Origin of the sequence: Duganella sp. CF402 (assembly GCF_900109645.1) — a bacterium.
Taxonomy (GTDB): Bacteria; Pseudomonadota; Gammaproteobacteria; order Burkholderiales; family Burkholderiaceae_D; genus Rugamonas.
In genome coordinates, this window is sequence record NZ_FOBG01000001.1 from 1,593,938 (window position 1) to 1,707,467 (window position 113,530).

103 protein-coding genes, 2 tRNA genes and 2 riboswitches (2 of these 107 cut by a window edge) are annotated in these 113,530 nt (G+C 62.7%); of the genes, 45 read left to right on the top strand and 60 right to left on the bottom strand.

The genetic code is table 11. The annotated features are described in order from the left end of the window. From BMZ70_RS07075 to BMZ70_RS07100, 7 genes are all read left to right on the top strand, one after another. A protein-coding gene (locus BMZ70_RS07075; protein ID WP_092271607.1) for a flagellar brake protein crosses the window boundary here: on the top strand, positions 1–329 show its end. It extends 349 nt beyond the left edge of the window; 329 of the gene's 678 nt are visible here — the last part of the coding sequence; the start codon falls outside the window, past its left edge; the stop codon is at positions 327–329. Between the two features lie 65 nt (positions 330–394). Further along, a complete protein-coding gene (locus tag BMZ70_RS07080) occupies positions 395–3,799 on the top strand; it encodes a hybrid sensor histidine kinase/response regulator (protein WP_092271609.1) in 3,405 nt (1,134 codons plus the stop codon). Next, positions 3,783–4,685: a response regulator transcription factor gene (locus BMZ70_RS07085; protein ID WP_092271611.1), complete on the top strand. Its 903-nt coding sequence runs from the start codon at positions 3,783–3,785 to the stop codon at positions 4,683–4,685. Before BMZ70_RS07080 ends, BMZ70_RS07085 begins: the two co-directional genes overlap by 17 nt. Before the next feature lie 24 nt (positions 4,686–4,709). Continuing rightward, on the top strand, positions 4,710–6,719 hold the full coding sequence (locus tag BMZ70_RS29280) for a DUF445 family protein (protein ID WP_130300874.1): 2,010 nt from the start codon (positions 4,710–4,712) through the stop codon (positions 6,717–6,719). A gap of 10 nt (positions 6,720–6,729) precedes the next feature. Next, entirely contained in the window at positions 6,730–7,008 is a 279-nt protein-coding gene (locus BMZ70_RS07095; RefSeq protein WP_092271613.1) for a hypothetical protein, read from the top strand. A gap of 5 nt (positions 7,009–7,013) precedes the next feature. Then, on the top strand, positions 7,014–7,325 hold the full coding sequence (locus BMZ70_RS28305) for a hypothetical protein (protein WP_165403450.1): 312 nt from the start codon (positions 7,014–7,016) through the stop codon (positions 7,323–7,325). A 49-nt stretch (positions 7,326–7,374) separates the two neighbouring features. Then, on the top strand, positions 7,375–7,962 hold the full coding sequence (locus tag BMZ70_RS07100; RefSeq protein ID WP_175500761.1) for a hypothetical protein: 588 nt from the start codon (positions 7,375–7,377) through the stop codon (positions 7,960–7,962). Positions 7,963–8,153: 191 nt separating this feature from the next. On the opposite strand, the gene BMZ70_RS07105 is transcribed toward BMZ70_RS07100, so the two are convergent. Next, positions 8,154–8,681: a DUF3592 domain-containing protein gene (locus BMZ70_RS07105; protein ID WP_165403505.1), complete on the bottom strand. Its 528-nt coding sequence runs from the start codon at positions 8,679–8,681 to the stop codon at positions 8,154–8,156. A 374-nt stretch (positions 8,682–9,055) separates the two neighbouring features. On the opposite strand from BMZ70_RS07105, the gene BMZ70_RS07115 reads away from it, so the two are divergent. Beyond that, positions 9,056–9,748: an ankyrin repeat domain-containing protein gene (locus BMZ70_RS07115; RefSeq protein ID WP_092271618.1), complete on the top strand. Its 693-nt coding sequence runs from the start codon at positions 9,056–9,058 to the stop codon at positions 9,746–9,748. Positions 9,749–9,763: 15 nt separating this feature from the next. On the opposite strand, the gene urtE is transcribed toward BMZ70_RS07115, so the two are convergent. The 6 genes from urtE to BMZ70_RS07145 form a co-directional block, all read right to left on the bottom strand. Then, positions 9,764–10,462 carry an urea ABC transporter ATP-binding subunit UrtE gene (gene urtE, locus BMZ70_RS07120; RefSeq protein ID WP_092271620.1) on the bottom strand — a complete coding sequence of 233 codons (699 nt, stop codon included), beginning with the start codon at positions 10,460–10,462 and terminating at the stop codon, positions 9,764–9,766. 4 nt (positions 10,463–10,466) lie between these two features. Then, on the bottom strand, positions 10,467–11,324 hold the full coding sequence (gene urtD / locus BMZ70_RS07125) for an urea ABC transporter ATP-binding protein UrtD (protein ID WP_229205325.1): 858 nt from the start codon (positions 11,322–11,324) through the stop codon (positions 10,467–10,469). After that, entirely contained in the window at positions 11,321–12,394 is a 1,074-nt protein-coding gene (gene urtC, locus BMZ70_RS07130) for an urea ABC transporter permease subunit UrtC (RefSeq protein ID WP_092271630.1), read from the bottom strand. Before urtC ends, urtD begins: the two co-directional genes overlap by 4 nt. Next, positions 12,391–13,965: an urea ABC transporter permease subunit UrtB gene (gene urtB, locus BMZ70_RS07135; RefSeq protein WP_092271633.1), complete on the bottom strand. Its 1,575-nt coding sequence runs from the start codon at positions 13,963–13,965 to the stop codon at positions 12,391–12,393. Before urtB ends, urtC begins: the two co-directional genes overlap by 4 nt. 104 nt (positions 13,966–14,069) lie before the next feature. Further along, positions 14,070–15,296, bottom strand: coding sequence for an urea ABC transporter substrate-binding protein (gene urtA, locus BMZ70_RS07140; protein WP_229205460.1), 1,227 nt, complete (start codon positions 15,294–15,296; stop codon positions 14,070–14,072). Between the two features lie 60 nt (positions 15,297–15,356). Then, positions 15,357–16,466: a porin gene (locus tag BMZ70_RS07145; RefSeq protein WP_092271639.1), complete on the bottom strand. Its 1,110-nt coding sequence runs from the start codon at positions 16,464–16,466 to the stop codon at positions 15,357–15,359. A gap of 119 nt (positions 16,467–16,585) precedes the next feature. Here BMZ70_RS07145 and BMZ70_RS07150 point away from each other — a divergent pair, with 119 nt between their 5' ends. The 3 genes from BMZ70_RS07150 to BMZ70_RS07160 all read left to right on the top strand — a co-directional run bounded on the left by BMZ70_RS07150 (position 16,586) and on the right by BMZ70_RS07160 (position 18,344). Further along, entirely contained in the window at positions 16,586–16,813 is a 228-nt protein-coding gene (locus BMZ70_RS07150) for a hypothetical protein (protein WP_092271642.1), read from the top strand. Between the two features lie 85 nt (positions 16,814–16,898). After that, on the top strand, positions 16,899–17,918 hold the full coding sequence (locus BMZ70_RS07155; protein ID WP_092271644.1) for a DNA topoisomerase IB: 1,020 nt from the start codon (positions 16,899–16,901) through the stop codon (positions 17,916–17,918). Positions 17,919–17,930: 12 nt separating this feature from the next. Beyond that, a complete protein-coding gene (locus BMZ70_RS07160; protein ID WP_092271647.1) occupies positions 17,931–18,344 on the top strand; it encodes a hypothetical protein in 414 nt (137 codons plus the stop codon). On the opposite strand, the gene BMZ70_RS07165 is transcribed toward BMZ70_RS07160, so the two are convergent. From BMZ70_RS07165 to BMZ70_RS07195, 7 genes are all read right to left on the bottom strand, one after another. Next, a complete protein-coding gene (locus BMZ70_RS07165; protein WP_092271650.1) occupies positions 18,341–19,285 on the bottom strand; it encodes an ion channel in 945 nt (314 codons plus the stop codon). The genes BMZ70_RS07160 and BMZ70_RS07165 overlap by 4 nt on opposite strands. A 4-nt stretch (positions 19,286–19,289) precedes the next feature. Next, positions 19,290–19,826 carry a peptide deformylase gene (gene def / locus BMZ70_RS07170; protein ID WP_092271653.1) on the bottom strand — a complete coding sequence of 179 codons (537 nt, stop codon included), beginning with the start codon at positions 19,824–19,826 and terminating at the stop codon, positions 19,290–19,292. Continuing rightward, positions 19,823–20,722 (bottom strand): UTP--glucose-1-phosphate uridylyltransferase GalU, encoded by a 900-nt coding sequence (gene galU, locus BMZ70_RS07175; RefSeq protein ID WP_092271656.1) that lies wholly within the window; start codon positions 20,720–20,722, stop codon positions 19,823–19,825. The genes def and galU overlap by 4 nt, the downstream gene beginning before the upstream one ends. A gap of 2 nt (positions 20,723–20,724) precedes the next feature. Beyond that, positions 20,725–23,076, bottom strand: coding sequence for an NAD-dependent DNA ligase LigA (gene ligA / locus BMZ70_RS07180; protein WP_092271659.1), 2,352 nt, complete (start codon positions 23,074–23,076; stop codon positions 20,725–20,727). 12 nt (positions 23,077–23,088) lie between these two features. Beyond that, a complete protein-coding gene (locus BMZ70_RS07185) occupies positions 23,089–24,243 on the bottom strand; it encodes a cell division protein ZipA C-terminal FtsZ-binding domain-containing protein (protein ID WP_092271662.1) in 1,155 nt (384 codons plus the stop codon). After that, on the bottom strand, positions 24,240–27,767 hold the full coding sequence (gene smc / locus BMZ70_RS07190) for a chromosome segregation protein SMC (protein WP_092271665.1): 3,528 nt from the start codon (positions 27,765–27,767) through the stop codon (positions 24,240–24,242). The genes BMZ70_RS07185 and smc overlap by 4 nt, the downstream gene beginning before the upstream one ends. 91 nt (positions 27,768–27,858) lie before the next feature. Continuing rightward, complete coding sequence (locus tag BMZ70_RS07195) at positions 27,859–28,488, bottom strand: phosphatase PAP2 family protein (RefSeq protein ID WP_092271668.1); 630 nt, start codon at positions 28,486–28,488, stop codon at positions 27,859–27,861. A 92-nt stretch (positions 28,489–28,580) separates the two neighbouring features. Here BMZ70_RS07195 and BMZ70_RS07200 point away from each other — a divergent pair, with 92 nt between their 5' ends. After that, complete coding sequence (locus BMZ70_RS07200; RefSeq protein WP_092271671.1) at positions 28,581–29,180, top strand: glutathione S-transferase family protein; 600 nt, start codon at positions 28,581–28,583, stop codon at positions 29,178–29,180. Between the two features lie 219 nt (positions 29,181–29,399). On the opposite strand, the gene BMZ70_RS07205 is transcribed toward BMZ70_RS07200, so the two are convergent. Further along, positions 29,400–31,937, bottom strand: a complete 2,538-nt coding sequence (locus BMZ70_RS07205; protein WP_092271674.1) for a DUF1631 family protein — start codon at positions 31,935–31,937, stop codon at positions 29,400–29,402. Between the two features lie 193 nt (positions 31,938–32,130). Between BMZ70_RS07205 and BMZ70_RS28765 the strand changes: the two genes are divergently transcribed. From BMZ70_RS28765 to BMZ70_RS07215, 3 genes are all read left to right on the top strand, one after another. Further along, positions 32,131–32,694 carry a HAMP domain-containing protein gene (locus BMZ70_RS28765; RefSeq protein WP_130300872.1) on the top strand — a complete coding sequence of 188 codons (564 nt, stop codon included), beginning with the start codon at positions 32,131–32,133 and terminating at the stop codon, positions 32,692–32,694. Then, positions 32,687–32,998 carry a hypothetical protein gene (locus BMZ70_RS28770; protein ID WP_229205326.1) on the top strand — a complete coding sequence of 104 codons (312 nt, stop codon included), beginning with the start codon at positions 32,687–32,689 and terminating at the stop codon, positions 32,996–32,998. Before BMZ70_RS28765 ends, BMZ70_RS28770 begins: the two co-directional genes overlap by 8 nt. A gap of 70 nt (positions 32,999–33,068) precedes the next feature. Then, positions 33,069–33,260 (top strand): hypothetical protein, encoded by a 192-nt coding sequence (locus tag BMZ70_RS07215; protein WP_092271677.1) that lies wholly within the window; start codon positions 33,069–33,071, stop codon positions 33,258–33,260. Positions 33,261–33,311: 51 nt separating this feature from the next. Here the strand turns inward: BMZ70_RS07215 and BMZ70_RS07220 are convergent, their stop codons facing one another. Then, positions 33,312–33,872, bottom strand: coding sequence for an ATP-dependent Clp protease proteolytic subunit (locus tag BMZ70_RS07220; RefSeq protein ID WP_092271680.1), 561 nt, complete (start codon positions 33,870–33,872; stop codon positions 33,312–33,314). 120 nt (positions 33,873–33,992) lie between these two features. Further along, positions 33,993–34,079: riboswitch (glycine riboswitch) on the top strand. A gap of 8 nt (positions 34,080–34,087) precedes the next feature. After that, positions 34,088–34,188: riboswitch (glycine riboswitch) on the top strand. Positions 34,189–34,235: 47 nt separating this feature from the next. Between BMZ70_RS07220 and gcvT the strand changes: the two genes are divergently transcribed. The 3 genes from gcvT to gcvP all read left to right on the top strand — a co-directional run bounded on the left by gcvT (position 34,236) and on the right by gcvP (position 38,759). Then, positions 34,236–35,348, top strand: coding sequence for a glycine cleavage system aminomethyltransferase GcvT (gcvT, locus tag BMZ70_RS07225; protein WP_092277646.1), 1,113 nt, complete (start codon positions 34,236–34,238; stop codon positions 35,346–35,348). A 33-nt stretch (positions 35,349–35,381) separates the two neighbouring features. Then, entirely contained in the window at positions 35,382–35,759 is a 378-nt protein-coding gene (gcvH, locus tag BMZ70_RS07230) for a glycine cleavage system protein GcvH (RefSeq protein ID WP_092271683.1), read from the top strand. Positions 35,760–35,864: 105 nt separating this feature from the next. Continuing rightward, positions 35,865–38,759, top strand: coding sequence for an aminomethyl-transferring glycine dehydrogenase (gene gcvP, locus BMZ70_RS07235; RefSeq protein WP_092271686.1), 2,895 nt, complete (start codon positions 35,865–35,867; stop codon positions 38,757–38,759). Between the two features lie 62 nt (positions 38,760–38,821). Here gcvP and BMZ70_RS07240 read toward each other — a convergent pair whose 3' ends face one another. Further along, entirely contained in the window at positions 38,822–39,448 is a 627-nt protein-coding gene (locus BMZ70_RS07240) for a hypothetical protein (protein WP_130300868.1), read from the bottom strand. 150 nt (positions 39,449–39,598) lie between these two features. On the opposite strand from BMZ70_RS07240, the gene BMZ70_RS07245 reads away from it, so the two are divergent. The 3 genes from BMZ70_RS07245 to BMZ70_RS07255 are packed head-to-tail and all read left to right on the top strand — an operon-like array spanning position 39,599 to position 40,632. Continuing rightward, positions 39,599–39,925: an ArsR/SmtB family transcription factor gene (locus tag BMZ70_RS07245; RefSeq protein WP_092271692.1), complete on the top strand. Its 327-nt coding sequence runs from the start codon at positions 39,599–39,601 to the stop codon at positions 39,923–39,925. A 9-nt stretch (positions 39,926–39,934) separates the two neighbouring features. Then, positions 39,935–40,171, top strand: coding sequence for a hypothetical protein (locus BMZ70_RS07250; protein ID WP_092271695.1), 237 nt, complete (start codon positions 39,935–39,937; stop codon positions 40,169–40,171). 20 nt (positions 40,172–40,191) lie between these two features. Further along, positions 40,192–40,632 carry a hypothetical protein gene (locus tag BMZ70_RS07255; protein ID WP_165403503.1) on the top strand — a complete coding sequence of 147 codons (441 nt, stop codon included), beginning with the start codon at positions 40,192–40,194 and terminating at the stop codon, positions 40,630–40,632. Here the strand turns inward: BMZ70_RS07255 and BMZ70_RS07260 are convergent. Together BMZ70_RS07260 and BMZ70_RS07265 are read right to left on the bottom strand one after the other, a co-directional pair. Beyond that, a complete protein-coding gene (locus tag BMZ70_RS07260; RefSeq protein ID WP_092271698.1) occupies positions 40,606–42,237 on the bottom strand; it encodes a methyl-accepting chemotaxis protein in 1,632 nt (543 codons plus the stop codon). The two genes, BMZ70_RS07255 and BMZ70_RS07260, sit on opposite strands and share 27 nt — an antisense overlap. A gap of 15 nt (positions 42,238–42,252) precedes the next feature. After that, positions 42,253–42,678, bottom strand: a complete 426-nt coding sequence (locus tag BMZ70_RS07265) for a cache domain-containing protein (RefSeq protein WP_373922513.1) — start codon at positions 42,676–42,678, stop codon at positions 42,253–42,255. A 105-nt stretch (positions 42,679–42,783) separates the two neighbouring features. Here BMZ70_RS07265 and BMZ70_RS07270 point away from each other — a divergent pair, with 105 nt between their 5' ends. Genes BMZ70_RS07270 through BMZ70_RS07280 form a run of 3 tightly spaced genes read left to right on the top strand, consistent with a single transcriptional unit; the run spans position 42,784 to position 44,248 of the window. Further along, positions 42,784–43,152: a hypothetical protein gene (locus tag BMZ70_RS07270; protein WP_092271704.1), complete on the top strand. Its 369-nt coding sequence runs from the start codon at positions 42,784–42,786 to the stop codon at positions 43,150–43,152. After that, a complete protein-coding gene (locus BMZ70_RS07275; protein WP_092271707.1) occupies positions 43,149–43,532 on the top strand; it encodes a cupin domain-containing protein in 384 nt (127 codons plus the stop codon). The genes BMZ70_RS07270 and BMZ70_RS07275 overlap by 4 nt, the downstream gene beginning before the upstream one ends. Before the next feature lie 41 nt (positions 43,533–43,573). Continuing rightward, the gene (locus BMZ70_RS07280) at positions 43,574–44,248 is read left to right on the top strand and encodes a hypothetical protein (protein WP_092271710.1); all 675 of its coding nucleotides are present in this window, start codon (positions 43,574–43,576) and stop codon (positions 44,246–44,248) included. Here the strand turns inward: BMZ70_RS07280 and BMZ70_RS07285 are convergent. The 3 genes from BMZ70_RS07285 to BMZ70_RS07295 are packed head-to-tail and all read right to left on the bottom strand — an operon-like array spanning position 44,245 to position 46,774. Further along, positions 44,245–45,675: a hypothetical protein gene (locus BMZ70_RS07285; protein WP_092271713.1), complete on the bottom strand. Its 1,431-nt coding sequence runs from the start codon at positions 45,673–45,675 to the stop codon at positions 44,245–44,247. The two genes, BMZ70_RS07280 and BMZ70_RS07285, sit on opposite strands and share 4 nt — an antisense overlap. Next, positions 45,672–46,391, bottom strand: coding sequence for an ABC transporter ATP-binding protein (locus BMZ70_RS07290; RefSeq protein ID WP_092271716.1), 720 nt, complete (start codon positions 46,389–46,391; stop codon positions 45,672–45,674). Before BMZ70_RS07290 ends, BMZ70_RS07285 begins: the two co-directional genes overlap by 4 nt. After that, complete coding sequence (locus tag BMZ70_RS07295) at positions 46,388–46,774, bottom strand: GntR family transcriptional regulator (protein ID WP_092271719.1); 387 nt, start codon at positions 46,772–46,774, stop codon at positions 46,388–46,390. The genes BMZ70_RS07290 and BMZ70_RS07295 overlap by 4 nt, the downstream gene beginning before the upstream one ends. A 180-nt stretch (positions 46,775–46,954) precedes the next feature. Here BMZ70_RS07295 and xth point away from each other — a divergent pair, with 180 nt between their 5' ends. Genes xth through BMZ70_RS07310 form a run of 3 tightly spaced genes read left to right on the top strand, consistent with a single transcriptional unit; the run spans position 46,955 to position 49,385 of the window. Beyond that, positions 46,955–47,737: an exodeoxyribonuclease III gene (gene xth, locus BMZ70_RS07300; RefSeq protein WP_092271722.1), complete on the top strand. Its 783-nt coding sequence runs from the start codon at positions 46,955–46,957 to the stop codon at positions 47,735–47,737. After that, entirely contained in the window at positions 47,737–48,501 is a 765-nt protein-coding gene (locus BMZ70_RS07305) for a histidine phosphatase family protein (RefSeq protein WP_092271725.1), read from the top strand. Before xth ends, BMZ70_RS07305 begins: the two co-directional genes overlap by 1 nt. Continuing rightward, a complete protein-coding gene (locus BMZ70_RS07310) occupies positions 48,498–49,385 on the top strand; it encodes an NAD(P)H-hydrate dehydratase (RefSeq protein WP_092271728.1) in 888 nt (295 codons plus the stop codon). The genes BMZ70_RS07305 and BMZ70_RS07310 overlap by 4 nt, the downstream gene beginning before the upstream one ends. Here BMZ70_RS07310 and BMZ70_RS07315 read toward each other — a convergent pair. The 9 genes from BMZ70_RS07315 to BMZ70_RS07355 all read right to left on the bottom strand — a co-directional run bounded on the left by BMZ70_RS07315 (position 49,382) and on the right by BMZ70_RS07355 (position 60,686). Continuing rightward, on the bottom strand, positions 49,382–51,049 hold the full coding sequence (locus tag BMZ70_RS07315; protein ID WP_092271731.1) for a peptide chain release factor 3: 1,668 nt from the start codon (positions 51,047–51,049) through the stop codon (positions 49,382–49,384). The two genes, BMZ70_RS07310 and BMZ70_RS07315, sit on opposite strands and share 4 nt — an antisense overlap. A 45-nt stretch (positions 51,050–51,094) precedes the next feature. Beyond that, complete coding sequence (locus BMZ70_RS07320) at positions 51,095–55,657, bottom strand: PilC/PilY family type IV pilus protein (RefSeq protein ID WP_092271734.1); 4,563 nt, start codon at positions 55,655–55,657, stop codon at positions 51,095–51,097. Positions 55,658–55,666: 9 nt separating this feature from the next. Then, positions 55,667–56,254 (bottom strand): pilus assembly PilX family protein, encoded by a 588-nt coding sequence (locus tag BMZ70_RS07325; RefSeq protein ID WP_092271737.1) that lies wholly within the window; start codon positions 56,252–56,254, stop codon positions 55,667–55,669. Continuing rightward, complete coding sequence (locus tag BMZ70_RS07330) at positions 56,251–57,462, bottom strand: PilW family protein (protein WP_092271740.1); 1,212 nt, start codon at positions 57,460–57,462, stop codon at positions 56,251–56,253. Before BMZ70_RS07330 ends, BMZ70_RS07325 begins: the two co-directional genes overlap by 4 nt. Position 57,463: 1 nt before the next feature. Continuing rightward, positions 57,464–57,889, bottom strand: a complete 426-nt coding sequence (locus BMZ70_RS07335; RefSeq protein ID WP_092271743.1) for a type IV pilus modification PilV family protein — start codon at positions 57,887–57,889, stop codon at positions 57,464–57,466. Then, positions 57,886–58,512 (bottom strand): pilus assembly FimT family protein, encoded by a 627-nt coding sequence (locus BMZ70_RS07340; protein ID WP_092271745.1) that lies wholly within the window; start codon positions 58,510–58,512, stop codon positions 57,886–57,888. Before BMZ70_RS07340 ends, BMZ70_RS07335 begins: the two co-directional genes overlap by 4 nt. Continuing rightward, the gene (locus BMZ70_RS07345) at positions 58,500–58,925 is read right to left on the bottom strand and encodes a type IV pilin protein (protein WP_092271748.1); all 426 of its coding nucleotides are present in this window, start codon (positions 58,923–58,925) and stop codon (positions 58,500–58,502) included. Before BMZ70_RS07345 ends, BMZ70_RS07340 begins: the two co-directional genes overlap by 13 nt. Positions 58,926–59,019: 94 nt before the next feature. Continuing rightward, positions 59,020–60,015 (bottom strand): sensor histidine kinase, encoded by a 996-nt coding sequence (locus BMZ70_RS07350; protein ID WP_092271751.1) that lies wholly within the window; start codon positions 60,013–60,015, stop codon positions 59,020–59,022. After that, positions 60,012–60,686, bottom strand: a complete 675-nt coding sequence (locus tag BMZ70_RS07355; RefSeq protein ID WP_092277650.1) for a response regulator transcription factor — start codon at positions 60,684–60,686, stop codon at positions 60,012–60,014. Before BMZ70_RS07355 ends, BMZ70_RS07350 begins: the two co-directional genes overlap by 4 nt. A gap of 198 nt (positions 60,687–60,884) precedes the next feature. Here BMZ70_RS07355 and BMZ70_RS07360 point away from each other — a divergent pair, with 198 nt between their 5' ends. Continuing rightward, positions 60,885–61,625 carry a Crp/Fnr family transcriptional regulator gene (locus tag BMZ70_RS07360; protein WP_092271754.1) on the top strand — a complete coding sequence of 247 codons (741 nt, stop codon included), beginning with the start codon at positions 60,885–60,887 and terminating at the stop codon, positions 61,623–61,625. On the opposite strand, the gene BMZ70_RS07365 is transcribed toward BMZ70_RS07360, so the two are convergent. The 12 genes from BMZ70_RS07365 to BMZ70_RS07420 form a co-directional block, all read right to left on the bottom strand. Next, on the bottom strand, positions 61,522–63,075 hold the full coding sequence (locus tag BMZ70_RS07365) for a CHASE3 domain-containing protein (RefSeq protein WP_092271757.1): 1,554 nt from the start codon (positions 63,073–63,075) through the stop codon (positions 61,522–61,524). The two genes, BMZ70_RS07360 and BMZ70_RS07365, sit on opposite strands and share 104 nt — an antisense overlap. 80 nt (positions 63,076–63,155) lie before the next feature. Next, the gene (locus tag BMZ70_RS07370; RefSeq protein ID WP_092271760.1) at positions 63,156–63,788 is read right to left on the bottom strand and encodes a response regulator; all 633 of its coding nucleotides are present in this window, start codon (positions 63,786–63,788) and stop codon (positions 63,156–63,158) included. Positions 63,789–63,898: 110 nt separating this feature from the next. Continuing rightward, positions 63,899–64,303, bottom strand: a complete 405-nt coding sequence (locus tag BMZ70_RS07375) for a MerR family transcriptional regulator (protein ID WP_092271763.1) — start codon at positions 64,301–64,303, stop codon at positions 63,899–63,901. 17 nt (positions 64,304–64,320) lie between these two features. Continuing rightward, the gene (locus BMZ70_RS07380; protein ID WP_092271767.1) at positions 64,321–64,671 is read right to left on the bottom strand and encodes an integration host factor subunit alpha; all 351 of its coding nucleotides are present in this window, start codon (positions 64,669–64,671) and stop codon (positions 64,321–64,323) included. A 142-nt stretch (positions 64,672–64,813) separates the two neighbouring features. Then, complete coding sequence (gene pheT / locus BMZ70_RS07385; RefSeq protein WP_092271770.1) at positions 64,814–67,240, bottom strand: phenylalanine--tRNA ligase subunit beta; 2,427 nt, start codon at positions 67,238–67,240, stop codon at positions 64,814–64,816. A 127-nt stretch (positions 67,241–67,367) separates the two neighbouring features. Then, a complete protein-coding gene (gene pheS / locus BMZ70_RS07390) occupies positions 67,368–68,387 on the bottom strand; it encodes a phenylalanine--tRNA ligase subunit alpha (protein WP_092271773.1) in 1,020 nt (339 codons plus the stop codon). 82 nt (positions 68,388–68,469) lie between these two features. Further along, entirely contained in the window at positions 68,470–68,829 is a 360-nt protein-coding gene (gene rplT, locus BMZ70_RS07395; protein ID WP_092271776.1) for a 50S ribosomal protein L20, read from the bottom strand. A gap of 25 nt (positions 68,830–68,854) precedes the next feature. Then, the gene (rpmI, locus tag BMZ70_RS07400) at positions 68,855–69,052 is read right to left on the bottom strand and encodes a 50S ribosomal protein L35 (protein WP_056156036.1); all 198 of its coding nucleotides are present in this window, start codon (positions 69,050–69,052) and stop codon (positions 68,855–68,857) included. 197 nt (positions 69,053–69,249) lie between these two features. Then, positions 69,250–69,789: a translation initiation factor IF-3 gene (infC, locus tag BMZ70_RS07405; protein WP_072784364.1), complete on the bottom strand. Its 540-nt coding sequence runs from the start codon at positions 69,787–69,789 to the stop codon at positions 69,250–69,252. A gap of 19 nt (positions 69,790–69,808) precedes the next feature. Continuing rightward, positions 69,809–71,716 carry a threonine--tRNA ligase gene (gene thrS / locus BMZ70_RS07410; protein WP_092271778.1) on the bottom strand — a complete coding sequence of 636 codons (1,908 nt, stop codon included), beginning with the start codon at positions 71,714–71,716 and terminating at the stop codon, positions 69,809–69,811. A gap of 175 nt (positions 71,717–71,891) precedes the next feature. Then, positions 71,892–71,968, bottom strand: a tRNA-Val gene (locus tag BMZ70_RS07415). Between the two features lie 48 nt (positions 71,969–72,016). Further along, positions 72,017–72,093: transfer RNA gene (locus BMZ70_RS07420), tRNA-Val, on the bottom strand. A 140-nt stretch (positions 72,094–72,233) separates the two neighbouring features. Here BMZ70_RS07420 and BMZ70_RS07425 point away from each other — a divergent pair. Genes BMZ70_RS07425 through BMZ70_RS07435 form a run of 3 tightly spaced genes read left to right on the top strand, consistent with a single transcriptional unit; the run spans position 72,234 to position 74,876 of the window. Next, the gene (locus BMZ70_RS07425) at positions 72,234–73,157 is read left to right on the top strand and encodes a cation diffusion facilitator family transporter (RefSeq protein WP_092271781.1); all 924 of its coding nucleotides are present in this window, start codon (positions 72,234–72,236) and stop codon (positions 73,155–73,157) included. Then, complete coding sequence (locus BMZ70_RS07430) at positions 73,154–74,209, top strand: serine hydrolase domain-containing protein (protein ID WP_092271784.1); 1,056 nt, start codon at positions 73,154–73,156, stop codon at positions 74,207–74,209. Before BMZ70_RS07425 ends, BMZ70_RS07430 begins: the two co-directional genes overlap by 4 nt. Positions 74,210–74,231: 22 nt before the next feature. Beyond that, the gene (locus BMZ70_RS07435) at positions 74,232–74,876 is read left to right on the top strand and encodes a CatA-like O-acetyltransferase (protein WP_092271787.1); all 645 of its coding nucleotides are present in this window, start codon (positions 74,232–74,234) and stop codon (positions 74,874–74,876) included. Here the strand turns inward: BMZ70_RS07435 and BMZ70_RS07440 are convergent. Genes BMZ70_RS07440 through BMZ70_RS07455 form a run of 4 tightly spaced genes read right to left on the bottom strand, consistent with a single transcriptional unit; the run spans position 74,863 to position 78,867 of the window. After that, on the bottom strand, positions 74,863–75,381 hold the full coding sequence (locus BMZ70_RS07440; RefSeq protein WP_229205327.1) for a GNAT family N-acetyltransferase: 519 nt from the start codon (positions 75,379–75,381) through the stop codon (positions 74,863–74,865). The genes BMZ70_RS07435 and BMZ70_RS07440 overlap by 14 nt on opposite strands. Further along, positions 75,374–77,623, bottom strand: a complete 2,250-nt coding sequence (locus BMZ70_RS07445; RefSeq protein ID WP_092271793.1) for a RelA/SpoT family protein — start codon at positions 77,621–77,623, stop codon at positions 75,374–75,376. The genes BMZ70_RS07440 and BMZ70_RS07445 overlap by 8 nt, the downstream gene beginning before the upstream one ends. A 7-nt stretch (positions 77,624–77,630) precedes the next feature. After that, positions 77,631–77,981, bottom strand: coding sequence for a RidA family protein (locus tag BMZ70_RS07450; RefSeq protein WP_092271796.1), 351 nt, complete (start codon positions 77,979–77,981; stop codon positions 77,631–77,633). Between the two features lie 7 nt (positions 77,982–77,988). Next, a complete protein-coding gene (locus tag BMZ70_RS07455) occupies positions 77,989–78,867 on the bottom strand; it encodes an alpha/beta fold hydrolase (protein WP_092271799.1) in 879 nt (292 codons plus the stop codon). A 123-nt stretch (positions 78,868–78,990) separates the two neighbouring features. Here BMZ70_RS07455 and BMZ70_RS07460 point away from each other — a divergent pair, with 123 nt between their 5' ends. The 6 genes from BMZ70_RS07460 (at position 78,991) to BMZ70_RS07485 (ending at position 87,632) form a co-directional block, all read left to right on the top strand. Further along, positions 78,991–79,785 (top strand): 3-hydroxybutyrate dehydrogenase, encoded by a 795-nt coding sequence (locus BMZ70_RS07460; protein ID WP_092271802.1) that lies wholly within the window; start codon positions 78,991–78,993, stop codon positions 79,783–79,785. Positions 79,786–79,906: 121 nt separating this feature from the next. Beyond that, positions 79,907–81,208, top strand: a complete 1,302-nt coding sequence (locus BMZ70_RS07465) for a dicarboxylate/amino acid:cation symporter (RefSeq protein ID WP_092271804.1) — start codon at positions 79,907–79,909, stop codon at positions 81,206–81,208. Positions 81,209–81,362: 154 nt separating this feature from the next. Further along, the gene (locus BMZ70_RS07470; protein WP_229205328.1) at positions 81,363–84,281 is read left to right on the top strand and encodes a type VI secretion system Vgr family protein; all 2,919 of its coding nucleotides are present in this window, start codon (positions 81,363–81,365) and stop codon (positions 84,279–84,281) included. A 14-nt stretch (positions 84,282–84,295) separates the two neighbouring features. Then, a complete protein-coding gene (locus tag BMZ70_RS07475; RefSeq protein ID WP_130300866.1) occupies positions 84,296–84,814 on the top strand; it encodes a hypothetical protein in 519 nt (172 codons plus the stop codon). Further along, the gene (locus BMZ70_RS07480) at positions 84,811–87,135 is read left to right on the top strand and encodes a TIGR02594 family protein (RefSeq protein WP_092271809.1); all 2,325 of its coding nucleotides are present in this window, start codon (positions 84,811–84,813) and stop codon (positions 87,133–87,135) included. The genes BMZ70_RS07475 and BMZ70_RS07480 overlap by 4 nt, the downstream gene beginning before the upstream one ends. Continuing rightward, positions 87,132–87,632 (top strand): hypothetical protein, encoded by a 501-nt coding sequence (locus tag BMZ70_RS07485; protein WP_092271812.1) that lies wholly within the window; start codon positions 87,132–87,134, stop codon positions 87,630–87,632. Before BMZ70_RS07480 ends, BMZ70_RS07485 begins: the two co-directional genes overlap by 4 nt. Before the next feature lie 310 nt (positions 87,633–87,942). Here the strand turns inward: BMZ70_RS07485 and BMZ70_RS07490 are convergent, their stop codons facing one another. Genes BMZ70_RS07490 through BMZ70_RS07510 form a run of 5 tightly spaced genes read right to left on the bottom strand, consistent with a single transcriptional unit; the run spans position 87,943 to position 94,233 of the window. Further along, the gene (locus tag BMZ70_RS07490; protein ID WP_092271814.1) at positions 87,943–88,554 is read right to left on the bottom strand and encodes a hypothetical protein; all 612 of its coding nucleotides are present in this window, start codon (positions 88,552–88,554) and stop codon (positions 87,943–87,945) included. A 1-nt stretch (position 88,555) separates the two neighbouring features. Then, complete coding sequence (locus BMZ70_RS07495) at positions 88,556–89,254, bottom strand: AHH domain-containing protein (protein WP_092271817.1); 699 nt, start codon at positions 89,252–89,254, stop codon at positions 88,556–88,558. A gap of 32 nt (positions 89,255–89,286) precedes the next feature. Further along, positions 89,287–90,480, bottom strand: coding sequence for a hypothetical protein (locus BMZ70_RS07500; RefSeq protein WP_092271819.1), 1,194 nt, complete (start codon positions 90,478–90,480; stop codon positions 89,287–89,289). Between the two features lie 31 nt (positions 90,481–90,511). Beyond that, the gene (locus tag BMZ70_RS07505; protein ID WP_092271822.1) at positions 90,512–93,451 is read right to left on the bottom strand and encodes a type VI secretion system Vgr family protein; all 2,940 of its coding nucleotides are present in this window, start codon (positions 93,449–93,451) and stop codon (positions 90,512–90,514) included. Continuing rightward, positions 93,448–94,233 (bottom strand): hypothetical protein, encoded by a 786-nt coding sequence (locus tag BMZ70_RS07510; protein WP_092271825.1) that lies wholly within the window; start codon positions 94,231–94,233, stop codon positions 93,448–93,450. Before BMZ70_RS07510 ends, BMZ70_RS07505 begins: the two co-directional genes overlap by 4 nt. Before the next feature lie 149 nt (positions 94,234–94,382). Here BMZ70_RS07510 and BMZ70_RS07515 point away from each other — a divergent pair, with 149 nt between their 5' ends. Genes BMZ70_RS07515 through tssA form a run of 7 tightly spaced genes read left to right on the top strand, consistent with a single transcriptional unit; the run spans position 94,383 to position 103,673 of the window. Then, on the top strand, positions 94,383–95,222 hold the full coding sequence (locus BMZ70_RS07515) for a M15 family metallopeptidase (RefSeq protein ID WP_229205329.1): 840 nt from the start codon (positions 94,383–94,385) through the stop codon (positions 95,220–95,222). 9 nt (positions 95,223–95,231) lie between these two features. Beyond that, entirely contained in the window at positions 95,232–95,495 is a 264-nt protein-coding gene (locus BMZ70_RS07520; protein ID WP_092271831.1) for a PAAR domain-containing protein, read from the top strand. A 3-nt stretch (positions 95,496–95,498) separates the two neighbouring features. Further along, the gene (locus BMZ70_RS07525) at positions 95,499–96,944 is read left to right on the top strand and encodes a hypothetical protein (protein WP_092271834.1); all 1,446 of its coding nucleotides are present in this window, start codon (positions 95,499–95,501) and stop codon (positions 96,942–96,944) included. Positions 96,945–96,972: 28 nt separating this feature from the next. Continuing rightward, complete coding sequence (gene tssM / locus BMZ70_RS07530) at positions 96,973–100,890, top strand: type VI secretion system membrane subunit TssM (RefSeq protein WP_092277654.1); 3,918 nt, start codon at positions 96,973–96,975, stop codon at positions 100,888–100,890. Then, the gene (tagF, locus tag BMZ70_RS07535) at positions 100,887–101,873 is read left to right on the top strand and encodes a type VI secretion system-associated protein TagF (RefSeq protein ID WP_092271837.1); all 987 of its coding nucleotides are present in this window, start codon (positions 100,887–100,889) and stop codon (positions 101,871–101,873) included. The genes tssM and tagF overlap by 4 nt, the downstream gene beginning before the upstream one ends. A gap of 3 nt (positions 101,874–101,876) precedes the next feature. After that, positions 101,877–102,641: an OmpA family protein gene (locus BMZ70_RS07540; RefSeq protein WP_092271841.1), complete on the top strand. Its 765-nt coding sequence runs from the start codon at positions 101,877–101,879 to the stop codon at positions 102,639–102,641. A gap of 9 nt (positions 102,642–102,650) precedes the next feature. Next, positions 102,651–103,673 (top strand): type VI secretion system protein TssA, encoded by a 1,023-nt coding sequence (tssA, locus tag BMZ70_RS07545; RefSeq protein WP_092271843.1) that lies wholly within the window; start codon positions 102,651–102,653, stop codon positions 103,671–103,673. Positions 103,674–103,680: 7 nt separating this feature from the next. On the opposite strand, the gene tssH is transcribed toward tssA, so the two are convergent. Genes tssH through BMZ70_RS07585 form a run of 8 tightly spaced genes read right to left on the bottom strand, consistent with a single transcriptional unit; the run spans position 103,681 to position 112,885 of the window. Continuing rightward, positions 103,681–106,320 carry a type VI secretion system ATPase TssH gene (gene tssH, locus BMZ70_RS07550; RefSeq protein ID WP_092271846.1) on the bottom strand — a complete coding sequence of 880 codons (2,640 nt, stop codon included), beginning with the start codon at positions 106,318–106,320 and terminating at the stop codon, positions 103,681–103,683. A 13-nt stretch (positions 106,321–106,333) separates the two neighbouring features. Then, on the bottom strand, positions 106,334–107,416 hold the full coding sequence (gene tssG, locus BMZ70_RS07555; protein WP_092271849.1) for a type VI secretion system baseplate subunit TssG: 1,083 nt from the start codon (positions 107,414–107,416) through the stop codon (positions 106,334–106,336). Further along, positions 107,380–109,224 (bottom strand): type VI secretion system baseplate subunit TssF, encoded by a 1,845-nt coding sequence (tssF, locus tag BMZ70_RS07560; protein ID WP_092271852.1) that lies wholly within the window; start codon positions 109,222–109,224, stop codon positions 107,380–107,382. The genes tssG and tssF overlap by 37 nt, the downstream gene beginning before the upstream one ends. Before the next feature lie 4 nt (positions 109,225–109,228). Further along, entirely contained in the window at positions 109,229–109,732 is a 504-nt protein-coding gene (tssE, locus tag BMZ70_RS07565) for a type VI secretion system baseplate subunit TssE (RefSeq protein WP_092271855.1), read from the bottom strand. A gap of 6 nt (positions 109,733–109,738) precedes the next feature. Continuing rightward, positions 109,739–110,230, bottom strand: a complete 492-nt coding sequence (locus BMZ70_RS07570; RefSeq protein ID WP_092271858.1) for an Hcp family type VI secretion system effector — start codon at positions 110,228–110,230, stop codon at positions 109,739–109,741. Positions 110,231–110,262: 32 nt separating this feature from the next. Then, a complete protein-coding gene (gene tssC, locus BMZ70_RS07575; RefSeq protein ID WP_092271861.1) occupies positions 110,263–111,744 on the bottom strand; it encodes a type VI secretion system contractile sheath large subunit in 1,482 nt (493 codons plus the stop codon). Between the two features lie 2 nt (positions 111,745–111,746). Further along, positions 111,747–112,259 (bottom strand): type VI secretion system contractile sheath small subunit, encoded by a 513-nt coding sequence (gene tssB / locus BMZ70_RS07580; protein ID WP_092271864.1) that lies wholly within the window; start codon positions 112,257–112,259, stop codon positions 111,747–111,749. A gap of 17 nt (positions 112,260–112,276) precedes the next feature. After that, complete coding sequence (locus BMZ70_RS07585) at positions 112,277–112,885, bottom strand: tetratricopeptide repeat protein (protein ID WP_229205330.1); 609 nt, start codon at positions 112,883–112,885, stop codon at positions 112,277–112,279. 169 nt (positions 112,886–113,054) lie between these two features. Between BMZ70_RS07585 and tssK the strand changes: the two genes are divergently transcribed. Next, positions 113,055–113,530, top strand: partial view of a type VI secretion system baseplate subunit TssK gene (tssK, locus tag BMZ70_RS07590; RefSeq protein ID WP_092271871.1) — the 5' end (the start) only. Its footprint extends 862 nt past the window's final position; 476 of the gene's 1,338 nt are visible here — the first part of the coding sequence; it begins with the start codon at positions 113,055–113,057; its stop codon lies beyond the right edge, outside the window.

Below are 113,530 nucleotides of genomic sequence, written 5' to 3' on the forward strand. Positions count from 1 at the left end.
ACTATATGGCCTCCTTCGTCATGAATGGCAAGCCGTACGAGCTGCAGCTGTACGACTTCTCGGCCGGCGGCGTTGGCATGCGCGCCGCGCCGCGCGACGCGGTCGGCCTGCACGTCGGCAAAAAGCTGCAACGCGTGCGGCTGGAACTGGGGCCGGACTCCGTGATGATCGCCGACCTTGAAGTGCGCCTGTCGCGCACTTTCCGCTCCTTCCTGCTGGGTGAGCAGGTGCAGATCGGCTGCCAGTTCGCCAACCTGTCGCCGGCAATGGAAGAAGAACTCAAGCGCTTGCTCGACAAGCTGAACTCCAGCAAGCAGCGCTTCGGGTAAATCAGCATCGCCGCATAGGCATATTCCTTGCTTAAAAAGCAGCTAGTTCACTAGCTGCTTTTTTTATGACCACAACTCAGCGCATCGTCAAAATCCGGCGCGATTACAACACCTGGGTGGCCAACGAAACCATCGAGGATTACGCGCTGCGCTACACGCCGCGCGCGTTCCGCCGCTGGTCGGTGTTTCGCGTATCGAACACGGCGTTCGGCGCGATTTCGTTTTTGGTGCTGGAAGCGATCGGCGGCACCATCACCGTCAACTACGGCTTCATCAACGCGCTGTGGGCCATCATGGCGGTGGGCCTGATCATCTTCCTCACCGGCCTGCCGATCAGCTACTACGCGGCGCGCTACGGCGTCGACATGGACTTGCTGACGCGCGGCGCCGGCTTCGGCTACATCGGCTCGACGATATCGTCGTTCGTCTACGCCTCGTTCACCTTCATCCTGTTTGCGCTGGAAGCGGCCATCATGGCCTACGCGCTGGAACTGTATTTCGGGCTGCCGCTATGGATAGGCTACATGGTGAGCGCGCTGATCGTGATTCCGCTGGTGACGCACGGCGTCACGCTGATCTCGCGTATCCAGATGCTGACGCAGCCGGTGTGGCTGATCCTGATGGCCCTGCCCTTCATCGCGATATTCCTCAAACGCCCGGAACTGCCGGCGCAATTGCTGGACTACGCCGGCCGCGAAGGCACGCACGGCCACTTCAATGTGTTGATGTTCGGCGCGGCGACGGCGGTGGGCGTGGCGCTGATTACGCAGATTGGCGAACAGGTCGACTTCCTGCGCTTCATGCCGCAGCAGACCAAAGAGAACCGCCTGCGCTGGCACTTCGGCGTACTGATGGCGGGACCGGGCTGGATCCTGCTTGGCATCGCCAAGATGCTGGGTGGCGCGCTGCTGGCGTGGCTGTGCATCAGCAGCGCCATGCCGCTGGCGCAGGCGGTGAATCCGACCCATATGTACCTCGCCGGCTTTGGCCTTGTGTTCTCGCATCCGCAGGCGGCGCTGGCGGCGACCGCGCTGCTGGTGGTGGTGTCGCAGGTGAAGATCAACATGACCAACGCCTATGCCGGCTCGCTGGCGTGGTCCAACTTCTTCGCGCGCCTGACGCACAGCCATCCGGGACGCGTGGTGTGGGCGGTGTTCAACGCGCTGATCGCGGTGCTGCTGATGGAGCTGGACGTTTTTCAAGCGCTGGACCAGGTGCTGGGCCTGTACTCCAATATCGCCATCTCGTGGATTACGGCGGTGGTGGCGGACCTGGTGATCAACAAGCCGCTGGGCCTCAGCCCGAAAGGCATTGAGTTCCGCCGCGCCTACCTGTACGACATCAACCCGGTTGGCGTGGGTGCGATGCTGCTGGCGTCCGCGCTGTCGGTGGCGGCGTTCATGGGCGTGTTCGGCGCGCAGGCGCAGGCCTTCTCCGCCTTCATCGCGCTGGTGACGGCGTTGGCAGCCTCGCCATTGATCGCCTTCGCCACACGCGGCAAGTACTACATCGCCCGCCCCGCCGAGACGCTGCACAGCAAAACCTGCGTGATCTGCGAAAAAGAATACGAGGCCGACGACATGGCGCACTGCCCCGCCTATCAAGGCTCGATCTGCTCGCTGTGCTGCTGCCTCGATGCCCGCTGCAATGACACCTGCAAGCCGCATGCGCGCGTCGCCGTGCAATGGCAGGAAGCCATGCGCGCCATGCTGCCGCAATCGCTGTGGCGCTATCTGAGCAGCGGGCTTGGGCATTACCTGCTGCTGATGATCGTCACCGTGCTGTCGCTGGGCGCGCTGCTAGGACTGATCTACTACCACGAGCAATCGGTGCTGCCCGATGCGGCGCTGCTGCCGCAGTTGCAGCTGGTGTTCTTCAAAGTGTTTGCGGCGCTGCTGCTGTTGAGCGGCATCGTTGCGTGGTGGCTGGTGCTGACCAGCGAGAGCCGCCGCGTGGCGCAGGAAGAATCCAACCGCCAAACCGGCCTGCTGACGCGCGAGATCGAGCTGCACCAGCAAACCGACGCCCAGCTGCAACAGGCCAAGCAGGCCGCCGATCTGGCGAATCAGGCCAAGAGTCGCTACATCGCCGGCATCAGCCACGAAATCCGCACGCCGCTCAATTCCATCCTCGGCTACGCACAGCTGCTGGACAACGATCCGGCGATTCCGGCGCACCGCCAGCAAGCCGTGCGTGTGATCCGCAACAGCGGCGAGCATTTGCTGTCGCTGATCGAGGGCACGCTTGATATCGCGCGCATCGAAAGCGGCAAGTTGAAGTTCGACATGAAGGAACTGGACTTCCCCGACTTCATCGGCCAGGTGGTACGCATGTTCGAACTGCAGGCTGCCAACAAGGGCCTGAGCTTCCGCTACGAACTGACTGGAAGCCTGCCGGATTGCGTGCGCGCCGACCGCAAGCGGCTGGGGCAGATCCTGATCAACATCCTCGGCAACGCGGTCAAGTTCACCAGTCATGGTGGCATCGTCATGCGCTTGCAATATGCGCGCGAGATGGCGTCGTTTGAAATCGAGGACACCGGGCCGGGCATCCTGCAGGAAGAGATCGACCATATCTTCGAGCCATTCTCACGCGGCAGCGCCAGTGCGCACGCCAACGCCAGCGGCACCGGCCTTGGCTTGCCGATCGCGCGCATGCTGACGCAGCTGATGGGCGGCGAACTCAAAGTCCGCAGCTCCGCGCGCGGCAGTATTTTCCAAGTGCGCCTGTTCCTCCCTAGCGTGCATGTGCGCGATGCGCGCGGCGGCCAGGGCGCCGGTGGTGCTGGCGGCTCCGGCCGCGCCGGCGGACAGCGCCGTGAGCCGGCGCCGCAACGCACCGGCTACCAAGGTGCGCGCCGCCGCATCCTTGTGGTCGACAACGAGCGCGTGGACCGTGAACTGCTGCTCAACATCCTGCAGCCGCTGGGCTTTGAAGTGGCGCAGGCCGAATCCGGCCTCGAATGCCTGGACCAATACGCCAGCTTCAAACCGGACCTGATCCTGATGGACTTGGCCATGCCCGGCATGGACGGTTGGGAAGCCAGCTACATCCTGCGCCGGCGCGAAATGTCGGTGACGCCCATCGCCATCGTCTCGGCCAACGCCTTCGACAAAGGCATGGAGAATCCAGCCGCCATCCGCGCCGAAGACTTCTTCGTCAAACCGGTGAACGTGAACGAACTGCTGGACTGGATAGGTGCGCGCCTGTCACTGGACTGGATCACACAAGCGCGCGAAGCACCGACCGCGCCCGCCGTGCCGCTCGAACTGGTGTTCCCGCCGGACGAGATCATGGCCGCGCTGCGCGAACTGGTACGCGTCGGCTACGTGCGCGGCATCCAGAAAAAACTCGACGAGATTGCGCCTCAGTACCCGCAATTCGCCAACACCATGCGCAACTTTGCCGCCCGCTTCCAGCTGGACGCGATGGCGGACTTTGTGAAAGAGAACAATGAACTTCAACACTGAAGCCGCCGTCGTGCTGGTGGTAGACGACGTGCCGGAAAACCTCGCCGTCCTGCACGATGCGCTCGACGAATCGGGCTACACCGTGCTGGTGGCGAACAGCGGCGAAACCGCCTTGATCCGCGCCGCCGAAGCGCAGCCGCACATCATCCTGCTGGACGCCGTCATGCCGGGCATGGACGGCTTTGACACCTGCCGCCACCTGAAAGCCAACCTGGCCACGCGCCACATCCCGGTGGTCTTCATGACCGGCCTGACCGAGGCCGAACACGTGGTGGCCGCCTTTGACGCTGGCGGCAACGACTACGTCACCAAACCGCTGCGCACCAGCGAAGTGTTGGCGCGCATCGCCTCGCACATGCAGACCGCGCGGCTGGTCGACCAGGCCCGCACTGCGCTGGACGCCTTCGGCAACGCCGTCATCGCCATGACGCCGCGCGACGGCAAGATCGTCTGGCAAACGCCGTTGGCGCGCACGCTGATGCAAGGTTATATGGTCGACGCCGAACTACCTGCATGGCTGCAGGCCACGCAACTGGCGCACAGCCAGGGCCAGTCGCACCCGCCGCTGACACTGCCACGCGGCAGCCGCCGCCTGATCTTCTCGGCGGCCGAGTTCAGTGAAAACGAACAATGGATGATCGTGCTGCGCGAAGAATCCGACACCGCGCAAATCGAAAAACTGATGGCTACCTTCAAGCTCACGCAGCGCGAATCCGAAGTGCTGAACTGGGTCATCAAGGGCAAGACTAACCGCGACATCGGCGACATCCTCGGTACCAGCCCGCGCACCATCAACAAACACCTGGAACACGTGTTCGTGAAACTGGGTGTGGAAACGCGCACCTCCGCCGCTTCGGTAGCGATGGCAAAAATGGAGCGTTCCTGAGCGATTTGTCATACACTTGCCTGTATGACCAAAGAAGAAGAACTCAAACGCTCCAAGCTGTTGGCCCTGTCGCTGCTGGCCGGCGCTTGCGCAGTCTTCATCGTCACCACCCTGCTGCCGCGCGGCTTCTGGGTGGATGGCTTGCGCGCCGTCTCCGAGGCCGCGATGGTCGGCGCATTGGCCGACTGGTTCGCCGTGGTGGCGTTGTTCCGCAAAGTGCCTATCCCCTTCGTGTCGCGCCACACCGCCATCATCCCCAGTAACAAAGAACGCATCGCCGACAACCTGGCAGTGTTCGTGGAAGAGAAATTCCTCAAGCCGGAATCGCTGGCCGCCGTCATCCTCAAGACCGATCCCGCCACCAATGTGGCCGAGTGGCTAAAGGCGCCGGCCAACCGCGACTACCTCGCCGCACAACTGGCACGGCTGGTGCCGGAAATCCTCGCCACTGCCGACGACGCGCGCATCCAGCAATTGCTGAAAGACGCGCTGCATGCCGCCATCGGCAAACTCGATATGGCGCCGGCGCTGGGCACCGTCATCGCAGGTCTGACCAGCGAAGGCCGCCATCAGGAACTGCTGGACGACGGCATGCGCGCACTGGTTGGCCTGCTGAACCGCCCCGCCACCCGCGAGCTGATCACGGAGCTGATCGTCAGCTGGCTGAAACGCGAACATGCCACCATGTCGCTGATGCTGCCAACGGAATGGATCAGTGAAAACGGCGCCGCCATGATCGCCAATACGCTCAACAACATCATGGAAAACATCGCCGCCGACAAAGACCACAAGCTGCGCCAACGCTTCGACGAAATGGTGCAGCGCTTCGTGGAGCGGCTGCAAACTGACCCGGCCTTCATCGCCAAAGGTGAAGATTTCAAACGCTACCTGCGCGACAGCGACACCTTCAACCGCTACACACTGAACCTGTGGCACAGCGTGCGCGACTGGATCAAAGCCGATATCAACGCCGAAGACTCGCGCCTCAACGCTGGCGTAGTGCAAGCCGGCGCATGGCTCAGCGACGAACTGCTGACGCACCCCGACATGCGAGCCTCGCTCAACCAGCATCTGGCCGGTATGGCGCGCACACTGGCGCCGGCCTTTTCCAGCTTCCTGACACGCCACATCAGCGACACGGTCAAAGCGTGGGACGACAAGGACATGTCGCGCCAGATTGAACTCAATATCGGCAAAGACCTGCAATACATCCGCGTCAACGGCACGCTGGTGGGCGGCATGGTCGGGCTGTTGCTGTATGCGGTGAGCGCGTTCGCGCACGCGGGCGAGATTCCAGTGACTATCTACGCCGATGCTGGCTATCCGCCCTACTCCTACGAAAAAGACGGCAAGCCCGCCGGCCTGTATTACGACATAGTGCGCGCGGCCTTCAGCCATATGCCCGGCTACAAAATCGAAGTACGCGCCGTGCCGTGGAAGCGCGGCATGGCGCTGCTCAAGTCGGGCACCGGCTTCGCGCTCTACCCGCCCTACATGAATACCAAAGACGAGCCGTGGACCTGGCCATATTCGCAGCCGCTGTTTGAAGAACACGTGGTGGCCTACTGCCGCAAAGACGTCATCGCCGCCAAGCCGCGCAAGCGCTGGCCGGAAGATTTTTATGGCCTCACGATCGGCAACAACGCCGGCTTCATCGTCGGCGGCGAAGCGTTCGACAATGCCGTCAAAGCTGGCCGCCTGCGCATTGAAGAAGGCAAAGACAGCGAAACCAACATCATCAAACTGGGCATGAAGCGCATCGACTGCTACATCAACGACCGCATCTCCATCCAGTGGACCATCAAACAGCTGAAAGCCGAAGGCAAATATCAAGAAGGCGGCACCCACGCCGAACTGAGTGAAGCCATCCAGATCGCCGCCAAACAAGGCTACCTTGGCTACACGGACCGCGACAAAGGCCGCTACACCTACAAATCCGACTTCGTCAAACAGTTCGACGCCGCCATCCAGCAAATGAAACGCAGCGGCGAAATGGACACCATCACCCGCAACTTCTTCAAGACGCACCAATAGTAGGAGCACGATGTCTCGAACTCACATTGCCATACAGTGGCTGCTCGCGCTAATAGCGCTTTTCCCTTTTATAGCCCATGCTCAAACATCTTTAATCGCTGGTACTTGGGAGTTGACGTATGTTGCTCCGCAAGATGTGATGAACACCATGCCCAATGGCGTGTCGAATCAAAAACTGCATTTCACTGAAGCAGGCAAGTTGTATGTCCTGTCGCCAATGGCTCAAGGTCAGAAGACTCCCGCTATGATCGCGCGGACTACTCTGGATTTTCCGCGCAAGAAAGAATAAAAGGGATGTGGGAAGTCATTGCTTACGAGCGAATCCCGCGTAACCAGCTACCACCCTATGGATTTTTTAACGATCTCTGGAAAATAGATTCTTCAACTGTAACGATCTTCCGTCGCGAACCTGCAGCAGAAGACACCGTTCCATTGACATTCAATGGAAGCATTACGAGCAGCGGCATAGGCTTGGGTGGGCCATCCGGTTCGAAGATCGACTGGGTGGTGACATTCAACGAATGGGGGCAGTTAATTTCGACCGACGCCAATGATCGAACACTCACAATTGCAAACTCCCACTCTAAGCATCAACCAAATTCATGAGCTGGTTTCTCCAGCCGTCGAGAGGCTGTTAGGGCCCAGGGGATTTGAAGTGCAAAAACCACTTCACTGGGTTCGTAGCGAAGATGCGCCGATTCGACAGATTTTCAGTATCCATCAATGGAAGGGAGGCCAGGTGGCGCCGGCTTGGGGAGTGTCACTGGATTTTGTTCCCGACTTTTCTGGCGCTGGAGTTAAATGGCATAGAACGCATAAATCTGCCATATTTGACCTCTGCGTTGATGCGCACGATTCCGATCTTGATATGCCTTACACCAAGGGTGCTGGACCGATGATCGAACGCGTTGAGCATGTGATTTCACATGCGATACTCCGCGCAGAATCATTCTGGTCAATGGCTAGCTCTTTGGAGAATCTACCTGCAGCCATCGACTGGCTGAAAGCGTATCTCTCACCGGGCGGGCTCGGTCTCTATAGATATACCCAAGCCCCACTTGCCATCGCATTCGTGCTTGCCAAGGTGGGGCGATCTAACGAGGCCAGACTTGCGTTCGCCCAGTTCCTGGTGCGTGAACGCTTGATGGTAGACACCAAGCGTGAGAAGCTCCTTGCGTTACTGGATAACGCCATCGCCGAGGGGGGCACGAATAAGGTATTCAGACCGCCCAGTGGCGCTTGACGTCCGGGTCGTTCATGGCGGCTTGGGCGCCTAAGACGACGACTTCGCCGCGTGGACAACAGGGTAAGGTCTTCCATTTCCACACGCTCCAGACTGCGCGCCCTACTCACTGATAAGAAGAGAGTTGACGATTGGAGGACATATGTCATCGCTCACCATCCAACTCCGCGAAGAGCCTTGATGCGATGCCGTCAGGTACGACGCCGTAGCACACGCCTGGCCTGCACAATGCAGGAGCCTCCCAAGGCCAGCGTCAGCACCGCAAGCAGTGCGAAGAAACCGTCATGCCATTTCAATTCTTCGCGCACGATGGCTACCCTCGCCGGCGCCGCCGGGTCGTAGAAAATGCGGATGTCCGCGCCTGGCGCAAACTTGGCCAGTCCCGCAGTGACTTGCGCCTTGTCGCGGTGGCAGCCCTCATCCGAGATGATGGCAGACGTGAGATTGCGGCTCTTGTAAGTGCGGCCATCAACGACATAGGTATAGCTGACCCGGCCACACCAGCCGTGGTTTCTTCCAGTGCGCTCATAGACATCGGTAGCTGTGACCTGAGCGATGCCGCTGACCCAGCGATAAGTGCGCAGTTTAGGAACCGTATCGAATGCCGAGATGCCCAGTATGAACAAGCCAAGCAACACCACCAGCCAGCCGCCCAACAGGTTTTCACGCGGCGCCTTCTTGATCGCTTCAAGCAGCTCTTTTTCCCAATGAAATCTCAATGCCCTGCCTCGCAAATATATTCTGGATTACAATAAACCAGTATTGTCCATTTTGCAAAGGTATAAGCTGCGCACCAGCGCGCCGGCACCAGCCAGGCGACGCAGCAATATGCTGTATAAAACTATGAAACGCGATATCTTAGAAGAGTTGGCCGGGCGTCTTGACCGAGGATGAAGCAGATGAAGTGCTTGATCGGATATTGGATTCGGATCAAGCGCCTGATGCTGAAGCATTGCTTTGCCTTTCGAGAGTGGAATGGACGGCTTATTGTCACGGCGCCTTCTGGACGGAAATCGCGAACTGGCGACATAACGGTTGGCCAGCAGAGTGTTCAGCATGTGGTCATGGCAACGTTTAATAACTTGAGTTAAGAATGACTTTTATTTTTCTAAGCGATCCATATCGCTGGAACAAGGCCCTTTATCGCTTTAGGGAGAAATTTGGGCGTGCTATTCGCCACCGAATCTTCTCAGCGATCGAGCACAGATCCGACCAAGAGGTTTTGAATCTCGCAAGTAAGCGGGTTCTGACACGGGCCAAGGATGAATGGGGTTCAAGTCCATTAGTGGCCGCGATCGCAATGAATCGGCCAACTCTGGTAAGTGAATTCATTCAGCGTGGCGGTATGTTTGCAGGCGATGGGGCGCTTGCCCAAGCTGCAATGAGGGGGAATATTGATGCTGTCGAGATGCTTCTGGATGCCGGCAAGGATCCGAACGAAGTGCTCGATGAAGACGCTGAACACTGCCGAGGCTACACCCCTCTCATGTGGGCAGTGAACAGAAAATATATCCCGATTGTCGCGGCGCTCTTAAAAGCGGGCGCTGATGTTAATGCTGTCGCAGCTGATGGCTCCACAGCGGTTATGTTTACTCGTGACGCGGACCCATTTAGCCTGGAATCGCTCGACCTTCTCTGCAGCTATAACGCCGACCTGACCATAAAGGACTCGCGCGGCCGAAACATCATTCGTGAAGCACGGGATAGATGGATATGTTCGGAAAAGCCGGAGATGTTGGAAATCATCAAACGACATCATCCCAACACCAATTTTGACTCTGTCTAAGTCCGTGCTACTCCGTCAGACCGCCAGATGGCGCTTGACGTCTGGGTCGTTCATGGCGGCTTGGGCGCCGCTGGCAACTACTTCGCCGCGTGAGAGGACCATGAACTGGTCGGCCAGTTCGTGCGCGAAGTCGAAGTACTGTTCGCACAACAGGATGGCCATGTCGCCGCGCTGGCGCAGCAGGCGGATGACGTTGCCGATATCCTTGATGATCGATGGCTGGATGCCTTCGGTCGGTTCGTCAAGGATGATCAGCTTCGGCTCCGCCAGCAGCGCGCGCGCGATCGCAAGCTGCTGTTGCTGCCCCCCGGACAGGTCGCCGCCGCGCCGGTGCAGCATTTCTTTCAGCACCGGGAACAGTTCGTACACTTCGCCCTTGATGGTGCTGGCCTTCTTGCCGCTATGCGTGGCGAGGCCCATCAGCAGGTTTTCTTCCACCGTCAATCGCGCGAAGATTTCGCGGCCTTGCGGCACGTAGGCGATGCCGGCACGTGCGCGCTGGTGCGGCGCGAGCCTGGTGATATCGCGCCCTTCCAATTTAACGCTGCCCGCCGATACGGGCAGTACGCCCATCAGGCATTTGAGCAGCGTGGTCTTGCCGACGCCATTGCGCCCCAACAGCGCCATGCACTTGCCCTTTTCCAGCTCCAGCGACACGCCGCGCAGGGTGTGCGCGGCTCCGTAGTATTGGTTGATTTTTTCTACTTGCAGCATATCGTCAGCGTCCCAGATAGACTTCGATTACTCGTTCGTCGGCTTGTACTTCATCCATGCGGCCTTGCGCCAGCACCGAGCCTTCATGTAGCACCGTCACCGTGCCTTGCTGCGCGATCTCGGTGACGAAGGCCATGTCATGCTCGACCACCATGATGGAGTGCTTGCCGCGCAATTCATTCAGCAGTTCCGCCGTGCGCGCCGTTTCGGCGTCGGACATGCCGGCCACCGGCTCGTCCAGCAGGATCAGTTGCGGCTCCTGCATCAGCAGCATGCCGATTTCCAGCCACTGCTTCTGGCCGTGCGACAGCAGCCCCGCCATGCGCTGCTCGCTGCCGTTCAGGCGGATCAGCTTGAGGATTTCCTCGATCTTGCCGCGCTGTTCGGACGACAGCCGCGCGAACAGCGTAGGCCGCACGCGCTTGTCCATTTTCATCGCCAGCTCAAGGTTTTCAAACACTGTGTGCTGTTCGAAGACGGTCGGGCGCTGGAACTTGCGGCCGATGCCCGCATGCGCAATCTGATGCTCGCTCATACGGCTCAGGTCCATCGTCTGGCCGAAGAAGGCGGTACCGGAGGTCGGCCGCGTCTTGCCGGTGATGACGTCCATCATGGTGGTCTTGCCCGCGCCATTCGGCCCGATGATGCAGCGCAGCTCACCCACCGAAATATCGAGGCTCAGTTTATTCAAGGCGCGGAAACCATCGAACACTACGCTGATCTCTTCCAGGTACAGGATGGCGCCGTGCGTGGTGTCCACCCCTTCCCCGGCCACGCGGCCATACGACGGGCCTTGCGCGCCGATGGCGTCCGGCCCGGCCTCCTGCTTCAGACGTTCTTCCAGATGTTCATTGACGCTCATGCGTGCTCCTTGCGTACCAGTCCTGCCAGCCCGCGCGGCAGGTAGCGCGTGACCAGGATAAAGATCAAACCCAGCGCGAACAGCCACAGGTTCGGGAATGCGCCGGTGAACCAGCTTTTCAAACCGTTCACCGAGAACGCGCCGATCACGGGACCGAGCAGCGTGCCGCGCCCGCCGACTGCGGCCCAGATCACCATCTCGATTGAATTCGCCGGCGACATTTCGGAAGGATTGATGATGCCCACCTGGGGCACATACAGCGCGCCCGCAATCCCGCACAGCACCGCCGACAGCGTCCACACAAAGAGCTTGAACCATAGCGGGTCGTAACCGATAAACATCAGGCGCGATTCCGAATCACGCACCGCCTGCAGCACGCGCCCCAGTTTGGAGGTGACGATCCAGCGGCACAGCAGCAGCGAGCCAACCAGCACCGCCAGCGTCACCAGATACAGCGCGGTCTTGGTGCCCGGTGCGCTGATCGAAAAGCCTAGGATGCGCTTGAAGTCAGTGAAGCCGTTGTTCCCGCCAAAGCCGGTGTTATTGCGGAAGAACAGCAGCATGAAGGCGTAGGTCATGGCCTGCGTGATGATCGAGAAGTACACGCCCTTGATGCGCGAGCGGAAGGCGAAGAAGCCGAACACGAAGGCCAGCACGCCAGGCACCAGCACCACCAACGCCAGTGATACCCAGAAGCTGTCGGTGCCGCTCCAGTACCACGGGTAGGTTTTCCAGTCGAGGAACACCATGAAGTCCGGCAGGTCGCTCTGATACACGCCTTCCCTGCCGATGGAGCGCATCAAATACATGCCGTGTGCGTAGGCGCCCAGCGCGAAGAACACGCCGTGGCCCAGCGACAGGATGCCGGCGTAGCCCCACACCATGTCGAGCGCCAGCGCGGCCAGCGCGTAGCACATGAATTTGCCGATCAGGCTCACCATGTAACTTGGCACGTGCAGCGCGTGGCCGTCGGCGAAGAAGAGATTCAGGAGCGGCAGCGCCGCCAGCAGCACAGTGGCAGCGACAATGCCGCTCCACGCCTTGCGCGAAAACAGAGTTGGATGGTTCATTCAGCGCTCCTGCCTTTCATGGCGAACAGCCCTTGCGGACGCTTCTGGATAAAGATGATGATGAAGATCAGGATGGCGATCTTGGCCAGCACTGCCCCCGCCACCGGTTCGAGGAATTTGTTTGCTTCGCCGAGGCCCAGCGCGGCGATCACGGTGCCCGCCAGTTGGCCGACGCCGCCCAGCACCACCACCATGAACGAGTCGACGATGTAGCCCTGGCCGAGGTCCGGCCCCACATTCCCCAGCTGCGACAGCGCCACGCCGCCCAGGCCCGCGATACCGGAGCCGAGGCCGAAGGTCATCATGTCGATCTTGGCGGTGGAGACGCCCACGCAGCCGGCCATGCGGCGGTTCTGCATCACGGCGCGGACGAACAGGCCGAGTCGCGTTTTGTTCAGGATTAGCCACACACCGGCCACCACCAGCATGGCGAACACGATGATGACGATGCGGTTGTAGGCCAGCACCAGCGAGCCTAGCACGGTGATCCCGCCCGACATCCAGGCTGGGTTTGCGACTTCCACGTTCTGTGCGCCGAAGATGGTGCGCACGGCTTGCATCAGCATCAGGCTGATGCCCCAGGTGGCGAGCAGGGTTTCCAATGGGCGGCCGTAGAGCCAGCGGATCACGGTGCGTTCGAGCGCGATGCCGACTGCGGCGGTAACCACGAAGGCAGCCGGCAGCGCGGCGGCCAGGTACCAGTCCAGCGCGTCCGGGGCCCAGCGGCGGAAGGCCAGCTGGCAAAGGTAAGTCGTGTAGGCGCCGATCATCAGCAGTTCGCCGTGCGCCATGTTGATGATGCCCATCAGGCCGAAGGTGATGGCGAGGCCCAGCGCCGCCAGCAGCAGCACGCTGGCCAGCGAGATGCCGTAGAAGACGTTGCCGATGAATTCCGTGCGTGCAAGGCGACTGTCCAGGGCTTGCAGGGTGTGGGCGGCGGCCACGCGTACGCTGTCGTCGGCGTCGCTGGTTACTATCGTTTGCAGCGTGGGGCGCAGGTTGGCGTTGCTGCTGTCAGCCAGGGTTTCGACTGCGCCACGGCGCTTGGCGGCGTCCGGGGATTGCAGGTTGGCGGTGGCGGCGACGAGGCGCAGCAGTTCGCGGATTTCGGTGTCGGTTTCCTTGCCCAGTGCTTTTTCGATCAGCGGGGCTTGCGCCAGTGTGGCGCTTTTTTGCAGTTCGGTGACGGCGGCGAGGCGTTGTGCACGGTCGGAAGAGAACATCTTGAGAGCGGACAGCGCTTCGTCGATGGCGCCGCGCAGGCGGTTGTTGACCATCAGGCCGTCCAGCCCTTCGGGCAGCGGGCCGGTGGCGCCGGTGGCGGCGTCGGTGGCTTTGTCGTCGGTGACGATGTAGAGTTTTTTGTCGGGCGTGGAGTAGACGTCGCCGCTTTGCAGCGCCGTGAGGAAGCGCGATGCGTCGTCGTTGGCCAGTGCGCCGATATTGGCGATGGCTTGAACGCGGGCGTCAGGATCGTCTCCGGCGAGCGGCGCTAGCAGGTCAGGGGGAATGCCCGCATGACCCACGCGGGCGAGGCACAGGCAGGCGATCAGAAATATTTTGCGTAACATGGCAGATCCAGTTTGCGGAAATCGTGAAACCCGCACTGCGGCGAACAGGGGTCTGACCCCGTACGGGGTCAGCCCCCAACACTTAGGGGTACGGTGCGGCTCAATCAGAGTTTCTGTTTGCCTTCGTTACCCTTGATGAACGGACTCCAAGGGTTGGCGCGCACTGGGCCTGGGGTTTTCCACACCACGTTGAACTGGCCGTCAGGACGGATCTCGCCAATGAACACCGGCTTGTGCAAGTGGTGGTTGGTCGCGTCCATCGTCAGCGTGAAGCCCGACGGTGCCTTGAAGGTCTGGCCGCCCATCGCTGCAATTACTTTGTCGGTGTCGGTCGACTTGGCCTTCTCCACCGCCTGCGCCCACATGTGGATGCCGACGTAGGTCGCTTCCATCGGGTCGTTGGTCACGACGGTGTTCGCATTCGGCAGTTTTTTGGCGATGGCGTAGGCTTTCCACTTCTTGATGAAGTCCGTGTTCACCGGATTTTTCACCGACTCGAAGTAGTTCCATGCCGCCAGGTGGCCCAGCAGCGGCTTGGTGTCCACGCCTCGCAGTTCTTCCTCGCCCACCGAGAACGCCACCACCGGCACGTCGGTCGCTTTCAGGCCGGCGTTACCCAGCTCTTTGTAGAACGGCACGTTGGAGTCGCCGTTGATGGTCGAGATCACAGCGGTCTTGCCACCGGCCGCAAATTTCTTGATGTTGGCGACGATGGTCTGATAGTCCGAGTGGCCGAACGGGGTGTACACCTCGTCGATATCGCTATCCTTCACGCCTTTGCTCTTCAGGTAGGCGCGCAGGATCTTGTTGGTGGTGCGAGGGTAGACGTAGTCAGTCCCCAGCAGCACGAAGCGCTTAGCCGAGCCGCCCTCCTTGCCCATCAGGTATTCAACTGCGGGAATCGCCTGCTGGTTAGGCGCGGCGCCGGTGTAGAACACGTTCTTTTCCAGCTCTTCGCCTTCGTACTGCACTGGGTAGAACAGCAGCGAGTTCAGTTCCTTGAACACTGGCAGCACCGATTTGCGCGACACCGAAGTCCAGCAGCCGAATACCACCGACACCTTGTCCTGCGCGATCAGGCCACGTGCTTTTTCCGCGAACAGCGGCCAGTTGGAGGCCGGGTCCACCACCACCGGCTCCAGCTTCTTGCCCAACACGCCGCCCTTGGCGTTGATTTCATCGATGGTCATCAAGGCCACGTCTTTCAGCGACGTTTCCGAAATCGCCATCGTGCCGGACAGCGAGTGCAGGATGCCGACCTTGATGGTATCTGCGGCGTAGGCCTGCGTGCCGGCCGCCATCAGGGCGGTAGCGGCGGCGATGCGGCTCATAGTGCCGATAAAGTTACGACGATTTTGCATGTGTAAGCTCCGTGGTGGTTAGTCAGTGTTTCAGTATTGAAGTTGCAGGGCGATCGAGAACTTGTCGTTGTCCGCTGCGCCGGTGATTTTGGTCTTCGAGTACACGGCGCTGATCTGCGCGTTGTAGCCGTCGATGATGTAGTTGCTGCCGATGTCGAACTGCTTGGTGTCGATGTTGGTGTCGGCGGCGAACTTCTGCCAGCGCACGAACGGCTGGAACTTGCCCCACCCTGCCTTGTCCTCGAAGATGTAGGACGCGCCGGCGGAATATGCCTTGCCCTGTTCGGACTTGATGATGTCGTCGGTGTCGTACTTGTACCAGGCTGCTTCGACCGCGAATGCGCCGGCGCCCTTGATGCGCTTCTCAAGCAGGAAGTCGACGTTGTACGAGTTGTAGTCGCCCACCTTGCCGACGGTGAGGATGCCGTCCTTCTGCGAGCGGCCCGCCACGCCGATGGCGAGGATGTCGGCGCCGCCCAGGTAGTTGCCGGTGCCGTAGTAGCCCGGTTCCGCGTCCCAGAAGTCGTACTGGATGCGACCTGCGTACATCAGCTTATCGTCGGCCTTGATGCCGGCGGCCTTGGCCTGGTTCTGGGTCAGCGAGCCAATGCCGAAGGTGTGGCCTTCGAAGGCGCCGAACGAGTAGCCGAGACGGCCACCGTCGCCGGCATTGCCCCATACGACCACGCCGTCGTCACGGCCACGGAAAATACCGCCGTTGTAGCCGTAGCGCGAGGCCACGCCGGCCCAGTAGCCGCCGCCCAGCGAGTAGTAAGGACCGGCCATGTTGGCGCGGTCGGATGGGGACAGCAGGCGACCGGCCCAGATATTCAGTTCCGGCGAAATGGCGAATTGGCCGGCGGCGTCCAGCACGCGGATTTGTTCGCCGTCCCACTCGGTGTTGAACATGCCCTTGATGTTCTTGTTGAGCGAGGCGCCGAAGAACAGGCGGCCGCTGTCGAGGTTAAAGTCGCTGGAACGGCCGCCATCCGGCGCGCCGTTTTCTGCACTGGTGTAGCTCTCGCGCAGGCCGAAGCCAACGCTGACCGACTTGTCTTCGCCGAAATTGACCGTGGCGCCGGCCCAAGCATTGCCCATCGCCGCCACTGCAACCGCCAGCACTACCTTCTTCAACACCATCTTGCTCTCCCGTCTGGTTTTGGATGAGTCAAGATTAACTAGCAGACAACCTCTGAGGAATACGTTGAATGACGTAGTGGTAAAGGTGGCACAATACGCACTTTGCCCGGAGTACCGCCATGACTATCTTTGCCGCCCCCATCTTCGACGCCACCGTGATCTACGACGGCCACGAACTATTCAAAGGCCAGGGCGCCGCCAAGGGCTGGGCCGAGAAGCTGGCGAAAGAGCTGGAATGCGAGATCGGCGTCGAGAAGATCGGCACCGGCTGGGTGCTGACCGGCACCGTGGACGGCGAGGCCTGCAAATGGAGCATCGTCGGCCAGCGCCTCAAGCGCATGGACTGATGGGTGCACTAATCGTGCGCTAGCGCACAACGCCCGTGCGCAGGCCGACGTAGCATGCTTGCAGATCCCATCTGTGAGAAGAACCATGAAACGCGATCTGCCTGCCGTGCCGCCCGCCCCCGCGCCAGTTGCCGCCAAATTGGCAGGCCTGCGCTATGTGCACGACGACCAGCCAGGTATCGCCCGCCGCAAGCACGGCAAACAATTCCGCTACGTGAACGCCGACGGCAGCGCCGTCACCGACGAGGACACGCTGGCGCGTATCAAGGCGCTGGTGATTCCGCCCGCGTGGACCGACGTCTGGATCTGCAAGCATCCGCTGGGCCATCTGCAGGCCACCGGCCGCGACGCGCGAGGGCGAAAGCAGTACCGCTATCACGCCCGCTGGCGCAGCCACCGCGACGAGGCCAAATACGGCCGCATGCTCAGCTTCGGCAAGGCGCTACCGGTCATCCGCCGCGCCGTCGATGAAGCGCTGCGCAAGCCCGGGCTGCCGCGCGAGAAGGTGCTGGCCACCATCGTGTACCTGCTGGAAGCGACGCTGATGCGCATCGGGAACGAGGAATACGCGCGCGAGAACAAATCCTTCGGTCTGACCACGCTGCGCGAGCGCCATGTGCGCCTGAATGGCGGCAAGGTCGAATTCCGCTTTCGCGGCAAGAGCGGCGTGCATCATGCGGTGGAGGTGCACGACCGCCGCCTGGCCAACATCATCAACCGCATGCGCGACCTGCCGGGCCAGGAGCTGTTTCAGTACGAGGACGACGACGGCAACCCGCACGCCATCGATTCGTCCGACGTCAACGACTACCTGCAAACCATCACCGGCGCCGACTATACCGCCAAGGACTTCCGCACCTGGGCCGGCACCGTGCTGGCCGCCGTGGCGCTGAAAGAATACGAAAAATATGACTCCGAAGCGCAAGCCAAGAAGAACATCGTGCAAGCCATCGAATCGGTCGCAAAAAAACTCGGCAATACGCCGACCATTTGCCGGAAATGCTACGTCCACCCTGCCATTATCGAAGCTTACCTCGGTGGCACCATACTGAGCCCGCCGGTGGAAGCTGCAGTGCTGGCGCTTTTACAGCAGCGATTGGAGTAGAATAGCCGGACCATGCCACCAGCCCTGCCCTTCCCGATCCGCAAAGAGTGCCCGCCCGGCGCTTGCGTGTGCGGCCGGGATGAGCTGTTGGACGCATGGGAGCGCGACGGCGCCGATATCCGCGTGCTGCAGCTCACGCGCGAGCAGGAGAAGCGCCTGATCGAAAAGATCGAAGCGATGGCGACCTACGAGGATCTCGGCCGCATTAAACAGCGCTTGCAGGAACTGCTCGGCATCCGGCTGACCATCACGCCCAGCGAGCGTGGCGTCAGCACCGTCATGGGTCTGTCGATCAAACTAGCCGAGCAACCAGGCCTGTGCCGCAAGACGCATGAGGCCTTGCCAGCCGCCGTGCGGCGCTGCCTGCGCGACCATCCGGAAATCGTCTACGCGCTGCTGAACTCCCGCGACCTGCTGGGCAATTAGCCCGGATGCGCCAGCGCGGCGCCGGGCATGCTGCCTTCACGGCTGCCGTCCGGGTAGATGTCGTGGAATTTGCTGTAGTCGAGAATGCGCACGTTGCCTTCCATTTTGTCGGACAGGATGTCGGCAAAATGGTGGCCGAAGTAGATGTGCTCTGCCGCGTAGGTCTGGCGCGCGTGCACGAAATCGTTAAGCGTGTCGTCGGTGCCGGAAATGGCCACCGCCAGCGTGGTGCCTTCGTTCTGCAAGTCCTGCTGCGTCTTGCCGAACAGCGGGCTCGATTCGTCGATCTTGTGCAGGATGGTCCAGGTCAGCGCGAACACGCCGGACTGCTCGCGTTCCAGCTGCAAATCATAGAAGCGCGTGAACACCTGCCCTTCCAGCGTGGTCTCGCGCCGCACCAGCGAGGCGCGTACCGAGGCTTCCAGAATCAAATTGGCGCGCTCGTTCCCGGCCCGCAGCATCAGCGTCGGCACGCCGTTGAACGGCGTGATCACCGCCACGTTGGAGAACATGATGCGCGAGGTGGGACGTGAGAAGCGCGCGAACAGCAGCCCTGTCACCGCCGCCACTTCCACCATCCCGAGCAAAATCTCGGTCGAGGCGACGATGTGGCCGTAGGTGGTGGCCGGGTTCATGTAGCCATAGCCGACCGTGGCCAGCGTTTCAATCGAGAAGAACACGCAGTCCGGGAAGTAGCCGGGACGCGCGTTGGAGATGGAACCAGGCACCAGGTAGAACGCCAGCGCAAACACCAGGTTGGTGATGATGTACAGCGCGCCGACCAGCATGAAGAAACGCGGCCAGCTGACGGTCAGCATCCAGTGGTAGATGTCGCCCCAGTGCCAGCGGCTGACGCCAACACGCTTGATGCGCGAGGTCCCTAGCTGGAACTCGCCGCGCACCTGTCCCACGCGCGGGCGCACCGGTGGCTGTGGCTTCATGGCGTCAATCGTCGTCGTTGGGATCGAGGCCGGGGAACATCACCTCGGTGAAACCGAACTTGGAAAAGTCCTTGATGCGCATCGGGTACAGCTTGCCCAGCAAATGATCCACTTCATGCTGGACCACGCGCGCATGGAAGCCGTCGACCTCGCGCTTGATCGGCTGGTTATGCTGATCCACGCCTTCGTAACGCAGTCTGGTGTAACGCGGCACGCTGCCGCGCATGCCGGGCACCGACAGGCAGCCTTCGAACGCTTCTTCCATCTCGTCCGACAGCGGCGTGAGCACCGGATTGATTAGTACCGTTTCCGGCACTTGCGGCGCGTCGGGATAGCGCGGATTGCTTTTGAAACCGTAGATCACCAGTTGCAGGTTGGCGCCGATCTGCGGCGCCGCCAGCCCGGCGCCATTGGCCGCGTGCATGGTGTCGAACATGTCGGCGATCAGTTCGCGCATGGCAGGCGTGTCGAACTCGGTCACTGGTTCGGCCACGCGCAGCAAGCGCGGATCGCCCATCTTCAGGATTTCGCGGACAGTCATTTGGCTTCGCCGTTAATGTCGCACTGGATATCGCGCAGGAACTGGCAGTACTCAGCGCCGGTTTCCAGATGCTTGAGGCCCATCGCGGTGGTGGCTTTCAGGTAGCCCAGCTTGGAGCCGCAGTCGTAACGCTGGCCGTCGTAGCGATAGGCCAGCACGCGCTCGTGCTTCATCAGTTCCGCAATGCCGTCGGTCAGCTGGATTTCACCGCCCGCGCCACTGCCAAGGTGTTCCAGGAAATCGAAAATACGGCCCGACAGCACATAGCGGCCTACCACGGCCAGCGTGGAAGGCGCTTTTTCCGGCGCCGGTTTCTCGACGATGCCGTGCACCAGTTCCAGCTTCGGCTGGTAAGCGGTGGCGCTGACGATGCCGTACTGGCGCGTCGCTTCGCGCGGCACTTCCTGCACCGCCAGGATGCTGGAACGCTCGTAGGCATACAGGTCGGTCATCTGCGCCAGCACCGGCTTGACGCCGGCGGCGGTGTCCATGAAGTCGTCCGCCAGCAGCACGGCGAACGGCTCGTCGCCGATCACCGGGCGCGCGCACAGCACCGCATGGCCGAGGCCCAGCGGCTCCGACTGGCGGATGTAGATGCAGTTGACGCTTTTCGGAATCACGTTGCGCACCAGTTCCAGCAGCTGCTGCTTGTTGGCCGCTTCCAGTTCCGATTCCAGCTCATAGGCCTTGTCGAAGTGGTCTTCGATGGCGCGCTTGTTACGGCCGGTGATAAACACCATCTCGGTGATGCCGGCGGCCACCGCTTCTTCCACCGCATACTGGATCAGCGGCTTGTCGACGATAGGCAGCATCTCTTTCGGCTGCGCCTTGGTGGCGGGAAGGAAGCGGCTGCCCAAGCCGGCGACAGGGAATACAGCTTTTTGAATTTTTGGCATGATTATTTTTCTTCGCGTTTTTCTTCGAGTAATGCGAGCAGTCCTGCTTCGTCAAGAATGGTGACTTCCAACTCCTGAGCCTTGGCCAGCTTACTGCCCGCATCCGCGCCAGCCACAAGGTAATGGGTTTTTTTCGATACGGAGCCGGACACTTTACCACCCTGCGCTTCGATCAGCGCGGCAGCCTGGTCGCGGCCCATCGTCGGCAAGGTGCCGGTCAGTACAAAGGTCTTGCCGGTCAGGTGGCCTTCGGCTGCCACGGTTTCCGGCAGTTGCGCCAGCAGGTCTTCGCGCAGCAAATGCAGTGCCTTGACCTGCTCGCGATTGCCCGGCTGGAGCATCCACTGGTCCAGCGATTCCGCCACAGCTGCCGGCAGGCCGAACACGTTGAACACTTGCAGATACGCCAGCGCTTCCAGCGACACACCTTCTTCGACCAGCTGCTTGCTGCGTGGTTCCGTCAATTTCGGAATCGCCAGCGCGGCCATCAGCTTGACCGGATCGAGCTTCTCGCGCAGCTTGGCGCTTGGCGCGTGCTCGTCTTTCGGCTTGACGCCGGCGGCCAGCAGCGCGTCGATGGCTTCCTGATTCTTCGGTTCGGCGAAGAAGTCGGCAATCGATTCTGCCACGGTGCCGCCGATGTCGGGCAGCACGCGCAACAGCGCGGCCGGCACGCGGCGGATCAGGTCAAAGCGGCCCAGCCACTCGGCCAGCGTCTTGGCGGTCGATTCGCCCACGTGGCGGATGCCCAGCGCGAACAGCAGGCGTTCCAGCGGCGGGTTCTTGCTGGCGGCGATGGCTTCCAGCAGATTGTCGGCCCACTTGGTGGCGATCTTGCCCTGTGCGACCGTCTCCGGCGTCGTGCCGTCACGCTCGTCGGCCAGGCGCTTCATTTCAAGCAGGTCTTCCAGCCTGAGCGCGTACAAGTCGGCCACGCGCTTGACCAGCCCATGTTCGACCAGATTGTCGATGTAGCGGTCGCCCAGGCCTTCGATGTCCATCATGCGGCGGCCGGCAAAGTGGCGTATGGCTTCCTTGCGCTGCGCGGAGCAGAACAGTCCACCGGAGCAGCGGGCAATCGCCTCCCCCTCTTCGCGCACCACGTGCGAACCGCACACCGGGCAGGTCTTCGGCAGCACGTAGGCTTCCGGCTCCGGCGAAGGGCGGCGTTCCAGCACCACGGCCAGCACTTCCGGGATCACGTCGCCGGCGCGGCGCACGATCACGGTATCGCCCACGCGCACGTCCTTGCGGCGCACTTCATCTTCGTTGTGCAGCGTGGCGTTGGTGACGTTAACGCCGCCGACGAACACGGAAGCCAGGCGCGCCACCGGCGTGATCGCGCCGGTGCGGCCGACCTGCACTTCAATCGCCTGCACCACAGTCAGCGCTTCCTCGGCCGGGAACTTGTGTGCCAGCGCGAAACGCGGCGCGCGCGAGACGAAGCCCAGCGTGCGCTGGTCTTCCAGGCGATTGGCTTTGTACACCACGCCGTCGATTTCGTACGGCATGGTCGGGCGGGCTTCGCCGATCTGCTTGTAGTAAGCCATCAAGCCGTCGTAGCCGCGCACCACCGTGGCTTCCTTCGCCACCGGCAGGCCAAGCTCGCGATACCAGTCCAGCAGCGCGGAGTGCGACAGCGGCATCGCAACGCCTTCCAGCGCACCAACGCCGTAAGCGAAGAAACTCAGCTTGCGCGATGCGGTGATGCGCGAGTCGAGCTGGCGCAGGCTGCCCGCTGCCGCGTTGCGCGGATTGACGAACTCCTTCTGGCCGGCTTCGCGCTGGCGTTCATTCATCGCTTCGAAATCGCGCTTGAACATCAGCACTTCGCCGCGCACATCGAGGATGGTTGGAGGATTGTCGGTCTTCAGGCGAAGCGGAATGCTGCGAATGGTGCGAATATTGGCCGTAACGTCTTCGCCGGTATAGCCGTCGCCGCGCGTGGCGGCTTGCACCAGCAGGCCGTCGATGTAGCGCAGGTTGATGGCGAGGCCGTCGTACTTTACTTCGGCGGCGTATTCGATCAGCGCGGCGGTATCGAGGCCCTCGCGCACGCGGCGGTCGAAGTTCTCGATATCCTCGTCGGTGAAGCCGTTATTCAGCGACAGCATCGGCACCGTGTGGGTGACCTGCTCGAACTGTGGCAGCGGCGCCGCGCCGACACGCTGGGTCGGCGAGTCTGGCAGCGCCAGCTCGGGATGTGCGGCTTCCAATTGCTGAAGCTCGATAAACAGCTTGTCGTACTCCGCGTCCGGGATGGTGGGCGCGTCTTCCACGTGATAGGCGTGCAAATGCCGGTTCAGCTCCGCGCTGAGTTGTTCAATGCGCGTTTTGAAATCTACTTCCGTCATTACAAAACCTTCTTAGCTGAACAGACGCATGGCGCGGGTGGAGCCGGCGGGAATGTCGGCATCGTTCATCTCATTGTAGAAGTCCTGCACCTGGCCGGCGATCTCCGTCAACGCGGCATCGGACAGCGGCTGGTTGTAATCGTCCACGATGGTGGCGTCGAGACGAGCCACCAGCGCCTTGGCACAAGCGACCATCGCACCGAAACCGTCTCGCGCCGGGGCCACGCACGGCACGTCCAGCAACAGCGTCAGGCGGGCCGTGGTTTCCTCGGCCGGCGTCACATTGGTCGACAGCGAGAACAGGAAGCCGCCCTCGCCGTCCGGCATGACGAAGCGGCCGTCCGGACGCACGTCGAAGCCCTGTTTTTCCAGCGCGGCGATCAGTGTCGTGACCGACCACGGCGCGCCGTTGGTTTGCAGGTTGACGCCCAGCTGCGCGTCGTGACCGGCGACGAAGCGGTGCAGGTTGCGCGCTTCGGCCATCACTTCAATCATGTCCGGGATGGCTGGTTCGGCGCCGATTTCGTCGGCCACCGCGCGCAGGCGCGTCACCAGTTCGGAGTATTCGAGTTCGTTCAGCGCAGTGCTGCGGCTGGCCAGCTGTACGCCGCCCTGCAGCTCGGTGTAGACGCCGCCGTGGGCGATCGGCTCCCAGTCGCCGCTGACGGCCTTGCCGATATAGTGCACCGGCTTGTTGCCGACCATGCGCAGGGTTTGCAGCACCGGCAGCAGCTTGTCGCCGCGCGCCGGGGCTTCCAGCGCCAGCGGCAGCAGGCAGTCGATCAACGGATCGACCAGCGCCGTGGCCTGTTCCGCCGCCGCAGCGGTGGCGGCGTTGGCGCGCGCGGCCAGTTGGTCGTCGCTGGCCGGGACGCCGGATTCGTCGTCGGTGCTGAATTCCGCTGCGACTACGCTCAATGCCGCCGCAGCGGCAGCGGCTTCACCGCCGGCCACGCCAGGCGTTGCGCTGTCGAGCGAGAAGCTCGGCTCCTGGCGCGCCAGCGCCGGCGACTCGTCGCCGCTGCGCATCAGCACATCGTCGTGATCGGATGAGAAAGCGCGCTCGACGCTTTTCTTGGCCTTGTATTCCTGGATTTTGTTGTACGTGAAGACGCCGGCGACAAACACGCCGGCGGCTGCGATTAAACTGAGTTGAAGATCTGTCATGCTGCTTGAGCCTCGGAAGCGAAGTTTGCGGCGGATTCCATATCCACCGCCACGATGCGCGATACACCTTGTTCCTGCATCGTCACACCGATCAGTTGATTGGCCATCTCCATCGCAATCTTGTTGTGCGAGATGAAGAGGAATTGAGTATGTTCGGACATGCGCTTGACCATGCGGCAGAAGCGCTCGGTGTTGGCGTCATCCAGCGGTGCGTCGACCTCGTCGAGCAGGCAGAATGGCGCGGGATTCAAGCGGAACATCGAGAACACCAGCGCGGTGGCGGTCAGCGCTTTTTCACCGCCGGACAGCAGGTGAATGGTGGCGTTCTTTTTGCCCGGCGGCTGGGCCATGACCTGCACGCCGGAGTCCAGGATTTCGTCGCCGGTCATGATCAGTTTCGCCTGGCCGCCGCCGAACAAAATCGGGAACAGTTCGGAGAAGTGACCGTTGACGCGGTCGAAGGTGTCTTGCAGCAGATCGCGCGTTTCCTTGTCGATCTTGGTGATGGCGTCTTCCAGCGTGTTGATCGCTTCCGTCAAATCCGCATTCTGCGAATCGAGGAAGTTCTTGCGCTCGGAAGCGGTGGCCAGTTCGTCCAGCGCCGCCAGGTTGACCGCGCCCAGCGCCGAGATGGCGTTGGTCAGGCGCGTGACCTCACCCTGCAGGTACGATGCCTTCATATCGGGATGCAGCTTCTCGGCCAGCGCCGCCTCGTCGGCCTGCACTTCGGCCAGCTGCGCAGCGAACTGCTCCTGGTTCAGGCGCGCGGCCTGCTCCTTGAGCTGCATCTCCATGATCTTGTCGCGCTGCGGTTGCAACGCGCGCTCGGTCGACATGCGACCTTCCTCGAACAGGCGCAGTTGCTGCGCGATCTGGTCGAGTTCATGGCGCGCGTCGGACAGCGCTTTTTCTTGCGTGGTGCGACGGTCCAGCAGTTCCTGCAGGCCCTCGTTGGCCGTGCCCTGCTCCAGGCCTTCCAGCTCCATGCGGCCGGACTCGATACTCTCCGTGACTTGCGCTACTTGGGCGGTCGCGGTGGCGATATTGCGGCGGAATTCTTCGATCTTGCTGCGCTGGGTCTTTTCCGCGAACTGCACTTCCTGTGCGGCGCGTTCGAGATCACGCAGCGCTTCGCGGGCGTCGGCCAGACGCTGCTCTTTCTCCATGAATGCGGTCTGGCCGTCTTCATGCTCGCCTTGCAGATTGCCGAGTTCCATATCGAGCTGCTCAAACTTCTCTTCCGATTCCAGCTTGATCTGGGTTTGCTCTTCTTCCTGCGCGGTGATTTCGGCCAGGTCGGCTTCGATCTGCGTGCTGCGCTGGTTGAAGCGCGCCTCGACCTCGGTCAGCTTCATCACTTCCAGTTGCAGCGTGTGCACCGACGATTGCAGGCTTTGCAGCTTGGCGCGGTACTCGGTCAGGCGGCGCGTCAGTTCCGACACGGCGGCTTCAGCGCGCACCGAGCGCGAACGCGCTTCGTCGGCCAGCATCTGCTGCGCGCGCAGCTGCTTGGTGATGTTATCGATTTCCTGCTGGCGGCCCAGCATGCCATCCTGCTCGGAGTCGGCGGCGTAGAAGCGCACACTGTTCTGAGTGACCACGTGGCCCTGGCGCGTGACGATCACGCCGCCGGCCGGCAGCTTGCTGCGGTCGGCAAACGCTTCGGCCGTGTCTTCGGCGGTGTAGACGTTGTGCAGCCAGTCCTGCAGCAAACCTCGCAAGCCCGGATCGTTAATCTTCAACAGATTCAGGAACGGCTTGAGGCCCGGCGCTTCCACCGGCGCCGGCGGCACGGCGGTGGATGGCGCGTACAGCGCCAGCTTGGCCGGCGGCGCATCGCTGAAGAAGGCCTTGGCCCATTCGATGTTCGACATCTGCAGCGCCGAGGTGCGCTCGCGCAGCAGCGATTCCAGCGCCGGCTCCCAGCCAGCTTCAATATTCAGTTTCTGCCACAAGCGCGGCAGCGATTCCAGCTCGTGCTTCTGCAGCCACGGCGTGACCTTGCCCTGGGTTTGCACGCGCTCTTGCAACTGGCGCAGCGCGTTCAGGCGCGCTTCCAGCTGGGCGTTGGCGGCGGTTTCGGCGTTGACCTGCTGCTGCGCTTCCTGGCGTTCCTGCTCCAGCTTCGGTTGCTGCTCGTGCGCCTCTTCCAGCAGGAAGGTCTGCTCTTCCAGCGCCTGCTGCTTTTCTTCCAGCTGCATGCGCAGGTTGGACAGGTGCGCGCTGTCCGGCAGGCTCAAACCGCTCTTCTCCTGCTGCAGGCGTTCGCGCCGCACGGCCAGGCCGTTGAGGATGTTGTTGGCGTTGCGTTGGTGCGCCGATTCCAGTTCGAGCTGCTGCTGCGCCTGCATAATGCGGGCGCGCGATTCGGTGCTCTTGACCTGCGCATCCTTCCACGCCTGTTCCAGCATCGGCAGCGATTCGGCCTTTTGCTCGGCCATCACCTGCGATTCTTCGACCTTGGCGCTCAGTTCTTCCAGCGCGAACTCGGCTTCCTCGATTTGCTCGCCGGCCTCGGTTGCCTGGCGCTGCCACTGGTCGCGCTGCGCGGTCAGCGCCGCCAACTGCGCTTGCAGGCGGCTGCGCGATTCGACCACGAACTTGATCTGCGCTTCCAGGCTGCCGATTTCGGCGTTGGTCTGGTACAGCGCGCCCTGCGCCGTGTGCAGGCGATCGCCGGCGGCAAAGTGCGACTGGCGCATCTGCTCCAGCGACAGCTCGACGTTGCGCAGCTTGGCGGTTTGTTCTTCCAGATCGTTCTGGGCTTGCTCGACTTCGCGGAAGTATTTTTTCTGCTCGTTCTCGGCTTCGATTTTACGCAACAGCCAAAGCAGCTTTTGCTTCTCTTCCTGGTCGGCTTGCAACTGGTGAAACTTGGTGGCGACGGCGGCCTGGCCTTCCAGCTTTTCCAGATTGGAATTCAGCTCGCGCAGGATGTCTTCCACGCGCAGCAGGTTTTCACGCGTATCGTGCAGGCGGTTTTCGGTCTCCCGGCGGCGTTCCTTGTACTTGGAGACGCCTGCAGCTTCTTCGAGGAACACGCGCAGCTCTTCCGGGCGCGATTCGATAATCCGCGAGATCATGCCCTGACCGATAATCGCGTAGGCGCGCGGACCGAGACCGGTGCCGAGGAAGATGTCCTGAATGTCGCGGCGGCGCACCGGCTGGCCGTTGATGTAGTAGGTCGAGGTGCCGTCGCGCGTCAGCGTGCGCTTGACGGCAATTTCAGCATATTGGCCCCACTGGCCGGCGGCCTTGCCGGCGTTGTTGTCGAACACCAGTTCAACCGACGAGCGCCCGGCCGGCTTGCGGTGGGTCGAGCCGTTGAAAATCACGTCCTGCATGGACTCGCCGCGCAGCTCGGACGCCTTGGATTCGCCCAGCACCCAGCGCACCGCATCGATGATGTTCGACTTGCCGCAACCGTTGGGACCGACCACGCCAACCAACTGACCCGGAACCTGAAAATTGGTGGGATCAACGAAAGACTTAAATCCCGACAATTTGATGGAAGATAGACGCACGTTGTTATCTGGTGTGTGGGCTGGAAAAGTTCACAATAATACCATTTTGTGCATCAAATAAGGCCGGAAAACGCGCAACGTTGCAGGTCCGTCAGTCGAGCGGGAAGCGCGGCTTGCGCCACATCTGGCGGGTATATGGCTGGTCGCGGCCGGACAGGTAGAGCGCGGCCTTGGTAATCCATTGTTCGGCCGGGATAGGCTCGACCCGTGGCGCCACCAGCAGCACCGGGATGCACAGCATCACCAGCAGGCGGCTCAGGGCCATGTGGTGCTCGGTGCTGGCGTACCAGATGAAGATGCCGGCAACCAGCAGACCCAGCACGCAGCCGGTAACGGCCTCGGACTGCGAATGGGCGCGCACGTAGACGCGCGACATGGCGATCAGCACGGCCAGCAGCACGCCGGCGGCGGTGCCGAGCCAGTGCATGGTCTGCGATGTGGAACGGGTCGCGAGGAAGCCGGCCACCGGGAACACGGCGGCGGCGCGCATGGCGTGGCCGCTGAAGCCGGCGAATTCCACGGAGGCTACGCCGATGCCCCACCCGATGAACGCCATCTTGGTGGCGACCACCAGCGCCATGCCGGCGCCGAACAGCACCAGCCAAATGGCGGTCAGCCGCCAGGATTTGCCGGCCAGCAGCCAGACCACGATCGCCACGCCTATCGGGCCGGTCACCGCCAGGCTGCCGATTACACTTAACCAATGCCACCACATCATCATTTACCGCATACTCCTGTATTCTGCACTGCAGCACGCATTAAAACACATGCTTGTGTATTCTGGCGAACAATTACCGTAAAGAAATATTCGCAATGCTAAAAATACTGGGAAAATCCACGTCGATTAATGTGCGCAAGGTACTGTGGACCTGCGCGGAACTCGGCCTGCCCTACGAGCACGCGATGCAGGATGACAGCCTGCTGGCCGTGAATCCGAATCGGTTGGTGCCGGTGATTGTCGATGACGGCCAGGCGCTGTGGGAATCCAACACCATTTGCCGCTACCTGGCCGGCAAGCATGGCCGCACGGATTTGCTGCCGTCCGAGCCGATGGCGCGGGCGCAGGTGGAAAAATGGATGGACTGGCAGGCGACCGAGTTGAACAACGCATGGCGCTACGCCTTCATGGCACTGATCCGGCACAGCCCGGCGCACGCGGATCCCGCCGCCATCGCCGCCAGCGCAGCCGAATGGAACCGCCTGATGACGCTGCTGGACGCCCAACTGGCCGGCACCGGCGCCTACGTCTGCGGCGACGAGTTCACATTGGCGGACATCGTACTGGGCCTCTCCCACAACCGCTGGCAGTCGACGCCAATCGAGCGCCCGGCCCTGCCCGCCCTCCAAGCCTGGGCCGACCGCCTCGGCGCCCGCCCCGCCTACCGCCAACACGGCGCCAATGGCGTGCCATAAGATGCCACTCACCGCGCCCGGCTCCCCCATGCAAATGCCGCTTGTTATCGATGAAGCTACGTCGACATCTGCCGGAATCCAATCCCCGTACGCTGCCTCTTGCGCCGTCCCACATAAAGCGGAAATCGAACGCCGCGCCGACGAACTAGATAACTGCAGCGCACAGGCCATCCCTCTGGAAGACGCATTAGCATAACTCCACGCACGGCTAAAGCGCACTTAGCCGACGGCGGCGGACGGGGCGATGGAGGCGTCGTTGTCGGCGGTGCGGGACAGGGCTTCGGACAGGGCGACAGTGACTACGCCTTCGGCGCGCACGACGCGTGCGCTGCCATCGCGGAAGCGCTTGGCCAGCTCGTCGCCGGACATGGAGAAGGCTTCCTGTCGCGCGGCGGTTGAGAAGATGTAGAGCGTGCGCAAAGGGCTGATCCAAGCCAGTTTGACTTTGCGGTGGCCGCCCTCGTCGTCAGCGAATTCCAGCCACATGCCGCGCGCCAGGCCGTCCACTTCGATGATGGCGTCTTCTTCGTCTTCGTCCGGCGGCGGCTGTTCGGCGCGGGCTTTTTCTTCGGCTTCTGCCTTGGCTTGCAGTTCCAGCCGGCGCTCGGCGGCCTGCTGTGCGACCTGCATCGAGATTTCCAATTGGCGCTCGGGCGACATTTCCAGCGGCGCGCGCACGATGGAGGCGTGGCATTCGGCCAGTTCGGCAAAGAATTGAAGGCGCTCGGCGTCCTGCCACTTGATGACGTCCAGCCATTTGTTCAGCGTCGACAGCAGGCCCGGCAGCTTGGCGATCAGTTGCTTGCGCTCTTCCGGCTTGAGCTTGGGACGCACGCTCCAGATCAGGTCGTCCATCGTCCTGGTGGCGTTGTTGACGGCGCCCGGCTTTTCATCTTCGATGCTGTAGGCGATGGTCAGCACCGACACCCAGCGCTGTTCCAGGAACGCTTCCACCACGGCGATCACTTCGCCGGTGCCGATGCGCAGGGCGACCGAGTTCCGGGCCAGTTTCTCCGACTCGGCCATCTTTTCTTGCTTGAGCGCGGCGGCGATTGGCGCGGCGATGGCAGCGGCGGCGGCTTTTTCTTCCGCCAGGATCGAGGCTTCGAGTTCATTCACCGCCTCGGCGAACACCGACAGTTCCTGCTCGTAGTCGCGGCCGACGCGGTCGACGCTGCGCTGCATGGCCTGGTACAGCGGATCGTCCGGTCCCTTGCGCTGCTCCCAGCCCATGCGCGACAGCAGTTCCAGCAGGCGGCGCGCCGGGTGAGCCTCCTGGAAGAAGAAGTTTTTGTCGACCAGCGCGGCTTTCAGCACCGGGATTTGCAGGAAACGGATCAGTTCGCGGATCTCGGGCGAGATGCTTTGGTCGCGGAACACAGTGTCGAACACGGCGGACAGCAGGTCGATCGTGCTTTCGTCGGCACGCGTCAGGCTGCCTTGCGGCATGACCTGCTTGAGGTTGGGCAGGTAGAAGACGTTGGCTGGCGGTGCGCCGTCGGCGGCCGGAGCGCCTGCCGCCGCTACACCTGCCAAGGCGGCCAGCGGCACCGTCTTTTGCAGTTCGGCGAGGTAGGCCAGCAATGGCTGCCTGGCGCCAAGTTGTGCGGCAAGCTGGGCTTCTTCGTTGGTCATCGCGCCGACGTGGAAGCCTTGGGCCGCGCCCTGCACCCACGCGCCGCCCGGCTGCGCCACGCCGGGCGCGGCGCCAACCACGAAGCCGCTCGCTGGCACAACGCCGCCCGCGACGCCCGGATACTGCCCTGGCTGGCCGGCGATTGCGCCGCCGGCTTGCGTGCCGGACGCGACGGCGCCGGCCATGCTGGCAACGGCGGCGCCAACTGCACGGGCACGCTCAGCGTTCGGAGTCCAGGTACTGCCTGCGGTCAGCGCGGCCGCCGGCAGATCGGGAATACTCAGGTCCACGCCCGCCATCATGCCGCTGGCGATGCCGTCCACAATCTGCCCTGCCGCCGAGCCAGCCACATCGCTGGAAGCAAAGAACTGCCGCAGTTGCTGCGCCAGCGCCGCTTGATTGGTACGCGGCTTGCCGCCGTCCGGCGCGGCGTCGGACTTGCGGCGTTTGTAGCGATCCACATCGCCTGGCATGACGCCTTTGCTCTGCAGGGTCAGGCTCAGCGCTTCCAGCATCGGCCCCAGTTCGATGAACATGCCGGGCTTGAGCAGCGGCTGCAATAGCCCGGCAGCTTCCTCTTCCGGATCGAACTCGGTCCAGGCGTCCTGCAAGGCCACCAGGAACACCTCGGGCCGGAACGGGTTTTGATTGACGCGCAGGATGTCGCGGTCCAGCAGGAAGGCCAGCCGCACGTTCAGGGTTTGCAACTGGTCCGCATACAGCGTTTCGAACGGCTTGCTGACGCCGCTCAGCGCCACTTTGTTGTCCATTTCCTCCATCGACACCAGCGACAAAGCCAAGCCGGTATCGCGCGCCGCCGGTTTAGCTCCCGGCGCCAGCTGGGCGATCTCATGCCGCAGCGCTTTTTCCAGCGTATTGGTGGCGATGTGCAGGAAGGCGAAATTGCGGTTGCGCAGTTGGTTGCCGGCGCGCAGGCGTTGCTGGATCTGGCGCGTGTCGCCATCGGTGGCGTCGATCAGGGCGCCGGCCAGCTTGTTGGCCAGATCCAGATACTGGTCGCCCGCCTGCTTGACGGCGATGCCGATCAGCTCTTCCAACAAGGCATGCCGCGGCGACACCGTCTTTTTCGGCGTGGCGGATGTGGTGGAAGTTGCAATCATGGGCGGACCTGCTCAGTTTTCATCTCTATCCCGACATTTTTACACAGCATTTCCACAAAGCAATACCATGAAACCAAGAATATGCAATTTTTCGCGTATTGTGCTGATTTGTAGCAACTTTGATGCGGCTCAAACGACAAGGTTGAAGTTTCCCTAACATGAATAACTCACCTTCCCGCCATCAAGGACCGCCATGAAAATCCTGCACCAACTGGACACATCCGGCAAGCTGCTGGCCGCCTTTGCCGTCATCCTCGCCCTGACGGCGCTGCTGGCACTGCACGCACTGTCGCGCATGCACGACATGATGCTGCTCACCGCCTTGCCATCAAAACAAGAGGCGATGCAGCGGGCCGTTGAGTTGTATAACGGCGCGCAAGTCGTTACCTTCAGCCTGCTGGCCGGGATGATGGCGGGCGGTTCGCTGCTGGCTTTGTGGCTGGCGCGCTCGATCACTTCCCCCTTGCAGCAGGCGATGCAGGTGGCGCAACGCATCGCCAGCGGCGATCTCGGCACACGGATTCCGCCGCAGCCGGACAACCAGACCGGCAGGCTGCTGCTGGCCATGCAGGAGATGAATGACAGCTTGCTCGGCATCGTCGGGCAGGTGCAAGGCGGCGCGCGCGCGATCGGTGGCGCGGCCGATGAGATTGCGGATGGCAATCAGGATTTGTCGTCGCGCACGGAGCAGCAGGCGTCGGCACAAGGTCGCGCGCGGCACCCAACTGGCCGATCAGGCACGCAAGACGATGGATGAGGTGGTCGGCAGCGTCAAGCAGGTGACCGGGCTGATCGGGGAAATTGCCGACGCCAACGCCGAACAGACGGCCGGCCTCGAGCAAGTTAATCAAGCCGTCGCGGCGATGGATCAGGCCACGCAGCAGAATGCGGCCTTGGTCGGCCAGCGGCAGCGCGCGCGCCGCGCAAAGCCACGCCCGCCCTGCCCCCTCCAGTCCGCGCCGAGCGGCGCGACGTCGAGTGGGAAGAATTCTGAGCCGCACCCTGCAAGCCATGCTCCTACACGCCAGCTAGGGAAACTCCGATACCGGCTACCCGGCTGAAAACGCATCATTGCCCCACCAGAAACGCTAACACGCTTCTGGCGTTCACTCACTTCGTAAAGGAACCAAAATGAACGCGAATCAAAAAGGTGGCAGTAGCAAGCAAGGCTCGAACCAAGGCAGCAGCAAGCAATCCGGCGGCCAAGGCTCGTCCGGCGGTTCGAAAGGCAGCGGCACCCAGGGCGGCACCCACGAGCAGCACGTTGAAGCCGGCCGTCAAAGCCACAAAAACGACGGCAACAAGCAATCCGGCAACCGCTAATTAGCACAGCAGCGGAAATGCGGCGCAACGCGCGCCGCATTCGCTGGCCGTTCAGATATTCGTCACGCGCTGGCCACCCGGCGGCTCAAAGTCGCGGATCTTGCGTATCATCCCCACCTTCAACGCTTCCGACGCCGTCAGGTGCAGGTCGGAGTACTCATGCACGCGCCAATGCTCCTCGGTCAGCGCCACATGCTGCCGCAGGATTTGCTCGGTGCGCGCGTCGTCCGCCTGCAGACCTTCGACGATGATGCGCAGCGCGTCCGGCCGGGCGCCGTGCGGCGCGCTGGCGTGCGACTTGTGCACCATGAAGCGTGCGGTGTCGCTGGCGTAGCGCTCCTGCCCCGCCAGATACAGGATCACCGCGATCGACGCCACCGCGCCGGCGTTGTAGGTGACGATCTTGATCGGCAGTTTGCTCAGGTAGTTGTACAGGCAAATGCCGTCGCTGACGTAACCGCCGTTCGATTGGATCAGGATATGGGCGGTGGTGATGCGGTCTTCGGTCATGTCGGCCACCGCGTCGAAGACGCGGCGCACCATGTCGCTGTTGACATCTCCCGATAGCGTGAACCACGCATGTCCTTCGTAGCTTGTCTGGTCTTGGCTCATCGCTGGGCTCTCAAAATAGTGTGGTTTATTCTAGCAAATTGTCGCCCGGGCAGCTTTTCCCGTCCCATTCGTGCGCAGCCGGGCAAGATTGACATTCCAGCCCTTCTGGCATATATTCCCGAGTCTTGATCGGGAGAGGGCAAACCAGCGTTGCCGCCGAAGGGGCACTACCCAAAAACTCTCAGGCAAAAGGACCGGTCAAGGGGCTCTGAATGAGCTCAAACTCTGGAGAGAGGTTGCAGCTGCAATCCACCGAAGGGGCGTGCGGGATGTTCATCCCCGCTATCTCTCAGGTACAAAGGACAGAGGGGTTTTTGGAATCATTTGCATTCCCTGTTAACCTCTTTTCGTTTGGACCGTACCATGACGCTCAAAGCTACCCCCCTGAATAACGCACACCGCGCTGCCGGCGCCCGCATGGTCGATTTCGGCGGCTGGGATATGCCGGTCAACTACGGTTCGCAGATCGAAGAGCACAACGCCGTGCGCACCGACGTCGGCATGTTCGACGTGGCTCACATGTGCGTGGTCGACATCAAGGGCGACAATGTGCGCGGCTTCCTGCGCCATCTGCTGGCCAACAACGTCGACAAGCTGCAAGTGTCGGGCAAGGCGCTCTACTCGTGCATGCTCAATCCAGAGGGCACCGTCATCGACGACCTGATCGTCTACTTCATCAACGAAAACTGGTTCCGCCTGGTGGTCAACGCCGGCACCGCCGAGAAGGACGTGGCGTGGATGCAGGCACAGAACAGTACCGGCCTGACCATCACCCAGCGCCGCGATGGCGCCAATGCGATGGCGCTGATCGCCGTGCAAGGCCCGAACGCCCGCGCCAAGGTGTGGGAAGTGATCCCTGAATCGAAAGAAGGCACGGCCGAGATGAAGCCGTTCAACGTGGCCTTCGCGCAGAGCGCCGCTTTGGGCGAGGCGATGATCGCCCGTACCGGCTACACCGGCGAAGACGGTTTTGAAATCGGCGTCGCCGCTGAACAAGCTGAAAACCTGTGGAACGCGCTGGTTGCCGCCGGCGTGAAGCCGGCAGGCCTGGGCGCGCGCGACACCCTGCGCCTGGAAGCCGGCATGAACCTGTACGGTCAGGACATGGACGAAACCGTGAACCCGCTGGACGCCGGCCTGGCATGGACCATCGACCTGGTGTCCGAGCGTGACTTCATCGGCAAGGCCGCGCTGCAAGCCAAGGGGCAGAACGCCCAATTCGTGGGCCTGATCCTGCGCGAAAAAGGCGGCGTGCTGCGCGCGCACCAGAAAGTCATCGTGGCCGGCACCGACGCCACCGGCGAAATCACCAGCGGCACCTTCAGCCCGACCATGCAGCAGGCGATCGCGCTGGCGCGCGTGCCGATGGGCGTGAACGTGGGCGACACCGTGCACGTGGAAATCCGCGACAAGAAGCTGGCCGCATCTGTGGTTAAATTGCCGTTCGTCCGCAACGGTAAAATCCTGGCCGTTTAATTTAGATACCCTCACCCTCTGGAGCATTACAACATGAACATTCCTGCAGACCTGAAGTACACCGAATCCCACGAATGGGTACGCGCTGAAGCCGACGGCACCGTCACTGTGGGCATTACCGAGTACGCGCAGGACGCGCTGGGCGATATCGTCTTCGTCGAACTGCCGAAAGTCGGCAACACCTACGGCGCCGGCGACGACGCCGCCGTGGTGGAATCGGTGAAAGCCGCTTCGGACATCTACGCTCCAGTGGCCGGCGAAGTCGTGGCCGTGAACGAAGAAGTGGTGAACGCGCCGGAAGCGATCAACACCGACGCCTACGCCAACTGGCTGTTCAAGATCAAGCCAGCCGACGCCGGCGCCATCAACGGCCTGCTGGACGCCGCCGCTTACGGCAAAAACATCGGTTAATACGTCATCCCGGCGAAGGCCGGGATCCAATAAGCTGCCCGCTTAACTTGGGTTCCGGCCTGCGCCGGAACGACAGCCCTCTTCTCTCTCTGCCCTCGCCCTATCATGACCCGCACCAGCCTGACCCAACTCGAAGCGCGCGACGCCTTCATCGCCCGTCACATCGGCCCAGACGCCACCGAACAGCAGGAAATGCTGTCGGTCCTCGGCTACGCCTCGCGCGCCGCCCTGATCGACGCCATCGTTCCGGCCAACATCCGCAACAAGGAAGCCCTGCCACTGGGCGCCTACACCCAGCCGATGCCAGAAAACGAAGCGCTGAACAAGCTGAAAAAAATCGCTTCGAAAAACAAGGTGCTCAAGTCGCTGATCGGCCAGGGCTACTACAACACGCTGACGCCGAACGTCATCCTGCGTAACATCTTCGAAAACCCGGCCTGGTACACCGCCTACACGCCATACCAGCCAGAGATTTCGCAAGGCCGCCTGGAAGCGATCCTGAACTTCCAGCAAACCATCACCGACCTGACCGGCATGGGCATCGCCAATGCGTCGATGCTGGACGAAGGCACCGCCGCTGCCGAAGCCATGACGCTGATCCAGCGCGTGAGCAAATCGAAATCGAACGTGTTCTACGTGGCCGACGACGTGCTGCCGCAAACGCTGGAAGTGATCCAGACCCGCGCCAAGCCGCTCGACATCACCGTGAAAGTATTCCACCCGGCCGAACTGGCAGGCATCGGCGAATGCTTCGGCGTGCTGCTGCAATACCCGGGCGTGAACGGCAACGTGCGCGATTACAAAGCCGACGTTGAAGCCATCAAGGCCAAAGGCGCGATGGTGGTAGCCGCCGCCGATCTGCTGGCGCTGACCATGCTGACGCCACCGGGCGAATGGGGCGCCGACGTGGTCGTCGGTAACTCGCAGCGCTTCGGCGTACCGCTGGGCTTCGGCGGCCCGCACGCCGGCTACATGGCCACCCGCGACGAATTCAAACGCTCGATGCCGGGCCGCCTGGTAGGCGTGACCATCGACGCGCAGGGCAACAAGGCTTACCGCCTGGCGCTGCAAACCCGCGAGCAGCACATTCGCCGCGAAAAAGCCACCTCGAACATCTGCACCGCGCAGGTACTGCTGGCAGTGATGGCGTCGATGTACGCCGTCTACCACGGCCCGAAAGGCCTGCAGCAAATCGCCAAGCGCGTGCACCGCCTGACTGGCGTGCTGGCCGCGAACCTGAAAACGCTGGGCTACACCATCACCAACGACAGCTGGTTCGACACCCTGACCGTCAACGTGAAAAACGCCGAACAGCTGCACGCATCGGCGCATTCGCACGGCGTTAACCTGCGCGTGATCGACGCGTCGCACGTCGGCGTGTCGCTGGACGAAACCACCACCCGCGAAGATATCGCGCTGCTGTGGACCGTGTTCTCGCATCCAGTCGGCGGCCCGGCCCACGGCCCGGACTTCGACACCGTGGAAGCGACCATTGAGCGTCACTTCCCTGACGCGCTGGCGCGTACCTCCGAGTACCTGTCGCACCCGGTGTTCAACCGCTATCACTCGGAAACCGAGATGCTGCGCTACCTGCGCTCGCTGGCCGACAAGGACCTGGCGCTGGACCGCACCATGATCCCGCTGGGTTCCTGCACCATGAAGCTGAACGCCACCAGCGAAATGATCCCGGTGACCTGGCCTGAATTCTCGACCATGCACCCATTCGCACCAGTCGCGCAAACCGCCGGCTACCGCGAAATGATCGACTCGCTGGAAGAGATGCTGTGCGCGGTGACCGGCTACGCCGCCGTCTCGCTGCAGCCTAACGCCGGTTCGCAGGGCGAATACGCCGGCCTGCTGGTGATCCAGGCTTACCACCAGTCGCGTGGCGAAGGCCATCGCAACATCTGCCTGATTCCATCGTCGGCGCACGGCACCAACCCGGCATCGGCATCGATGGTCGGCATGCAGGTGGTGGTTACCGCTTGCGACGAAAACGGCAACGTCGACCTGGCCGACCTGAAAGCCAAGGCCGAACTGCACTCGAAGAACCTGGCCTGCGTCATGGTCACCTACCCTTCGACCCACGGCGTGTTTGAAGAAGGCATCCGTGAACTGTGCGAGATCGTGCACAGCCACGGCGGCCAGGTCTACGTCGACGGCGCCAACATGAATGCACTGGTGGGCGTGGCCGCACCGGGCGCGTTCGGTGGCGACGTCTCGCACCTGAACCTGCACAAAACCTTCTGCATTCCGCACGGTGGCGGCGGCCCAGGCGTCGGTCCTATCGGCGTCGGTGCGCACCTGGCCAAGTTCCTGCCGAACCAGCGTTCGAACGGCTACATCCGCGACAACGCGGGCATTGGCTCGGTATCGGCTGCGCCATATGGCTCGGCATCGATCCTGCCGATTTCGTGGATGTACATCGCCATGATGGGCGCGGAAGGCCTGACCGCCGCGACCGAAACCGCGATCCTGGGCGCCAACTACATCGCCCGCCGCCTGTCGCCGCACTACCCGGTGCTGTACTCGGGCCACGACGGCCTGGTGGCGCACGAGTGCATTATCGACCTGCGTCCGCTGCAGGATGCCACTGGCATCTCGAACGAAGACGTGGCCAAGCGCCTGATGGACTTCGGCTTCCACGCACCGACCATGTCGTTCCCGGTGCCGGGCACGCTGATGATCGAGCCGACCGAATCGGAATCGAAAGCCGAGATGGACCGCTTCATCGACGCCATGATCGCGATTCGCGGCGAGATCGCCAAAGTGGAAAGCGGTGAGTTCGACAAGCTGAACAACCCACTGAAATTCGCGCCGCACACTGCCGAAGTGTTGACTGCCGACGTGTGGGACCGCAAGTACTCGCGTGAAGTGGCGGCCTATCCGGTGCCATCGCTGCGCAAGCAAAAGTACTGGCCACCAGTCGGCCGCGCCGACAACGTCTACGGCGACCGCAACCTGTTCTGCGGCTGCGCACCGATGAGCGATTACGAATAAGCTAGTTCCGCAATAAAAAATCCCGGCCTCGCGCCGGGATTTTTTTTATCTATTTTGTCTATTTACAGGGAAAACATCTCCGCTTTAAATGACTTGGCACATGCATCGGCCGCAATCTTCAGTTCGTTTTTTAGAACTTGCGCCTGATTGTCGAGCAACTCCTGATAAGTCGGTGAAGTTGGGGTGGCGTCAGGAATACGTACACAGCGGCTTTCCGCCACTACTTTTTTGCTCTCCGCATCGATCAAGCGGGCATCGGCGGTGTACATGATGCGATAGTGCTTCCAGTCAGCAGGAAAATAGAGGAAAGACCAGTAGGTGGTCTCAACGTCAAGAATATATTTGGCGGCGCCTTTCGCTGAAGTCGCCAATTTTTCCGGATCGCTGCTATCAACAAACACTGCTGGTGCGACCGGCCGTACCGAACGGGCCGATTGCAGTTCTTGCAGCAGGCGTTGGCTAATCGACTGGGCGGGATCCTCGATGTCATAGACTTTAACGATCTCATTGCCATCGCTAATCTTAACGTCGGCGCCTGTCATCAGGGCAATGGCTGGCCCGGGGGCCGTCGCGACAAATTTTGGCTTCTTACGCTCAGTCGGGACAATGGATTGATCCTTGAGCGCGGCACTCGTATTCGCGCTCAATTGCATTTTGGGCGCAGCGCAGCCGGTCAGTGCCGCAGCCACTGCGACTCCTAGAATTATTTTTTCATTAATTTTCTTTCTGGGTGGTAAGAGTGCAAAACATTATCACAGCGATATTTTAAAATCCACAGCCGGCTAAATAACAACAAAAAATACGTTGACTCGCTGACACCTGTCAGATATTCTTTACACATGAAATCAAAACATCTCACAGGCGATCAATTGCTGGCGGCGCTTTCGGCGCTGTCCAATCCGCATCGTTTGCGGGTGGTGGCGGCGCTGGCGGCGGGTGGCAGGAATTATGTCAGCCAGCTGGCGCGGGAGTTGAATATCAGCCGTCCCTTGCTGCACCTGCATTTGCAGAAGCTGGAGGAAGCAGGACTGGTCACCAGCCAGCTGGAGCTGTCCGAAGACGGCAAGGCGCTGAATTTTTTTGAGGCCGCGCCGTTTGCTATCGATCTGTCGCCCGCCGCGATTGCCGATGCTGTAAAAACCTTGACTAACAACCCTGAAAAATAGAGGCGTCTTATGTCTGAACCGATTTACCTGCTGACCATCTTCATGCCGCTGGCGACCGTCTTCCTGATCTTTGGCATGCGCTTCATCGTCGCCATCAAGAAGGCCAAGCTGCAGGCGGAAGGCGAGGAAGCTTATCGCCTGATCGCCCAGCGCGCCGTCGCAGCGCAAGAGCAAACCGCCGCCGCACTGGCCGACCTGCAAGCCCGTCTGGCCAGCATCGAGAAAGTACTGAAAGAAGTCGAATAACTTAACCAGGGAGTTCTGCCATGCCACAAGTATCGCTGTTTCGCCTGTATTCGCTGAGAGCCGTGTATTTGATTATCGCGCTGGGATTGGCGCTGGTGGTGTGGCCAAGCGTGATCCGTCACGCCGAGCCTTGGGGCCTGTCGCAGGGCGTGGTCAAGTGCATGCTGGCGTCGTTTAGCTTGCTGTGCGTGCTCGGCATCCGCTACCCATTGCAAATGATCCCGGTGCTGCTGTGGGAGCTGACGTGGAAAGTGATCTGGCTGCTGGTCGTCGCCCTGCCCGCCTGGCAAAGCGGCACGATGGACGAGGCCATCATCGGCACCTTCATCGAATGCATGGTCGTCGTCATCATTCCGCTGGCCATGCCGTGGAAATACGTCTACAGCCGCTACATCCAGCAGCCCGGCGACCGCTGGAACGGTGCGACTCCTAAACTAGCTACGCACGGAAGCCAGCCGTAAGCGAACAATGCGGGTACTGCCAGCGGGGCGGTTGGCGTCGGGCGGCTCGGTGTTTTCGTCGAGCTTGAAGATGGCGACGGCTTGCGACAGGTAGAGCGCTTGCCGCTGCAAGGTGCTTGCCGCTGCGGCGGCTTGCTGTACCAACGCCAAATTCTGCTGCGTGATTTCATCCATGCTGACAATCGCCTGCTGCATGCCCAGCACGCCCTGGCTTTGATCGGTCGCCCCCACGCCGATCTGGCCGACGATGTCGCCCACCTGCCGCACCGCGTCGATGATCTCCGCCATGCTGGCCCCGGCCTCTTCCACCGAGCGCGTGCCATTGTCGATATCGGACACCGAGTCGGCAATCAGCAGTTTGATTTCCTGCGCCGCCGACGCCGAGCGTTGCGCCAGCGTGCGCACCTCGCCCGCCACCACAGCCAATCCCTGACCATGCTCGCCCGCCCGCGCCGCTTCCACCGCCGCGCTCAGGGCCAGCATATGCGTCTGTACCGCCAGCCCATCGATCACGCCGACGATTTCCACTACCCGCCGCGAGCTGCCGCGTATCGACGCCATCGTCACCACCAGCCGCTGCACCACGCCGCCGCCGCGCGCCGCGAAGCTGTTGGCGCACTGCGCCAGCTGCCCCGCCAGTTCGGCATGGCTGGCCGCTTGCGCCAATTGGCTGCTCATCTGCTGCATGGCGTCGCCGGTTTCTTCCAGCGTGCCGGCCTGCGTGCGGGTGCGCCGCGCCAGCACGGTACTGCCCTGCGCGATTTCCCGCGACGCGCTGTCAATCGATTGCGCCGACGCCAGTATCGTCTTCAAGGTGGTGTTGAGATTGCGGATGCTGGTGTCCAGCGCGCGCGAGGTTTCGGCGATTTCATCGCGCCCGTACACGCGCTGGCGCACGGTCAGGTTGCCCTCGGCCAGATCCACCGCCGCCGCGCCGATCTCACGCACCTCTTTCAGCATGGCGTTGCGCACCGCCATCGTCACCAGCAGCGACAAAGCGATCGACAAGGCCACCACGATCGGCATCCAGGTCGACAGCACGCGGAAGTCGGTCTCCGCCTCGGCGTAGGCGCGCTCGCTCAGGCTTTGCTCGAGCCGCGACAGCTCTTCCAGCCGCTGCGCCACCACGTCAAAGGCCCGCTCGGCCTTGGACATGGCGTTGGCCGCCATCGACTGGTCGACCATCGCCAGCTCGATCACGTCCTGCATCGCTTTCACGTACACGGCGTGCGCCGCCTGCGACTGCGCCACAAAACGCCGCTCGGCCGGATCGGCCGCCGTGGCCATTTCCAGTTGCGCGAACTGACGATCCAGCGTGGCGTGGCGCAGATGGATGTCGCGCACCAGCGCATCCACGCGCGGCGCTGAAAAGCTGGCGTTGATCCAGGTGAGCAGCTGGTAGATTTCGGTGTGCGCCTTGTGCGCGCTGGCCACCAGGTCGGCCGCCGCCTTCAGCCGCACGGCGCGCTGCTGCACCATGTTGTCCAGCGACTGGTTCTGCCGCAGCAGCCCGAGGTAGGCGCCCGCCGACAGCACGATCAGCAGGATCAGCACCACACCCGGCGCCAGCAGCAGCTTGGGCCCGATTCGAAGTTTGCTGAGCATGGTCTGCACGGCCGTTCAGTGCTTGTAGATGCCGGCTTCCAGCGCCACGTCGCCGACCCGCAGCACGTAGGTGCGCTTGGCTTCGACCTTGCCCGTCTCCGGATTGCGGAATTTGTAGTCGACCCAGCCGTGCCCCGGTCCGCGCGCCAGCGCCACCATCTCCTGGCGGAACAGTTTGCCGTCCGCATCCGGCACGTCGAGCAGGTTCTTGCCGATCAGCGCCGTAGTCGGATGCGCCACGGTGATGCCGCTCATATCGCGCATCGCCAGGTACAGCGCGCCCTGGTTGAATTCCGGGTCCTTGCCATTGATGCGCGCCACCATCTCGGCGCGGCCGTGCGCGCGCAGGAACTGCGCGCCCTTCTCGGCCAGCGCCACCGCATCTTTTTCATTGGGTGCGGCCTGCACCGCACAGCACACCATCACAGCCATTCCGATCATCGCGCGCATGATTCCCCCCGGCAGCCAAGATGTTGTAATCTACGCTGGCCGGCGCAACGCAACCTTGCGTTCGATCAATAGGCATAAAGTAACAACAGGAGCGATATGAAAGCATCGACCAAGGCGGCCCTGATTTCGGCTTTGATTTTCCCCGGCCTGGGCCACCTGGCGTTGCAACCGCGCCGTGGCGCGCGCGGCCTGCTGTTCCTGCTGCCGGCCGCGGCCGCCGTGCTCTATCTGCTGCGCACTGTGCTGCAACTGGCCGATCGCCTGCTCGAGGAACTCAATAGCGGCGCCCTGCCTTTCGATCCGGCCGCCATCGCGGAGCGCATCCACAGCGCCGGCGTCGACAACCCGGCCACCAATCTGGCCACGCTGGTGTGCCTGCTGTGCTGGATCGGCGCGGTTGCCGACGCGCTGTGGCTGGGACGGCGTAGAATTGACGTTCCAACAACCGGAGGGGAGACGCAATGAAACTGCCGAAGCTTATCCTGATTGTAATGTTCGCCGCCGTCGCCGCGCAGGCGCAAGCTGGTACAATCCGCCGCACCGTGATCCAGAAGGCCGATGTGTCCGTCCCCGGACGCGAGGCCGTGGTCGCCAGGGTCGAGCTGGATGAAGGTGTCGCCGCCGGCCGCCACTCCCATCCGGGCGATGAAATCAGCTACGTGCTGGAAGGCGAAGGCGAACTGCTGATCGATGGCGAAGATCCGCGCCGCGTCAAGGCCGGCGAATCCTTCGTCGTCCCGGCCGGCACCGTCCACGACGCCGTCAACACCGGCAAGGGCACGATGAAACTGGTCGGCGTCTACGTGGTCGACAAAGGCAAGCCACTGGCCTCTCCCGCAAAATAAAACGCTGTCATCAGGGCTTCATCTGGCAGCACTACACTGACATGATGAAATTCCTGACTACTTGCCTGCTGGCTTGCGCCACCCTGCCCGCCCATGCCGGCCGTCCGATGACGGTGGATGATGCCGCCATCGTCGCGCCCGGCCAGTGCCAGCTCGAAACCTATGCCCTGCGCGCCGACGACGGCGTGCGTGAATTCTGGGCCACGCCGGCCTGCAACGCCGGCGGCGACTGGGAGTTGGCAGTCGGCGGCGCACGGGCCGAAGACAGCGTGCGCAGCTATCACTACGGCCGCCTTCAAGCCAAGACCGTGTTCAAGCCGCTGGAGGCTGGCGGCTGGGGCATCGGCCTGGTGCTGGCCGACCAGTTCCGCACAGGACGCGGGCTCGATGGCGACCTGTCGGCCAACGTACCGCTCAGCGTTTCACTGCGCGGCGACAGCGTGCTGCTGCATCTGAATGCCGGCGTGGTGCGCACCCAGTTCAGACATCACACCGATGCCAGCTGGGGCCTCGGCGCCGAGTTCAAGCTCAACGAACGCAACTCGCTGACCGCCGAAACCTTTGGCCAGCAACGCGCCGGTTCGCGCTACCAGTTCGGCTACGCCCACGCGCTGATTCCGGACCGCTTGCAGGTCGACGCCACCTGGGGCCAGCGCCTGGCGCGCGGCGCCAGCGAAACGACGGTCACGCTGGGCCTGGTCCTGCAAACCCACTAGACCGCCATGCGCCCCGCCGGCAGCGCCGGTGGCGAGGCCATCAACTGCTGCCAACGCAGGCGCAGCGCCACGACGGTCGCCGCGCCCACCGCACCACCGAACCAGAACAGCGGCAAGCCCGGATGCGCCTGATCCACCAACGCCAAGGCAATGTAGATCACCACCACCAGCGTGCTGACCGCCACGTTCACTACCGGGTTCTGCTGCAGCGGCGCGCCGGCGTAGTCACGCAGCAGCAATCCGGCGAACGGCAGCATCAGCATCGCCAACACGAAAGTAATGCCGCGCAGTTCGAACTGGCCCAGCACGATCATGTCGATGCAGACAATCGCCAGCACCGATAGCGCCCACAAGCGCAGGCTGCGAAACATCAGCGTGCCCAGCAGCATCCGGTTGATCTGCGCGGCGGCTGGCGCGGCTGGCGCCAGACGGTACAAGCCCTGCTCGGCGCGGAAGCGCACCGCTTGCGACGCCACCGTCGCCGCGTAGACCAGCACGCTCATCATCAACATGCCCTGCATCATCGTGCTGAGCACCATCGCTGCCACCTGGTTTCCCTGGCTGGCAAGGTAGCGGCCTAACCACGCCATGCCGACCGACGACACCAGCATGTAGGCAATCGCGCCGCCGTCATGCGCTGGCGTGCCCAGCGTGTGCATCATCTGGCGGCCCTGGCTGGCGCCGCGATGGCTGTCGCTGCGCAGCGCCGCATTGTAGGGCGCGCGCAGCCACGCCAGCCAGCGCAGGCCCCCGCCTGGCTCCATGTTCAACACCTTGCCACTGGCGCGCGCCTGCTGGCGGCTGAAGCACCGATACCACGCCATATGGCGGTCGCCGCCTCGCGGCAGCACGGCGTGCAGCGCGTGCCGGCCCAGCAGCGCCAGCAGCACCGCGCCGATCACCGTCACCAACGGCTCGCCCAGCACCTCGGCCGCCGCGTAAATCCGGTCCAGCGGGTGGTGGAAGACCATCACCGAGCCGACAATGACCGCCGATGGCAGCAAGTTCAGCCAGTTATAGCGCTGCGCGTACAGTACGTAGAGGCTGAACAGTCCCCCCACCAGCAAACCGTAGCCGGGGCGGCCGGCCAGCAGCCAGCTTAACAGCGCCGTGAACAGCGTGGCGGCCAGGTACAGCGTGGCCATCACACGTATCAGGCCGGACCGCAGCCCCGGCACCAGCACCGCATTCGATGGCAGGTTTTGCTGCACCGCGCTTTTCAGCGCAGCGCCGCACCACATATAGGCGAGTCCGCACGCCAGGCACAGCGTCAGAATATTGCCGAACGCTGGTCCCCCTGTGGTCAGGCGCAAAATCTGCAGCCCCGCCACACAGGCAGCGATAAACCAGCTCAGGCGCACGAGCAGCCCACAGGCGGCGCGATCGCGCACGATCTGCATCAACAATTGGCGCTGGGACGCGTTCATTTGGTCACCTCGACGAACAAGTCTTCCAGACTCAGGTTCTTACCTTCCAGCAACTCGTCAAGCGCTCCTTGCAGCACGATCTTGCCGCCTTGCAAGAAAGCAACATCCAGCGCCACCCGCTCCAGGTCGGACAAAATGTGGGTGGAAAACACCACCGTGGTGTCGCGCTCGATGACGTCGGTGATTAGTTCCTGCAGAAAATCCCGACGGCCGACCGGATCGAGGCTGGAGACTGGTTCGTCCAGCACCAGCAACTTCGGATCATGGGCCAGCGCGCGAATGATGGACAGGCGCTGCTTTTCACCGCCGGAAAGCTTGCTGATTTGCTTAGTCGCCATCTCGCCGGCCAGACCCCAGCGCTGCATCAGGCCGTCGACCTTGGCTTGATTCCAGCGTGGGTACAGCGCCTTGAAATAATCAAGAAGTTGCAAAGGCGTCAACCACTCAAACAGTTCCGACTTTTGCGGCACGTAGCCGATCTGGGCGCGCGCCGCCTCGTCTAGCGCGGCCATCGGCTGGCCGAACAGCTGGACGGCGCCGGCATCGGTCTCGCGCAGGCCCAGCAGGCATTCCAGCAAAGTCGACTTGCCCGTCCCATTACGTCCCAGCAAACCAATTACTTTGCCGGATTCGATATTCCAGTTAACGCCCTGCAGCACTGGCTGTTTGCCAAAGGATTTGTGCAGATTATTTATTTCGACGACTGCTGGTTTCATTTAGTTTCTCCAAGAATTTTTTCAAACAGTGCCAACACAGTTGCGTTATCCAATTCCAATTGCCGGGCTTCGGCGGCAGCGCGCTCCAAAACCGGCCTTAAAAGATTTTCGCGGCCTGGAGGTGAATTGCTTTGCGCGACCAGCATGCCGACGCCGCGCGCTCGGTTTAATAAACCCTCGGTTTCCATCATGTTATAAGCCTTGGAAACCGTCATTGGATTAACGGCCAGTGTTACAGCCACATCACGTACCGACGGTAAAACATCGCCGGGTTTTAAAACGGCGGCGGCAATTAATCGCCGTACCTGCTCGATTAATTGGCGATAAATAGGATCCGACGAACCGGTCGTGATCGAGAACAAGGAGGAAGTGTGGGTAGCCATGACACTCGTATTTGTGTATTAGTTGAGTAATACAGTAGGCGCATACACCGGTTCTGTCAAGCGAAGAATGCGATCCTCGCCAGAACTTGGCAAGAACGCGCCAAGAGTTGGCTTGAAAGCCGGGCTGTTAAGTGTGCTGGCGCACTGGGACACACGGTTTAGCTGCCTATAATTGCCAAAATGCGTATCGCGACCTTCAACATCAACGGCATCGGCGCCCGGCTGCCTGCCCTGCTTCAATGGCTCGATGAGACCCAGCCGGATGCCGTCTGCCTGCAAGAATTGAAAGCACCGCAGGAGAAATTCCCAGAAGCTGCGATTCGTGAGGCAGGTTATCAAGCCATCTGGCACGGCCAGAAAAGCTGGAATGGCGTGGCGATTCTGGCACGTGGCCAGCAGCCGCTGGAAACCGGGCGCGGATTACCGGGCGATCCCGACGATACACAAAGCCGCTACATCGAGGCAGTGGTCAACGGGATTATTATCGGCGGCTTATATCTGCCGAATGGTAATCCTGCTCCCGGACCTAAGTTCGACTACAAATTAAAATGGTTTGAGCAGTTTATTCTGCATGCGGCGCAATTAATCGACAGCGGCGCGCCGGCCGTGCTGGCCGGCGATTTCAATGTCATGCCGACCGAATTGGACGTATATAAACCGGAACGCTGGCTGGACGATGCTTTGTTCCGCCCTGAAGTGCGTGCGGCGTTTCACCGTTTAATTGAACAAGGCTGGTGCGACACCCTGCGCGCCACCCATCCGGATGAGGTCATTTATACCTTCTGGGATTATTTCCGCAACGCTTACGGGCGCAATGCCGGCCTGCGCATCGACCACATCCTGCTCAGCCCTGCCCTGACGCCGGCGCTGAAATCGGCCGGCGTCGACCGCGACGTGCGCGGGCGCGAAAAGCCCAGCGACCACGCGCCGGTCTGGGTCGAACTCGATCTGGGAGAGCGCTGATGGAACAAAAATGGCCGCAGCAACTCTGGCTGGTCCGGCACGGGCAAAGCGCCGGCAACGTCGCCCGCGACGCGGCGGAAGCGGGTAAAAAGCTGCTGATCGACCTGGCGGAGCGCGATGTCGACGTGCCGCTATCGGAATTGGGACAGCGCCAGGCCCACGCAATGAGCGGCTGGTTCCAGGCGTTGCCGCCAGAGGCCCAGCCCAATGTAGTGCTGTATTCACCATACATCCGGGCGCGCGCCACCGCCAACGTGGTGCTTGGCCACCTCGGCCGCGACCGCTTGCTGGCCGCAGCCACCGATGAACGGCTGCGCGAAAAGGAATTCGGCATCCTCGACCGCCTGACGCCGCTGGGCATCCACGACAAGTATCCCGAGCTGGCCGAACAGCGCGCCCACGTCGGCAAATTCTACTTCCGTCCGCCTGGCGGCGAGAGCTGGTGCGACGTCATCCTGCGGCTGCGCAGCGTGATCGACACCATGACGCGCGAATACCACGGCGAGCGGGTGCTGATCGTTGCCCATCAGGTGATCGTCAACTGCTTCCGCTACCTGCTGGAGCGGCTGGACGAGGACGCCATCCTGGCGATCGACCGCGCTGGGGACGTGCCCAACTGTGGTATCACCGAGTACCGTTTCGATCCGGCGGCGGGCAAGCATGGCAAATTGGTGCTGGCGCAAGCCAACTTCGTCGCGCCGCTGGAGCAGACCGGCACCCCGGTCACCCACCAAAAAGACCAGCCGGCGGCGCCCAAATCATGAGCCACGACATCACAGCCCGCCTGTTGCGCGAGTGGCCGCTACCGGTCCCGCCGGCCGATGGCGACAAAAATGCGCGAGGTTACGTGGTAATTGTCGCCGGATCGCGGGAGATGCTCGGCGCCGTGCTGCTGGCGGCCACCGCTGCACTGCGCGCAGGCGCGGGGAAACTGGCGATCGCCACCGCCGCCAGTGTGGCGCCGCAGATCGGCATCGCCATCCCCGAGGCGCGCGTGATCGGCCTGCAGGAAACGGCGGACGGCGGCCTGGCAGCCGACCAGCGCCCCGACCTGCAAACCATGTGCCGTCAAGCCAGCGCCGTGCTGATCGGGCCCGGCATGCAGGACGAGAGCGCCTGCTGTCACCTCGTGCGCACCCTGCTGCCCGATTGCAGCCACGCCCCGCTGATACTGGACGCCGCTGGCATGAGCATTGTCAGTGGGAATGCCGACTGCGGCGGCTTCCGCTTTGCCAGCCCGGTACTGCTGACACCACATGCCGGCGAACTCGCCGGCCTGAGCGGTGCCGACAAAGACGACATACAGGCCCAGCCGGAAGCCGCCGCCCGGCAGGCGGCGCAACGCTGGCAAGCCACGGTGGCGCTAAAAGGCGCGCTGACCGTGATTGCCAACGTCAACAACCAGGAATGGCGCCACGAAGGCGGCAACAGCGGGCTGGCAATATCGGGATCGGGAGACGTACTGGCCGGCATCATTACCGGCCTTGCGGCGCGCGGCGCGCCACTCGAGCAGGCCGCCGCATGGGGCGTGGCACTGCACGCGCTGGCAGGCGAACAGCTGGCCCTGAAACACGGCCCGCTCGGCTACCTGGCACGCGAGATCAGCAAGGAAATCCCCGCCCTCCTGCGTGCCGTCGCCAGCAATTAAAGCTTGGCCGAGTGCTCGCGGGTGGCGTGGAATTGCAGTTTTGGCCAGCGTTCCTGCGTCAGGCGCAGGTTGACGCTCGAGGTGGCCAGGTAGGCCAGATTACCGGCCGCGTCGTAGGCGACGTTGTGCCCGAGCTGGTCTTCGAAATCGGCCAGGGCCTTCTTGTCGTCGCTCGATACCCAGCGCGCGCTGCTGATGCTGGTGCTTTCAAACACCGCATCGACGCCGTACTCGTTCAGCAGGCGGCTAGCCACCACCTCGAACTGCAGCACGCCGACCGCGCCCAGCACAAGTTCGCCGCCCTGCACCGGCTTGAACACCTGTACCGCGCCCTCTTCGCCCAGCTGCTGCAAACCTTTATGCAACTGCTTGATTTTCAACGGGTTGCGGATGCGCACCTGGCGGAAGAAGTCCGGCGCAAAGAATGGAATACCGGTAAAGGTCAGCATTTCCCCTTCGGAGAAGGAATCGCCGATTTGCATATTGCCGTGATTCGGCAAGCCGATGATATCGCCGGCGTACGCCTCTTCCACCTGTTCGCGGGTCGACGCCATGAACGTCACCACCGACGACACCTTCACCTCGCGTCCCAGACGCAGGTGTTTGACCTTCATGCCGCGCTCAAAACGGCCCGAGCAAACGCGCAGGAAGGCGATGCGGTCGCGGTGCGCCGGGTCCATATTGGCCTGGATCTTGAACACGAAACCGGTGAACGGCTCTTCCTTCGGATCAACCGCACGCACGCTGGCGTCGCGTTCGCGCGGCGCCGGGGCCCAGTCGACCAGCGCCGACAGGATCTCGCGCACGCCGAAGTTGTTGATCGCCGAACCGAAGAACACCGGGGTCTGCACGCCGGCCAGGAATTCTTCCAGGTTGAACGGGGTCGAAGCGCCAGCCACCAGTTCCACTTCCATGCGCAGCTGATCCATTTCCAGCGGGAACATTTCCTGCAGGCGCGGGTTGTCGATGCCTTCGATGATCTCGAAGGCGCCGTCGGCACGCTCTTCACCAGCCTTGAACAGCATGATGGTGTCGTTCAGCAGGTGGTACACGCCGCGGAAGTTCTTGCCCATGCCGATCGGCCAGGTCACCGGCGCGCACTGGATCTTCAGCACCGATTCCAGCTCGTCCAGCAATTCCAGCGGATCGCGGGTTTCGCGGTCCATCTTGTTCATGAAGGTGACGATCGGCGTATTCCGCATGCGGCACACGTCCAGCAGCTTGATGGTCTGCGCTTCCACGCCCTTGGCGGCGTCGATCACCATCAGCGCCGAGTCGACGGCGGTCAGCACGCGGTAGGTATCTTCCGAGAAGTCCTGGTGGCCCGGGGTGTCCAGCAGGTTGACCACGTGGTCGCGGAATTCGAACTGCATCACCGAGGACGCCACCGAAATACCGCGCTGCTTCTCGATCTCCATCCAGTCCGAGGTCGCATGGCGGCCCGATTTACGGGCTTTCACCGTACCGGCCATCTGGATCGCGCCCGAGAACAGCAGCAGTTTCTCGGTCAGCGTGGTTTTACCCGCATCCGGGTGGGAGATGATGCCGAAAGTACGGCGGCGCTGCACTTCGCGCGCGATCAGGGCCGGCGTTTTGGCGCTGGCCGCTGACGACGCGTCGTCGTCGTTATTTTCGGGGATAGTGTTTTCGGTGTCGGTGACCATGTGTCGAGGATCTGTAGCGGTTCTGCAAACCCTCGATTATACCCGCTATTCCCCTTTAATACGACGCCATCCGACCCGGTGCGCCTCGGCCGTGTCCAGCTCCTTGGTGCGGCTGGTGGCGTTGCTGCCGTCGGCGAAGGTGGTAATCAGCTTCAGCTGCCCGCTCGGCAGGCGCACGATGATGAAACCGACCGCCGCCGAGGTGTTGGACAGCGTGGCGCCGGCCGGGTCGCCATTCACGCCCTGCCCGGTGCACACGTCCACCTGGTACAGATTGCTGGTGCCGCCCACCGAGCAGGCCGACGACGACGACGGCACGTTGGTGACCACGTTCACCACCCCGCTGACAATCTGCGGATCCAGGTTCATGCGCTCGCCCGCGTTCAGGTTCCAGTTGAAGTACCAGCCATTCTTGACCGACAGGTCGACCGGATTGTTGGTGACCGCATAGGTCACCGAGTTGCTGGTCGAGCCCGAAACGCTCAGGGTTTGCTGCACCAGGCTGGAGGTCGGAATGGTCCCCAGCGCGGTGCCGCTGTCCTTCAGCGCGAACAGCGTCTGCACGTCGGTGTTGGTGGTGTCGGGCACGTCCAGCAAACGGCCGGTGCCGAACAGCACCACGCGGGTGGCGACCGTCTTGGTGGTGCTCAAGCCGCTGGCGTCGGTGGTGGTGGTCGGCACGCCGCACAGCGTCACATCGGGGCGCGTGGTGATCGGCTTGGTGGTGCCGGCGTCGCCCATCTTCACCACCGAAACCGCGTCGGTGGTGGCGGTCAGGTCGAAGCGCCACATCTGGCCCTGGTTGTCGCCGCCGTAGATGTAGGTCACCTTGGCGTCGGCCAGCGGGTCGCTGCTGATGGCGGTGATCTTGGCCAGGCCGGACGGCGTGGTGGTGTTGCCGGAGCCGGTGCTGGCAGTCTTCAGCACCCTGCCGGTGGCGGCGTCGATGATGAACAGCATGCCCACGCCGCTGCCGGTAGCGACGCCGTCGGTGCCGGGAATATTGTTGTAGCCGGAGGTCAGGAACACTACCCACTTGTCCTGCCAGATGCCGAACTGCGGATTGCCGAAGCTCAGTCCCAGCTCGCCCAGCTCGGGCACGCGGTTCTGCGGGCACACCGCCGCGTCGGCGCAGATTTCCCACATCACCTTGGGCGCATCGGGGTTCGACACGTCCAGCGCGTAGTAGCCACGGCCGCCGGCATTGAGACCGCCGACCAGCATGGTGGTCCAGGCGCCGTTGATCTTTACGTCCGCCACTTCCGGCGAGCCGTCGGCGGTGAACTGGTGGTTGGTGCCGTAGGTGGTGCTGGCCAGCGCCGCCAGCTTGCTCATCACGATGCGCGGCACATAGGCCCAGCGCTCGTTGCCGGTGGCGCCGTCGAAGGCGTGCAGCATGCCGTCGTTGGCCGCCACGAACACCGTGCCGGGGCGACTGGCCTTGGCGTTCTTGTAGTCGGTGTAGGCGCTGTCCGGATAGTTGTTATGCGGCTCGCGCAGATAGGCCGGCTTGGACGAGGCGATGTCGCCGATCACGATCGGCACCGTGGCGCCGGCCGCGTCGGTGGCGGTGCTGTAGGCGCGGAACAGGTTGTCGTCGGCGTAGTCCTGCACCCCGCGCAGCCAGTTGACCATATTCGTGCCGCTGTTGACGATGGCCTTGTCGGACGCCGACAGCAGCGTGCACTGCGCCAGGATGCTGCACTTGTTGGCGAACCAGCCCTGGGTGGCGGTATCCATATTGGTGAAGGTGAAGTCGACCGGGTCGGTGTTGGGCGACTGGTTGGCCTGCATCATCTTGATCTTGCGGGTGGCGATAGCCTTGCCGACCGTGGTGCTGGTGCTCCAGGTTGGCGTCTTGATCACATCGCCGGTGGTGGTGTCGATCTTGCGGTCGGTCAGTTCGCCGTACCAGCGCACCGTGGTGAAGGTGGCCGAGAAGATATCGTTGTCGGTCAGCGTGATGTTCGGCGTCGAAGTGGCCGCCGCTGCCGCCGCGCCGGTGCGCACCTGCATGTTCGACAGCGCTTCGCGCAGGCCGGCCACCACGTCCTTCGGATCCTGGGCGCTGAAGTATTTGCCGTGACCATTGATGGCCGCATGCCACAAGTCGTCGACGCGCTCCTGCACCGTGCTGGCGGTGTTGGTGGTGTCCGGGTCCGGCCACACATAGGCGCCGCCGCCGTTCCACGGGCAGCCGGTCGGCGCCTGCGTGATCAGGTTGTAGAAATCGCCGCCGGGCTTGGGCGCGGTGTCGTAGTTGGCTTCATACGTCATCACGCCGTCCACGCCCAGGCCCAGCGTGTAGGTATTCATGTGCAAATGGGTGTTCTCGCCGTTGGCGGCGGGCACCGAGCCGGGCTTGGTCATGTCCGGCTCCAGCGCCGGCCGCAGCGACACCGTGCTGGTGCTGGAACCACCGTTGTACCAGTGCAGCGCGACGTCGGCGATCGACGGCTGGGTTTGCGCACGCGCGTCCACGCAGCCGGAGGAAATGCTGCAGAAGCGCGCCGCGCTTTCCGTGTTGTCGTTGTTGACCACATTGGCGGTCGAGCTGCCGTTCCAGTAGCCGTCGGTGGTCAGGATCATGAAGTTCGGCTGGCACGGGTACTGCACCACCTCCTGCCCGGCCGCGTAGTTGTACGGCGTCAGGTTGGCGAACATGCGGCCGACGTTGTCCATCGCGGTGCGGATCGGGGTCGAGCCCGAGGTGGTGGTGTTGTACAGCGTGGTGTACCAGGTCGAGCGCGCGCTGCCGGTGAAGTCGGCCGGTTTCAAGTCGATCGCGCTGCCGGCGCCGGCGTTGGACAGCTTGACATAGCCCACCTTGTAGTTGGCGGTAATCGGCGAGAAGGCGATGCCCACCGAGGTCTTCATCATTTGCAGGCGGCTCTTGTAGTACACATACCAGTTGGCGAAGTTGGTCATTTCCTCCGCGTAGCTGCAAGTGGCGCCGGCGCAGTCAATGCGGTCGGCCGATTTCGGGTAGGTCTGGCCGCTGACGATGTTCACCCGCACAAACGGATTCGGCGCGCCGGAACCGGCCGACAAGGCGGCCGTGGTGGTCGGGATGGTATCCATCGCCGCCGCCGCCGTGGTGCTGACCAGGGTGCCGGCGTTGCTGACGGCGCCGATAGTCAGCGCGCCGGTGTTGGCGCTCGAGCCGCTGTCGACCACGCACACGCTGTTGCTCGGCAAAGCGTTGACGCAGGCGGCGTTGTTGCCGGCATAGGCCTTGTAGGTGCCGCTGGTGCCGATTTTGGCGATGAACAAGGCCGCCACCTGGGCCGCCGTCTGGGTGCGCCCGATCGCCATGCTGGCGAACAGACTGGTGGCGTTGTAGCTGGTGGCGCCCATCGCCGGGGTGCCGGCGTTGGCGGTGGTGCCGCTGAAGGTGACATAGGCAGGCGCCACGCGCACCGAGTTGGCGGTGACGGTAAAGCCCCAGCCGGCGCGCGAGTTGTCGGTCACGGTCACGCAGTTGCTCAGGTTCTTGGCGCCGGTGCAGGTGACCGGCACCACCGCCACCACGTTTTCCGCCGACAGCGTGATGCCGAACACGCTGCAGGCCGGCACGCTCGGCTGGCCGGTCGGCGTTTTCACGCAGGCATAGTACTGGTTGGTAGTGCTGCGCGCGATGATGTTGGCCGCCACCGTGCTGGCCATCGTCTGCTGCTTGAGGGCGGTGTTGGTGCCGGTGCTGGCGCTCATGGTGCCGCTGGTGATGTTGACGCTGCCGCCCGATTCGGCAATCGCGATATTGGTGATGTTGAGCGAGGTGGCGGTCGACGAGGCGCCGATGGCGATGGTGCCGTACGAGGCAATCGCGCCGGCCGGCGCCGAGTAGCTCGGGTAAATGAAGGCCCCGACGCGCTTGCCCTGGCAGGCGGTCAACAGCTTGTCGCTGCACCAGCGCACCTTGACCGGCACCGGATAGCCGGCCGGCGCGGTCGCGCCGATCGAGGTCGACTTGCAGGTCTTCATGGTGTCGTCGGTGCAGTACTGGCCGACGCCGATGGTGTAGTAGTACGGCCCGGTGGTGATGTCGATCGGCGACTTGTAGGTGGCGTCCGGGTAGCTGTAGGTCGAGGTGTTGAACTGGCACACGCCGCTGCTGCTGGTGGTGCACCACTTCAGGTCCGGGAAGCCGCTCACCAGGTTGATATTGGCGCTGCCGGTGCTGCCGAACAGGTCGGCCTTGCGCGCGCCGAAGCCGTCGTTGCTGACCACGGTCCAGTTGCTGGTGTTGGCGGCGGTCTGCTCGGGATAGTAGGTGCCGTCCGACTTGATCGGCACCTGGTAGTGGATGGCCGGGTTGTAGTACTGCTTGTTGAAGTCCGGGCTCATGAACGGCGGATGGCCGACGTTGCAGGCCATGATGCCGGCCGCCAGCGAGACGTTGCTGCGGCACAGGTTGTCGTTGACATAGTCCGGCGTGTAGGTCTGGTCCATCGAGCCGGAGTTATCGAACAGCAGCATCAGGTTGGGCTTGACGGTGCCGGTGCCGGTGATGTTCAGCAGCGGCACTTGCGCGATCTGGGTCGGCGCGGCAACGGCAGCGACAGGCATGGCGATCAACAACGCCAGCAGGGAAAGTAGCTTCTTCATGATGATTCCTCAAGGGCCTTTCATGATGACGGCCTGCGTCACCACATTGCCGCCGCGCGGGCCGAACACGCGCGCCGTCACCACGTAGTGGATCTGGGCCGCGACGGCCAGGTTGGAAGCGTCGATCTTCAGCGTTTCGCCCAGTGCGCGCGGGCCGGTGTCGCCGTAGCGCGGCGCAGTGGTCTGGCAGCGGTTGGCCTGGTCGTCGTAGGGCAGCGGCAAGTTGCACATGCGATGAATCACGTACTGCACCTGGTTGCCGTCCGTGTCGACCGGCATGGTGATCGCGCCGAGCCAGAAGTTGGGATTGCTGACGGTCCAGGTCGGCGGCAGGGTCGCCACATAGCCGGCTGCCGCCTGGTTGGTCAGCAGCAGGTTTTTGTTGGGCACCGTGCGCAGATAGGTGAAGCCGGCGTGCAGGCCGGCGTCGGCCGCCTTGGTCAGCGCCGCTTCATACGCCAGGTTGGCCGTGGTCAGCGCGCTCGAGGTGCTGGACTTGAGCAGGTAGATGCTGCTGACCATCATCACCGCCAGCATGATGAGCATGATCGGCAGCGATATGCCGCGCTGGAAACGCTGGGAGCTGAGCTGTCTCATGGCCGGAACTGGGAGTTAAGGATGGGCACAATGGTCTCGAACACGCGGTAGCGATAGCACTTCCAGCTGACCGGGTCGCCGGCCACGGCCAGATTGACCGTCATCGGCACCGCCGCCACGCCCAACGGCACGGCATTGCCGAACACGGTGAACGGGCCGGTGGTGGCGCTGCACTGGCCGCTCCGGTCCGGCTTCTCGATGGTCTTGCTGCGCGCCACCACCGCGATGCGCACCGCCGAAATGCGCTGGTAGTCGCCGGGGCCGCCGTTGACGCCGTCGCTGTCGGCGTCGATCATGGTCGGGCTCCACACCGTGGTCTGCATGCCGGTGGAAGTGACCACCGCCTGGGTGCCGTTGCCGGCCGGGTTGGGATCGTAGTTCGGCAGCACGCGGTTGTCGAAGCCGTATTGCGCCTTGATCGACACGATGTTGTCGGCCACCGAGGCGCCGTTCTGCTCAGAGCCGGCCAGGTCAGTGGCACGCAACATCAGCACGCCGTTCCGCACCGACCAGGTATGGAAGTGCAACAAGTCCGGCCGGCCCAGGTTGTAGACAAAGGTCACGCTGGTGACGTAGGACTGCACCATGCTGGCCGCCGGGTTGTAGCGGTAGGCCGTGCCGCTTCCCAGCAGCAGGTCGGCGGGGCGTCCGCCGGCGATATTGAAGCCGGCGGTCTGCACGATGGTGCACGGCCGGTCCATCGCCTGCGCCGCCACCACCAGCACGTCGCCGCTGTTGTAGCCGTAGGCCTGGGTCTGCGGCCCCGTCAGGAAATTCTGGCCGCCGTAGTTGGCCATCATCTTGAGCGAGCCGACGCCGGCATTCGAATTGCCGCTGTTGAACGAGATCACATCGGGCGCGCTGCCGTTGGACTGGATCACCACGGCGGCCAGCGGCGTGATGTCGACGCCGCCGCGCTTGGCGCCCAGCAGCTGGTAGCCGCGCTGGTCGCTGAAGGTGGTGTCGCAGCCGGCCACGGTGCGGTCGTTCAGGCCCCAGCCGGCAGTGCCGGCGTCGCTGCTGAGCGAGAACATGGCCAGCATGCCGTTCTGCATCGAGTCGGAACCGCCGACGGCGGCATCCTTGTTGGCCTCGCCGCTGATCACCAGCCGCGTGGCGAACAGCAGCGCCAGCAGGCCGATCACCACGCTGACCATCAGCTCCACCAGCGAGAAGCCGCCCGTGCGGCGTTGGATAGGCGTATTCATGTCAGCGCGCGATATAGGAAATGACACGGTGGCGGTTGGTCTCGCTCTTGGCCTTGCGTTGCCAGCGGATCGAAATGTCGACCATATAGCGGTTCTGCGCCGCCTGGTCCTGCACCTGCACGAACAGGATGGCGCCCGGAATATTCTGGCGCGTTTCGAGGGCCCAGGCCGCCAGGTTGGTGTTCGGCGTGCCGGTCTCGGCCAGGTTGTACTGCGCGATATTCGGCACGTCGGCATTGATAATGCCGATCAGCTTTTCGGCCGCCAGCGTGGCTTCGGCGCGGGCGCCGGCGTCCGACAAGGCCGAATAGGCGCGCGCCTGCAAGCCCACCGTGCCCAGCAGGCCAATGCCGAGTATGACGATGGCCACCATTGCTTCCAGCAGCGCGATACCGCCCTGGCGGCGGCGGGATGGGATGGTTTTCATGGCGGACAGGCCCGGTTGTCGCCGGTGGCCAGCGTCGGATCGCACTTGGTCGCCATGCCGGCCAGCGTGATGGCCAGCGCCACCACCGGCACTTCATGCGCATACTTGCTGCCCGGGTCCAGGCGCAGCTGGGTCAGGCGATCGGCGAAGGTGGTATCGACCCAGCCGGTAGCGGTGTAGACCACCTGCGAGGCGCCCGCCGGCAGCGTGGTCGGCGCCAGCACCTCGGATGACGGCAGCGAATCGGCCGAGCGGAACACCGATTTGAAGCCGGCCGCGCCCTGCGGATCGTTGGCCGACGCGGTGGTGGTGGTCGACCACGCAGCGTCATCCGGCGCGCACGCGTTGTTGGTGCCGACGAAGCAGATGTCGACCTGCCAGTCCATCTGGCCGGTGCTGGTGTTGGGCGTGAGCGAAATGCGGCTGAACGAATTGTGCGACACCGCCTGGCGGCGCGCCAGGCTGAAGCCATCGGCATAGAACTCGCTGGCGCCGCGCGCGCGGTTGGTCAGCAGCCAGTTGCTGGCGTTGGGGATGCCGATGGCGAGCATGATGCCGAACACGGTGATGGTCACCATCAGTTCGATCAGCGTGAAGCCGCCGCGCCTGGTCAGTTGGAACATGTGCCACCTTTGTGGTCTACCCAGCACGAGGCGCTGGTGCCCCAGCCGGTCGGGCTGGCGGTGGTGGCGTGGCCGCCGCTTTCGTTGATGGTGTACACGAAGCCGGCCATCTTGCCGGTGCCGGTGGCGGTGATGGTGTAGGTCGAGGCGGTGGCGTTGCTCAGCGAGTAGGTGAAGTAGGTACCCGCCGTTGGGAAGCTGGGCGAGGCGTCAAACTTGTCGTAGCTGCGGGTGTTGGCCCAGAACTGTTCCGCCGCCGGCTGCGCGCCGCCCAGCGCGGTGAAGGCTTCGCTGAGGCGGCTGCGGGTGACGTAATCGCTGTAGGCCGGCACCGCCACGGCCAGCAAGATGCCGACGATGGCCACGGTGATCATGACCTCAATCAGGGTAAAACCTTGCTGGATGCGTTTCATGGACTGCTCCTCATAGTTTATGAAAAGCAGTGTAACCGGGCTGGCTGTCATTTCCCTGAGGAAATCCTGACAAAACCCTGACAGGTGCACAAATCTAACTAAATTTCACAGTGAACAATGCGCCTTGCCCTGCCGGCGGGTCGGAAATGGTCAGTTTGGCGCCGTGGACAATCGCGATATCGCGCACGATGGCCAGGCCAAGGCCGCTGCCGTGGGTCTTGTCGTCCAGCCGTACGTAGCGGCTGAACACCAGCTCGCGCTTGGCAGGCGGGATGCCGGGGCCGTTGTCCTCCACCACCAGCAGGCCGGGCCGCACCGTCACCGTCACTGCGCCGTGTGGCGGCGTGTAGCGGATGGCATTGTCGATCAGGTTGTCGATCAGGTCGCGCAGCAGGAAGCGGTCGCCGGTGATGGTGGCCGGCTGCAGGTCGAAGCCGATGTCGATCGACTTCAGCGCCGCCTGGTCGACGAACGATTGCACCGCCTCGGCCACCAGTGCGTCCAGCGCCAGCGCTTCCAGCCGGGTCTTTTCGAAATGCTGCGGTTCGGCGCGCGCCAGCGACAGCAGCTGGTTGGTCTGCCGTATCATGCGCTCGGTGGCGGACAGCATCAGCCTCAGCGATTGCGCGGTGTCCGGCTCGGCGTGGCGGGCGCTCAGCCATTCCAGTTGGGTCCTGAGGCCGGCCAGCGGCGTGCGCAGCTGATGCGCCACGTTGGCAAGAAAGTCTTGCCGCGCCTGCGCGCCCTCGCCCACCTTGGCCAGCAAGCCGTTGAAGGCCGACACCACCGGCTCCAGTTCGTACGGCACTTCATCGGCAGCGATCGGCGCCAGGTCGTCGCCGCCGCGCGCGTTGAGATCGGCGCGCAAGCGGTTCAGCGGCTGCAAGCCATTGCTGACCGAGAACCAGACCAGCGCCACGCAAGCGAGCGCAAACACGATCTCCACCAGCACCAGCGTGCGCAGCACGGCTTCGCGCAGATGCGCCGGCGCCAGCATGTAGGCCAGCGCGCCGGCGGCCAGGTTCATCAGCAGCACCGGCGGAATCACCCAGCGCACCAGGCGCAGGCGAATACTATGCGCACTGCTCATGCGCCCGGCTCCAGCATGTAGCCAAAGCCGCGTATGGTGCGGATGGCAACGCCGCCATCGGCAATCTTGAGCCGCAGGCGCGAGATGTAGACCTCCACCGCGTTGGGCGTGATGTCGTCGCCCCACGGCAGGATGGCGTCGATGATCTGCTGCTTGGACACCACGCGCGACGCATGTTGCAGCAGGTATTCCAGCACCGCCCATTCGCGCACCGACAGCTCGATCACCTTGTCGCCCACGCGCGCCCGCTTGGCGGCCAGGTCCAGCGACAACTGTCCCAGCGCCAGTGCGGCCTGCGGCGCAGTGTGGCGCCGCGCCAGCGCCTTCACGCGCGCCACCAGCTCGGCGGTGGCAAACGGCTTGACCAGGTAATCGTCGGCGCCCTGCTCCAGCCCGCGCACGCGGTCCTCGACCGCATCGCGCGCCGTCAGCAGCAGCACCGGCACCGCGTTGCCGCGCGCGCGCAGGCGGCGCACCACCTCGAAACCATCCATGCCCGGCAGGCCGATGTCGAGCACCACCACCTCGGCGGCCGTCGCGCCGGCGCGCTGCAACAGCTGGTCGGCCTGGGCGCCGTTGCCGACCACCTCCACGGCCATGCCGTGGCTGCCCAGCACCCGGCTCAGGCCGTCCGCCAACACCGCATCATCTTCCACCACCAGTACGTGCATAATCGTGCGCCACATCATCAGGAGTTATGCCATTATGCCGCTGCCTTCCCGATAAAGACAGTGGCCCCGGTGCGTGTAGGACCAGGACTACAGTCATGCATGGTGCAAGCCTACATTCGTGCGTCCCCTGCTCTTATGTTCGGCAATTAACAATCCTCATAAAGTTACGGCAACACGTAACTAGCTGTGAGGATTACCATGAACAAGCAAATCGCACCCCGTCCCGTCACCCTGAGCGGCGCCCAGCAGAATGAATTGCTGGCCGCCCTGCCCCGCGAAGCCCTGGAATCCCTGTTTGAGCACCTGGAACTGGTGCAACTGCCATTCGGCAAAGAACTGTTTGAATTCGGCGCTGCGATGGAATATGTGCACTTCCCGACCTCCGCCATCGTTTCGCTGCTGTATGTAATGGAAGACGGCGCCACCACCGAGATCGCCGTGGTCGGCCATGAAGGCGTGGTCGGCGTCTCGCTGTTCGAAGGCGAGCGCGCCATGTGCAGCGCCGTGGTGCAGGCAGCCGGCTACGGCTACCGCATGAAAGCCCAGCACCTGCGCGAGGCCTTCGCCAAGGGCGGCGCCCTGCCGGCCCTGCTGATGCGCTACAACACCGCGCTGTTCGCGCAGATGGCGCAGAACGCCGTCGGCGGCCGCCATAGCTCGATCGAACAAAAGCTGTGCCGCTGGCTGCTGGACCGCCTGGATCGCTCGCCATCGAACTCGCTCAAAGTAACGCAGGAAATGATTTCCATCATGCTCGGCGTGCGCCGCGAAAGCATCACCGCCGCCGCCGGCAAGCTGCAGGACGACGGCCTGATCACCTACCGCCGCGGCAACATCACTGTGCTTGATCGCTCAAGCTTGGAGGCGTATGCGGGTGAGTGCTATAAGGTGGCGAAGTCGGAGTTTGATCGGCTGCGACTGGATGTAGCGCGCTGCTGATCACTTCCGAGATGGCCGGCGGCAGTTCCACCCGGCGCTCCACCACCGGCTGCACCACGGCCCCCAAGCCGCGCAGCGGGATCGCCACTTCAATGCAGGTGCCGGTATCGTTGCGCCCCCGGCGGATATTCAGCGTCCCGCCCAGCAGCAAGGCGCGCTCGCGCATGCCCAGCAGGCCGTGCGACATCGGCTTGATGATGGTGTCGGACGCAATGCCGATGCCGTCGTCGATCACGCGCAGCATCAACCCTTCGCCATTGCGGTCCAAGGTCACGGTCACGCGGCTGGCCTTGGCGTACTTGCGGATATTGGTCAGCGATTCCTGCACGATGCGGAACAAGGCGATCGACAGATCGCCCGAGTGACGGGTAGCGCTTTCGATATCGGCCGCCACATTGCAATCGCAGCGCACCTGCGACAGGCGGCTGAATTCCTCGCAATAACTTTCGATGGCGGCGCACAGGCCGAGATTGTCCAGCAAGCTCGGGCGCAGATTCTCGACAATGCGGCGCTTCATCTCCACCGTTTCGACCAGCGTGCCGCGCGCGCGCCTGAGCTGCTCGGCCAGTTCCGGATGGGTATGGCGCAGTTGCTGGGTGACGGCGGCGATATCCATGCTGATCGAGGTCAGGTTGGCGCCCAGCTCGTCGTGCAGCTCGCGCGACAGCCGCACCTTTTCCTCCTCGCTGATGCTGATCAGGTGGCGCGACAGCACCGATAGCTGCTCGGTACGCTGCTGCACGGTCGATTCCAGATTCTCGTTGGCCGATTGCAGCGCATGCTCGACCGCCGCGCGGTGCGCAAAGCTGCGCCGCACCAGCTGGTAGAACATGATCAGCACGATGATGGCCAGCACATTGATGCCGACGCCGAGCAGCACCGCCTTCTGGTACTCCTGGTAGAAGGCCGCACTGCGCGCGTTCAGCGTTTCATTCTGCTCCTGCTCCATGATCACCACCAGCAGGCGGATCTCGTCCATGCTGGCGCGATCATCGCTGAGCTTGGCGATCTTGACGATTTCCTGCAGGCCGCCGTCGCGATAAACGTCAATCGCCTGGCTCATGATGGTCAGGCGGCGGCGCACCAGCGTGTGCAGCTGGGCCAGGTTCTTCAACTGCGACGGATTATCGGCCAGCAGTTTTTCCAATTCCTTGAATTCGTTCTCGCTGTCGGCCAGCGCGGTGCGGGTGGGACCGAGATAGGCGTCGCGGTCGGACAGGAAATAGCTGCGCATGCTGCTCTCGGCATCGAGCACCAGCACATTCAGGTATTGCAGGCGATCGGCCACGCGCGCAGTCTGGCTCAGCAGGACTTGGGCGCCGCGCAGTGCTTGCAAATTCTGAAACAGGCTGAAGCCGTTGACGATCAGCAGCAACGCGCATGTCACGCACAAGACGGTCTTGTACAGCGGCAGGCGGTGGTGTGGCGCTGTTTCGACGGTGAAATACATCCATTTCCTTCCCAGTGTGAACACCAAATTATAGACTGGAAGAAAATTCAGTGCGTCTGTGCGCCCCCCAACAGTGTGGGCTAATCCAAAAGATTGTTTTTCATGGCGTAATAGGTCAGGTCGGAATTCGACTGCATGCCCATCTTTTCCATGATGCGGGTGCGGTAGGTGCTGACGGTTTTGATGCTGAGCGACAGCGCCACGCCGATGTCCGACACGGTGGCGCCGCGCGCCAGGCGCAGGAATACCTGGAACTCGCGGTCCGACAGCTCGGTGTGCAGCGCGGTGTTCGGGTCGCGGTCGAAGCTTTGCGCCAGCAGTTCGCCCACGGTGGAGCTGACGTAGCGGCGGCCCTGGTACACGGTGCGCACGGCCGTGATCAATTCATCGGCCTCGCATTCCTTGTTGAGGTAGCCGTTGGCGCCCATCTTGAACAGGTTGAGCGCGTACTGCTGCGCCGGATAGCCGGACAGGATCAGCACCGGCAGGTCCGGCTGCCCCTGGCGGATGGTGCGCAAGGTATCGATCCCGCTCTGGTCGGGCATGGCGATGTCGAGCAGCAGCACATCGCAAATTTCGCGGCGGGCGATATCCAGCGCTTCGCGCCCGGTACCGGCTTCCGCCACCACGTCAAAGTCGTCCGAAGACGAAAAAATCTGTTTAAAGCCTGCTCTTACAATTTGGTGATCGTCACAAATGGCAACGCGTATCATTGTTTCCTCTCGTCGTGCCCAGGCCCCGCCGCTGATAATCGAATAATATTGAAAGTATAGCAGCAATCAAACCGCCAGCCACGCCTTGCGTCAGCAGTGCGCGCGGTGTTTCAGTCTTGCTTGAGCAATGCCAGGATGGACAGCAGTTCAGCGCGGATATACTCGCGGTCCAACGGCGGCGGCAGGTCCGGCGGCGCGCCATTGAGGGCGCTTTCGGGCTCGGCGCTGCTGTCATAGCCCCGGTTATCGAGCTTGTTGCGGGCGCCGCTGATGGTGAAGCCCTGCTCGTACAGCAGTTCGCGGATGCGGCGGATCAGCAGCACTTCATGGTGCTGATAATAGCGGCGGTTGCCGCGGCGCTTGACCGGCTTGAGCTGGGTGAATTCCTGCTCCCAGTAGCGCAGCACGTGCGGCTTCACGCCGCACAGCTCGCTCACTTCGCCGATGGTGAAGTAGCGCTTGGCCGGAATCGGCGGCAGGACGACCAGTTCGGACTTGGCGAGACGATCGTTCATTGCAGCTTAGCTCCCGTTCAGGCGGCGCGCGCCATCGATGGATTGCTCTCTTCCACCATGCCCTTGAGTTTCTGGCTGGCGTGGAAGGTCACGACGCGGCGCGCCGTGATCGGGATTTCCTCGCCAGTCTTCGGGTTGCGGCCCGGGCGCTGCGGCTTGTCGCGCAGCTGGAAGTTGCCGAAGCCGGACAGCTTGACCGCCTCGCCGCGCTCGAGCGCATTGCGGATCTCGTCAAAGAAGGTCTCGACCATGTCCTTGGCCTCGCGCTTGTTCAGGCCGACTTGCTCGAACAACAGTTCGGCCAGCTCAGCCTTGGTCAGCGTGGGCAAGTCTTTTTCCGCATCCTGGCGCACTTTGGCAACCTGCATGGCCCGGTGCAAGTCGGCAGCCAATGCGGATTGGAGTACGGCGGAATCAACGTCGTTATTATTAATTTTCCAGCCCTGCCTTATAGTAAAAATGAACAAGTCCGGCACAGGCCGGACTCCCGATGAATCAACAATATGCGTTTCAGGTACGCAGGCGCGCGCCGTGCTGGGCTTTGGCAGCGTCGCCGGCGGCAGCCATCACGGCTTCCACCACATCGTCTTGCAGCGTGTTTTGAGTATCTTGCAAGCTAAAGCGGAAAGCAAGCGATTTTTCGTCTGCCTCCAACCCTTTTCCACGATATTCATCAAACAAAACAATGGCTTGCACAATCTTGCCCTGTGGGATTGCTTGCACAGCAGCATTAAATGCATCCAGCAGATCCTGCGCCGGCACGCCCTGCTTGACCACCACAGCCAGGTCGCGGGTGGCGCCCGGGAACTTGGAAATCTCGTCATATTTTGGCACAGGTCGTTGCTGCAAGGCAATCGCCTCGACTTCAAACACCACCGGGGCGTTAGGCAGCTCGTATTTCTGCAGCCAGCGCGGGTGCAGCTCGCCGATGAAGCCGATGACTTTACCGTCGAGCAACACGTGGGCCGAGCGGCCTGGGTGCAGCGCCGGGTGTTCCGCTTTCACGAAACGCAGCTGCAGCGGCGCGAACAGGTGCTCCAGGTCGGCCTTGACGTCGAAGAAGTCGACCGCACGGTTATCCAGGCCCCACTGCTCGTCCGCCGCGCCGCCGTAGGCGATGCCGGCCACGCGCTTCGGCTGGTGATAGCCGGCCACGGTCAGCGGGCCGTCGGCCACGCTGTCGTCGCGCTGATAGATGGCGCCGATTTCAAACGCGCGCACGCGGCTGACCTTGCGGTTCAGGTTGTAGCGCACATTGGCCACCAGGCTGCCGACCAGGGTCGAACGCATCACGCTCAGCTGGCTGGCGATCGGGTTTTGCAACTTGATCGGGTTGGCGTTGCCGCCGAAGTCCTGCTCCCATGCGGCTTCCACGAAGCTCATGTTGACCACTTCCTGGTAGCCGAGGTCGGCCAGCTGGTGGCGCACCGCGAACAGCGAGCGGGTGTTTTCCGGCGCGATGATCATGGTGTTGGCAGCCACCGGCGCCACGGTCGGGATGTTCTCGAAGCCGTAGACACGGGCCACTTCTTCGATCAGGTCTTCTTCGATTTCAATGTCGAAGCGGTACGATGGCGCGGTTACGCTGAACACGCCATCCGCCAACGAGAACGGCAGCGCCAGGCGGGTGAAGATGTCGGCGATGACTTTATCGTCCAGCGCCACGCCGATCACTTTCTGCGCGCGCGCGGTGCGCATCTTGACCGGCTCGCGCTTCGGCACGTTGACGATCTGGTCGTCCACCGGGCCCACTTGCGTGGTCGGGGTGCCGCAGATTTCGATCAGCAGCGCGGTGATGCGCTCGATGTGCTCGACGGTGGTGGCGTAGTCCACGCCACGCTCGAAGCGGTGCGCCGCGTCGGTCGAGAAGTTGTACTTGCGGGCGCGGCCCTGAATCGCGTTCGGCCACCAGAATGCAGCTTCCAGGTAGATCGATTCGGTGTCCAGCGACACGGCGGTGGCGTCGCCCCCCATGATGCCGGCCAGCGATTCGATTTCCTTCTCGTCGGCGATCACGCCAACCCACTCATCGATCTCGATGGTGTTACCGTTCAGCAGCTTGAGCGATTCGCCCTTGCGGCCCCAGCGCACGTCGAGGCCGCCGTGGATCTTGGCCAGGTCGAATACGTGGGTCGGACGGCCCAGTTCCAGCATCACATAGTTGGAGATGTCCACCAGCGCCGACACCGAGCGCTGGCCGCTGCGCTCGAGGCGCTGCTTCATCCAGTCCGGCGTCGCGGCTTTGGCGTTCAGGTTGCGGATCACGCGGCCCGAGAAGCGGCCACACAGGTCCGGCGCCGAGATTTTCACCGGCAGTTTTTCCGCGCTGTTGACGGCCACCGGACGGAAAGTCGGCGCTTGCAGCGTCACGCCGGTCAGGGCCGACACTTCACGCGCCACGCCCAGCACCGACAGGCAGTCCGCCTTGTTCGGGGTCAGCTTGATGGTGAACTTGAGGTCGTTGAGCGCGTAGTAGTCGCGGAAGTTCTGGCCGACCGGCGCGTCGTCCGGCAGTTCCAGCAGGCCGCTGCCCTCTTCCGACAATTTCAGTTCCTTGGCCGAGCACAGCATGCCTTGCGACTCGACGCCGCGCAACTGGCCCACCTTGATTTCAAACGGCTTGCCATCGGCGCCCGGCGGCAGCACGGCGCCCGCCATTGCGCAGACGACTTTCAGGCCCGGGCGCACGTTTGGCGCGCCGCAGACGATGTTGAGCAAGGTGCCGGTGCCCACGTCCACCTGGCAGACGTTGAGGCGGTCGGCGTTCGGGTGCTTGGCCATTTCGCGCACGTGGCCCACGACCACGTTGGAGAACGGCGGCGCGACAGGTTCCACTTCTTCCACTTCCAGGCCGGACATCGTCAACAGATGGGCCAGTTCGTCCGAAGTCATCTTCGGATCGACCATAGTACGGAGCCAGTTTTCGGAGAATTGCATAATCAAACCTTTAGTTATCTTTAGCTCCGTCATCCCGGCGCAGGCCGGGATCCATAACCCATTCGCAGTACAGCAAACGCAGCATGGATTCCGGCCTTCGCCGGAATGACGGGTTTGGGCCGTCGTATCAGTTGAACTGCTTCAGGAAACGCAGGTCGCCTTCGTAGAACAGGCGCAGGTCGTTGATCCCGTAGCGCAGCATGGTCAGGCGCTCGAGGCCGGAGCCGAACGCGAAACCAATGTACTTCTCCGGGTCCAGGCCGAAATTGCGCACCACCGACGGGTGCACCTGGCCCGAGCCGGACACTTCCAGCCAGCGGCCTTTCAGCGGACCGCTGCCAAACGCGATGTCGATCTCGGCCGACGGTTCGGTAAACGGGAAGTACGACGGACGGAAGCGCACTTGCAGATCGTCGGTCTCGAAGAAGGCCTTGACGAAGTTCAGGTACACGCCCTTGAGGTCAGCAAAGCTGATGTTTTCGGCGATCCACAGGCCTTCCACCTGGTGGAACATCGGCGAGTGGGTGGCGTCGCTGTCGACGCGGTAGGTGCGGCCCGGCGCGATCACCTTGATCGGCGGCTGGTTGTTGCGCGCATAGCGCACCTGCATCGGCGAGGTGTGGGTGCGCAGCAGCAGCGGCTTGCCCTGGGTGTCGTTGCCTTCGATGTAGAAGGTGTCCTGCATCGAACGCGCAGGATGGTTTTCCGGGCTGTTCAGCGCGGTAAAGTTGGTCCAGTCGGTTTCGATTTCCGGGCCGTCGGCCACGTCGAAACCGATCGAGCGGAAGATCGCTTCCACCCGCTCCCAGGTACGCATCACCGGATGGATGCCGCCGCCGGCGCGGCCGCGGCCAGGCAGCGAGACGTCAATCGCCTCGGCGTTCAAACGGGCTTGCAGCTGCGCCTCGGCCAGCGCATCACGGCGCGCGGTCAGCGCGGCTTCGATCTGCTGCTTGGCGGCGTTGATCAGCGCGCCCTGCGCCTTCTTGGCGTCCGGGTCGAGCTTGCCCAGGCCCTTCATCAATTCGGTAATCTGGCCGGTCTTGCCCAGATATTTAGCTTTAGCGTTTTCCAGTGCGGCGGCGTCGTCTTTGGCCGCGTCGAAATCCTGCACTGCTGAGGCGACGAGTTGTTCCAGGGAGTCCATGCGTTTTTCTTATCCTTGAATCAAAAACGGGGCACAGGTTTGACCCTTGCCCCGTTCTTTGGCGTAAATCCGCGCTTAAAAATTAAGCAGCGATTTTAGCTTTAACGACGTTGACAATCGCAGCGAACGCTGGCTTGTCCATAACAGCCATATCGGCCAGGACTTTACGGTCCAGTTCGATCGAAGCTTTCTTCAGACCGTTCATGAATGCGCTGTAGGTAACGCCGTGCTCACGGGAAGCAGCGTTGATACGAGCGATCCACAGGCGGCGGAAGACGCGCTTCTTGTTACGACGGTCACGGTATGCGTACTGGCCAGCGCGCATAACTGCTTGCTTGGCAATACGGTATACCTTGCTACGACGACCGCGGTAGCCTTTGGCAAGATTCAGTACTTTTTTATGACGGGCACGCGCAGTAACCCCACGTTTTACTCGAGGCATATTAGCTCCTTAATTGAGTGTGAGATTAAGCGGATGGCATCATTGCGTAGACGCGCTGGACGTCGGTCGCATCGATGTTACGGGTGCCGCGCAGTTGACGCTTGTTCTTCGTCGTCTTCTTGGTCAGGATGTGGCGTTTGAAAGCCATACCCGATTTAACGGTACCACCTGGACGCACGCGAAAACGTTTTTTCGCCGAGCTCTTGGTTTTCATTTTTGGCATAGATATTCTGCCCTCTCGGACAGCTCCTATTAAACAGGATTACAGGTGGCAACACTACGTCGCTCTTAGATGCCTGCTCTCACTTGTTTGTGCAGCGGATGCGAGTCCACTACATTTACTACAGCCGAACATTATAGCGCAGGAAAATGAAAAAAGGGCACTCGCGCGCCCTTTTTTTGCTTACCCTAATGACAAGCTTACTTTTTCTTCTTCGGCGCCAGTACCATGATCATCTGGCGGCCTTCCATTTTCGGGAACTGCTCGACCTGGCCATGCGGCTCCAGGTCGGCTTTCAGACGTTCCAGCATACGGAAGCCAATATCCTGGTGCGCCATCTCGCGGCCACGGAAGCGCAGGGTGATCTTGGTCTTGTCACCGTCTTCCAGGAACTTGATGAGGTTACGCAGCTTGATATTGTAGTCGCCATCATCGGTGCCCGGACGGAATTTGACTTCCTTCACGGAGATGACTTTCTGCTTCAATTTCGCTTCGTGAGCCTTCTTCTGCTCCGAATACTTGAACTTGCCGTAGTCCATCAGACGGCAGACCGGCGGGACCGCGGTAGGCGCGATCTCGACCAGGTCGACGTCTGCCGCTTCCGCCAGGCGGAAGGCTTCGGCCAAACTCACGATACCGAGAGGCTCGTTATCGACCCCACTTAAACGCATTTCAGGGGCAGTGATTTCGCCATTGATGCGATGCGACTTGTCAGTAGCTATGGTGATTCCTTTTAAAATCTAATGAATGCCAGTGCGCTTAGGCCTTGGTGGCGACGTCTTGTTGCAGTCGCTCTATCAGGGCATCGATGGACATGACGCCCAGATCGACATTGCCCCGTGCCCGCACGGCGACGGTGTTGGCATCCCGTTCCTTGTCGCCCACCACGAGGATGTACGGCAGTTTTTGGACGGAATGTTCACGTATTTTATAGTTTATTTTCTCGTTGCGCAAATCGGTCTGTACGCGGAACCCGCAGCGGCGCAGCTTTTCAGCCACTTGCTGCACGTATTCGGCCTGCGCGTCCGAGATGTTCAGCACCGACACCTGCACCGGCGCCAGCCATGCCGGCAGCGCGCCCGCATAGTTCTCGATCAGGATGCCGATGAAGCGCTCCATCGAGCCGACGATCGCACGGTGCAGCATCACAGGCACCTGGCGGCTGTTGTCAGCGGCCACGTACTCGGCGCCCAGGCGCTCCGGCATGAAGAAGTCGACCTGCATGGTGCCGACCTGCCAAGGGCGGCCCAGCGAATCCTTCAGGTGGTACTCGATCTTCGGACCGTAGAACGCGCCCTCGCCCGGCAGCTCGGTCCAGGTCACGCCGCAGGCACGCAGGCCGGCGCGCAGCGCTTCTTCGGCCTCGTCCCAGATGGCGTCGGAACCGATGCGGTTATCCGGGCGCAGCGCCAGCTTCACTTCGATATTGTGGAAGTGGAAGTCCGAATACACTTCCATCGCTTGCGTGTGGAAAGCCACGACTTCGGGCTGGATCTGCTCGTGGGTGCAGAAGATGTGGCCATCATCCTGGGTAAAGCCGCGCACGCGCATGATGCCATGCAGCGCGCCCGAAGGCTCGTTGCGGTGGCACTGGCCGAACTCGCCGTAGCGCAGCGGCAGGTCGCGGTACGAACGCATATTGCTGTTGAAGATCTGCACGTGGCCCGGGCAGTTCATCGGCTTCAGCGCGTACGAGCGGTTTTCCGACTCGGTCACGAACATGTTTTCGCGGTAGTTGTCCCAGTGACCGGTCTTGCCCCACAGGCTGGCGTCCAGGATCTGCGGCGCTTTGACTTCCTGATAGCCGTTGACCTGGTATTTGTTGCGCATGTATTGCTCAACTTGCTGCCAGATGGTCCAGCCTTTCGGATGCCAGAACACCAGGCCCGGCGCCTCGTCCTGGAAGTGGAAGAAGTCCAGCTGCTTGCCCAGCTTGCGGTGGTCGCGTTTTTCCGCCTCTTCCAATTGGAACAGGTACTGCTCTTGATCTTCCTTCTTGGCCCAGGCGGTGCCGTACACACGCTGCAGCATTTCGTTCTTGCTGTCGCCGCGCCAGTAGGCGCCAGCCAGCTTCATCAGTTTGAACACTTTCAGCTTGCCGGTCGATGGCACGTGCGGGCCACGGCACAGGTCGGTGAAGTTGCCTTCGCTGTACAGCGAGACGTCTTGATCCGCAGGGATCGATTCAATGATCTCGGCCTTGTAGGCTTCGCCGATCGACTTGAAGTAGGCCACAGCTTCGTCGCGCGGCAGCACTTTGCGGGTGACTGGCTCGTCTTTTTTCGCCAGCTCAGCCATTTTCTTTTCGATGGCGACCAGATCGTCCGGGGTGAACGGGCGCTTGTACGAGAAGTCGTAGTAAAAGCCGTTTTCAATCACCGGGCCGATGGTGACCTGCGCATCCGGGAACAGCTCTTTCACGGCGTAGGCCAGCAAGTGGGCGGTCGAGTGACGGATCACGTCCAGACCTTCCGGATCCTTGTCGGTCACGATGGCCAGGTCGACGTTTTTATCGATCAGGTAAGAGGTATCCACCACTTTGCCGTCGACTTTACCGGCCAGCGCGGCCTTGCCGAGGCTGGTGGCGATGCTCGACGCAACTTGCGCAACGGTGACTGGACCGTCAAATTCGCGTGCGGAACCGTCGGGAAGGCGAACTGAAATCATTGTGATCTCCGGTGATTAAAAGGGTGATAAAAATTTGGACGAAAAAAAACGCGGGCTAGCCGCGTTTTCTCTTTTTTCAAGCAAAAGAATCCCGTTGACTAGCGTCACTCCCAAAGCTTGGTAGTAGTTCGCGGTGTCATAACCGTGATTGCCTTTCTCGCTCTTACATGTGTTCTGGTGGGCGGTGAGGAATTCGAATCCCCGACCCCTTGGATGTCGACCAAGTATTCTAACCAGCTGAACTAACCGCCCGTTGACCTTCTCTATTTTACTAAGTATTTCCTAAAATACTACGAATTCTGGTGGGCGGTGAGGAATTCGAATCCCCGACCCCTTGGATGTCGACCAAGTATTCTAACCAGCTGAACTAACCGCCCGAAGACCAGCATTATAGAGAGCGATCGGAAGAAAAACAAGGGTAATCAAATGAAACATTTCAATTTCTCCTATGAGAACTGCAAAGCAGGCGTTTCCGGCTTACATTAAACTGTCGATATTCCCATCCAATAAGAAGCCCATGCACGCCGACACCTCCCCTTCCGCCCATCTGCACGAGCACCGCGACGGTGATGCCCACTACCAGCACTACACCGTGCAGCGCAGCCAGTCCGTGCTGGCGTGGTCGCTGGCGCTGACGCTGGGCTTTGCGGTGGTGGAAGTGGTGACCGGCTTCATGTCCAACTCGCTGGCGCTGATCTCCGACGCCGGCCACATGGTTACCGACGCTGCGGCGCTGGGACTGGCCCTGCTGGCGCAACTGATTGCCAAGCGCCCTCCTTCGGCGCGCCACTCGTTCGGTTTCGGCCGCGCCGAGGCGCTGGCGGCGTTCGTGAACAGCCTGGTGCTATTGGTGCTGGTCGGCTGGATTACCTATGAAGCCATCAGCCGCTTCTCGCATCCGGAGCCGGTGCAAGGCGGGATGGTATTCGTGGTGGCCGCGCTGGGCCTGCTTATCAATCTGGTGCTGGCGTGGATGCTGTCGCGCGGCGACAGCAATATGAATACCCGCGCCGCGCTGGTCAACGTGCTGGGCGACCTGCTGGGCTCCGTCGCCGCGCTGGTGGCGGGCGGCGTCATCTACTACACCGGCTGGGTGCAAATCGACCCGCTGCTGTCCGTGTTCGTCGCGCTGCTAATCCTGAAGTCCACCATCGGCGTGCTGCGCGAGTCCTACCACTTCCTGATGGGCGGCGTGCCCGAGCAAATCGATTATCTGAAAGTGGGCGCCGACCTCGAACAAGTGGAAGGCGTCTGCTCGGTACACGACCTGCACGTCTGGGACATGTCACCCGGCCAGCCCGCCCTGATCGGCCACGTCGAAATCACCGACCTCGCCCACTGGCCCGGCATCCTCCACAACATCAAAGCCATGCTGCTGGAAAAGCACGGCATCGATCACATCACCCTGCAGGCGGAAGTCGCGCAGCAAGGACACCCATGACCTCGCGCCGCCACTTCCTGGCCGGCAGCGCGGCAACGCTATTCAGCGCCAGCGCCCTTGCCAACACCCCCGTGGCGGAAGCCTTTGCCAAGGCACAGCCGTTCTACGGCGTCGTGATGCTGGCCAAACGCGGCAAGCCGGTGTACGCGCAAGCCTTCGGCATGGCCAATATCGAAGACGGCAAGGCGCTGCAGGTAGAGACGCCGCTGGCAATCGGCTCCATCTCCAAGTGGCTGACGTCCGTCGTGATCCTGCGGCTGATTGAAAGCGGCAAGCTGGAACTGGATGCAGCGGTCGGCAAGCTGCTGCCGTGGTATCGCGGCAATGGCGCGGACAAGGTCACACTGCGGCACCTGCTGTCCAACACCAGCGGCATCCCCAACCAGTTCATGCCCGCGCTGAAGGCCGACCGCACCCTGCTGGACCAGGACCTGAGCACGCGCCAGGCCATAGAACGCTTCAGCTCCGGCGATCTGGCCTTCCCGCCGGGCAGCCGCTTCGATTACACCGCGACCAACTGGTACATCGTCATCGGCATCATTGAAGCGGCGACCGGCAAGCCCTACCAGCAAGCCATGCGCGAACTGATGCTCGACCCGCTGAAACTGGACGCGACCCGCGCGGATGCAACTGGCGCCGCCCTCGCCTACGCCACCATCAATCCGCCGGCCCGCAAGCTCGACATACACAAGCCCTACATGATCGCCTCGGGCGGTTATTACAGCACGGCGGACGACCTGCTGCGCGCGGCCCATGCTGTCTTCAATCAAGGCTTCCTGGGCCCGCAGTCGCTACAGGCGTTGACGCACATCGAAGTGCCGAGCGAAAGCTATACGCTGGGCGGCCGCGTCAAAACACTGGAGGTGGACGGCAAGCCCCATGCCTACGCCTGGGAAACCGGCCGTACCGCCGGCTACCGTTCCGTGCTGGGCCACCGCCTTGATGGCGAAGACACCGTCATCATCCTCAACAATACCGACCTGTCGCAGAAAACGATGGACGAATTCGCCTACAGCCTGCTGGGCGCGACGCTGCCTCATCCTCAAACGTAACAAGAACTAAAGCCTCACCATCATGCACAACTTTGAAAAACGCCGCGACCGATACGAAGCTTTTGCGTCGTTCGAAAAACCACTCGTCAACCTGAGCTTTGAGCTGGAAGTGCCGGAGTTCCGGCCTTTCTGCAAGCAGCATGGGCTGCCTCCTTTCCACTTTTTCCTGTACCACGTGCTGCATGCGCTGGAAGGCATCGATAACTTCATGTACCGCATCCACAAGGGCGAGGTGATCAAGATCAAGGATTTCTGGGCCTCGTACACGGTCATTAATCAGGATCAGAACCTGAACTTTGCGCGCTTTGAAATGACGGCGGATTTGCAGGAGTTTGTCGCCCGCAGCGTGGCAGCAAAGAAGGAAGCAGAGGCCAGCACCAGGATCATCAACAAGTCCGAAGACCTGAGCGACTACGATAAGCGCCGCAACATCCACATCACCTGCATGCCGTGGCTGAAGCTGACCTCGATCGAGCACCCGATTTACGAGCACAAGGATTACGATATCCCATCGCTGGCATGGGGCCGTTTCAGCGATCAGCGCCACGATGGCAAGCTGGCGATGACGATGTCGGTACAAGCGCACCACGGCTTTGTCGACGGTTACCACATCCACCTGCTGGCGCAGGCGATTGCGGCGCACATTACGCGGACTATCTCAGCTTGAGCACGTAGGTCGCGCAGGGCACTTTGTAGTGCGTTTCGATGCCGCGAAACTGCATGCCCAGCCGCTCCATCACCGCCCTCGACGCGCTGTTATCAGGATGAGCAACAGCCAGCAACTCTGGCATGCCCAGCTCGCGCGCCCAGTCCACAATGCGGCGCGCAACTTCGGTGGCGTACCCCTGCCCCTGGCAATCCGGCCGCAGGCGCCAGCCAATTTCCGGCGTCGCGCCGGTCACGCCCTCAATTGGCTGCAGGACCGCAGCGCCCACCATCAGGCCATCCGTTTTACGCAACAGCGCCCACCACGAATAGCCGTGCTCCTGCCAGCGAAGCTTGACCCGGTCGATCATGGCCTGGCTTTCTTCCAGCGTTTGCGGCCGGCCGCCGCCGATGTAGCGCATCACATCAGCATTGCCGTTGATCTCGGCCAGCGCCGGAAAATGCTCATCGCTGAGCGGCGCCAACACCAGGCGTTCGCTCTCCAGCGACTGCAAGTCCCTATGCACGGCGGGCTTCCTGCACGCCGCCCACTTCCGAGATCGCGCTCAGGGCCTTGTGCAGCTGCGCCGTGGCGCCGATTTCGGCGGTGAAGGTCATGCGCGCGAAGCCTTTTGCCGATTGGGTGTTGACGCCGATAACGTTGATTTTCTCGCGCGAGAAAATCTCCGAGATATCGCGCAGCAGGCCCTGGCGGTCGTTCGCCAGGATGAAGATATCGACCGGGTAGACGGTATCCGAAACGGCGCGTCCCCACTCGGTCACAATCACCCGCTCCGGCGCCTTGGCGCGCATTTCGGCGAAGTTCTTGCAGGTCGCGCGGTGAATCGACACGCCCTTGCCGCGCGTGACGAAGCCGACGATGCCATCCGGCGGCGCCGGCTTGCAGCACTTGGCCAGCTGCGTCATCAGTCCGTCGGTGCCAACCACCAGCACGCCCGACTTGGCGCCCTGCTCCACGCTCGACGCGCGGCTCTTGCCGAGGAAGACTTCATCCACCGGCTCGCTCGGCTCGCCGCTGTCGTGCAGCGCGTTTTCAATCGCGCGCAGGCTGAACTCGTCCTTGCCCACCGACAGGAACAAATCATCGACCTTGGCGAAGCCCAGCTTGTTGGCCAGCGCTTCCAGGTTGACGGCGGTCTTGCCCTCGCGCTGCAGCGTTTTCTCCACCGCAGCCCTGCCATGCGACAGGGTTTCCTGCATGTCGATGGCGTGGAACCACGCACGGATCTTGGAGCGCGTACGGGTCGCCACCGTGTACTCGTCGCTGAGCCAGTCGCGCGACGGCCCGGCCGTGCCCGGCGCGCCTTTGGCAGTGATGATTTCGCAGGTCTGGCCGTTTTTCAGCGGCGTATTCAGCGGCACCATCACGCCATCCACGCGCGCGCCACGGCAGCGGTGGCCGACGTCGCTGTGCAGGTGATAGGCGAAGTCCACCGGGGTCGCGCCGACCGGCAATTCGATCACGCGCGCCTGCGGCGTCAGCACGAAGATGCGGTCATCCAGCGCGGCGGCCTTGAGTTTTTCCACCCACTCGCGCTGCTGCTCTTCCTGCCCGACCACGGCATCGGCCACGTCGGTTTTCCACGCCAGCAGCTGGCGCAGCCAGGCGATTTTCTCGTCGTACTGCTGGGCGGTGAAGGTGGAGCCGCCGGTTTCCTTGTAGCGCCAGTGCGCCGCCACGCCGTATTCGGCAAAGCTGTGCATTTCCCTGGTCCGGATCTGCACTTCCAGCGGGCGGCCGTCTTCCGCCGTCACCACCGTGTGCAGCGAGCGGTAGCCGTTCGGCTTGGGCCGCGAGATGTAGTCGTCGAATTCTTTCGGAATCGGGGTCCAGATGTTGTGCACCACGCCCAGCACCGTGTAGCAGGTCTTCACGTCGTCCACGATCACGCGGAAGGCACGCACGTCGTACAGGTCGGCGAAGTCCAGCTCCTTGCCCTTCATCTTGCTCCAGATCGAGTAGATGTGTTTCGGGCGGCCGAACACTTCGGCCTGGATGCCGGCCGAGGCCATCTCCGATTGCAGGCGCTCGATGGCGCTGGTGACAAAGCCCTCGCGCATCACGCGCTTCTCTTCCAGCATCTTGGCGATGCGCTTGTAGGTCTCCGGTTCGATGAAGCGGAACGACAAGTCTTCCAGCTCCCACTTGAGCTGCCAGATGCCGAGCCGGTTGGCCAGCGGCGCATACAAGTCCAGCGTCTCGCGCCCGAAAGCGCAGGTCATGTCGTTGAACAGCTTGATGTCGGCAAAGTAGCGCGAGGTGGTCACGCACGACGCCAGCCGCACCAGCACCACGCGCATGTCGGAGGCCATCGCCAGCAGCATCTTGCGCAGGGTTTCCACCTGCGCCACCGCCATTTGCGCGGCGTTGCGGCCGCGTCCCGGCGCCGCGCCTTGCTGGCTCTGGGTCAGTTCGCGCAGGCGGATCAGCTGGCGCACGCCGGCCACCAGGTCGTTGACCTCCGGCCCGAATCGCGGCTCGATGATGGCGGCCTGCTCCGGGTCCAGCAGGGTCAGCTCAAACATCAGGCCCGCGATGCGGGTTTCGACGTCGGTGTTGAGCGAGGCCAGCGTGCCGGCCACGCCGACCGCGCAGTCGAACGCCGGCTGGCCGCTGGCACTGTGTTTGTCGGCATACGCCTCGCCGGCAAAGTCCAGCGCGGCCAGCATGCGGACGCTGTCGTCGGGCGACAGGCCGACAACCAACTGCTCCGACGCTGCGCTGTTGAGCGCGGTGGTGGAAACCATGTGACTCCTAGCGCTGCGCGGCGATGACGACGATTTCCACCAGCACGCGCGGATCGTACAGTTTGGCTTCCACGGTGGCGCGCGGCGGCGTATGGCCCTGCGGCACCCAGGCGTCCCACTCCTCGTTCATGCCGGGGAAGTCGGCCATGTCCTTGATGTAGATCTGGCAGCTCAGGATGCAGGTCTTGTCGCTGCCGGATTCGCCCAGCAGGCGGTCGATATGCGCCAGCACTTCGCGCGTCTGGCCCCTGATGTCGAGCGACAGGTCGTCCGGGATCTGGCCGGCCAGGTACACGGTGTTGTTGTGGATCGCCACTTCGGACAGGCGTTTGCCCACGTGCAGTCGTTTGATTTCCATACTCTTATTAACCTAACAGGAATTGCTTTGCTATTGCGATTTGATCGTCGTGAATAAAGGTCGGCGCGTGGCCGACGTTCGGAATTTCCACCAGCGTGGCTTTCGGGCCGCGCTCGGTCATCAGCTTGGCCGTTTCCGGCGACAGCAGGTCGGACTCGGCGCCGCGCACCAGCAGCGTCGGACAGGTGATGGCGTCGTACGCGGCCCACAGCATGGCCTGGTCGGCGTCGGCCGATTCCGGCGTCGCCGAACGGAACGGCAAGGCCAGACCCATATCGTAGTGGCGTACCCACTTGCCGTCCTTATCCTGGCGCAACACATCGGTGGCCAGCTTGTGCCATTCAGCTTCGGTATGCTCGCCGAAGGACAGCGAAACGTCGCGGATGAACTTGGCGCCGGCCTCAAAGCTTTCAAAGCGCAGGTCCTGGCCGATGTAGTCGCCAATGCGCTGCATGGCCATTGGCGCCAGCACCGGGCCGATATCGTTGAGCACCAGCTTGCGGATCGGGTTGCCCGGCAGCGAAGCCAGGCCCATGCCGATCAGGCCCCCCATCGAGGTGCCGAACCAGTCGACCTTCTGACTTTCGGCGTCTGGCAGCACACGCGCCAGCAGGGTTACGATGTCGCTGACGTACTGCGGAATGCGGTACAGCTGCGGGTTCTTCAGCCAGTCGGAGCGGCCGCGGCCGACGATGTCGGGGGCGATCACGCGGTAGTCGTTGGCCAGCGCGCGCGCCATGTTGTCAAAGTCGTCGCCGACACGGGTGACGCCGTGTACGCAGACCAGCACGTTGGGATTGCTTTCGTCGCCCCACTCCTTGTAGGACATGCGATGCAGGCCGGCCAGCGACAGGCATTGAACAGACTTTATTTTTGCTTCGAACATGCGGCTTCCTTAATGGTTTTTATGTAATGATGTTCAGAATGACCATTTTACCGCGTTGTGACAAAATCCTACCGAAGTGTAGCGCAGCGCACACCCAATCTCCAACCCTGTAGAGGACACAGTATGGCAAACAAGACTTTGAGCGGTAAGACCGCGTTGGTTACCGGCTCCACCTCCGGCATCGGCCTGGGCATCGCCCGCTCGCTGGCGGCGGAAGGCGCCAACGTGCTGCTGAACGGCTTTGGCGACAGCCAGGAAATCGCGCAGTTGCAGGCCGACCTGGCCAAGGAATTCGGCGTGCAGGTGGCCTACCACAACGCCGACATGACCAAGCCGGCCGAGATCGAAGCCATGATCAAGTTCGCCAGCGAAAAGTTCGGCGGCGTCGATGTGCTGGTCAATAACGCCGGCATCCAGTTCGTCGCCAACGTCGAGGAATTCCCGGTCGAGAAATGGGACGCCATCATCGCCATCAATCTGACGTCGGCCTTCCACACCTCGCGCCTGGTGCTGCCGCGCATGCGCGCCAACAACTGGGGCCGCATCATCAACCTCGCTTCGGCGCACGGCCTGGTGGCGTCGGCCGGCAAGTCGGCCTATGTCGCCGCCAAGCACGGGCTGGTCGGCCTGACCAAGGCCAATGCGCTGGAGACGGCCAGCACCGGCATCACCGTCAACGCCATCTGCCCCGGCTTCGTGCTGACGCCGCTGGTGCAAAAACAGGTTGATGACCGCGCCGCCAAGGAAGGCATCAGCAACGAGCAAGCCAAGAAGGCGCTGCTGGCCGACAAGCAGCCGTCCGGCGAGTTCGTGACGCCGGAAGAACTGGGCGCGCTGGCGGTGTTCCTGTGCTCGGACGCGGCCAAGCAGGTACGCGGCGTGGCGTGGAATATGGACGGCGGCTGGGTCGCCCAATAAGTAGAATCCCTTACCAAAGAGAGATATCACCGGCCGTGATTTGCGGCTTTCCACAATAGTGATATCTCTCCGCTTACGCGATGATGCACTCCTCACACGAAATACAATATGAGGAGAGCCCGTGAAAAAACCATTCTATAAAATCCTGTACGTACAGGTACTCTTCGCCATCTTCTGCGGCGTGATGCTGGGCGTGTTCTATCCGGACAGCGGCGTCGCCATGAAACCGCTGGGCGACGGCTTCATCAAACTGATCAAGATGATTATCGCGCCGGTGATCTTCTGCACCGTGGTGTCGGGCATCGCCGGCATGCAGGACGTGAAGAAGATCGGCCGCGTCGGCGGCAAGGCGCTGCTGTACTTTGAAGTGATCTCCACCTTCGCGCTGGTGATCGGCCTGTTCGTCGCCAACCTGGTGAAACCGGGCGCCGGCTTCAACGCCACCGCCGCCACGCTGGACGCCAAGTCCATCGAGCAGTACACCACCAAGGCGCACGCGCAAACCACCACCGACTTCCTGATGAATATCATCCCGAACACGGTGGTCGATGCGTTTGCCAAGGGCGACATCCTGCAAGTGCTGCTGATCGCCATCCTGTTCGGCTTCTCGATCTCGCTGCTGGGCGAGCGCGGCAAGCCGCTGGTCAAGCTGATTGACGACGCTTCGCACGCCATCTTCGGCGTGGTCAACATCGTGATGAAAGTCGCTCCGATCGGCGCGTTCGGCGCGATGGCCTTCACCATTGGCAAATACGGCATCAAATCGCTGCTGCCGCTGGCCACCCTGATGGGCTGCTTCTACGCCACCTGCATTATCTTTGTGGTGGTGGTGCTGGGCACCGTGGCGCGCCTGACCGGCTTCTCCATCGGCCGCTTCATCCTCTACATCAAGGAAGAACTGCTGATCGTGCTGGGCACCAGTTCGTCGGAATCGGCCCTGCCATCGCTGATCAACAAGCTGGAACGCCTGGGCTGCGGCAAATCGGTGGTGGGCCTGGTGGTCCCTACCGGCTACTCGTTCAACCTGGACGGCACCAACATCTATATGACGATGGCCGCCCTGTTCGTGGCGCAAGCGACCAACACCGACCTGACGCTGATGCAGGAACTGACCATCCTCGGCGTGGCGATGCTGACCTCGAAAGGCGCGTCGGGCATCACCGGCGCCGGCTTCATCACGCTGGCCGCGACCCTGCACGTGGTGCCTGATATTCCAGTGGCCGGCATGGCGCTGATCCTGGGCATCGACCGCTTCATGTCCGAGTGCCGCGCGCTGACCAACTTCATCGGCAACGGCGTAGCCGCCGTGGTGGTGTCACGCTGGGAAAAAGACCTGGATATGGACAAGATGAAAGCCGAACTGGCCAATCCAGGCTCGACCATCACTGATCCGGAACCGATGGAAGTCGTTCCAAGCCACTAACAAGCATTGCTAGTACTCAACGCCCCGCCCGGCCCACGCCGCGCGGGGCGTTTTTCGTTGGCGCAATTTCAATCGAATCACTCTTGCTGAGCCGGGTTGAATCAGGTGTAATGCGGAATGCAAACATATTAACTTAACAACCATGCTGCGCGAATTGCTTTCCCTGTTAGGCCAAGAAACCCGCCTGCTGCGCCTGACCACGCCACTTGGCGAGAACCTGCTGACGCCGGAATGCGTGCGCGGCGAAGAGGCGCTGAGCGGCGGCTTTCGTTTTCGCATCACCGCCCTGTCGCCGGACGCCGGGCTGTCGCTGCGCGCCCTGCTCGGCCAGCCGGTGCTGCTGGAACTGCAAACCACGCTGGGCGAGGCGCGACCGTTCCACGGCCACGTCACCAGTGCCGAAGCCAATGGCGCCAACGGCGGTCTGGCGCGCTACACGCTGACGCTGGAACCGTGGACCGCTTTCCTCGGCCATAACCGCGACAGCCGCATATTCCAGGCCCTGAACGTGTTTGACATCCTGGATGCCGTATTCGGCGCCTGGCAAGGCCAGGGCAAGCTGGCGCCGGCCTGGCGCTTCGATGTGCAGGACCGCAGCCGCTATCCGGTGCGCAGCCTGACTACCCAGTACCAGGAAAGCGATCTCGCCTTTGCCGAGCGCCTGATGCACGAGGAAGGCCTGTTCCACTACTTCGTGCACAGCAAGGACGTCCACGAGCTGGTGATTGCCGACGATAACAGCAGCTTCAAGCCCAACGCCCAGGCGCAGGTGCGCTTCACCCAGCCCGGCGCCGTCATGCGCGAGGACAGCATGGACCGCTGGCGCAGTGAACTCAAGCTGCAAACCAATGCGGTGGAGCTGCACAGCTGGGACTACCGCGCGCTGGATAGGCGCCCGGTCAGCGCCGCCGCGCCGGATGCAGCGGCCGATGTGCTGCTGACCAGCCGCGACGCGCCCGGCGCTTACGCCTACCCGTCACGCGCCCACGGCCAGCGCATCGCCGACCAGCAGTTGCAAGCGCTGGAAGCGGCGCGCGAGGCCTACACCGGCGCCGGCACCGTGCGCACCCTGTCGCCGGGCACGACCTTCAATCTGAGCGAGCATGCGCTGGGCGATGCAACCTTCCTCGTCACGCGCGTGGTGCACCTGATGCACAACAACCTCAGTGCCGACCTGCACGCCGGCCTGATGCAACGGCTGGGCGAAAGCGCGCTGGGCGCCGCCATCGCCGCCGAGCAGGCCGGCAGCCTGCACGCGGTGGGCAAGGCGGCCGGCGAACGGCCGCTGTACCGCAACCGCATTGACGCCATCCGCGCCAGCGTGCCCTATCGCGCCAGCGGCACGGATGGCCACGGCCGCCTGCTGCATCCGCGTCCGACTATTCAGGGCCAGCAGACCGCCGTGGTGGTTGGTCCTTCCGGCGCGGCGGTGCATACCGACCGCGACCACCGCATCAAGGTGCAGTTCCATTGGCAGCGCGGCGATGCCGGCCACAACCGCCTGAATCATCCGGCACCGGGCAGCCACAGCGGTGCGCCGGCCGATGACAGCGTCGGCGCATGGGTGCGCGTGGCCACGCCGCTGGCGCCGCAAGCCGGCGCCAACTGGGGCAGCAACGCCGTGCCGCGCGTGGGACAGGAAGTGCTGATCGATTTCATCGACGGCAATATCGACCGGCCGGTGGTAATCGGCGCACTCTACAGCGGCCAGGGCCAGGCCGATGCGCAGCATAACCAGGTCGCGCAAGGCGGCGGCGCCAGCACCGGCAATGCGCCGGCGTGGTTCCCCGGGGACGCTGCCGGTCATGCCCATGCGGCCACCTTGTCCGGCCTCAAGAGCCAGACGCTGCCAGCCAGCCAGGGCGGCAGCGGCGCTTACAGCCAGTTGGTGTTTGACGACACGCCGGGCCAGCCGCGCCTGGGCTTGCAGCGGCATGCGTCGCCGCACCAGGGCACGGACGAACTCAATCTGGGCAATCTGCGCCACCAGACCGACAACCAGCGCCTGCAGCCGGCCGGTTTCGGCGCCGAGCTCAAGTCCGAACACAGCGCCGCGCTGCGCGCCGGCCGCGGCATGCTGCTGTCGGCCGATCTGCGCAACGGCGGCAGCGGCCATCAGCTCGATGCGCGCGAAGCGCAGGCACAGATCGAACAGGCGCAAGCGCTGCAAACCACGCTGGCGACCACCGCGCAAAAGCAGAATGCAAAACTCAAGGCCGAGCCGGAGCCGGAGAAAATCCCCGCCATCGTGCAGATGGCCGGCAGCGCGCAAGCCCTGTCCGCATCCGGTTCGGGGCTGGCCGGCGATGCGGGCGGCGGCGGCCAGGCCACCGCCTACAGCGCCGCGCTGATACAGCTGTCGGCACCATCCGGCATCGTCGCGACCACGCCAGCCAGCGCGGTCATTGCCGCCGGCGCCACCAGCAGCATGGCGGCCGGGCTGGACATCAACCTGCTCACGCAAGCCAACAGCCTGCACACCGTGCGCGACGGCATCAGCCTGTTCACCTACGGCAAAGCCAGCAGCGCCGACAAGCCGAACCAGGAAACCGGCATCCGCCTGCACGCGGCCAGCGGCAAGGTCAGCAGCCAGAGCCAGAACGACGCCACCTCGCTCACCGCTGACCGCATGATCACCGTGGCCAGCGTCAGCAAGGACGTGCGCATGGCCGCCAAGGAGCACGTGCTGCTGACCGCGCAAGGGGCCTACCTCAAACTGGAAGGCGGCAATATCGAAGTGCACGGTCCCGGCACCATGACCTTCAAGGCCAGCATGAAAGAGCTGACCGGCCCGGCGCAGAGCACGCCAGCCCTGCCCGAGCTGCCGAACGAAAAACTGTACGCCGGCCGCTTCCAGGTCAAGGACGCGGTGGCCGGCACAGCCATCGCCGGCCGCCTGTACAAGAAACAGCGCGCCGACGGCAAGGTCTTCTTCGGCAAGACCGATGCCGAAGGCCACACCACGCCGGTCAACACCGCCAAGGAAGAACAACTCGCGATCTCGTTAGACCATAACGAGAAATTCCATCGCGACAAAATCGATGAAGATGAACTGAACCAATGGTTTTCCTGAGTATGCATAAAAAGATGATTTCCGCCGCCCTGCTGTGGGCTTGCGGCGCTGCCGCGCAGGCCGCCGATCCCGAGATGTTCTGGTTCAAGAACGAGACCCAGTGCGGCGACGCCAAGGTGGTGGTGCGTTCCTACTGCGAGGTGTCGCAGCGCGCCAATGCCGTGGTGCAGGTCAACAGCGGCTGCACCGAGCAGGAACTGGTGATCACCCAGCCTGGAAAGAAGCCCGTGACACGCGACCTGCTGGAACACGAGCCGGTCGGAGATGACTTCCACATCGCCTCCGCGCTGCGCTGCGTGGAGGCCGGCAAGCAACGCTATCTGCTGGTGAACCTGGATACCGGCGGCAGCTGCGACACCTGCGAGCTCCAAGCCGTGGTGGGGCTCGACGGCCGCTGGAGGCGCTATGGCAGCAAGTGGAAATCCACGCCGGCCAGCGAGCAGCGCGCGATCCGCCTGCGCGAGCCGTCCTGGCATCTGGCACCGCGCTACCCGATCAACAACACCGTGCTTGAAGATCCACAACCGCAATGACCGATACCCATTTCAACGAGCCGATCGACAAGAGCAAGCCGCTGTCCGGCACCGGCCGCCAAGGTTTCGAAGTGCCGCCCGAGGTGCAGCAGAAAGTCATCGACATCATCATTGAGGAAGCCCGCAAGATGGGCTTCAACAACCGCGACCTGGCGTACTACATTGCCATCGCCAAGCGCGAATCGTCGTTCAATCCGGATGCGGCCAATCCGAAAGGCACGGCCTCCGGCATCGCCCAGGTGATCGACAAGACCGCGGCCACCTACGGCGTCAACGACAGCAACCGCTTTGACGCGCGTTCCAGCATTAAGGCCGGGCTGGGCTACTTCCGCGACCTCAAGGCCGAAACCATCAAGGACTACGGCTCGGCAGCCGGCAAGTTTGAACCGCTGATCTACTACCGCTATCACTACGGTGAATTCTCGACCCGCGACTGCGAGATGGTCCCTATCCCAAATAGCAAGCGCAAGAGAGAAACCTGGCATCCAAAGGAGTTTGCCGAGCTGGAAAAGAACAAGCGCTATCCGGACTCCAAGACCGTGGTGGACGAGGCGGATCGTATCGAAGCGATCCTCAACGCCTCGCATGGGCTGGTGGTGCAGCTGAACGACGTCATGGGCAAGCCGATGAACAGTCGCAAGGTCATCGTCGTGACCAAGACGCCCAAGCCCGCAGGCCCTGCCAAGCCGCCAGCGGCCACGGCGCCCGCAACGCCGCCCGCCCAGCCCGCCGAACCAGCGCCTGCACCGCCGCCGGCAGCTGATGTGACGCCCGCACCAGCGCCATCCACCGAACCGGCGCCGACTGCATCTGCATCCGAGCCGGCCGCCAACGCTGCAGCCGACAGCGCGCCCGCGCCTGCCGACGAGGGCATCGAATGGGAAGTCAGCGCCAAAGAAGTGACAACTGGTGCCGACGGCAAAGTCCCCGAAATCAGCTCCGAGTCGCAGGAGCCGGTGGCGATCCTGATCCCGCGCATCGATGTCGAAGCTTACAACGACGCCGTCAGCAAGGAAGGCATGCCTGAAGATGGCAACCAGCACGTCCTGCAGACCCATGACGGCGAGCAGATCGCCCAAGCCTTCCCTGCCCCGGACAACGGCTGGAAGCCGACGCCCGAAAACACCGGCGGCGCAACCCCGGCGCCAGCGCCAGCACCGGCACCGGCGCCAAAGCCCGCACCACCAGCAAAGCCGCCAGCCCCAAGCAACGTCTTCGACGCCGCCGCCCAGGCGGCCAAGGAAAAAGCCGCACCCAAGCCAGCGCCGAGCCGCGAAATCACCTTCGAAGACATCGTGGCCGCCGTAAAAAAAGACCTCGGCTGGAACGCCGTCTACATGACCTCCTTCGCCTACGTGAAGCAGTTCTACACGCGTCCGAAATTCCCGGAAACGCCGCTGAGCACCCCGACCAGCGCGCCCGGCCCGGCCCGCCAGCAAGTGATCGGCAGCAGCCTGCCCAACAAGGACACCAAAAAACTCAAGGTCGAAGAGAAAGTCCAGACCGCCGAACAGCCAGCCGTCAAGACGGTTGCGGCCAGCACCGACGCGCCGTGGATGCCCTTCGCCCTCAAGGAGCAAGGCAAGGAAGGCGCCGAGAAAGTCATCGAAAACAGAGATGACCACAAGACTAACCCTGAGTGGAAAGCACAGCACGCCGCGCGCGAAGCCGCCAAAAAAGCTGAAAAAGCCGCGCACAAGCAGCTGGGCATCGAACAGAAAAAGAAACCGGTGGACGGCGCAAAAGTGGCAGAACTGCAGGCCGCCATCACCAGTCAGCAAAAAGCCTACGCCGATGCCGACGCCGAAATGCTGAAGATCGAGCAACGCTTCAACAACCCGGACATCGTCAAATATCTGCAAACCACCTCGCTGGACCGCGACACGGCGCGCGACGATGGCACGTCATGGTGTTCGTCCTTCACCAACTGGTGTATGGAACAAGCTGGCTACATCGGCACCGACGACGCGCAAGCCGTGTCGTGGAAGAACTGGGGCGAGCAACTGAGCGAGCCGCGCTATGGCGCCATCACCGTCGTCACCCGCTCCACCAAACCGGAGTATCACGTTGGTTTCTACACCGGCACGACGGAAAAAAATGTCGAGGATGGCGTCGAGGAAGTCGAAGTCAAAGGCAAAGACGGCACCATCACCAAGAAAACCAAAAAGAAATTCAGAAAGGTGAAGGTGGTACGCCTCCTCAGCGGCAACTTCTCGCGCATGGTCAGGGACTTTGCCGGCTGGACCGTCGACCCCGCCGACGATCCCGCCTTGCATCTGGTATCGTATCGCTGGCCGACTGAAAAGGAAAAACGTAAATGAAGCAATCCCTGATGTTGACGCTGTGCGCTGTGAGCCTGGCAGGATGCCTGAACTCGCCGGCCAGCGCCGAGCCGTGCAGCGCGCCTGACCCGGCGCTGCTGCGCTCTACCTGGCAATCGTTCCGCACCGCCACCCTGGCTGGCCAGCCCGAACAAGTGGCGCGCTACTACAAATTCCCGGTACAGCTGCTGCCGCCGATGGACGGGATGAAATCGATGAAAATCACGCGACCGGTGTTCATCAAGAACTACGTCGAACTGTTCCAGCGCGGTCCAGCCGACACCGAAATCGCCATGCTGACCGCGATGAAAAAATCGACCGGCAAGGAATACATCCCGCAAACCAAATTCGACAGCGCCAAATGCGCCTTCAGCGGCCCGACCCGCATCGAAGACTACAACTTCGTCTACGATAAAAAAGCCGGATGGGTGGTGGAATCGCTGTACTACGACAACAACGACCTGGAACTCGCCAAATCATCGCAGCTGGATCGCTGATGAAGCAAATCTGCCTGCTGATTAGCCTGCTGGGCTGAATACCGCCAGCGACATAGGCGTAGAAATTCGGCGGAATCGCTTCAATCATCAGCCCTACATATGCCAGATAACTCAGGACGCTGTCATGGTCGGCAATGATCTCCAACACGACCGCGAAAATTCGGATCATTGCGGATCGACCTGGCCAGCACCGGTTCGATGTCCATCAACACCGTATCGACAACATTCTGCACGGGCCTCGGCTGACCGTCCGCGATCAGGCTGGGCCAGGTTCGAGATCGCGTCGCGATTGAAAGCACGAGTAAGGTGATCAATAATCGGCGATGGCCATCAAACTAGCGCCACTAGTGCCGTTCCCTCTAAATATGGGGCTCAGGCTGGAATGGCACACCACAAACGCATTGAGATCTCCTCCCATCTTAAACAGGCGCCTATTCTCCAATGGGGTCTGTCGCATCAATTCCTCGTCCAGGCAGTAGGTGTACACCTCCTGGAGCTGAAAGCCGCCGAGGCGGATTGGCGGACTTTCCTCGTCAAACTCAGAAGTGGTACGGTCCCAGCAGTCAAACCGGTCAACGAAGGTTAAATACCAAAAATCTTCGTGCCATTGACCTACGTTGTCGATATAAACGACCGGGTGCATATGCAGAGAGGGAATCCGATGCTCAAGCAGCCGCTCCCTTACGGCATCTCGAACCACCAAGTCTGCGCCAGCAAAAAGTATGTCGGGAGTCACACCAACGATTTTGTTCTTTCTTTGCAGTTCCCTCCAGCCATTGTGAAACACCAATGGTGGAGAGCCTGGTGGCTGAGGTTCAAAGCGAAAATGGCGATCCTCAGTATTTTGATCCGGGACGAGAAACGGCAGGCGATCGTCATCTGGTTTTCTGATGAAATAATATTCAAGGTCCATGTCGCTCATCTTACTGTCCTACTTTTAACCGATATTTTTCGGTATTGTTATACATAATTTTTTCACTTTTCTGCCCTTCACCCTGTGACTTCTTAGGCGTTGCGGCATCAAATAAATGATCTCGTCCGACGGGACAAGCACGACCACCGTGATGCGCCGATACGGAATCAACACCAGCACAGCCGACCCCGCCTCGTCCAAAGTGCACAGCCAGTTTTGTTAGCGGCGCTTCGCGGGGCTTCATTTGTATCAGACGCAATATTGTTTGACTCAGCCCGTCTAACTCAGCCACAACCTTTGCCGCTTTCGATGGGTGATCGCCTGGGCACTCTTTTGACAACGGCAAATCGAGTGCCTGGAGCTTTTTCGCGATCATCTCATGGTACGTCACAGGCTCTCGATCATCTTCGTAGTCGTCTTGGTCAATCGCAATGTCGTGATTGCCGCGATGTGGTTGCACCCCCAAATGACATGCCCCCTGTAATGTGCAGGGGATGAAAGCTAAGTTGGGCAACAAATTTATGTTGTACCCCATCTTCTCTACCTTCTTCCCGAGCCCTGATAAGCCCATACCTTTGCCAGAAATAATATGATGCGCCTGCATTTTGACACCATTGTTCCGTGGATGACTTTTATCCCCTTCGATCGCATCTTTTATCCGTTTCAAATACTGGCTGTCCTTGGAAGACTTCCCTAATGTAATTGCCATTTTATTTCCCAATGGGTGCAATAAAGCCTGAGCTAAACGTAGTGCACAGTTCCGGGGCGCAGACGCGGTGTAGTATGCGCGGTGCTGCCACAGACGCGGCACTTCTTATCCCGTTTGATCGATGTCCTCTTCGCTGCCAACGTAGTCTTGGTGTTACCGCGTACCACCAGCCCCTTGCTGCGCGCCTGTAACAGCTTTGCGCCCAGGTTGTGCAAATCGTCTACCGCGTCCGACAGATCGCGCATTATCCTGAGAAACGCGTCAATCGCGGCCTTGGCGCGCTTGATGCGGCGGTTGGCCGTGACCACTTTGACACTGGCGGCGGCGAACCGGCCAATCAACATGGTGATGCGCGCTGCCACGGCTGCGCCTGCGCTCAACAAGGCGCTCACCACCAGCATGACTACCTCGATCATCAGATAAGCACTGCCCTTGCCAGCGACATAGGCGTAGAAATTCGGCGGAATCGCTTCGATCATGAGCCCCACATACGCGAGGTAACTTAAGGCGCTGTCATGGTCGGCAATGATCTCCAACACGACCGCGAAATTCGGGTCATTGCGGATCGACTTGGCCAGCACCGGATCGATGTCCATCAACACCGTATCGACAAAATTCTGCACCGGCCTCGGCTGACCGTCCGCGATCAGGCTGGGCAGGTTCAGAATCGCGTCGCGATGCTGATAAATTTTTCTCGCCTTATTGGCGCTCTCGATGACCGTGTTGGCGGCATCCTGCACGGCATGCCGCGCATCTTCGAGCTTTTGCAGCTGTTGGCGCCCCAGCTCCGTCGCTTCTTCCGTAATCGCTTTCTGCCACCACGCCCAGTTGTATAAGGTGTCGTCGGGGTTCTCGATATGCGTGCTCAGTTGCTTGTGCAGTTCATCGTAACGCTGTTTGCTGTAGCTGGCGAGACGATCATAGGCCGTGCCGGCCGCATCGCGTATCTTGCCGCCAAGGTCGGTCCAAAGCTCTGGTTTGAACAGCTCGGCCTGATCGCTTAACCACTCTGCGCCGCCTGCGTTCCAGCCTTCGCGCGCACTGGTCACAAAGGCCAATGTAGGATTCTCATCCCATTGGCTCTGGAATTCCGCCATCTGGTCAGTGAGGTTCAGATACGCCGCGTGCAGGCGCAGTACGATACCCTCGCGCTCTTCGCTAATTTCCTTCTCGGTGACCCGTGTTTCGGTGGTGACGATGACGGCACCGTCCTTGGGCGCTTCCATGCGCCGAATTTCTGATGGCGATCCGCTCACCTTACTGCCCCTTCCCTGTCGCCTGATTGATAGGGACGCCTTGCGCCAGCGTCTTGTTGTCGACCTTGAACTTGAGTCCGGTCAGCGGCCAAGGCGTATTCCAGGCGTCGTCGTAATCAGCCTTGACTTCTACCCAGGTATTCTCAGCTTTCGGCAAAACTGGCAAAACCGGATCAATCCGGGTAGGACCACTAAAATTCTTCTTCCCCGCATGAATGGTCAGCTTTCCCGGGCACTGCACCGTAATGTTGCCGCCCTCGATGGTGATGTTGGCGCCGCCGGTGGTGGACAGGCTGATGCGCTTGGCCGCCGCCCAGTCCACGCTGGCGTTGGCGCTGATGATGTTGATGTCGTCGCGCGCCTGCACTTTCAGTTCATCGGCCTGGGCCTGGATGTCGATGGCGTCCTTGGCCGCGATCAGCTGCATGCCCAGCCCGCCCTCGCCGGCCTTGACCGCGCCGCCCAGCACGCCGATGGCCTGGCCGCTGTGCGCGCGCATCTGGCCGCCGACCATGAACTGGCTGTCGTTGCCGCTCATGAGCGAGATAGTTTCGCCATTGGCCAGCTGCACCGCCGCGCCCGAGGTGACGCCGATGCCGCTCTTGCCGCTGATGGCGATGATCGGCGCGCTGGCGTGCGGTAGCTGGTCGTCGCCCGGTGCAGTTTTCTTTTCCACAGCATCCGCCTTGGCCGCGTCGAGGCTGGCGTTGCCGACCATGCCGGATACCGCCGTTAGCATCGCTTGCAGCGGCGCGGCCTTGTCGTCCAGCGTGCTGGCGTTGGCTTTGGCGGCGCCGAGGTGGCTGGCCAGCGTCACCGTTTCGTGCGTCTTGGCGGCTTCGCTGAAGGTCTCGCCCAGCTTGACGGCTTGCTTGAGCAGCGCGATGCCGGCGGCGTTGTCGCCAGCCGGCTCGCGCGCGTCGGCGCTGTGGTTGATCTTGTAGCTGCTGACCAGCAGGCCGGCGCCGGCGCGCACCGCGCCATAGGCATCGGTACGCATCTCCGCGCCCTGACCGCGCAGGCTGCCGCGATAATTGTCCGCGCTATGGATCAGGTGACCAAGAGTGAGTTCGCTGGCGGCATGCGTCGAGCGCAGCTGCACCCGTCCTTGCGCATCGGTGTCGTCGAACAGCAGCTGGTTGTAGCCAGAGCCGCCAAACTCCTTGCTGCGCACGCCCCACTGCGCGGCAGCGTTGCGGTGGCCGGCGCTGTCGGCCGAGGCGCCATGCCACAACGGACTGTTGCCACCAGCCAGATTGCCTTGCGCCGATGGCACGTGATCAGCGGCCGGCTGAAAACGCGTCTCTTCGCCTCCGCTGCTTTGCGCGCCCGGCGTGGGCGCGATACCGCCCTCGCCTTGCCCGTTGTACAGCGCGCCGATGATGATGGGGCGGTCAATATCGTTCTCGATAAATTGCACCAGCACTTCCTGGCCGATGCGCGGCAGGAACTGGCTGCCCATGCCGCCGCCGGCCGAGCGCTGCGCCACGCGCACCCAGCAGGTGGCGTCGCCGTTGTCCTGCCAGTGGTAGCGGATGCGCACGCGGCCCAGCTTGTCGCAATACAGTTCGTCCGCGCCGGACGGCTGCGCGAGGCCGTCGGCGCCGATGACGATGGCGCTCTGCGCGCCGCGCGCGGTGGGCTTGGGATGGCTCCGGCCATCGCTGCCCGGCAGCTGCGGGCGCCAGATCACGTCGGCAGCCACCGCTTCAAAGCCGTTGGCGTACCCGGTTTCACGCGCCTGGGCGATGGTCAGGGCAAAGTCGTCCGGCGCGTCGATGGCGACTTCTTCCAGCAATTCCGGCAGCGGGCCGAACAACTCGGCCAACGCTTGCTGCGCGGGCGACGGCAGATTGTTCACGCCGACGCTGCGCACGCGCAGCAGCACGTAGCTGGGCGCGGCGTCGGTGGTCAGCGGGCCCTGCGTCAGCGTGAAGCGCGTGCCGGCGGCCAGGGTGCGCACGGTGGAACGGCCACGCCACAGCTGGGCAGCAGCTTCGCGGCCTTGCATCTGGATGTCGGCATAGCGCTGCGCTTGTGCGGCGTTGGCGTAGGCGTATTGGCCCGGCACGTCGTAGCTTTCCAGCGCCGGCAGCTTGCCGGCCGGGAGACTTGATGGCGCGCTGGCGTTGACTGCCTGCTTGGCCTTGTAGTCGTAGCTCAGCAGCGTGGTCAGCGACGCCGTCACGGCGCGGCGCGACTGCAAGGCCTGAATGGTGTCGGCCGCTTCGCCGGCGCGCACACCGTGGTAGCGGATGCCGCCGCCCGCCGCGCTGCTGGCGTCTTCGGGTGTGGCGCTGGCTTGGCTGCTGTCGGCGAACAGCACCACGCCGACGCCGTCGTCCAATTGTTCGTAGCGCCAGGCCAGGCCTTCTTCGGTCAGCAGGCGCTGCACGAAATCGAGATCGGATTCGCGGTACTGGCAGCAGTAGCTGCGCGCCACCGCGTCCGCCATGAACGGCCCGGTCTCTTCGCTCCAGCGCCATTGCGCCAACGGGGCATAGCCTTCAAACACTGCGTCGATGATGTCGACCACGGTCTTGTCCTGCCACACGCGGCTGTTACGCACCTGGCTCAGGCGCCACAGCCACGGCGTCAGGCGCAGGCGGAAGCGCGCCAGGCCGCCTTCGCTGCCCAGCATGGCCGCTTGCGTGATCTCGCCATGAAATTGGGTACGGCTGCCGTCGGCAAGGCTGACCGCCAGCGCGGCCTGCCGACCCAGCAGCGGGGCCAGTTGTACCGAGGCGTTGGTCGACAACACGATCACATCGCGCGGACCGACGCCCTGCACGCTGTCGTCCGCCGCAAAGGCCTCGACCAGCAAACCGCCCGCGCCGAGGTCGGCGCTATCGCCATCATCGAGCGTCAATTCGTACAAGCGGGTGACGCTGGAAAACTCGGCCAGTGCGGTGGTGATTTGTTCCAGTAGTGCGAGGCTCATGATTCGGCAGCAGTTTTCACCGCCACTGGCTGCTGCTTGCACTCAGGCTCCTTGCGGGCGGTGGTCGCGCACAGGTGTTCGCGGCATTGGGCGGCGCCGGCTTCGTTCATCCGGCTGCATTGCTTGAGCTGGTAGGCCGGGGTCGAGGTTTCTTTGGCAGTTTTGCCGGATTGGACGTGCGCCATCAGCGCCGCCAGCAAAGCGACGTCGCTGTCCGGCTGCGCTTTAGGTTTGGTCTCGGTTTTTTTCGCCACTTGCACTGGCTTCCTGGCCGGTTTGTCGGCTTTCTTGTGTTCGACCAGCTTGGGCTTGACCGGCGCCGCGTGCGGCTTTTCCAGCGCGGCGGTCAGTTCATCCTTCGGTGGCTTGGCCGGCGTGTCGTTCAGCATTTCTTTGAGCGAGCGCGTGTTGTCGGCCGCAGGGCTGACGGCGGCCGTTTCTTCGACGATGGTGGCAGCTGGGACGGCAGCCGGTGCCGGCGCCGGCGGCTCAGGCTGCGGTGCGGCGGCCATCGGCGTCTGGGCCTCAGGCAAGGTGAGCTTGGGACCGGGCGTGAAATTCAGGACCGCCGCGATGCCGACGGCAAGCAGGGCAATCGCCGCAGCGCCGCCGGCCAACAGCGCTTTCTTGCGCCCGACCGGGCCCACGCCAACAGCCGACGCCGTGGCCGGGCGGCGTTCCAGCCCGTCCAGGACGCTGGCGCGGCCGTCCTCGGCCGGGGGTTCCGTCGACAGAAGACTGGGGCGTCCACTGGTCGTGGGGCGTTTTTCTTCACCTTGCAAAATTAGCTCCCTTATTAATTTCGCATCACTTTAAAACATTCAAAGAAATCATGCCGCACGGCTAGTTTCAATCGTGCGCGGGCTTGTCATAACTCTAATATATACTCCAAAGCAATGCTTTTTAGACATTTAATGACTTCGAGGGCAACGTGTTCCTACTGGCGGTAACTGGGTATTTCGTACTGGCGTGCGCCATCAGCTGGATGGTGCTGTTCCCGTCCGGGCGCGATTTTGTGGCGTCGGCGCTGGCCGGCGCCGGCGCGCGCCTGCAATACCGGCTGAACCGGCTGGCGCAGCGCCGCCGCGCCAGCCTGGACGCGGCAGCCCGTTCCGGCCGGGCGTCCATCGGGGGCTTGCATGAGTTCTGGGAACAGCACTCCCTGTTCTGCCTCGGCGGCCTGGCGCTGCTGTGCCTGCCGCCCCTGCTGGCCGTGCTGTTGGCAGGCAGGCCGACGCTCAGCGGCTACGACGCCTCCACGCGCGAGATCAACACCCAAGTGGCCGGCCTGCTGCAAGGCGAGCAGTTGGTGCCGCCGCCGGCACTGCCGCCGCTGGTGTTCACCACCGCCGAAGTGCAGCTGGAGCGGCCGCTGCTGGTCTCGGCCAGCCGCGACTGGGCCTTGCTCGACAGCGCCTACGCGCAACGGCTGCTGATGGCCTTCCGCATCATGAAGGAAAAATATGGCTATGACATGGCCCTGCTGGAAGGCTACCGCAGTCCCGAGCGCCAGAACACGCTGGCTGCGATGGGCGCCGGTGTGACCAATGCCGCCGCCTTCCAGAGCTGGCACCAATACGGCCTGGCCGCCGACTGCGCCTTCCTGCGTGACGGCAAGCTGGTGATTTCAGAACGCGACCCGTGGGCCATGCGCGGCTACCAGTTGTACGGCGAAGTGGCCGAGTCGCTGGGCCTGACCTGGGGCGGGCGCTGGAAGATGATGGATTTCGGGCACACGGAACTGCGCCGGCCCGGCGTAATGAACAAATAGGAGAGCAGCATGGCAGGACCAGTTATCGTCTTGGGCGACAAGACTTCACACCACGGCGCAGTGGTCGAGTGTTCGCAGATGAGCGACAGCGGCGGCAAGGGGATCGCCCGCGTGGGCGACAAGATCACTTGCCCGCGGCATGGCGACGGCACCATCACCAGCGGCGATCCGAGCATGCTGGTGGACGGCAAGCCGGTGGCGCGTCATGGCGACAAGACCTCGTGCGGGGCGACCCTGATCGCCACCCAGCAAACCACCGTGGACCAGGTCTAGCTTATGAACTGGCTGCGCAATATCGCCCTTGCCGGCGTCGCATTTGGCGGCAGCTGGGGCGGCGCCATCTGGTTCTGGCGCGAGACCAACCGCATGCCGGCCACCAGCGAACTGGCCTTATACTTGCTGGTGTTGCCGCTGTTGCTGCTGTCCACATGGTGGCTGGGCCGCAAGGCATGGGCGCGCGCCAGCGCGGCAGCGGCGACTGCCGGCACGGTCGGCGCTGCGCCAGCCGCCGAGGCAACGCCAGCCGCGCCACCGCTGGCGCCGGCCTTGCAGATCGCGGCCAGCGCCGTACGCGTGCCGCACGGCGCGTCGATGCCGGAACTGCGCGCCGCGCTGGCCGCCAACCGCGCCCGCCCGGCGCTGGACCAGGAACTGTACGACGATGACGGCTATCCGATTCTGAGCGCGCGACTGGCCGATGCCGGCGAGGCCGCGCTGCGCGAAGACCTCGAACACTGGCGCACCACACAGGCGCTGAACGATCCGCGTTTCGACCTGGCGCAGTGGCGCGCCTTGGCCGCCGCCACCTCGGTGCTGGCAGAGCTGGCGGCGCTGGCGGCCAGCCATGAACAGCTGGCGCCGTGGCTGCAACAGGAGCAGGCGCGCCAGCACAATCGCCTGCCGCCGGACGCCGCGCCGCTGCCCCCACCGCCGGTGATGCAATTGCTGCCCGTGTGGCCGCCTGAATGGCAGGCGCCGCAGCGGAGCCTCGCCGAACAATGGCTGCGCGCAATCGCCATCGAGGCCGGATGGCCGTCGCAGCGCCTCGCCAGCGCCGCGCCGCCGGCAGCGCACACTGCGGACGCGGCGCAAGTACTGGCCGGCCTGCTGACGCGCTGCGGTGACCCTCGCCAGCCCTGCCTGGCCATCGTGATTGCCGCCGGCTCGCACCTGAGCGATGCCGGCATCGGCCGGCTGGCAAACGACAACGCACTGTTTACCGCCAATAGTCCGCAAGGCCGCATCCCCGGCGAGGGAGCGGCCGGCCTGTTGCTGGCCGATCCTGCCCAGGCGGCACTGCTGGCCGGCAGCGAGCGGGGCAGCCTGCTGCAGGCGCTGCACAGCGGCCAGCGCGGCAGCGGTGCCGACACCGTCAAGCGCGACACCGACCCCTGCCTGTCCAGCGCCGCCAGCGCGGTGCTGCAAGCCGCGCAAGTCGATGGCGATGCGCTTGCCGCCGTCACCGCCGACACCGGCCACCGCACCAGCCGCGTGACTGAGCTGATGCAGGTGGTCACGTCCGTTGCGCCGCAACTCGATCCCGGCGCCGACGTCGCCAGCATCGGCGCCAGCTGCGGCAGCTGCGGCGATGTCACCTGGCTCACCGCGCTGGCGGTGGCCGACGCCGAAGCACAGGACCGCGGCGGTCCCGTGCTCTGTATCAGCAATGAAGATCCATACCGCCGCTGCGCCGCGCTATTGCGCCCCGCGCTCCCGGCTTGACTACACCAAGCAACCGAGCCCTATCATGATGCAAAAATTCTGGCTATTCCTGATCCACCGCCGCACGCTGATCGTCATCGGCTGGCTGGCCTTTGCCGCGCTGCTGTTCATCGCCAGCGCCCTGCTGCAATGGCCATCCGCCGTTCCGTGGACCGTCTTGGCGGTCGCGCTGCTGTTCGGCGCCGCCGCCTGGTACTGGCGCTACCGCAAGACCCAGCGCGCCGCTGGCGGCCTGGGCGATATGCTGGAACAGCAGGCCAGCAAGCCGGTGAAAGCCGATCCGGCCACGCGCCAGGAAACCGAGGCGCTGCGCACGCGCATGCTGGAAGCCATCGGCACCATCAAGAACTCCAGGCTGGGGCAAACCTCCGGCAACGCCGCGCTGTATGAGCTGCCGTGGTACATGATTATCGGGAATCCGGCGGCCGGCAAAAGCACCGCCATCGCCAGCTCCGGCCTGCAGTTCCCGTTCGCCGACAGCAAGATCGTGCAAGGCGTGGGCGGCACCCGCAACTGCGACTGGTTCTTCACCACCGACGGCATCCTGCTCGACACGGCCGGCCGCTACTCGGTGGTCGACGAAGACCGCGCCGAGTGGTTCGGCTTCCTCGACCTGCTGAAAAAATACCGCAAGAAGGCGCCGATCAACGGCATCATCGTCGCCGTCAGCGTGGCGGAGCTGACGCGCAACCGTCCGGAGTTCGCCATCAACCTGGCCAAGAACCTGCGCCAGCGCGTGCAGGAACTGACGGAGCGGCTGGAAGTGCACGCGCCGGTCTACGTGCTGTTCACCAAAGCCGACCTGATCACCGGCTTCAACGAATTCTTCCAGGACAGCGAGCGCGGCGAGCGCGACAAGGTATGGGGTGCCACCCTGCCCTACAGCCGTAACGCCAGCGGCGAAGATGTGCTGAACCAGTTCGACGCCCGCTTCGACGAACTGTACGAAGGCCTGAAGGACCTCAGCGCCGCCAACATGGCGCTGCAATGGCGCGAGCGCATGCCGCCCGGTGTATTCACCTTCCCGCTGGAATTCAGCTCGATCCGGCCGTCGCTGCGCACCTTCATCGCCACGCTGTTTGAAGAAAACCCGTTCCAGTTCAAGCCTGTATTCCGCGGTTTCTACTTCACCAGCGCGCTGCAGGAAGGCGAAACCGTGTCCGCTTCCTCGCAACGCGTGGCGCAGCGCTTCGACCTGCAGCTGAAACCATCCGGACACGAAGAAGCCCACCAGCAGCAAGGCTACTTCCTGCTTAACCTGTTCCGCAAAGTGATCTTCGCGGACAAGGATCTGGTGGCCCAATACGCCAGCCCGGCCAAGATGCGCATGCGCTACATCGCCTTCTTTGCCGCCACTGCCTTTGCCGGCCTGGCGCTGGCCGGCTGGAGCTGGTCGTACATGAACAACCGCCAGCTGGCCGCCAATGTACAGGCGGACCTGGACCAGGCCATCAAGGTGCAGGAAAAAGCCTTGGACCTGCAATCGCGCTTTGCCGCGCTGGAGATCCTGCAGGACCGCATCGAGCAACTGGATAAATATGAAGAGAACCGGCCGCTGTCGCTGAGCCTCGGCCTGTATCAAGGCACGCTGCTGGACCGCAAGCTGCGCGAGGAATACTTCAACGGCGTGCGTGAAGTGATGCTGAAACCGGTCGGTCAGACGCTGGAGGCCTTCCTTGCGGAAGTCAACAACAATGCCGCGCAGCTGCAGCCGATGTCGCGCCCGCTGAGCGCAGCCCCCGGCAGCACCTCGGTGCCGCCCAACGCCACGCGCGACGAGGCGGCGGCAGCCATCAACAACAGCGCACAGCAGTTCAAGGATGCGTCGCCGGCCGATGCCGAAGACGCCTACAACGCGCTGAAAACCTACCTGATGCTGGGCGATAAATCGCGCGCCGAAGCGGGCCACCTGAACGACCAGATCACCCGCTACTGGCGCGTGTGGCTGGACACCAACCGCGGCGGCATGCCGCGCGAGCAGCTGATCCGCAGCGCCGAGCGCATGATTTCGTTCTATCTGGCGCAGGTCAACGACACCTCGTGGCCGCAGATCGACAACCGCCTGGCGCTGGTCGATCAGACCCGCGACAACCTGCGCCGCGTGGTGCGCGGCATGCCGGCGCGTGAACGCGTGTATGCCGACGTCAAGGCGCGCGCCGCCACCCGTTTCCCGGCGGTGACGGTGAGCTCCATCGTCGGCGATCAGGACAAGGAGCTGGTATTGGGCAGCTATGCCGTGCCGGGCAGCTTTACCCGCGCCGCGTGGCAGGGCTTCGTGCAGGACGCCTTCCGCGAAGCGGCCAACCGCGAGCTGCAAAGCGCGGACTGGGTGCTGAAAACCTCGTCCAAGGATGATCTGACGCTGGAAGGCAGCCCGGAACAAATCCAGAAATCGCTGGTGGACCTGTACAAGAACGACTACGCGCGTGAATGGCAGAAGTTCGTGCAGGGCGTGACGGTGCGTGAGCTGTCCAACTTCGACCAGGCCGCAAACGCAATGAACCGACTGGGCGATCCACAAATCTCGCCGCTGAATAAGCTGATGAACAGCGTCTACGAGCAAACCTCGTGGGACAATCCGTCACTGCTGGACGCTGGCCTGCAACGCGCGCAGCGTGGCGTGGCCGGCTGGTTCAAGGAGACCATCCTGCGCCAGAAACCGTCGCAGGTGAACATCAACATGCCAAGCGGCGGCGTGCAGAACGCCGCCCTGCCGCTTGGTCCGGTGGGCCGTGAGTTCTCCGGTGTGGCGCGCCTGGTGGTGGCCAAGGACAAAGATGCGTCGCTGATGCGCGGCTACATGGAGCAATTGGCCAAGCTGCGCGGCCGCTTCAACCAGATCAAGAACCAGGGCGATCCCGGCCCTGGCGCCAAGCAGCTGATGCAGCAAACGCTGGACGGCAACGGCTCCGAGTTGGCCGACGCGCTGAAATACGTGGACGAGCAAATGCTGACCGGGATGACCGATGCGCAGAAAGCCGCCATCCGTCCGCTGCTGGTGCGTCCGCTGATCCAGAGCTTCGCCGTGATCGTGCAGCCGACCGAGGTGGAGATCAACCAGGTTTGGGCGGCGCAGGTGCTGCAGCCGTTCCGTCAGACGCTGGCCATGAAGTATCCATTTGCCACCGAGTCCAAGGCGGAAGCCAGCAATGCCGAAATCGGCGCGGTGTTCGGTCCTGATGGCGCGATCGCCAAGTTCTTCAACACCACGCTAGGTCCGCTGGTGGTGCGCCGTGGCGACACGGTCAGCACGCGCACCTGGGCCAATATGGGCATCAACCTGGCGCCGCCGGTGGTGGCCAGCTTCCCTGGCTGGGTTGCGCCGCTGGCCGCCAATGGCGTCGCCAATGCCGCAGCTGCCAGCGGCGGCGAGGGCCAGACCAATTTCGATTTGCAGGCGCTGGGCGCGGTCAGTGCGACCGAATTCACCATCGAGATCGATGGCCAGGCCCTGCGCTGGCGCGGCCAGCCGCAGCCCTGGGTGCATATGGCGTGGCCGAATCCCGCCGGTGTCCCGGGCGCGAAGATCACCGCCATTACGCCGGAAGGCCGCAGCGTGGTGATCTTCAACGAGCCAGGCCACTTCGGCCTGAAGAAAATGATCGATGCAGCCAAGCGCAAACGCAAGGACAACGGTGCCTTCGAGCTGACCTGGGATAACGCCGGCGTGTCGGTCACCGCCAACCTGAAAATCGTCGGCACCACGCCGGCGCCAGTGCAGGCGCCAGCCGCACCGGCATCGGCCGGTTTCAAGCGCCTGCGCCTGCCGGACACGGTGACGGCCGCCGCGCCGCCTGCGCCGAACGCCCCGGCAGCAGCGCCGGCGCCGAGCGGTGCCCCGGCTGCGCCGTCTACGCCGCCCACGCCGTCAAACGGCCCGGTCCCGGCCACCATGCCGGTGCCGCCAGCGAATGGCGTCATCCGCACTGCGGGAGCCCAACCATGAGCCGCGGCGCCACTATTGCCAACATCGGCTACTTCGGCAAAGTGCCGGGACGCGGCGACTTCGTGAAAGGCGGCGACAGCCCCGCCCTCATCAAAGTCCTGGACGACTGGCTGGCCCAGGCTATGGACCTGATGAGCGCCGACGCCCGCTGGAAGCTCAATTACGACGCCGTCGCGCCGCTGCACTTCGCCTTTGTCGGCCCGCGCCGGCGACATGCGATCGCCGGCCACATCGTCGCCAGCAGCGACCAGTCGTCGCGCCGCTTCCCCTTCCTGATGACCAGCAGCGTGGAAGTGCCTGAGCCGTCCACCTTCGTCGCCAGCGCGCCGATGGTGTTCAACCGTCTGTGGAACCGCCTGGCGGCGCTGAGCACCAGCGTGGTCAGCGCCGGCGATCCCACCGTGCCGCTGCAACTGGCGGCCAGCGAGCCGGTCGAACTGGATCTGCGCAGCGCCGCCTACCAGGCCAGCTTCGACGATTTCCTGGAACTGCAAACGGTCGGCGGCCTCGATGCCATGCTGGCGCAAGCCGGCTTCAAAGGCTCGTCGCGCCAGGTGCTGCTGGCGCTGGGCATGCTGCTGCAACCGGTGCTGGCCAGTAGCTCCAGCCGGCTGGATAAAACCCTGCTGCTGCCGCTGCCGCAAGACCCGATGTACCGCAACCTGGTTGCCTCGTTCTGGCTGCAGCTGATCACGCCCTTCCTGGCGCGTGCCGACTTCGAACTGGCGCTGTTCCTCACCCGGCTGCGAGAACAGCCGGTGCTGCTGGTCGGCTTCAGCGGCGCCTCGCCGGCCACGCTGCAAGCCATCATGGACCCGCACGCGGCACAGGAGCGCCATATCGCGTTTGAACAACTGGACTGGGTGGAAGAACAAGCGGACAGCGACTACGCCGTCAACAAGCTGTCGACCTACTTGTCGCAACCCTCCCTGTCACTCAAGTCCGCGCTGGAGTCGGTCAGCGCGGCGTTTATCGGAACCTGAATCATGCGAACTCTCCTATTTACAAGCCTGCTACTGGCTGCCGGCGCGGCAAGCGCCCAATCGGGCGCGGTGCAACCCGGCCAGGTGCTGGCTGCCGGCACCGTGCCCGATGAAGCCAGCAAGGCCGCCGTGCTGGCCAAGCTGCGTGAAGTCTACGGCGCGGACAAGGTGGTGGATCAGATCTCGATCGACAAGGTGGCCACGCCAGCCAACTGGAACAGCTACGTGCAAAAGTTGATCACGCCGGACCTGAAGCAGATCAGCCGCGGCCAGTTGAAAATTGATGGCAGCACCGTCAGCCTGCGCGGTGAAGTCGGCAACGAGGCGGTACGCCAACGCATCGCCAGCAATATCGCCACCAGCCTGAATCCAACGTACACCGTCAATAACGGCCTGCGCGTCTCGGCCGCCGACCAGGGCGTGCTCGATAGCGCGCTGGCCAACCGCATCGTCGAATTTGAAAGCGGCAAAGCCGAGTTGACGCCCACCGGCAAAGCCATTCTCGATGAAATGGCGGTGGCGCTGCGCAAACTGACTAACCGCAAGGTCGACATCATCGGCCACACCGACAGCGCCGGCCTGCGCGCCACCAACCAGGGCCTGAGCCAGGCGCGCGCGGAGGCGGTCAAAGCCTACCTGGCCAGTCATGGTATCAACGGCGAGCTGCTGACAGCCAGCGGCCAAGGACCGGACCGGCCAATCGCCAGCAACGACACCGCCGAAGGCCGCGCGCGCAACCGCCGCATTGAATTCCGCATGGCGCAGTAAGAGGACACTATGTATTCCGTACAAGAGCTTTTAGAACCAATTTTCGATAGCCAGCCAGCGGGCGGCGATCTGTCGTTTTCGCCAGAACTGGACGCGATTGCCCAGGCGCGCAAGTTTGACGATCCCTCGCTGGACCAGGGCGAGTGGGTCACTGAATTGAAGGAGGCCGATTGGCCATTCGTGGTTGACCGCTGCGCGCATCTGCTGAAGACCGCCAGCAAGGATTTGCGCCTTGGCGTCTGGCTGACCGAGGCCGGTGCCCGCGTGCACCAGTTGCGCGGCCTGGGAGAGGGCTACCTGCTGCTGGCCGGGCTGTGCGACCAGTACTGGGAGCGCGGCCTGTATCCGCAGGCGGAGGATGGCGACAACGACCAGCGCATCGGCAACCTGGGCTGGATACTGGCGCGCACGCCGGCACTGGTGCGCGAGATCGGCCTGACCGAGAACGGCGACTACTCCACCATCGACTTTGAAGCAGCCCGCAAGCGCGCGTCCAGCGGCGACGAAGCCCTGCAGAACCGCACGCCACGCCTGGCGGACATGGAAGCCGCCAAGCGCAATAACTCGGCGCAGTTTGCGTCGACGTTCCGCGCCGATGCGCAGTTCTGCATCGAGGCGCTGGAGCAACTGGAACGCGCGGCCGACGCGCGGCTGGGCAACGACAGCCCGGGCTTCTCCGCAGCGCGTGATGCGGTGAAATCGATGCTGCATGCAATGCCGGCTGCGGCGCATGCTCCGGCGGCCGTGCAGGCAGAGGTGGGGCAGCCTGAAGATGCCGGGATGGCGCCAGTGCCCGTGCCAACGGGCCGGCCGGGCGTGATCAGCAATCGCGCGCAGGCGGTGGCGCAGCTGCGGGCCGTGGCGGAGTTCTTCCGCCGCAGTGAGCCGCACAGTCCCGCCTCCTACTTTGCCGACAAAGCCGCAGCGGCGGCCGAGCAAGACCTGCACACCTGGCTGCGCTCCGTGGTGAAGGACCAGGCATCGCTGGCCCACATCGAAGAACTGCTCGGCGTCCCGCCGGAACGGGACTGAGCGCGCTTTACTTCACGCTGTATTTGAACTGGCCCTGCTTGTTGGCGCTGACCTTGATCTTGCTGATCGCCGCGCCTTCTGCCATGCGGGCCAGTACCGATTCCGCGATCTCCGGCAGCAGAGTGCCATTGAGGATGTTGTCCACGTTGCGGGCGCCGGAGTCCACTTCCGTGCAGCGCGCCAGCACCGCTTCCACCAGCGCTTCGTCGTAGCTGAATTCCGCCTTGTGATTGACTGCGATACGACGCTCGATCTTGCCCAGTTTGAGCTTGATGATCTCCACCAGCACATCGTCCGGAATCGGATAGAACGGAATCACTTTCAAGCGCCCCAGGAAAGCAGGCTTGAATTGCTTCATCAGCGCCGGACGGATCAGCTGTTCCAGTTCCTCCACCGCCGGCAGTTCTTCCGGTGATTTGTTCAGGCAGGCCTGCATCATCGTGCCCGAAGCGACGTTGGAAGTCAGGATGATGATGGTGTTCCTGAAGTCGATCTCGCGGCCCTCTGCATCATCCATCACGCCCTTGTCGAACACCTGGAAGAACAGTTCCATCACGTCGGGGTGGGCTTTCTCGACTTCGTCCAGCAGCACCACGCTGTAGGGATTGCGGCGCACGGCCTCGGTCAGCACCCCGCCTTCGCCGTAGCCCACGTAGCCCGGCGGCGAACCTTTCAGGCCGGAGACGCTGTGCGCTTCCTGGTACTCGCTCATGTTGATGGTGATGAGTTTGCGCTCGCCGCCATACAGCGTATCGGCCAGCGCCAATGCGGTTTCGGTCTTGCCGATACCGGACGGCCCGACGAACAGGAATACGCCCTTCGGCTTGTTGGGATCATCCAGATTGGCACGCGAGGTACGCACACGCTGTGCCACCGCTTCGATGGCGTGCGGTTGGCCAAGCACGCGCTGCTCCAGGCTTTCCTGCAGGCGCAGCACGGTCTTGATTTCGTCCTTGACCATTTTGCCAAGCGGGATGCCGGTCCAGCCGGCGACAATTTCCGCCACCACGTGGCCGTCCACCTGCACCGGCACCATCGGCGTTTCGCCTTGCAGTGCACGCAGCTCGGCGACCAAAGCCTGAATATCTCGGACCTGCGTACCCTCGCCCGCCGCTGCGCGGGCGGCGATGATGTCGGCCGTCAGCGCTTTCTCGCGCTCCCAGCGCTCGGACAGGGCTTTCAGCTGCTCATCCGCCGCAGCGCGCGACTCGCGCAATTCCTGCCGGCGCGCAGTTTGTGCCGCGCCACCTTCGGCTTGCTCGCGCTCCAGGGCAGCCGCCTCGGCGTCGATACGCTCGATCTGGCGTGACAGCGACTCGATGCGGGCCGGTGTCGCGTTCTGTCCGAGCGCCACCTTGGCACACGCCGTATCCAGCACGCTGATCGCCTTGTCCGGCAGCTGGCGGCCCATGATGTAGCGATGCGACAGGCGCACCGCCTCGGTAATGGCCTCGTCGTACACGCGCACGCCAAAGTGCTTTTCCATGAGCGGCGCCATGCCGCGCAACATGGCGCACGCCAGTTCTTCGCTTGGCTCCTCGACCTTCACCACCTGGAAGCGTCGCGCCAGTGCGGCATCTTTTTCAAAATACTTCTTGTACTCGCCCCACGTGGTGGCGGCGATGGTGCGCAATTCGCCGCGCGCCAATGCTGGCTTAAGCAGATTGGCCGCGTCGTTCTGGCCGGCCTGGCCGCCGGCGCCGATCATGGTATGCGCTTCGTCGATGAACAGGATGATGGCGTGCGGGCTTTTCTTCACCTCGTCGATGACGTTCTTCAGACGGTTTTCGAACTCGCCCTTGACGCTGGCGCCGGCTTGCAGCAGGCCCATATCCAGCGTGTGGATCTCCACACCTTTCAGCACATCCGGCACGTCGTTCTGCGCGATCCGCAGCGCCAGCCCTTCCACCACGGCGGTCTTGCCGACGCCGGCCTCGCCGGTCAGGATGGGATTGTTCTGGCGGCGACGCATCAGGATATCGATGGCCTGGCGGATTTCCAGATCGCGGCCGATGACCGGATCGACCTTGCCATCGCGCGCGCGCTGCGTCAGGTTGGTGGTGAACTGGTCCAGAGACGGCGTTTTGCTGGCCGCGCGGGCTTGCAGCTCGCCGACCGGATCGCCGCCCTCGCCCGCTGCTGCGGCGGGCTTCGCCACCGGAACCTCTTCCGAGCCGACGGTGATCTTGTCCAGATTGTGCTTGATCTGCTCCAGATCGAAGCGCGCGAACAGTTTGGAACTACGCGCCGCCAGCTGCGATAACTCGGTATCCGTCAGCAGCGCCTGCAGCAGATGGCCGCTGCGGATCTGCGCCTGGGTATCGTCCTGCAGATCCAGCGAGGCAATCAGCCAGGCGTTTTCAAACAACTTGGGCAAGCGTGCCGAGAACACCGGCGTGCGCGTATTGCCGTTCTTGAAGCGCCCTACTTCGGCGCGCAGGTCCGCTTCCAATTGGCTGATGCTGATATCGCACTGGCGCGCGATGAGCGCCACATCGCTCCTGGGCTGCTCCAGCAGGGCCAGGAACAGGTGCTCGATGTCGACCTCGTACTGGCCCAGCGAAACGCACAAGCTGGCGGCGCGCGTGGCGGCGGCGCGGCTGGTGTCGTTCAATTTGCCGATCAGCGTTTTCAGATTGATGCTCATGTTGTTATCCTTTTTATGATGTGTGTATCTCGTAGCGGACATCGCTGCGGTCCTGCCGCTGCGCCTCGGTGACCAGGAAACTGTCCCAGCCCAATCGTCCGCCACAACAGTCTTCATCCAGCCTTGCGCCCTGCACGTCCTCGGCGCGCAACACCAGCTGCACTTCATATTCCAGCGACACGCCGGTGAACATGGTCAGCATGTTCTCCAGCGCGCGCGCCGCTTTACCGCCGGGCAGGAAGGATTCGTAGCCTTCCAGATCCAGCGGGCCGATCACCAGCCGCAAACGCAAGTCGCGCTGCCAGACGCGCGCACCGGTCATGGCGCCGCCACCGAGCACCGCGTTGGCCATGCCCAGCGTGGTCTGCTGGCCAGCCGGCACGTCGTACCAGGCGCCGATAAACTGCTCGGCGCGCACCGGCTGGCAGAAATATTCCGACAGCACCCGCGCGATCTGCACCGCCGATGCCGGGCGCTGCCCCATCGCGGTGGCGAAGTACGCCACCGATTCATCCAGCACGCCATCGCCGCCGTCGGACAGGCGCCGCCGCAGCGACGGGTTGTGCATGCCGGCCAGCGACAGCAGCAGCGGCAGGAATTCATCCCGGCCGTGCAGCTGATACTTCAACTCCAGCCGGTACTTGCGCCACGCTTCGTAGAACAGCGCCAGCGCGCGGTTGGAAAAGGTATCGAGGAAGGCACGCGGCCCCTCGTCCTTCTGGTACAACGTGTGCGCGGCGATACGTTCCGTGTAATGCGCCGGCAGCGTGCCGCTGCTGCCCAAAAAACCCATGAAGGCCGGCGTGATGCGGATGTAACGCAGCTGCGCCGTCTTCAGCGCCTCACCGAGGCTGCGCGCATCAGTCGCCATGTCGCGCGGCTCCGGCTGCAGCGTTTCCAGCTGGCTGGCCGGGAAGCTGAGCGAGGTCGAATTCTGGAAGCGCAGGAAGTTGGCCACCGCGCTTTCGCCTGGCGCGCCGTGCCGCCTGAGCCACAGCTCCAGCATGCGCACGGCCTGGAAGTATTCGAACTTGTGCGGCTGCGAGAACAGGCGCTCGATTACAGCAGGCTCAAATCGCCGCTTCGTGGCAAGCATCGCAGCAGTTCCTCTCCGTTTTTATTCGATTTGATGACCAGCTGCGTGAAGCTGTTGGCGTGCACGTATAGCCCAAGGAAGCGCTCGACGATCTGTGCAAAGGCATGGATGCCGCTGCCGACGAAGGCTTCTTCGTCCACCGTCAGCGTCACTTCGACGCCGCGCACCAGGCAGGCGAAGGGATTCCCCGGCAGCCAGGTATTGGCGGCCTTGTGCGACACCGCGACGATGCCGCCGATCTGCCGCTGCGACGCCGGTGAACGCGGCAGGTCGTACAGCGTGAGCATCTCGCGGAAGGCGTCAACGCCGCCGCCGGTGAGCGACAGATGGTTCAGCGACAGGTGTGAAATCAGGCGCCAGTGCGCACCGCGCCCGCGCGCAAAGCGGTACGACGGCGTCGGCTTGCGCAGGAAGCTGATGGCGCGCACGCTTGATCCGCCTTCCAGGAACAGGTCACCGCCGCGCATGCCGTAGGTTAGCGATGCAGGTAAGTCGCGGTTGGTGCAGGTCAGCTCCAGGCTCAGGGTGTCGGTTTCGACTTCCGCCGGGTCGAAGTCGATGTCGACGATGGAAATCTGCGTTTCGTAGCCCGGGCTTTTCTCCGCGATGTCCTCGTCGCGCCGGGCGACCCAGTAATGACCGTTCTTTTCCGGGGTCTGGCCGTGGCGCAGCGAGTAGAACGGGCGGAATTCCTGCACCGATTCGCCCTGCGGCGTTTGCCGTACCAGCTTGACCGATTCAATCGCCTGCACCGCGTAGGCAAACGCCCGGCGCGCATCGGCCAACACCGGATAGCTGGCGGTGGCGTGCGTCAGCCGTATCGGTTCGCCGCGCTGGCGGAACAGATTCACCACCGGCGTGCAGCCCAGCAGCACGTTGTTGGTACTGAGCGTGGCCAGCATGCGCGCCAGGTCGGAATCCGTGCGCATGCCGGACAGCGCCAGATGCAAGGTGACCGACTTGCAGCCCGCCGGCAGCGCGCCGCTCATGGCGTGCAGGTCGATATCGAAGAAGTTGAATTTCTCGGGGAAGCAGAAATACTCGGTCAGCAGGCGGTAGGCCGTGTGCGAGCGCGCCGAAAAATCGATCAGCGCTTCATCCTCGCCAAAGCCGACCGGCGATACCGGTATCTTGTGCAGCTGGCTCCAGCGGCCATTGCCATCCGCTTCCACGTAGGCCGCCAGCGCGCGCGTGAACAGCGCATCGCGCAGCGCGGCGCAGAACGACGGTTCGCCGTCGATGAACACGCGCAGCTTGCCGAGACCCAGCTGCGCCAGCGTCACCTGCTCCGCCGTGCAGGACAAGGTCAGGCTGATGCTGGAGGTGGCTTGCGGCGGCGGGCGCACCGCTTCCGGCGCGGCGATGATGGGCGCGAAGCTGGCGCCGTCCAGCGCCAGCGGCGCCACCGTCACCGGATACGCGGTGCGGAAGGTGCAGGTGGCGCCGCGCACCGGGCGCGTGGTCAGCTGCGTGCCGCGCGCTATCTCGCTGGCGGTGGTCAGCTGCGCGGCGGCGCCGCTGAAGTCCATGCGCGCGATCGAGCATGATGGAAAAGGCCGCAGGTAGTGCGGGTACAGCACTTCAAACAGCGCCTCGGTAAATTCGGGATAGTCGTCGTCGAGCCGCTTGGCGATGCGTGAATTGAGCAGCGCGAAGGACTCGATCATGCGTTCGATGTGCGGGTCTTCGCACACCTCGCCGCCGATCAGCAAGCGGCCGGCGATTTTAGGGTAGCGTTCCGAGAACTCGCGCGAATAACGGCGCAGGAATCCCAGTTCACGCTCATAGTACGGCAGTAGTTGTTCCAATTTCTCAAACTCCCAGCGGCGTCGGGGTCAGGCGGCGCGCCTTGCTGATGGTGTAATGCAGGCTTGAGGGCTGCAGGACTGCGTCAAAATTGACAGGTTCATGGGCGCTGTGGACCACCAGCAGCGCCGTAATCGCGAAATTCAAACGGTTGACGGCGTCCGCCCGCAGCTCCAGCGACGCCTGCACATTGCGCAGGCGCGGCTCGTGGCGGGCGATTGCTTTTTCCAGGCTGCGGCAGATGAAAGCACGATCGTCCGTGCTCGACAGCGACAGGCCGGCAAAGTCATTCAGGCCATAGGTCGCGATCGACCGGCCGCACTCCGGAAAGCGTTTCAGGAGATCCTCCGGGATGACGGCCCGTGTATTCAGCAGCGCTTCGAGGTCGCGCGCCACCGAATCCTTCAAGTCTTCGATGGACAAGCGCGACACCGCGCCGCTGTTGCCGTTGCTGCCGTTGGGTGGCCCGTCCATCAGACGGTCGAACAAACCCGGAGTAAATCCCTTCATTGCAAATTAAGCCGTCTTGTTGGAGGCCAGATCCCAGCCGCCGGAGGTGTTACCACCCGAACCACCACCCACTTTCTGCTGGGTGTACTTCCACTTGACCTTGGAGTATTTCAGGGCCACGTCCTCGGTCAGGATATTGCCTGCTTCAACGGCCGGCGCCACGCTCGAGATCAGCACGTTTTCCAGTTCGATTTCGAAGTACTTCACGCGGTCGCCCTGGCCGTCGGCGCGCAGGAATTCCAGCTTGGCCTTCGGCAGGGTTTTACCCGACGAGCAGTTTTGCAGCAGCAGCGGCGTGGCCAGGTCGGCCAGTTTGCTGACCACGATGTCTTTGTGCTCGGTACGTTCGGCGGTGTGGCCGCCGCCGGTCGACGCCGTAGCCGATTTCGGCTGCAGCACTTCCCACTGCACCGATTTCACTTCGATCCAGTCTTTGTGGGAGGTGTCTGCCGACTCGCCTTTGATGCCGTCGATTTGCAGATATACGTCGATTGCCATTGGTATTCCTTTCAATGATTAAAAAATAAAACTCAGTTTTTGGTCGATGCTGGGAGCTCCGCGACCAATCGGAGGGAAACGGACAATTCGTCAAGCTGGAAGTGCGGACGCAGGAAGGACACCGCGCGGTACACGCCGGGGCGGCCCGGCACTTCCGACACCTGCACCGACGCTTCGCGCAGCGGGAACTGCGCCTTCTGTTCCTGGCTGGCGTTATCGTCCAGCAGCACGTACTGGGTCAGCCAGCGGTTCAGGAAATCTTCCACGTTGGAGGCGGCGGCAAAGCTGCCGATCTTGTCGCGCATCATGGCCTTCATGTAGTGGGCGATGCGCGACACCGCGAAGATGTACTGCAACTGGGACGACAGCACGGCGTTGGCGTTGGCGGCGTCGTTGGCGTATTTCTTGGCCTTCTGCGCCGACTGCGCGCCGAAGAAGGCGGCGTAGTCGGTGTTCTTGCAGTGGACCAGCGAGATGAAACCGAGGTCGCTCAGTTCTTTCTCGCGGCGGTCGGTGATGGCGATTTCGGTCGGGCACTTGAGCGCCACTTCGCCCTCGTCGGTCTTGAAGGTGTGGGTTGGCAGGTCTTCCACCAGGCCGCCGCCTTCCACGCCGCGGATGGCCGCGCACCAGCCGTAATCCTCGAAGGCTGCGGTCAGCTTGGTGCCGAAGGCGTAGGCGGCGTTGCACCACAGGTATTTCTGGTGGTCGGTGCCATCCACGTCTTCCACGAAGTTGAAGCCTTCGACGGTGGCGCCATCGGCCGGGTTGAATGGCAGGCGGCCGAGGAAGCGCGGCAGCGTCAGGCCGACATAGCGCGAATCCTCGGACTCGCGGAACGATTTCCACTTGGCGTATTCCACCGTGTCGAACACTTTCGACAGGTCGCGCGGCTTGCCCAGTTCACTGTAGCTTTCCAGGCCAAACAGTTCCGGCGACGCGGCCGAGATGAACGGCGCGTGCGCGGCGGCGGCCACGTGCGACATCTGTTCGATGAAGTACATGTCCTCTGGCTGGCGGGTGATTTCGAAATCGCCGATCAGGGCGCCGAACGGGGCGCCGCCGAAGGTACCGAATTCTTCTTCGTAGACCTTGCGGAACATGGTGCTCTGGTCGAATTCCAGCGCCGACTGGAAGTCCTTCACCAGTTCCTTCTTGGTGGCGTTGAGCATCTTGATCTTCAGGTTCTGGCCGGTGGCACTGTGCTTGACCAGATAGTGCAGGCCAGTCCAGCTGCTTTCCAGCTTCTGGAATTCCGGCGCGTGCAGCACGGCCGACAGCTGGGCCGAGATCAGGCGGTCCAGTTCCGCCACGCGGGCGTCGATGGTGGCGGCCAGGTTGTCGGAGACGACCACCGTGCCTTCCATCACCTGATTCACCAGTTCCGAAATCAGATCCTTGGCGCGCGCATGCTCGGTGCTCGACTTGGCCACCTTGCTTTGCTCGACGATCTGGTCCAGCAGCGCCACTTCGGTGGCGACGGGCGCGCCGCCCGGGGTCAGTTGTGCGGACATAATCAGTCCTCCTTCTTGTCGGCGGTTTGCTGGCCCAGCACGGCCAGTTTCTCGGTGCTGTGCAGCACATCGTTGAGGATGTCTTCCAGCTTGTCATTACCGGCCAGCTTGTTGCGCAGGTCGGCCAGCTTGGTGCGCGCTTCCAGCAGCTTGCGCAGCGGTTCCACCTGCTGCACCACCGCCTCCGGACGGAAATCGTCCATCGACTTGAACTTCAGATCGACCGCGAACTCGCCGCCGCCCTCGCCCAGCTCATTCTTGACGCGGAAGTTGGCGCGCGGTTCCACGCCTTTCAGCACCTCGTCGAAGTTATCGCGGTCGATGTTGACGAACTTGCGCTCCTTGAGGCGCTTCTGCTCGACTTCCGAGTTGCCGCCGAAATCACCCACCACGCCCATCACGAACGGCAATTCCTTGTTCTCGATGGCGTCGCCGATCTCGACGTCGTAAGTCATCTGCACCCGTGGCGGGCGAATTTTTTGCAGTTTTTTCTGCACGCTAGTGCTCTTGGACATGGCTATCCCCTCTTCGGTTATTTCAGGGCGCCGAACGGGTCGGCGCTGGATTCTTCTTGCTGCTTGGCCTTGGCGGTCTTCTTGGCGCCGGCCTTGCCGCGTGCCGGCGTGGCGGCCTGCGGCACCGGCGCCGGGGCCGGCGGTACCAGCACCGTTTCGCCCAGACTCTCGCGCAACAGCTTGGCCAGGTCCTGCGACTCGGTGCGGATCGAGCCGGACAGGTTGTTCTGGCGGCTCAGGTCAGCCAGCGAGCGGGTCGACAGGCGCAGGCCGCTGATGGCAATGATGCTGTTGGCCAGGGTGTCGTTCGGATCGCGCACCAGCACTTCCTGGGCGTTGATGATGGCGTCGCCGTACTGGCCGGCTTCGTAACGGGTCTGGGCGATGCTCAGCCACGGCGACTTGTCGGACGGATAGGCTTCCGCCGCTTGCTGCCACAGCTTGACGGCCTGCTCTTTCTGGCCGGTACTGGACGCGGTGCCAGCTTGCGCCAGCATGGATTGGAGACTGGGCTTGGCGGCTACCGATGGCGCCACGGGGGCGGTGGTACAGGCGCTCAGCGCCACCACCGAGACGATGGCTCCAGCCAGTTGCGCGGCCCGAGCAAAGGACAGTACGGTTGTCATGCTTACCTCAATTTCGATATCAAAAAAGAATACTTAAAAAACAATTTCTGCAACTGGGCGCCACGTTATCAGAAATTTATTATTGACCGCGTTCAATTGAACTCAACCGTGCGCACCCTTTAAAAAAAGAAATGTTATGGTTCTGCTACTTTCAAAAAAGGCATAGCAAATGAGCAGCAAAATTCTCTGGGGCGAAGGTTTGTTCCTGCGTCCGCAACATTTTCAACAGCAGGACCGCTACCACGAACAGCGCCTGCATCAGAGCGTGCTGGCACTCCACCCTTATGCCTGGGGTGTGAACCAGTTACAGGTCGACCGCGACGCCCTGGCCAACCACAGCCTGCGCGTGCTGGAGCTGTCGCTGCGCTTCCAGGACGGCGAGTTTTATGACGCCCCCGGCGCGGACGACCTGCCGGACGCGGTGGACCTGAGCCAGTTGCCGCAGTCGCAGCAAACCGTCACCTACTACGCGGCACTGCCGGCCTTCAAGCCGTTTGGCGGCAATTTCGGCGACGCGGCGAATAGCAGCGCGGTGCGCTACCTGCAGCACAACCAGGACACGCCGGATCTGTACACCCACGCAGCACCGGCCCAGCTCAGCTACCTGAAAAAGACCCTGCGGCTGGTGGCGGAATTCGAACCGCG

Excerpts from the sequence above, each read along its gene's own strand:
- BMZ70_RS07080 (WP_092271609.1), top strand. The coding sequence starts at position 395 with ATGACCACAACTCAGCGCATCGTCAAAATCCGGCGCGATTACAACACC.
- BMZ70_RS07085 (WP_092271611.1), top strand. The coding sequence starts at position 3,783 with ATGAACTTCAACACTGAAGCCGCCGTCGTGCTGGTGGTAGACGACGTG.
- BMZ70_RS29280 (WP_130300874.1), top strand. The coding sequence starts at position 4,710 with ATGACCAAAGAAGAAGAACTCAAACGCTCCAAGCTGTTGGCCCTGTCG.
- BMZ70_RS07095 (WP_092271613.1), top strand. The coding sequence starts at position 6,730 with ATGTCTCGAACTCACATTGCCATACAGTGGCTGCTCGCGCTAATAGCG.
- BMZ70_RS28305 (WP_165403450.1), top strand. The coding sequence starts at position 7,014 with ATGTGGGAAGTCATTGCTTACGAGCGAATCCCGCGTAACCAGCTACCA.
- BMZ70_RS07115 (WP_092271618.1), top strand. The coding sequence starts at position 9,056 with ATGACTTTTATTTTTCTAAGCGATCCATATCGCTGGAACAAGGCCCTT.
- urtE (WP_092271620.1), bottom strand. The coding sequence starts at position 10,462 with ATGCTGCAAGTAGAAAAAATCAACCAATACTACGGAGCCGCGCACACC.
- urtD (WP_229205325.1), bottom strand. The coding sequence starts at position 11,324 with ATGAGCGTCAATGAACATCTGGAAGAACGTCTGAAGCAGGAGGCCGGG.
- urtC (WP_092271630.1), bottom strand. The coding sequence starts at position 12,394 with ATGAACCATCCAACTCTGTTTTCGCGCAAGGCGTGGAGCGGCATTGTC.
- urtB (WP_092271633.1), bottom strand. The coding sequence starts at position 13,965 with ATGTTACGCAAAATATTTCTGATCGCCTGCCTGTGCCTCGCCCGCGTG.
- urtA (WP_229205460.1), bottom strand. The coding sequence starts at position 15,296 with ATGAGCCGCATCGCCGCCGCTACCGCCCTGATGGCGGCCGGCACGCAG.
- BMZ70_RS07145 (WP_092271639.1), bottom strand. The coding sequence starts at position 16,466 with ATGGTGTTGAAGAAGGTAGTGCTGGCGGTTGCAGTGGCGGCGATGGGC.
- BMZ70_RS07150 (WP_092271642.1), top strand. The coding sequence starts at position 16,586 with ATGACTATCTTTGCCGCCCCCATCTTCGACGCCACCGTGATCTACGAC.
- BMZ70_RS07155 (WP_092271644.1), top strand. The coding sequence starts at position 16,899 with ATGAAACGCGATCTGCCTGCCGTGCCGCCCGCCCCCGCGCCAGTTGCC.
- BMZ70_RS07160 (WP_092271647.1), top strand. The coding sequence starts at position 17,931 with ATGCCACCAGCCCTGCCCTTCCCGATCCGCAAAGAGTGCCCGCCCGGC.
- BMZ70_RS07165 (WP_092271650.1), bottom strand. The coding sequence starts at position 19,285 with ATGAAGCCACAGCCACCGGTGCGCCCGCGCGTGGGACAGGTGCGCGGC.
- def (WP_092271653.1), bottom strand. The coding sequence starts at position 19,826 with ATGACTGTCCGCGAAATCCTGAAGATGGGCGATCCGCGCTTGCTGCGC.
- galU (WP_092271656.1), bottom strand. The coding sequence starts at position 20,722 with ATGCCAAAAATTCAAAAAGCTGTATTCCCTGTCGCCGGCTTGGGCAGC.
- ligA (WP_092271659.1), bottom strand. The coding sequence starts at position 23,076 with ATGACGGAAGTAGATTTCAAAACGCGCATTGAACAACTCAGCGCGGAG.
- BMZ70_RS07185 (WP_092271662.1), bottom strand. The coding sequence starts at position 24,243 with ATGACAGATCTTCAACTCAGTTTAATCGCAGCCGCCGGCGTGTTTGTC.
- BMZ70_RS07195 (WP_092271668.1), bottom strand. The coding sequence starts at position 28,488 with ATGATGATGTGGTGGCATTGGTTAAGTGTAATCGGCAGCCTGGCGGTG.
- BMZ70_RS07200 (WP_092271671.1), top strand. The coding sequence starts at position 28,581 with ATGCTAAAAATACTGGGAAAATCCACGTCGATTAATGTGCGCAAGGTA.
- BMZ70_RS07205 (WP_092271674.1), bottom strand. The coding sequence starts at position 31,937 with ATGATTGCAACTTCCACCACATCCGCCACGCCGAAAAAGACGGTGTCG.
- BMZ70_RS28765 (WP_130300872.1), top strand. The coding sequence starts at position 32,131 with ATGAAAATCCTGCACCAACTGGACACATCCGGCAAGCTGCTGGCCGCC.
- BMZ70_RS28770 (WP_229205326.1), top strand. The coding sequence starts at position 32,687 with ATGGATGAGGTGGTCGGCAGCGTCAAGCAGGTGACCGGGCTGATCGGG.
- BMZ70_RS07215 (WP_092271677.1), top strand. The coding sequence starts at position 33,069 with ATGAACGCGAATCAAAAAGGTGGCAGTAGCAAGCAAGGCTCGAACCAA.
- BMZ70_RS07220 (WP_092271680.1), bottom strand. The coding sequence starts at position 33,872 with ATGAGCCAAGACCAGACAAGCTACGAAGGACATGCGTGGTTCACGCTA.
- gcvT (WP_092277646.1), top strand. The coding sequence starts at position 34,236 with ATGACGCTCAAAGCTACCCCCCTGAATAACGCACACCGCGCTGCCGGC.
- gcvH (WP_092271683.1), top strand. The coding sequence starts at position 35,382 with ATGAACATTCCTGCAGACCTGAAGTACACCGAATCCCACGAATGGGTA.
- gcvP (WP_092271686.1), top strand. The coding sequence starts at position 35,865 with ATGACCCGCACCAGCCTGACCCAACTCGAAGCGCGCGACGCCTTCATC.
- BMZ70_RS07245 (WP_092271692.1), top strand. The coding sequence starts at position 39,599 with ATGAAATCAAAACATCTCACAGGCGATCAATTGCTGGCGGCGCTTTCG.
- BMZ70_RS07250 (WP_092271695.1), top strand. The coding sequence starts at position 39,935 with ATGTCTGAACCGATTTACCTGCTGACCATCTTCATGCCGCTGGCGACC.
- BMZ70_RS07255 (WP_165403503.1), top strand. The coding sequence starts at position 40,192 with ATGCCACAAGTATCGCTGTTTCGCCTGTATTCGCTGAGAGCCGTGTAT.
- BMZ70_RS07260 (WP_092271698.1), bottom strand. The coding sequence starts at position 42,237 with ATGCTCAGCAAACTTCGAATCGGGCCCAAGCTGCTGCTGGCGCCGGGT.
- BMZ70_RS07265 (WP_373922513.1), bottom strand. The coding sequence starts at position 42,678 with ATGATCGGAATGGCTGTGATGGTGTGCTGTGCGGTGCAGGCCGCACCC.
- BMZ70_RS07270 (WP_092271704.1), top strand. The coding sequence starts at position 42,784 with ATGAAAGCATCGACCAAGGCGGCCCTGATTTCGGCTTTGATTTTCCCC.
- BMZ70_RS07275 (WP_092271707.1), top strand. The coding sequence starts at position 43,149 with ATGAAACTGCCGAAGCTTATCCTGATTGTAATGTTCGCCGCCGTCGCC.
- BMZ70_RS07280 (WP_092271710.1), top strand. The coding sequence starts at position 43,574 with ATGATGAAATTCCTGACTACTTGCCTGCTGGCTTGCGCCACCCTGCCC.
- BMZ70_RS07285 (WP_092271713.1), bottom strand. The coding sequence starts at position 45,675 with ATGAACGCGTCCCAGCGCCAATTGTTGATGCAGATCGTGCGCGATCGC.
- BMZ70_RS07290 (WP_092271716.1), bottom strand. The coding sequence starts at position 46,391 with ATGAAACCAGCAGTCGTCGAAATAAATAATCTGCACAAATCCTTTGGC.
- BMZ70_RS07295 (WP_092271719.1), bottom strand. The coding sequence starts at position 46,774 with ATGGCTACCCACACTTCCTCCTTGTTCTCGATCACGACCGGTTCGTCG.
- xth (WP_092271722.1), top strand. The coding sequence starts at position 46,955 with ATGCGTATCGCGACCTTCAACATCAACGGCATCGGCGCCCGGCTGCCT.
- BMZ70_RS07305 (WP_092271725.1), top strand. The coding sequence starts at position 47,737 with ATGGAACAAAAATGGCCGCAGCAACTCTGGCTGGTCCGGCACGGGCAA.
- BMZ70_RS07310 (WP_092271728.1), top strand. The coding sequence starts at position 48,498 with ATGAGCCACGACATCACAGCCCGCCTGTTGCGCGAGTGGCCGCTACCG.
- BMZ70_RS07315 (WP_092271731.1), bottom strand. The coding sequence starts at position 51,049 with ATGGTCACCGACACCGAAAACACTATCCCCGAAAATAACGACGACGAC.
- BMZ70_RS07320 (WP_092271734.1), bottom strand. The coding sequence starts at position 55,657 with ATGAAGAAGCTACTTTCCCTGCTGGCGTTGTTGATCGCCATGCCTGTC.
- BMZ70_RS07325 (WP_092271737.1), bottom strand. The coding sequence starts at position 56,254 with ATGAGACAGCTCAGCTCCCAGCGTTTCCAGCGCGGCATATCGCTGCCG.
- BMZ70_RS07330 (WP_092271740.1), bottom strand. The coding sequence starts at position 57,462 with ATGAATACGCCTATCCAACGCCGCACGGGCGGCTTCTCGCTGGTGGAG.
- BMZ70_RS07335 (WP_092271743.1), bottom strand. The coding sequence starts at position 57,889 with ATGAAAACCATCCCATCCCGCCGCCGCCAGGGCGGTATCGCGCTGCTG.
- BMZ70_RS07340 (WP_092271745.1), bottom strand. The coding sequence starts at position 58,512 with ATGTTCCAACTGACCAGGCGCGGCGGCTTCACGCTGATCGAACTGATG.
- BMZ70_RS07345 (WP_092271748.1), bottom strand. The coding sequence starts at position 58,925 with ATGAAACGCATCCAGCAAGGTTTTACCCTGATTGAGGTCATGATCACC.
- BMZ70_RS07350 (WP_092271751.1), bottom strand. The coding sequence starts at position 60,015 with ATGAGCAGTGCGCATAGTATTCGCCTGCGCCTGGTGCGCTGGGTGATT.
- BMZ70_RS07355 (WP_092277650.1), bottom strand. The coding sequence starts at position 60,686 with ATGCACGTACTGGTGGTGGAAGATGATGCGGTGTTGGCGGACGGCCTG.
- BMZ70_RS07360 (WP_092271754.1), top strand. The coding sequence starts at position 60,885 with ATGAACAAGCAAATCGCACCCCGTCCCGTCACCCTGAGCGGCGCCCAG.
- BMZ70_RS07365 (WP_092271757.1), bottom strand. The coding sequence starts at position 63,075 with ATGTATTTCACCGTCGAAACAGCGCCACACCACCGCCTGCCGCTGTAC.
- BMZ70_RS07370 (WP_092271760.1), bottom strand. The coding sequence starts at position 63,788 with ATGATACGCGTTGCCATTTGTGACGATCACCAAATTGTAAGAGCAGGC.
- BMZ70_RS07375 (WP_092271763.1), bottom strand. The coding sequence starts at position 64,303 with ATGAACGATCGTCTCGCCAAGTCCGAACTGGTCGTCCTGCCGCCGATT.
- BMZ70_RS07380 (WP_092271767.1), bottom strand. The coding sequence starts at position 64,671 with ATGCAGGTTGCCAAAGTGCGCCAGGATGCGGAAAAAGACTTGCCCACG.
- pheT (WP_092271770.1), bottom strand. The coding sequence starts at position 67,240 with ATGCAATTCTCCGAAAACTGGCTCCGTACTATGGTCGATCCGAAGATG.
- pheS (WP_092271773.1), bottom strand. The coding sequence starts at position 68,387 with ATGGACTCCCTGGAACAACTCGTCGCCTCAGCAGTGCAGGATTTCGAC.
- rplT (WP_092271776.1), bottom strand. The coding sequence starts at position 68,829 with ATGCCTCGAGTAAAACGTGGGGTTACTGCGCGTGCCCGTCATAAAAAA.
- rpmI (WP_056156036.1), bottom strand. The coding sequence starts at position 69,052 with ATGCCAAAAATGAAAACCAAGAGCTCGGCGAAAAAACGTTTTCGCGTG.
- thrS (WP_092271778.1), bottom strand. The coding sequence starts at position 71,716 with ATGATTTCAGTTCGCCTTCCCGACGGTTCCGCACGCGAATTTGACGGT.
- BMZ70_RS07425 (WP_092271781.1), top strand. The coding sequence starts at position 72,234 with ATGCACGCCGACACCTCCCCTTCCGCCCATCTGCACGAGCACCGCGAC.
- BMZ70_RS07430 (WP_092271784.1), top strand. The coding sequence starts at position 73,154 with ATGACCTCGCGCCGCCACTTCCTGGCCGGCAGCGCGGCAACGCTATTC.
- BMZ70_RS07435 (WP_092271787.1), top strand. The coding sequence starts at position 74,232 with ATGCACAACTTTGAAAAACGCCGCGACCGATACGAAGCTTTTGCGTCG.
- BMZ70_RS07445 (WP_092271793.1), bottom strand. The coding sequence starts at position 77,623 with ATGGTTTCCACCACCGCGCTCAACAGCGCAGCGTCGGAGCAGTTGGTT.
- BMZ70_RS07450 (WP_092271796.1), bottom strand. The coding sequence starts at position 77,981 with ATGGAAATCAAACGACTGCACGTGGGCAAACGCCTGTCCGAAGTGGCG.
- BMZ70_RS07455 (WP_092271799.1), bottom strand. The coding sequence starts at position 78,867 with ATGTTCGAAGCAAAAATAAAGTCTGTTCAATGCCTGTCGCTGGCCGGC.
- BMZ70_RS07460 (WP_092271802.1), top strand. The coding sequence starts at position 78,991 with ATGGCAAACAAGACTTTGAGCGGTAAGACCGCGTTGGTTACCGGCTCC.
- BMZ70_RS07475 (WP_130300866.1), top strand. The coding sequence starts at position 84,296 with ATGATTTCCGCCGCCCTGCTGTGGGCTTGCGGCGCTGCCGCGCAGGCC.
- BMZ70_RS07480 (WP_092271809.1), top strand. The coding sequence starts at position 84,811 with ATGACCGATACCCATTTCAACGAGCCGATCGACAAGAGCAAGCCGCTG.
- BMZ70_RS07485 (WP_092271812.1), top strand. The coding sequence starts at position 87,132 with ATGAAGCAATCCCTGATGTTGACGCTGTGCGCTGTGAGCCTGGCAGGA.
- BMZ70_RS07490 (WP_092271814.1), bottom strand. The coding sequence starts at position 88,554 with ATGAGCGACATGGACCTTGAATATTATTTCATCAGAAAACCAGATGAC.
- BMZ70_RS07495 (WP_092271817.1), bottom strand. The coding sequence starts at position 89,254 with ATGGCAATTACATTAGGGAAGTCTTCCAAGGACAGCCAGTATTTGAAA.
- BMZ70_RS07500 (WP_092271819.1), bottom strand. The coding sequence starts at position 90,480 with ATGGAAGCGCCCAAGGACGGTGCCGTCATCGTCACCACCGAAACACGG.
- BMZ70_RS07505 (WP_092271822.1), bottom strand. The coding sequence starts at position 93,451 with ATGAGCCTCGCACTACTGGAACAAATCACCACCGCACTGGCCGAGTTT.
- BMZ70_RS07520 (WP_092271831.1), top strand. The coding sequence starts at position 95,232 with ATGGCAGGACCAGTTATCGTCTTGGGCGACAAGACTTCACACCACGGC.
- BMZ70_RS07525 (WP_092271834.1), top strand. The coding sequence starts at position 95,499 with ATGAACTGGCTGCGCAATATCGCCCTTGCCGGCGTCGCATTTGGCGGC.
- tssM (WP_092277654.1), top strand. The coding sequence starts at position 96,973 with ATGCAAAAATTCTGGCTATTCCTGATCCACCGCCGCACGCTGATCGTC.
- tagF (WP_092271837.1), top strand. The coding sequence starts at position 100,887 with ATGAGCCGCGGCGCCACTATTGCCAACATCGGCTACTTCGGCAAAGTG.
- BMZ70_RS07540 (WP_092271841.1), top strand. The coding sequence starts at position 101,877 with ATGCGAACTCTCCTATTTACAAGCCTGCTACTGGCTGCCGGCGCGGCA.
- tssA (WP_092271843.1), top strand. The coding sequence starts at position 102,651 with ATGTATTCCGTACAAGAGCTTTTAGAACCAATTTTCGATAGCCAGCCA.
- tssH (WP_092271846.1), bottom strand. The coding sequence starts at position 106,320 with ATGAGCATCAATCTGAAAACGCTGATCGGCAAATTGAACGACACCAGC.
- tssG (WP_092271849.1), bottom strand. The coding sequence starts at position 107,416 with ATGCTTGCCACGAAGCGGCGATTTGAGCCTGCTGTAATCGAGCGCCTG.
- tssE (WP_092271855.1), bottom strand. The coding sequence starts at position 109,732 with ATGAAGGGATTTACTCCGGGTTTGTTCGACCGTCTGATGGACGGGCCA.
- BMZ70_RS07570 (WP_092271858.1), bottom strand. The coding sequence starts at position 110,230 with ATGGCAATCGACGTATATCTGCAAATCGACGGCATCAAAGGCGAGTCG.
- tssC (WP_092271861.1), bottom strand. The coding sequence starts at position 111,744 with ATGTCCGCACAACTGACCCCGGGCGGCGCGCCCGTCGCCACCGAAGTG.
- tssB (WP_092271864.1), bottom strand. The coding sequence starts at position 112,259 with ATGTCCAAGAGCACTAGCGTGCAGAAAAAACTGCAAAAAATTCGCCCG.
- BMZ70_RS07585 (WP_229205330.1), bottom strand. The coding sequence starts at position 112,885 with ATGACAACCGTACTGTCCTTTGCTCGGGCCGCGCAACTGGCTGGAGCC.